The organism is Microvirga sp. TS319, assembly GCF_041276405.1.
Classification (GTDB): Bacteria; Pseudomonadota; Alphaproteobacteria; order Rhizobiales; family Beijerinckiaceae; genus Microvirga.
On record NZ_JBGGGT010000002.1, the window covers coordinates 507,137 to 590,000 of the forward strand.

79 protein-coding genes and 1 pseudogene (2 of these 80 cut by a window edge) are annotated in these 82,864 nt (G+C 63.0%); 42 read left to right on the top strand and 38 right to left on the bottom strand.

Annotation, left to right across the window (positions count from 1 at the left end):
- On the bottom strand, positions 1 to 168 hold the 5' portion of the coding sequence (locus AB8841_RS11795; protein WP_370436044.1) for a Tex family protein. It extends 2,181 nt beyond the left edge of the window; 168 of the gene's 2,349 nt are visible here — the first part of the coding sequence; its start codon is at positions 166 to 168; its stop codon lies off the left edge, out of view.
- Between the two features lie 193 nt (positions 169 to 361).
- Between AB8841_RS11795 and AB8841_RS11800 the strand changes: the two genes are divergently transcribed.
- The 3 genes from AB8841_RS11800 to AB8841_RS11810 all read left to right on the top strand — a co-directional run bounded on the left by AB8841_RS11800 (position 362) and on the right by AB8841_RS11810 (position 4,836).
- The gene (locus tag AB8841_RS11800) at positions 362 to 1,690 is read left to right on the top strand and encodes an Hsp70 family protein (protein WP_370436045.1); all 1,329 of its coding nucleotides are present in this window, start codon (positions 362 to 364) and stop codon (positions 1,688 to 1,690) included.
- Positions 1,691 to 1,767: 77 nt separating this feature from the next.
- Positions 1,768 to 4,554 (top strand): phosphoenolpyruvate carboxylase, encoded by a 2,787-nt coding sequence (gene ppc / locus AB8841_RS11805; protein ID WP_370436046.1) that lies wholly within the window; start codon positions 1,768 to 1,770, stop codon positions 4,552 to 4,554.
- Positions 4,555 to 4,662: 108 nt separating this feature from the next.
- Positions 4,663 to 4,836, top strand: coding sequence for a hypothetical protein (locus AB8841_RS11810; protein ID WP_370439400.1), 174 nt, complete (start codon positions 4,663 to 4,665; stop codon positions 4,834 to 4,836).
- Between the two features lie 25 nt (positions 4,837 to 4,861).
- Here AB8841_RS11810 and AB8841_RS11815 read toward each other — a convergent pair whose 3' ends face one another.
- Positions 4,862 to 5,800, bottom strand: a complete 939-nt coding sequence (locus AB8841_RS11815; RefSeq protein WP_370436047.1) for a DUF817 domain-containing protein — start codon at positions 5,798 to 5,800, stop codon at positions 4,862 to 4,864.
- A 130-nt stretch (positions 5,801 to 5,930) separates the two neighbouring features.
- Between AB8841_RS11815 and AB8841_RS11820 the strand changes: the two genes are divergently transcribed.
- Together AB8841_RS11820 and AB8841_RS11825 are read left to right on the top strand one after the other, a co-directional pair.
- Positions 5,931 to 6,845, top strand: a complete 915-nt coding sequence (locus tag AB8841_RS11820; RefSeq protein ID WP_370436048.1) for a dihydrodipicolinate synthase family protein — start codon at positions 5,931 to 5,933, stop codon at positions 6,843 to 6,845.
- Between the two features lie 14 nt (positions 6,846 to 6,859).
- Positions 6,860 to 7,639, top strand: a complete 780-nt coding sequence (locus tag AB8841_RS11825) for an SDR family oxidoreductase (protein ID WP_370436049.1) — start codon at positions 6,860 to 6,862, stop codon at positions 7,637 to 7,639.
- Positions 7,640 to 7,697: 58 nt separating this feature from the next.
- On the opposite strand, the gene chrA is transcribed toward AB8841_RS11825, so the two are convergent.
- The 3 genes from chrA to AB8841_RS11840 form a co-directional block, all read right to left on the bottom strand.
- Positions 7,698 to 9,101, bottom strand: a complete 1,404-nt coding sequence (chrA, locus tag AB8841_RS11830; protein ID WP_370436050.1) for a chromate efflux transporter — start codon at positions 9,099 to 9,101, stop codon at positions 7,698 to 7,700.
- Between the two features lies 1 nt (position 9,102).
- Entirely contained in the window at positions 9,103 to 9,927 is an 825-nt protein-coding gene (locus AB8841_RS11835; RefSeq protein ID WP_370436051.1) for a chromate resistance protein ChrB domain-containing protein, read from the bottom strand.
- 152 nt (positions 9,928 to 10,079) lie between these two features.
- Positions 10,080 to 10,859 carry a TIGR00730 family Rossman fold protein gene (locus tag AB8841_RS11840; protein ID WP_370436052.1) on the bottom strand — a complete coding sequence of 260 codons (780 nt, stop codon included), beginning with the start codon at positions 10,857 to 10,859 and terminating at the stop codon, positions 10,080 to 10,082.
- A 462-nt stretch (positions 10,860 to 11,321) separates the two neighbouring features.
- Between AB8841_RS11840 and AB8841_RS11845 the strand changes: the two genes are divergently transcribed.
- Positions 11,322 to 12,500: a fumarylacetoacetate hydrolase family protein gene (locus AB8841_RS11845; RefSeq protein WP_370439251.1), complete on the top strand. Its 1,179-nt coding sequence runs from the start codon at positions 11,322 to 11,324 to the stop codon at positions 12,498 to 12,500.
- Between the two features lie 65 nt (positions 12,501 to 12,565).
- Here AB8841_RS11845 and AB8841_RS11850 read toward each other — a convergent pair whose 3' ends face one another.
- Entirely contained in the window at positions 12,566 to 12,811 is a 246-nt protein-coding gene (locus AB8841_RS11850) for a hypothetical protein (protein WP_370436053.1), read from the bottom strand.
- A gap of 30 nt (positions 12,812 to 12,841) precedes the next feature.
- Between AB8841_RS11850 and AB8841_RS11855 the strand changes: the two genes are divergently transcribed.
- The gene (locus AB8841_RS11855; RefSeq protein WP_370436054.1) at positions 12,842 to 13,612 is read left to right on the top strand and encodes a hypothetical protein; all 771 of its coding nucleotides are present in this window, start codon (positions 12,842 to 12,844) and stop codon (positions 13,610 to 13,612) included.
- Positions 13,613 to 13,690: 78 nt separating this feature from the next.
- Here the strand turns inward: AB8841_RS11855 and AB8841_RS11860 are convergent, their stop codons facing one another.
- Positions 13,691 to 14,548, bottom strand: a complete 858-nt coding sequence (locus tag AB8841_RS11860; protein ID WP_370436055.1) for a lytic transglycosylase domain-containing protein — start codon at positions 14,546 to 14,548, stop codon at positions 13,691 to 13,693.
- Positions 14,549 to 14,801: 253 nt separating this feature from the next.
- Between AB8841_RS11860 and AB8841_RS11865 the strand changes: the two genes are divergently transcribed.
- Positions 14,802 to 15,101, top strand: a complete 300-nt coding sequence (locus AB8841_RS11865; RefSeq protein ID WP_370436056.1) for an HlyU family transcriptional regulator — start codon at positions 14,802 to 14,804, stop codon at positions 15,099 to 15,101.
- Between the two features lie 155 nt (positions 15,102 to 15,256).
- Complete coding sequence (locus AB8841_RS11870; protein ID WP_370436057.1) at positions 15,257 to 16,993, top strand: catalase; 1,737 nt, start codon at positions 15,257 to 15,259, stop codon at positions 16,991 to 16,993.
- A 43-nt stretch (positions 16,994 to 17,036) separates the two neighbouring features.
- Here AB8841_RS11870 and AB8841_RS11875 read toward each other — a convergent pair whose 3' ends face one another.
- The 3 genes from AB8841_RS11875 to AB8841_RS11885 form a co-directional block, all read right to left on the bottom strand.
- Positions 17,037 to 17,900, bottom strand: coding sequence for a YihY/virulence factor BrkB family protein (locus tag AB8841_RS11875; RefSeq protein WP_370436058.1), 864 nt, complete (start codon positions 17,898 to 17,900; stop codon positions 17,037 to 17,039).
- Positions 17,901 to 18,002: 102 nt separating this feature from the next.
- Positions 18,003 to 19,799 (bottom strand): hypothetical protein, encoded by a 1,797-nt coding sequence (locus tag AB8841_RS11880; RefSeq protein WP_370436059.1) that lies wholly within the window; start codon positions 19,797 to 19,799, stop codon positions 18,003 to 18,005.
- Between the two features lie 25 nt (positions 19,800 to 19,824).
- The gene (locus tag AB8841_RS11885) at positions 19,825 to 20,889 is read right to left on the bottom strand and encodes an NAD(P)-dependent alcohol dehydrogenase (RefSeq protein ID WP_370436060.1); all 1,065 of its coding nucleotides are present in this window, start codon (positions 20,887 to 20,889) and stop codon (positions 19,825 to 19,827) included.
- Positions 20,890 to 21,434: 545 nt separating this feature from the next.
- Here AB8841_RS11885 and AB8841_RS11890 point away from each other — a divergent pair.
- From AB8841_RS11890 to AB8841_RS11920, 7 genes are all read left to right on the top strand, one after another.
- Positions 21,435 to 23,381: a PrkA family serine protein kinase gene (locus tag AB8841_RS11890; RefSeq protein WP_370436061.1), complete on the top strand. Its 1,947-nt coding sequence runs from the start codon at positions 21,435 to 21,437 to the stop codon at positions 23,379 to 23,381.
- A 29-nt stretch (positions 23,382 to 23,410) separates the two neighbouring features.
- Complete coding sequence (locus tag AB8841_RS11895; RefSeq protein ID WP_370436062.1) at positions 23,411 to 24,709, top strand: YeaH/YhbH family protein; 1,299 nt, start codon at positions 23,411 to 23,413, stop codon at positions 24,707 to 24,709.
- Positions 24,706 to 26,250, top strand: a complete 1,545-nt coding sequence (locus tag AB8841_RS11900) for a SpoVR family protein (protein WP_370436063.1) — start codon at positions 24,706 to 24,708, stop codon at positions 26,248 to 26,250. Before AB8841_RS11895 ends, AB8841_RS11900 begins: the two co-directional genes overlap by 4 nt.
- 97 nt (positions 26,251 to 26,347) lie before the next feature.
- Positions 26,348 to 26,809 (top strand): hypothetical protein, encoded by a 462-nt coding sequence (locus tag AB8841_RS11905; protein WP_370436064.1) that lies wholly within the window; start codon positions 26,348 to 26,350, stop codon positions 26,807 to 26,809.
- 79 nt (positions 26,810 to 26,888) lie between these two features.
- Complete coding sequence (locus tag AB8841_RS11910) at positions 26,889 to 27,179, top strand: hypothetical protein (RefSeq protein ID WP_370436065.1); 291 nt, start codon at positions 26,889 to 26,891, stop codon at positions 27,177 to 27,179.
- A 151-nt stretch (positions 27,180 to 27,330) separates the two neighbouring features.
- On the top strand, positions 27,331 to 28,287 hold the full coding sequence (locus AB8841_RS11915) for a zinc-binding dehydrogenase (protein ID WP_370439252.1): 957 nt from the start codon (positions 27,331 to 27,333) through the stop codon (positions 28,285 to 28,287).
- Positions 28,284 to 29,312 (top strand): Gfo/Idh/MocA family protein, encoded by a 1,029-nt coding sequence (locus tag AB8841_RS11920; protein WP_370436066.1) that lies wholly within the window; start codon positions 28,284 to 28,286, stop codon positions 29,310 to 29,312. The genes AB8841_RS11915 and AB8841_RS11920 overlap by 4 nt, the downstream gene beginning before the upstream one ends.
- Before the next feature lie 381 nt (positions 29,313 to 29,693).
- Here the strand turns inward: AB8841_RS11920 and AB8841_RS11925 are convergent, their stop codons facing one another.
- Genes AB8841_RS11925 through AB8841_RS11950 form a run of 6 tightly spaced genes read right to left on the bottom strand, consistent with a single transcriptional unit; the run spans position 29,694 to position 35,035 of the window.
- Complete coding sequence (locus AB8841_RS11925) at positions 29,694 to 30,626, bottom strand: beta-xylosidase (RefSeq protein ID WP_370436067.1); 933 nt, start codon at positions 30,624 to 30,626, stop codon at positions 29,694 to 29,696.
- The gene (locus AB8841_RS11930) at positions 30,623 to 31,396 is read right to left on the bottom strand and encodes a TIGR04290 family methyltransferase (RefSeq protein ID WP_370436068.1); all 774 of its coding nucleotides are present in this window, start codon (positions 31,394 to 31,396) and stop codon (positions 30,623 to 30,625) included. Before AB8841_RS11930 ends, AB8841_RS11925 begins: the two co-directional genes overlap by 4 nt.
- Before the next feature lie 6 nt (positions 31,397 to 31,402).
- Positions 31,403 to 32,215, bottom strand: a complete 813-nt coding sequence (locus AB8841_RS11935) for a nucleotidyltransferase family protein (RefSeq protein ID WP_370436069.1) — start codon at positions 32,213 to 32,215, stop codon at positions 31,403 to 31,405.
- A 3-nt stretch (positions 32,216 to 32,218) separates the two neighbouring features.
- Positions 32,219 to 33,337: a glycosyltransferase gene (locus tag AB8841_RS11940; protein WP_370436070.1), complete on the bottom strand. Its 1,119-nt coding sequence runs from the start codon at positions 33,335 to 33,337 to the stop codon at positions 32,219 to 32,221.
- On the bottom strand, positions 33,334 to 33,933 hold the full coding sequence (locus AB8841_RS11945; RefSeq protein WP_370436071.1) for a histidine phosphatase family protein: 600 nt from the start codon (positions 33,931 to 33,933) through the stop codon (positions 33,334 to 33,336). Before AB8841_RS11945 ends, AB8841_RS11940 begins: the two co-directional genes overlap by 4 nt.
- A gap of 13 nt (positions 33,934 to 33,946) precedes the next feature.
- A complete protein-coding gene (locus AB8841_RS11950; protein ID WP_370436072.1) occupies positions 33,947 to 35,035 on the bottom strand; it encodes an inositol-3-phosphate synthase in 1,089 nt (362 codons plus the stop codon).
- A gap of 419 nt (positions 35,036 to 35,454) precedes the next feature.
- Between AB8841_RS11950 and AB8841_RS11955 the strand changes: the two genes are divergently transcribed.
- The 7 genes from AB8841_RS11955 to AB8841_RS11985 all read left to right on the top strand — a co-directional run bounded on the left by AB8841_RS11955 (position 35,455) and on the right by AB8841_RS11985 (position 43,344).
- Positions 35,455 to 36,567: an NAD-dependent epimerase/dehydratase family protein gene (locus tag AB8841_RS11955; RefSeq protein WP_370436073.1), complete on the top strand. Its 1,113-nt coding sequence runs from the start codon at positions 35,455 to 35,457 to the stop codon at positions 36,565 to 36,567.
- Positions 36,564 to 37,682: an SDR family NAD(P)-dependent oxidoreductase gene (locus AB8841_RS11960; RefSeq protein ID WP_370436074.1), complete on the top strand. Its 1,119-nt coding sequence runs from the start codon at positions 36,564 to 36,566 to the stop codon at positions 37,680 to 37,682. The genes AB8841_RS11955 and AB8841_RS11960 overlap by 4 nt, the downstream gene beginning before the upstream one ends.
- Positions 37,683 to 37,751: 69 nt before the next feature.
- On the top strand, positions 37,752 to 38,888 hold the full coding sequence (locus AB8841_RS11965; protein WP_370436075.1) for a glycosyltransferase family 4 protein: 1,137 nt from the start codon (positions 37,752 to 37,754) through the stop codon (positions 38,886 to 38,888).
- Positions 38,885 to 39,997, top strand: coding sequence for a glycosyltransferase (locus tag AB8841_RS11970; RefSeq protein WP_370436076.1), 1,113 nt, complete (start codon positions 38,885 to 38,887; stop codon positions 39,995 to 39,997). Before AB8841_RS11965 ends, AB8841_RS11970 begins: the two co-directional genes overlap by 4 nt.
- Entirely contained in the window at positions 39,994 to 41,088 is a 1,095-nt protein-coding gene (locus AB8841_RS11975; protein ID WP_370436077.1) for a glycosyltransferase, read from the top strand. Before AB8841_RS11970 ends, AB8841_RS11975 begins: the two co-directional genes overlap by 4 nt.
- Positions 41,085 to 42,194, top strand: a complete 1,110-nt coding sequence (locus tag AB8841_RS11980; RefSeq protein WP_370436078.1) for a glycosyltransferase — start codon at positions 41,085 to 41,087, stop codon at positions 42,192 to 42,194. The genes AB8841_RS11975 and AB8841_RS11980 overlap by 4 nt, the downstream gene beginning before the upstream one ends.
- A 115-nt stretch (positions 42,195 to 42,309) precedes the next feature.
- On the top strand, positions 42,310 to 43,344 hold the full coding sequence (locus tag AB8841_RS11985; RefSeq protein ID WP_370436079.1) for a UDP-glucuronic acid decarboxylase family protein: 1,035 nt from the start codon (positions 42,310 to 42,312) through the stop codon (positions 43,342 to 43,344).
- A 240-nt stretch (positions 43,345 to 43,584) separates the two neighbouring features.
- On the opposite strand, the gene AB8841_RS11990 is transcribed toward AB8841_RS11985, so the two are convergent.
- Positions 43,585 to 44,766 (bottom strand): YihY/virulence factor BrkB family protein, encoded by a 1,182-nt coding sequence (locus AB8841_RS11990; protein ID WP_370436080.1) that lies wholly within the window; start codon positions 44,764 to 44,766, stop codon positions 43,585 to 43,587.
- Positions 44,767 to 45,048: 282 nt separating this feature from the next.
- Here AB8841_RS11990 and AB8841_RS11995 point away from each other — a divergent pair, with 282 nt between their 5' ends.
- The 6 genes from AB8841_RS11995 (at position 45,049) to AB8841_RS12020 (ending at position 50,684) form a co-directional block, all read left to right on the top strand.
- Positions 45,049 to 46,128 carry an ABC transporter ATP-binding protein gene (locus AB8841_RS11995; protein ID WP_370436081.1) on the top strand — a complete coding sequence of 360 codons (1,080 nt, stop codon included), beginning with the start codon at positions 45,049 to 45,051 and terminating at the stop codon, positions 46,126 to 46,128.
- Between the two features lie 63 nt (positions 46,129 to 46,191).
- Entirely contained in the window at positions 46,192 to 47,331 is a 1,140-nt protein-coding gene (locus tag AB8841_RS12000; protein ID WP_370436082.1) for an extracellular solute-binding protein, read from the top strand.
- 106 nt (positions 47,332 to 47,437) lie between these two features.
- Positions 47,438 to 48,262, top strand: coding sequence for an ABC transporter permease (locus tag AB8841_RS12005; protein WP_370439253.1), 825 nt, complete (start codon positions 47,438 to 47,440; stop codon positions 48,260 to 48,262).
- Entirely contained in the window at positions 48,259 to 49,071 is an 813-nt protein-coding gene (locus tag AB8841_RS12010; RefSeq protein ID WP_370436083.1) for an ABC transporter permease, read from the top strand. The genes AB8841_RS12005 and AB8841_RS12010 overlap by 4 nt, the downstream gene beginning before the upstream one ends.
- Positions 49,072 to 49,087: 16 nt before the next feature.
- The gene (locus tag AB8841_RS12015; protein ID WP_370436084.1) at positions 49,088 to 50,122 is read left to right on the top strand and encodes a LacI family DNA-binding transcriptional regulator; all 1,035 of its coding nucleotides are present in this window, start codon (positions 49,088 to 49,090) and stop codon (positions 50,120 to 50,122) included.
- Positions 50,123 to 50,159: 37 nt separating this feature from the next.
- A complete protein-coding gene (locus AB8841_RS12020) occupies positions 50,160 to 50,684 on the top strand; it encodes a haloacid dehalogenase (RefSeq protein WP_370436085.1) in 525 nt (174 codons plus the stop codon).
- Between the two features lie 72 nt (positions 50,685 to 50,756).
- On the opposite strand, the gene AB8841_RS12025 is transcribed toward AB8841_RS12020, so the two are convergent.
- The 3 genes from AB8841_RS12025 to AB8841_RS12035 are packed head-to-tail and all read right to left on the bottom strand — an operon-like array spanning position 50,757 to position 53,745.
- Positions 50,757 to 52,265: a tripartite tricarboxylate transporter permease gene (locus tag AB8841_RS12025; RefSeq protein WP_370436086.1), complete on the bottom strand. Its 1,509-nt coding sequence runs from the start codon at positions 52,263 to 52,265 to the stop codon at positions 50,757 to 50,759.
- Between the two features lie 11 nt (positions 52,266 to 52,276).
- The gene (locus AB8841_RS12030; protein ID WP_370436087.1) at positions 52,277 to 52,789 is read right to left on the bottom strand and encodes a tripartite tricarboxylate transporter TctB family protein; all 513 of its coding nucleotides are present in this window, start codon (positions 52,787 to 52,789) and stop codon (positions 52,277 to 52,279) included.
- Positions 52,786 to 53,745, bottom strand: a complete 960-nt coding sequence (locus AB8841_RS12035; RefSeq protein ID WP_370436088.1) for a tripartite tricarboxylate transporter substrate binding protein — start codon at positions 53,743 to 53,745, stop codon at positions 52,786 to 52,788. Before AB8841_RS12035 ends, AB8841_RS12030 begins: the two co-directional genes overlap by 4 nt.
- 361 nt (positions 53,746 to 54,106) lie before the next feature.
- Between AB8841_RS12035 and AB8841_RS12040 the strand changes: the two genes are divergently transcribed.
- The 3 genes from AB8841_RS12040 (at position 54,107) to AB8841_RS12050 (ending at position 56,731) form a co-directional block, all read left to right on the top strand.
- On the top strand, positions 54,107 to 54,943 hold the full coding sequence (locus AB8841_RS12040; RefSeq protein ID WP_370436089.1) for an aldo/keto reductase: 837 nt from the start codon (positions 54,107 to 54,109) through the stop codon (positions 54,941 to 54,943).
- Positions 54,944 to 55,124: 181 nt separating this feature from the next.
- A complete protein-coding gene (locus AB8841_RS12045; RefSeq protein WP_370436090.1) occupies positions 55,125 to 56,123 on the top strand; it encodes a dihydroxyacetone kinase subunit DhaK in 999 nt (332 codons plus the stop codon).
- A complete protein-coding gene (locus tag AB8841_RS12050) occupies positions 56,123 to 56,731 on the top strand; it encodes a dihydroxyacetone kinase subunit L (RefSeq protein ID WP_370436091.1) in 609 nt (202 codons plus the stop codon). The genes AB8841_RS12045 and AB8841_RS12050 overlap by 1 nt, the downstream gene beginning before the upstream one ends.
- Before the next feature lie 254 nt (positions 56,732 to 56,985).
- Here AB8841_RS12050 and AB8841_RS12055 read toward each other — a convergent pair whose 3' ends face one another.
- From AB8841_RS12055 to AB8841_RS12075, 5 genes are all read right to left on the bottom strand, one after another.
- On the bottom strand, positions 56,986 to 57,891 hold the full coding sequence (locus AB8841_RS12055; RefSeq protein WP_370436092.1) for an IclR family transcriptional regulator: 906 nt from the start codon (positions 57,889 to 57,891) through the stop codon (positions 56,986 to 56,988).
- A gap of 257 nt (positions 57,892 to 58,148) precedes the next feature.
- A complete protein-coding gene (locus AB8841_RS12060) occupies positions 58,149 to 58,985 on the bottom strand; it encodes a carbohydrate ABC transporter permease (protein ID WP_370436093.1) in 837 nt (278 codons plus the stop codon).
- A gap of 2 nt (positions 58,986 to 58,987) precedes the next feature.
- Positions 58,988 to 59,614, bottom strand: coding sequence for a carbohydrate ABC transporter permease (locus tag AB8841_RS12065; RefSeq protein WP_370436094.1), 627 nt, complete (start codon positions 59,612 to 59,614; stop codon positions 58,988 to 58,990).
- A gap of 6 nt (positions 59,615 to 59,620) precedes the next feature.
- Positions 59,621 to 59,935, bottom strand: a complete 315-nt coding sequence (locus tag AB8841_RS12070; RefSeq protein ID WP_370436095.1) for a hypothetical protein — start codon at positions 59,933 to 59,935, stop codon at positions 59,621 to 59,623.
- 130 nt (positions 59,936 to 60,065) lie between these two features.
- Positions 60,066 to 61,442, bottom strand: coding sequence for an ABC transporter substrate-binding protein (locus tag AB8841_RS12075; protein WP_370436096.1), 1,377 nt, complete (start codon positions 61,440 to 61,442; stop codon positions 60,066 to 60,068).
- 107 nt (positions 61,443 to 61,549) lie between these two features.
- Between AB8841_RS12075 and AB8841_RS12080 the strand changes: the two are divergent.
- The 4 genes and pseudogenes from AB8841_RS12080 to AB8841_RS12095 form a co-directional block, all read left to right on the top strand.
- Positions 61,550 to 61,980: pseudogene (locus tag AB8841_RS12080) on the top strand (FAD-dependent oxidoreductase); the annotation flags it as partial.
- 114 nt (positions 61,981 to 62,094) lie between these two features.
- Positions 62,095 to 62,301 carry an FAD-dependent oxidoreductase gene (locus AB8841_RS12085; protein WP_370439254.1) on the top strand — a complete coding sequence of 69 codons (207 nt, stop codon included), beginning with the start codon at positions 62,095 to 62,097 and terminating at the stop codon, positions 62,299 to 62,301.
- A gap of 150 nt (positions 62,302 to 62,451) precedes the next feature.
- Entirely contained in the window at positions 62,452 to 63,522 is a 1,071-nt protein-coding gene (locus tag AB8841_RS12090) for an ABC transporter ATP-binding protein (protein ID WP_370436097.1), read from the top strand.
- An 88-nt stretch (positions 63,523 to 63,610) separates the two neighbouring features.
- Positions 63,611 to 64,516, top strand: coding sequence for a dihydrodipicolinate synthase family protein (locus AB8841_RS12095; protein ID WP_370436098.1), 906 nt, complete (start codon positions 63,611 to 63,613; stop codon positions 64,514 to 64,516).
- Positions 64,517 to 64,672: 156 nt separating this feature from the next.
- On the opposite strand, the gene AB8841_RS12100 is transcribed toward AB8841_RS12095, so the two are convergent.
- The 11 genes from AB8841_RS12100 to AB8841_RS12150 form a co-directional block, all read right to left on the bottom strand.
- Complete coding sequence (locus AB8841_RS12100; protein WP_370436099.1) at positions 64,673 to 66,064, bottom strand: aspartate aminotransferase family protein; 1,392 nt, start codon at positions 66,062 to 66,064, stop codon at positions 64,673 to 64,675.
- Between the two features lie 12 nt (positions 66,065 to 66,076).
- Positions 66,077 to 67,588, bottom strand: coding sequence for an NAD-dependent succinate-semialdehyde dehydrogenase (locus AB8841_RS12105; RefSeq protein ID WP_370436100.1), 1,512 nt, complete (start codon positions 67,586 to 67,588; stop codon positions 66,077 to 66,079).
- 103 nt (positions 67,589 to 67,691) lie between these two features.
- Entirely contained in the window at positions 67,692 to 68,501 is an 810-nt protein-coding gene (gene ehuA, locus AB8841_RS12110; RefSeq protein ID WP_370436101.1) for an ectoine/hydroxyectoine ABC transporter ATP-binding protein EhuA, read from the bottom strand.
- Entirely contained in the window at positions 68,498 to 69,190 is a 693-nt protein-coding gene (ehuD, locus tag AB8841_RS12115) for an ectoine/hydroxyectoine ABC transporter permease subunit EhuD (RefSeq protein ID WP_370436102.1), read from the bottom strand. Before ehuD ends, ehuA begins: the two co-directional genes overlap by 4 nt.
- Complete coding sequence (gene ehuC, locus AB8841_RS12120; RefSeq protein WP_370436103.1) at positions 69,187 to 69,852, bottom strand: ectoine/hydroxyectoine ABC transporter permease subunit EhuC; 666 nt, start codon at positions 69,850 to 69,852, stop codon at positions 69,187 to 69,189. The genes ehuD and ehuC overlap by 4 nt, the downstream gene beginning before the upstream one ends.
- Before the next feature lie 70 nt (positions 69,853 to 69,922).
- A complete protein-coding gene (ehuB, locus tag AB8841_RS12125) occupies positions 69,923 to 70,774 on the bottom strand; it encodes an ectoine/hydroxyectoine ABC transporter substrate-binding protein EhuB (RefSeq protein WP_370436104.1) in 852 nt (283 codons plus the stop codon).
- Between the two features lie 116 nt (positions 70,775 to 70,890).
- Entirely contained in the window at positions 70,891 to 71,910 is a 1,020-nt protein-coding gene (doeB, locus tag AB8841_RS12130; protein ID WP_370436105.1) for a N(2)-acetyl-L-2,4-diaminobutanoate deacetylase DoeB, read from the bottom strand.
- Positions 71,907 to 73,088 carry an ectoine hydrolase DoeA gene (doeA, locus tag AB8841_RS12135; RefSeq protein ID WP_370436106.1) on the bottom strand — a complete coding sequence of 394 codons (1,182 nt, stop codon included), beginning with the start codon at positions 73,086 to 73,088 and terminating at the stop codon, positions 71,907 to 71,909. The genes doeB and doeA overlap by 4 nt, the downstream gene beginning before the upstream one ends.
- Positions 73,085 to 74,098 (bottom strand): ectoine utilization protein EutC, encoded by a 1,014-nt coding sequence (gene eutC / locus AB8841_RS12140; protein WP_370436107.1) that lies wholly within the window; start codon positions 74,096 to 74,098, stop codon positions 73,085 to 73,087. Before eutC ends, doeA begins: the two co-directional genes overlap by 4 nt.
- Positions 74,095 to 75,096, bottom strand: a complete 1,002-nt coding sequence (eutB, locus tag AB8841_RS12145) for a hydroxyectoine utilization dehydratase EutB (RefSeq protein WP_370436108.1) — start codon at positions 75,094 to 75,096, stop codon at positions 74,095 to 74,097. The genes eutC and eutB overlap by 4 nt, the downstream gene beginning before the upstream one ends.
- 250 nt (positions 75,097 to 75,346) lie before the next feature.
- On the bottom strand, positions 75,347 to 76,765 hold the full coding sequence (locus AB8841_RS12150; RefSeq protein ID WP_370439255.1) for a PLP-dependent aminotransferase family protein: 1,419 nt from the start codon (positions 76,763 to 76,765) through the stop codon (positions 75,347 to 75,349).
- Between the two features lie 129 nt (positions 76,766 to 76,894).
- Here AB8841_RS12150 and AB8841_RS12155 point away from each other — a divergent pair, with 129 nt between their 5' ends.
- The 3 genes from AB8841_RS12155 (at position 76,895) to AB8841_RS12165 (ending at position 78,419) form a co-directional block, all read left to right on the top strand.
- Entirely contained in the window at positions 76,895 to 77,374 is a 480-nt protein-coding gene (locus tag AB8841_RS12155; protein WP_370436109.1) for an Lrp/AsnC family transcriptional regulator, read from the top strand.
- Positions 77,375 to 77,477: 103 nt separating this feature from the next.
- Positions 77,478 to 77,723 carry a BrnA antitoxin family protein gene (locus AB8841_RS12160; RefSeq protein ID WP_370436110.1) on the top strand — a complete coding sequence of 82 codons (246 nt, stop codon included), beginning with the start codon at positions 77,478 to 77,480 and terminating at the stop codon, positions 77,721 to 77,723.
- A gap of 294 nt (positions 77,724 to 78,017) precedes the next feature.
- Positions 78,018 to 78,419 (top strand): MAPEG family protein, encoded by a 402-nt coding sequence (locus AB8841_RS12165; protein WP_370436111.1) that lies wholly within the window; start codon positions 78,018 to 78,020, stop codon positions 78,417 to 78,419.
- 227 nt (positions 78,420 to 78,646) lie between these two features.
- Here the strand turns inward: AB8841_RS12165 and AB8841_RS12170 are convergent, their stop codons facing one another.
- Positions 78,647 to 79,186 carry a hypothetical protein gene (locus AB8841_RS12170; RefSeq protein ID WP_370436112.1) on the bottom strand — a complete coding sequence of 180 codons (540 nt, stop codon included), beginning with the start codon at positions 79,184 to 79,186 and terminating at the stop codon, positions 78,647 to 78,649.
- 239 nt (positions 79,187 to 79,425) lie between these two features.
- On the opposite strand from AB8841_RS12170, the gene AB8841_RS12175 reads away from it, so the two are divergent.
- Positions 79,426 to 79,773 carry a hypothetical protein gene (locus AB8841_RS12175; protein WP_370436113.1) on the top strand — a complete coding sequence of 116 codons (348 nt, stop codon included), beginning with the start codon at positions 79,426 to 79,428 and terminating at the stop codon, positions 79,771 to 79,773.
- An 869-nt stretch (positions 79,774 to 80,642) separates the two neighbouring features.
- Positions 80,643 to 80,870, top strand: coding sequence for a hypothetical protein (locus AB8841_RS12180; RefSeq protein ID WP_370436114.1), 228 nt, complete (start codon positions 80,643 to 80,645; stop codon positions 80,868 to 80,870).
- Positions 80,871 to 81,000: 130 nt separating this feature from the next.
- Here AB8841_RS12180 and AB8841_RS12185 read toward each other — a convergent pair whose 3' ends face one another.
- Positions 81,001 to 81,411, bottom strand: coding sequence for an SET domain-containing protein (locus AB8841_RS12185; RefSeq protein ID WP_370436115.1), 411 nt, complete (start codon positions 81,409 to 81,411; stop codon positions 81,001 to 81,003).
- A 935-nt stretch (positions 81,412 to 82,346) separates the two neighbouring features.
- Between AB8841_RS12185 and AB8841_RS12190 the strand changes: the two genes are divergently transcribed.
- Positions 82,347 to 82,864: the 5' end (the start) of a hypothetical protein gene (locus tag AB8841_RS12190; protein ID WP_370436116.1), read on the top strand. Its footprint extends 640 nt past the window's final position; only the first 518 of its 1,158 coding nucleotides appear in the window; the start codon lies at positions 82,347 to 82,349; its stop codon lies beyond the right edge, outside the window.

Sequence of the window (82,864 nt, forward strand, 5' to 3'; positions counted from 1 at the left end):
CTCGTCCAGGGTTCGCAACTGTGCGTCGTCGAGGGTGCCGGTGACTTCCTTACGGTAGCGCGCGATGAAGGGGACGGTCGCGCCGCCGTCGAGCAGCTCGACGGCCGCCTTGACCTGCCATTCCTGAACATTCAGTTCGCTCGCGATGCGCTGACCGATGGATAGCATGGACCTCTCCGATATGACGATAAGGTGCGGCTTCTACGGGGTGCCGGCCCTCGGGGTCAACGGCCTATCCCCAGCCCCGGGGTCGCAGTGACCCAAGGGAAGGATCGGATGAAGGTCCGCCAAATTCCTCTTGGCTCCCGGGGGCGGGCCGTATAGACCATCCAGCCCTCCACCGAATTGAACCGGGTCCGCCATGTCCTCCTTGCAAGATCTTTCCATCGGCATCGACTTCGGAACCAGCAATACGGTCGTTGCAGTCGCCGATGCGCACGGGAATGTGGAGGCGCTGACCTTCGATCACGGCGGTGAAAACCTGAAGGTCTACGTCACTGCTCTCTGTTTTTGGGACGAACGCCATGGCAACGGCCTCAAGACGCAGGTCGAGGGCGGACCCTGGGCCATCGAGCAGTTTCTCGAGGGGCTCGACCCGCACCGTTTCATCCAGTCGTTCAAGACCTTCGCGGCCAGCGCGACCTTCCAGGAGACCCGGATCTTCCGCGACCGCTACCGCTTCGAGGATCTTCTGAGCACGTTCCTGCGCACGCTCGTGCGCCATGGCGGCTCACGGCTCGACTGGGGCGCCCGCAACGTGGTGATCGGACGGCCGGTGCAGTTCGCCGGCCACAATCCGGACGACGATCTTGCCATGCAGCGCTACCGCGCAGCCTTCGGCAAGCTCGGAGCCGATCACGCGCGCTATGTCTATGAACCCGTCGGCGCCGCCTTCTTCTATGCGCGCGCGCTCAATCATGATTCCACCGTGCTGGTGGCGGATTTCGGCGGCGGCACCAGCGATTTCTCGGTGATGCGCTTCTCCCGCGCGAGCGGCGTCCTCCGGGCGGAGCCGCTCGGCCATTCGGGTATCGGCATCGCGGGCGACGCGTTCGACTACCGCATCGTCGATCATGTGGTCTCACCGCGTCTCGGCAAGGGCGGGCTCTACCGGTCCATGGGCAAGACGCTGTCGATCCCCAATCACTATTACGCCAATTTCGCGCGCTGGAACCAGCTCGCCATGATGAAGGGCAGCGGCGACCTGAAGGAGCTGCGCGAACTGGCGAAGGCGGCGCTCGAACCCGAGCCGCTGGAGAAATTCATCGACATCATCGAATACGATCTGGGATTTGCGCTCTACCGCGCCGTTTCCGCCACGAAAGTGGCGCTGTCGAACGAGGAGGAGACGGAGTTCCGCTTCAAGGCCGAGAGTGTGGACATCAAGGCGACGATCTCCCGCACGGATTTCGAAGGGTGGATCGCCGAGGACGTGAGACGGATCGCCGAGACGGTCGACGAGGCGATCGCCCGATCGGGCATTTCGGCGGCCGAGGTCGACAGGGTGTTTCTGACCGGAGGCACCTCCTTCGTGCCGGCGATCCGCCGCCTCTTCGCCGAGCGCTTCGGCGAGGAGCGGCTGGCCTCGGCCGATCAGTTCGAATCGATTGCCTATGGCCTGGCTTTGATCGGCCAGACCGATGATCCTGGCCGTTGGGCGGTCCGGGAGAGCTTGGCGGCCGCGACATAAGATTACGCTTGCAGAGGGAGGCGGGGAGGAGTTTTATTCCGCGGTGCAGCATGAACGCCTGAGCCGGGAGCCGCGCCTTGTCCCTCATCAATCCCGACGTCACGCCCGAGAAGGATCTCCCGCTCCGCGACGATATCCGGCTTCTCGGCCGGCTCCTCGGCGATACGATCCGGGAGCAGGAGGGCGAGGCGGTTTTCGAGGTCGTCGAGCGGATCCGCCAGACCTCGATCCGCTTCCACCGGGATGAGGACGAGGCCGCGCGTCGGGAACTCGAGACCACTCTGAACAGCCTCTCCCGCGGGCGGACGAACCAGATCATCCGCGCCTACAGCTATTTCTCGCATCTGGCGAACCTGGCCGAGGACCAGCACCACGTGCGCCGCTCCCGCGCCCACGCCATGGCGGGGGCGCATGCCGCGGCCGCGCCGGCGCCACGCGAGGGCACGCTCGCCCGTGCCCTGAAGCTCGCCCGGGAGGCGGGTGTCACTCAGGAGGCCCTGCAGGCTTTCTTTGCCTCCGCCCTCGTGGTTCCGGTTCTGACCGCGCATCCTACGGAAGTGCGCCGCAAGAGCACCATCGACCGGGAAATGGAAATCTCCCAGGTGCTCGCGCAGCGCGACCGCTACGCCCAGACGCCGGAGGAGGAGGCGGCGTCCGAGGAGGCTATCCGCCGCGCCGTCCTGATCCTGTGGCAGACGAGCATTCTGCGACGCAACCGCCTGAAGGTGATCGACGAGGTCGTGAACGGCTTGTCCTATTACGATTACACCTTCTTCCAGGAGCTGCCCCGGTTCTACGCCTCGCTCGAAGACCAGCTCGCGGCAGCGGATCCTCGCTGGCAGAGCGTGGAGATCCCGTCCTTCCTGCGCATGGGGAGCTGGATCGGCGGAGACCGCGACGGCAATCCGTTCGTGACGGCCGATGCGCTTAAGCAGGCTCTGCGCCTGCAGAGCAAGCATGCTCTCGGGTTCCACCTGGAGGAGTTGCATCGTCTCGGCGCGGAGCTGTCGCTCGACGAGCGCTACGCAAATGCGTCCGAGCAGGTTCATGCGCTGGCCAAGGCCTCGCCCGATCACTCTCCGCACCGGCAGAGCGAGCCCTATCGCAGGGCGATCACGGGCCTGTATGCGCGTCTGGCCGCGACCGCCGCCGGCTTCGGCCACGCGGATATCGCGCGGCACGCGGTCGGCGAGGCGCCGGCCTATGAGAATGTCGAGGAATTTTCAGGCGACCTGTCGATCCTGCACCGGTCGCTGGTGTCGAACGGCGCGGGCAGTCTCGCACGGGGACGCCTGCGCCGCCTGCGCCGCGCGGTCGACGTGTTCGGCTTCCATCTCGCAAGCCTCGACCTGCGCCAGAATTCCGACGTGCATGAGCGCGTGGTCGCCGAACTCTTCGAGAAGGCCATCCCGGGCACCGCTTACGAGACGCTCACCGAGCAGCAGCGGGCCGATCTGCTGCTGGAGGAGCTCGGAACCCCGCGCCTTCTGGCATCTCCTTATCTGGATTATTCGCACGAAACGGCGTCCGAACTCGCCATCGTCCGCGAAGCCGCGAAGGCGCATCTGCGCTACGGACAGGCGGCCGTTCCCAATTATGTGATCTCGAAGGCGAGCGATCCGTCCGACGTGCTGGAGGTCGCTCTCCTGCTGAAGGAGGCGGGCCTGCTTCGTTCGAACGAAGGCGAGATGGCGGTCAACATCATCCCGCTCTTCGAGACCATCGCGGACCTGCGCAACTGCAGCCGCGTCATGGACGATCTCTTCGCGCTGCCCGGCTACATGCGGCTCCTGCGCAGCCGCGGCCAGGCGCAAGAGGTCATGCTCGGCTATTCCGACAGCAACAAGGACGGCGGCTATCTCACCTCGGGCTGGGAGCTCTACAAGGCCGAGACGGAACTCGTCGCCGTGTTCAAGCGCCATGGCGTCGGCCTGCGCCTGTTCCACGGGCGCGGCGGCTCCGTCGGCCGTGGCGGAGGTCCGAGCTATCAGGCCATTCTCGCGCAGCCGGGCGGCGCCGTGCAGGGCGCGATCCGCATCACCGAGCAGGGCGAAGTCATCGCCGGCAAGTACTCGAACCCGGATCTCGGACGACGCAATCTCGAAATCCTCGCGGCGGCCACTCTGGAGGCATCCCTGCTGCATGCCGGCCCATCTGCGCCGCGGGACGACTATCTCGCCGCCATGGAGGAACTCTCGGAGAGCGCCTATGAAGCCTATCGCGCACTCGTCTACGGGACCGAAGGCTTCGAGCGCTATTTCTGGGAATCCACCGTGATCGGTGAGATTGCCCATCTCAACATCGGCAGCCGACCAGCCTCGCGCACGAATTCCCGGCGCATCGAGGATCTGCGCGCCATTCCCTGGGTGTTCGGCTGGGCGCAGTGCCGCCTCATGCTGCCGGGCTGGTACGGCTTCGGCTCGGCGGTCAACGCCTTCGTCGAGAAGCATCCCGAGACCGGACTTGCGTTGCTGCAGGAGATGAACCGCGAGTGGCCGTTCTTCCAGGCGCTCCTGTCGAACATGGACATGGTGCTGGCCAAGAGCAACATCGCCATCGCGTCGCGCTATTCGAAGCTTGTCGAGGACGAGGCCCTACGCGAGGCCATCTTCCCCCGGCTCCGGCGCGAATGGGAGGATTCCATCAGGCTGCTGCTCGCGATCATGGGGCAGCAATCGCTCCTCGACGGAAATCCGCTGCTCGCCCGTTCCATCCGCAACCGCTTTCCCTATCTCGATCCTTTGAACCATCTGCAGATCGAGCTTTTGAAGCGTCACCGTTCCGGAGATGCGGACGAGGAGGTGGTGCAGGGTATTCACCTGTCCATCAACGGTATCGCGGCAGGCCTGCGCAACAGCGGCTGACCGGCGCACCCTGGAACCCTCCCGCAGCGCTGGAGTTGAAACACCCAAGCGCTACCGGTCGTCGAACGGCCGGTAAGAGCCGAGAGGCTTCATGCAGAGGAGAATATCATGTCTCGTGGCGACAAGTCGGCTTATACCGACAAGCAGAAACGCAAGGCGGAGCATATCGAGGATTCCTACGAGCACCGTGGCGTCTCGGAGAAGGAAGCCGAGCGGCGCGCCTGGGCGACCGTCAACAAGCAGGATGGCGGCGGCAAGAAGAGCGGTTCGGGCCGCCACTGATCGGGCGACCACCTCGAGCGGTTCTTCAGGCTCCTGCGGGGCTCGGATCCGCGACGTGATCCTTCCACTCGGTTTCAAAGACATAGCGTTGGGGGCGGTTCAGAGCCGCGATCATCACATATGAGATGATCATCAGCAGGAGCCAGGCCCCCAACTTGCTGAACGGCACCATCGACCACCCCTTTATCTGATGCGGATAGAGCCATGCGCCCGTAACGGTGCCGATGTTCTCCGCGAACCAGATGAAGAGCGAAACGAGCACGAAGCCGAGCAGCAGCGGCATCCGGCGGTGCACGCGCCATACCTTGAAATGAACCGTCGTGCGTCCGAACAGCAGGGCCGTGAAGGCAAACAGCACGAGCCGCAGATCCGCGACGAAGTGGTGCGTGAAAAAGTTGAGATAGATCCCAACCGAGAGAGCGATCGTTGCCCAAACGGGCGGGTGGTGCGTGAAGCGGAAATCGAACAATCGCCACACGCGAGCGAGATAGCTGCCGACGGCCGCGTACATGAAGCCCGCAAAGAGCGGGGCTCCGCCGATCCTCAGAAGGCTTGCCTCCGGATAGGCCCAGGAGCCGACCGAGGTCTTGAAGATCTCCATGGCCGTGCCGACCACATGAAACAGCAGGATGACCCTGGCCTCCTCCAGGGTCTCAAGGCGCATCGCGATCAAAGCCGCCTGGATCAGGATCGCCATCACGAACAGAGCATCGTAGCGGGGGACCGGCAGCGCAGCCGGATCCCAGAGTTTCGTGGCGACCAGGAGGGCGACCATGAGGCCGCCGAACAGGCAGGCCCAGCCTTGCTTGATGCCGAAGCGGAGGAATTCATAGAGCCCAGCGATCCATGGGCCTTTGCTTTCAGCCGATCGTGCAAGGCGCTCCTCCGCCGCGACGAACCGGGCCGTGAAGCACCAGAGGCTGGCAGAGCTCCCGGACGAAGCTTCTTTTTGATGATATATCATTTAGTTTATGTGCCATGAACTCTGCCGCCTGCCAAGTTGTAAGCGGTCAAGCCGCAAGCGGGCTTGCCCTCTGGAGATGCTCCGCAGGGCCGTGTAAGGAAGGGTTCGTTGTCCTTCCAGGGAGGAAGTCTTGCTCACGAGTTCCGCCGCCGGCGTTTACGTCATCTGTCCCACCCCCTTCGAGAGCGATGGACGGCTCGATACGGCCTCCACCGACCGCATGGTCGAGGCCTATCTCGAAGCCGGTGCGACGGGTCTCACGATCCTCGGCATCATGGGGGAAGCGCCAAAGCTCGCCGCCGACGAGTCGCAGGCCTTCGTCCGCCAAGTCATGAAGGCTGTCGCAGGGCGAGTTCCGGTAATCGTCGGCGTCTCGGCCGCAGGCTTCGCCGCCATGTCGGCCCTGTCCGCCAAGGCGATGGACGCAGGCGCCGCTGGCGTCATGATCGCGCCGCCTTCGACGCTCAGGACCGATGACCAGATCGTTTCCTATTATGCCGACGCGGCGGAGGCCATCGGCGCGGACGTGCCTTTCGTGCTTCAGGATTACCCGCTCACCACCAACGTGGTGATGACGCCCAAGGTGATCATGCGCATTATCGAGCAGAACCCCTCCTGCGTCATGCTCAAGCACGAGGATTGGCCGGGTCTCGATAAGATCACGACGCTGCGTCGCGCGAGCGATGCGGGCGAGGTGCGCCGCGTCTCGATTCTCTGCGGAAACGGCGGCCTGTTCCTTCCCTTCGAGATGGAGCGCGGTGCCGACGGCGCCATGACGGGTTACGCTTACCCGGAAATGCTGGTCGGCGTCGTCAACCTGACCAAGCAGGGCAGGCGCAAGGAAGCGCACGACCTGTTCGACCGCCACCTGCCGCTGGTGCGCTACGAGACGCAGCCCGGCGTGGGCCTCGCTGTCCGCAAATATGTGCTGAAGAAACGCGGCATCATCGCTCACAACACGCTGCGCAAACCCGGCCCGAAGCTGAGTCCGGAGACCATTTCCGAAATCGACTGGCTGATGCAGCGCATCGAGCGCTCTGAATAACAAGGGAGTCAAGGATGAAGACAGGATTGGAAGGAAAGCGCGCGCTGGTGCTCGGCGCCAGCAAGGGCCTGGGCTTCGGCATCGCTCAAGGCCTGGCGGAGGAAGGCGCCCGTGTCGCCATCGCGAGCCGCACCATGGATGGCTCGAAGGCGGCTGCCGACAGGATCGGCCACGCCGTCGCGCCCTTCGTCTGCGATACGGGCAAGGTCGATCAGATCGATGCTCTCGCGAAGGACGTGACGGACGCCTTCGGCGGCATCGACATTCTGGTGCTCAACAGCGGCGGTCCGCCCCCCGGCAAGGCGCAGGCCGTCTCGTCGGATCAATGGCGGCAATCGTTCGACGCCATGTTCGTCAACCTCGTGCGCATCACGGATCATCTTTTGCCCGGCATGATCGAGCGTAAGTTCGGCCGCATCATCTCGGTGATTTCGTCCGGCGTCATCCAGCCGATCCCGAACCTTGCGATCTCGAACGCCATTCGTCCGGCGCTCGTCGGCTGGGGCAAGACGCTGTCGAGCGAGGTGGCTTCCTCCGGCGTGACGGTCAATGCGATTGCGCCCGGGCGGATTGCGACGGATCGCCTGAAGCAGCTCGACGCCGCCAATGCCGAGCGCACGGGACGTTCTGTCGAGGACGTCGCCACAGCCGCACGCGCCGGCATCCCGGCGGGCCGTTATGGCACGATCGAGGAGTTCGCAGCGGCAGCGGTCTTCCTTGCCAGCGAGCAGGCCTCCTTCATGACGGGTTCGATCCTGCGGGTGGATGGCGGACAGATCTCGTCCGTGACGTGATGTCATCGAGCGGGAGAGACATGACCATGTCTCTCCCTCACCTCCAAAGGCTGCGTTTTCAGGCGAGGAGGCCGGCTCCATAGAGAGCAATGCCCGCCGCCGATGTTGCCGCGAGGGTGGTCAGCATGCCGATCTTGAAACGGAACATCGCGATGACAGCCGCGACCGAGAGCGTAAGAGCCCATACGTTGACGCTCGAGAGCAGCGGAGCATCGAACCGGACAGGTCCCCAAGCGACCGGGTGTACCTGGGCAAAAATGGTGTGAATGGCAAACCAGATCGCCAGGTTGAGGATTACGCCAACAACAGCCGCGGTGATCGCCGACAATGCGCTGTTCAGTGACTTGTTGCCCCGCATGACTTCTATGAAGGGCGCTCCGAGAAAGATCCATAGGAAACAGGGAGTAAATGTTACCCAGGTGGTCAGAAGCCCTCCCAGCGTCCCGGCCACGAGTGGATGGAGCATCCCCGGATCGCGGAACGCGGCCATGAAGCCCACGAATTGCAGCACCATGATCAGCGGTCCGGGTGTCGTCTCGGCCATGCCGAGCCCGTCCAACATCTCGCCGGGCCTCAGCCAGCCATAGGTCTCGACGGCCTGCTGCGCGACATAGGCCAGAACCGCATAGGCACCCCCGAAGGTGACCATCGCCATCTTCGAGAAGAACACGCCGATCTGGCTGAAAACGTCGCCGGGACCGAAGGCGGCGAGCAGCGCGATGACAGGAACGAGCCACAGGGCCAGCCAGATCGCCGCGTCGCGCAAAGTCTTCCTTACGGTTGGACGGGCATGCGCCGGCACGTCCTCGCCAAGCAGGCTCTCCGCATCGCTCAGCCCCGCTTTTGCAGCTCCGTGCCCTCCGCCGCCCTGGAACTGAGCCATGCCGGTCTGTCCGCCGACGTAGCCGATCAGGCCCGCGGTCAGAATGATGAGCGGAAACGGAATTCCCACGAAGAAGATTGCAACGAACGCCGCCGCCGCGAGCCCGAGCATGATGTTGTTCTTCAGCGCGCGCTTGCCGATTCGCACGACCGCCTCGATGACGATGGCGATGACAGCCGCCTTCAGGCCGAAGAACAGAGCCGAGACAAATCCGACGTTGCCGAACAGGGCATAGATCCAGCTCAAACCCATAATGGTGACGATGCCGGGGAGGATGAACAATCCTCCCGCGAGGAGGCCGCCGCGCGTGCGATGCATGAGCCAACCGATATAGGTCGCGAGCTGCTGGGCCTCGGGACCGGGCAGAAGCATGCAATAGTTCAGGGCGTGGAGAAAACGGTTCTCGGAAACCCAGCGCTTTTCCTCGACGATGATACGGTGCATGACCGCGATCTGACCGGCCGGGCCGCCGAAGCTCAGGAGGGCGACCCGTGCCCAAACCCGGAGAGCTTCGCGCAATGTCACGCCGTGCGTCGGAGCATCAGGATGCGTGGCCGCATTGGTTGAAGTCATATCCATGTCAGACTCCCGACTTCTTCGCCGGCCAGTTGTGGGTTTCATCGACGGCATCCCGGCACCAGCGATAGAAGGCATCGTACAGGAGAAGCCCGGCGTCGAGTTGCGCCAAGTCGTCCGTGAACATGCGGGACAGGCCGAGTGAAGCTGCAAGCAGGCCCGGTGCTTCGGGCGCAAGATCGAGCCGCGCGGTATCGGCGGCCCTGATGATCGTCGCAAGCCGCCGTAAGGGCGCAGTCGCGAGGCCGAACTCCTCGATCATCACATCGAAGGTGCAGAGTGCGCCGCGATGGCTCCAGAGGATTCCGTCGCCTTCGATATCGAACGGCGTTGCCCCGAAACGCTCGGCGACGGCCTGAACTTCGGACGGTGGAACGAACAGAAACACCGCACCGGGATCGACGAAACGGCGGATGAGCCAGGGGCAGGCGATGCGGTCTATTTTTGGCCGCGAGCGGGTGACCCATAGGGTGCGCCCCTGCGGATCGCGGGGGGGCAGCTTTGCCTTTCGCACCATCGGCAATCCTGCCTGTGACCAAGCGAGCATGCCGCCCTCGAGAGCATCTGCCGCAACTCCTGCATGACGGAGCCAAGCCGCTGCGCCGTGGCTGAGCTTGAGCCCTTTCTGGCAGATTGCAACGACGGATCGGCCGGCGAATTCAGGAGCCCATTCCGACACCTTGTCGTAAGGGCGGTATATGGCTCCCGGAATCATGCCCGGATTGGCGGCAAAGTCCTCCTCCGTGCAGACGTCGATGAGGACGGGGCATTTGGGAGTGCCGACGAGACGAGCGAGCTTTTCGACTGAGATGGTGGAGAATGACGACATGGTGCATCCGTAAAAGTGAGAGCGGATGCGATGCTTGGGCATGTCGCCTCGTGGGGAGATCGCAATCCCCATGAACTTTATTGCATACGACGTGTGCCGATTTTGTCAACTCCGTTTGGGCGACGACCGCTCGATTTGTTGTCGGGGGGCAATCACCTAAGGTGCTCTTCGGGAGTAGGAACAACGAGACCCTTGTCGACCAGCGTCGTCCAGATGTCCTCGGCGTTTTCGGCGAAGTTCACGAGCTTGCGGTCGTCTGCGCTGACCATCCCGTGTTCGAGCAGGGCATCGAACTTGACGACCGACTGCCAGTAAGCCTTGTCGAACAGGACGATCGGCAGGGGAGGCGCCTTGCCGGTCTGGCGGAGGGTGAGGATCTCGAAGAGCTCGTCCAGGGTGCCGAACCCGCCCGGGAACACCACGAGCGCATTGGCGCGCATCGCCAGGTGCATCTTGCGCATGGCGAAGTAGTGAAATCGGAAGGTGAGATCGGGGGTCGAATAGGGATTGGGCTCCTGCTCATGCGGTAGGGTGATGTTGAAGCCGATGGAGGGCGCCCCCACGTCGGATGCGCCGCGATTGGCCGCCTCCATGATGCCTGGGCCTCCGCCGGTCGCGATGACGTTGTCGCGGACGCCCCCGTTCACGGTCAAAGCGCCGCCGCGCCGGGAGGCAATCGCCCCGAAGGCGCGGGCTTGCGCATACCAATCCGGATGCCGTCCCGGCCCGTCCTCGCGAACGCGGGCGCTTCCGAACACCACGATGGTGGAGCGCACCCCCCAGGTGCGCAGGTTCTCTTCAGCTTTGGCGTATTCCAGCTGGAAGCGGACGCCCCGCATCGAATCTCCCAGCAGGAAATCCTGATCGAAGGCCGCCAGACGGAAGGACGGGGAGGCGAGATGGGCCGCGTTGGAGGGCCTTCTGATGTCCATCGGCAGGGGCTCCTGTGACTGCGGACCGCAGAAAGCACATCTCCGGGCCGCCGTTAAGAGCCGAATGGCCCAGTCGGGATTTCCTGGGGACTGGATGGCGGAACGCCGACGGGTTCGCCTGGGCTGGGGGCTTCGCTGGGCGTGTCGGGAGGGACTCCCAGAGGTTCCCCAGGACTCGGGATACCGGCAGGCCCGGGGTCCGGGTGAACGGGCTGGGGTGCCGGATTCGGTACGTCCGGTTGCGGCGGCGTCGGGTTGGGCGTGTCTGACATGACGGGGTTTCCTCTGGTGACAAGGTTCCGGTTCGGAACGGAAGACAAACGGCCTTTGTTCCGAACCGCGCCTTGCCCGGGCATTCGCCTATTTGTCCGTAGGCTCCGCCGCCCGGCCCGCTATACTTGCCGCCAAGGAAGGGCGAAGCGGCCCTTTGCCGATCAGAGGGAGCGCCTGCCTGTGAAAAGCTTGTCTTCTATGGACGCCGCGGACATCCTGCCGGTTGACGGCTATCGAGGGGCGCTCGCGGGCCGGGTCTGGCGGCCGGGTGTCGGCCCCTGTGTCGTGGCGATCCGGCAGGAGGCGGTGGTCGACATCTCGGCGACCTGCGCCACCATGAGCGACCTCGCCGCCGTGGCGGATCCGGCGCGGACGCTCAAGAGCGCCCCGGGCGAGCGGATCGCCTCCCTCGACGAGCTCATGGCCAATACGCCCTCCGACCACCGCGACGGATCAAAGCCCTGGCTGCTGGCGCCGATCGACCTCCAGGTGATCAAGGCCGCCGGCGTCACGTTCGCGGTGTCGATGCTCGAGCGCGTCATCGAGGAGCGGGCCCGGGGCGATGCCGGGGCGGCCGCCGCGATCCGGGCCGAGGTCCTGCGCCTGGTCGGGGACGATCTCAGCCGGCTTAAGCCGGGCTCGCCCGAGGCCATGGCCCTGAAACAGGTGCTGGTCGCGCAGGGCGCCTGGAGCCAGTATCTCGAGGTCGGCATCGGGCCCGATGCGGAGGTGTTCACCAAGGCCCCGACCCTGTCGGCCGTCGGGCCGTTCATGGATGCCGGCCTGCACCCGCACTCGACCTGGAACAATCCCGAGCCGGAAGTGGTGATCGTGGTCACGGCCGAGGGCCGGATCGTCGGGGCGACGTTGGGCAACGATGTGAACCTGCGCGATTTCGAGGGCCGCTCCGCCCTGCTGCTGTCGAAGGCCAAGGACAACAACGCCTCGTGTGCGCTGGGCCCGTTCGTCCGGTTCTTCGACGAAAGCTTCTCGCTCGACGACGTGCGCCGGACCACCGTGACGCTGACGGTGGAAGGCGTGGACGGATTCCGGCTCGAGGGCGCGTCCTCCATTACGAAGATCAGCCGCGATCCGGCCGATCTGGTCGCCCAGACGCTGGGTCCGCACCATCAGTATCCGGACGGGTTCGTGCTGTTTCTCGGCACCATGTTCGCGCCGACGCAGGATCGGGACGAGCCCGGCATGGGGTTCACGCACAAGAGCGGCGATCAGGTCACGATTGCGGCGCCGGAACTCGGCACGCTCGTCAACCGGATCCGGCCGAGTTCGGAATGCGAGCCATGGACCTTCGGCTTGAGCGCCTTCATGCGCAACCTCGCACAGCGCGGTCTGTTGAAGTCGTCATGAAGCCTTTCGAAGATGTGCGCGTCCGAGGGAACGCACGCATCCTCCTCGCCGCCACCTGTCGAGTATTATGAAGTAGCGTTACGGTAGAAATTAACTTCGTTTGCAGTTCCAAAGGCCGCTTCTTCTCTAATTCCATTGAAGTTTGCCTTCTGAACGCCATCATAAGCGATCACGAGAGTTGCCGGACCAGGGCCCGCTTCATCGCTCGCGGAATGTTGTTGCGTGTCAAGACATGCTTGCTGAGCATGCTTGATATGAATTGAAACTTCATTCTGTTGAATGTCGTTGGAGCGCGTTTTAATGCCCGACAATGTATCGTGCTTTGTATCAGAGAGCTAAAAATGGTTGCTTATAGACGTTATCTTATTGCCTCGTCTCTTGCGCGACTGATCCGGAAAGAGAGAGGCGGCAACCGCATCACCGAAGGCCACTTTCCGAACCAGGCCGACCGGAGTTCTTTCGTGATCGTGGACGGCGACAAGGGAAGCCTCGTCCTCGTCCAGACAGGGTCGAATGGTCCGGTCGAGGAGCGCACGGATGTGCCGCGCGCCCACGCCGAGGCGCTGCTCGATGTGACGCCGGGTAAGATCGACTATCTTCTCACGCATCTGTCCGTCGGTACGCGCGACGTTCAGATCGCCCGCTTCGTCACGCCGGGTCCGCTCGACATGATCTCCGTCTCGTTCGAAAGCGAGGAGGAGGCCCGGGATTTCCGCCCGTTGTCCTGGTTCGGCCCGGACATCACGTCTGATGCGGCCTACCAGAACCGCTCGATCGCGCTGAACGGCGCGCCGCAGGTGCCGGAGGTTTCCCTAACCAATGCGGCCCTCAACAGCCTTCTCGACACGATCGAGAACCGCTACAGCGGCTCGCGCTCTTATGCGTCGCAGCCGCAGACGAGGAATGCCGCCGAGGTCGAGCTCGTTCCGAACGCGCCGGCTGCCGAGAGGGGAGCCCCCGCTGCGCAAGGCAGGCCCCAGGCGCAGCAGGCCGCGCCCGCTTCGACCGACGTCGAGGTCGCTGATGAGGAGAACAACGATCTCAACCTCAGCATCGAGGACAATGTCATCCGCGAGCTGGCGCGCTCCCTGCGGCCCCAGCGGCGGTCGTAATTCGAGAAGGCCCGGATCGAAAGTTCCGGGCCTTTTCTTTACGGCATCGGGTGTGAAATCGAACCCACGTTCGATGCTCTAGCTCGGCAGGACGATGCAGCTTCCGCCGAGAGCATGGATCTTCTGACAGAGCTCCTCCGCGGCCTTGCGGGTCTCGGCCGGTGCGCGGACCCGATAGAATGCTCGTGTCCCCCGATAACGCAGCCGCGTTCCGATGATCATGGGTCGTGTATCCTTCAGCACGGACGCATAGGCGATGCTGGCCCGCCGGTATGTCGAGAGGGCCTGATCTTTCGAAAAATTGCCTGCCAGCTGGACGCCCCAGGGGGCGAAGGGCGCCTCGATCACATTGGCATAGCCGCGTCCCGGCAGGCGAAGGGTCGCAACGATCTGCCGGCAGCTCTCCGGCTCGGGGTCGCTCTTGTGCGCTTCCTGCGGGTCGAGGCTCTTCTTCAGGTCCTCCGCCCAGGCTTCCGCGGTGCGCCCCGTGATCGAGGCGACATAGTTTCTTGTCTCGGCCGGCAGGTCCCCGCGTCCTTCGAGCCACGATGACACCCGGGCAGGCCCGCCGTTATAGGCGGCGGCCGCCAGGCCGAGATTGCCGAAGCGCTCGGAAAGCTCGGCAATCAGCTCGGCGGCCTTGGGGATCGCCTGCTCGGGATCGAACGGATCCGACAGGCCGCGATCCTTCGCGGTTCCCGGCATGAACTGCGCCACGCCCTGGGCGCCGGCGGGGCTTACCACGCCCGTGCGGAACGAGCTCTCCTGCCAGATGAGCCTGGTCAGGAAGTCCCGCGGCAGATCCTGCTGCCGTGCCGCGCCCTCGATGAGACGGCACAATGCCTCTTCGACGGTTTCTCCGGAGCCGGATGGAGCCGCCAAAGCCGTCTCGCAGAAAGCGAGAATCCCGCAGAGTGGCAACAGCCAGGCGCGCATGTCACATCCTGTGAGAAGAATTTCGCCGTGAAAAGGGTCTTACAGCCTCAGCCGAGCTGAAGCCTAAAGATAGGCGGTGATCCGCACAGCCAAGAGGATGCTGATCGCACGAAGCGGCGATACGAGAGCATCCACGAATGCCCCATCGGTTCCGAGATCAGGGACATGCGGTTGCAGGCGACAGGCTTGCCCCCTACAACCTCTCCAGAGCTATCCTGGCTCGAACGAATCAGAACTCAGCACCGGTAACGCCATGGCCTCGTTTCTAAAAGATCTCTGGACCCGCCTTTCCGGGGCAGGCGACAGTTCCGACACGCCTGAGGTTGCAGCCGAGGCCGTGGAGTACAAGGGGTTCCGCATCCGGCCCGCACCATATCCTTCGAAGGGACAGTATCAGACCGCGGGGATCATCGAGAAGGATTTCGAGGCCGGCGTGAAGGAGCATCGTTTCGTCCGTGCCGAGACCCATCCGAGCAAGGACGACGCAGTGGCCTTCGCCATCGTCAAAGGCAAGCAGATCATCGATGAGCAGGGGGAGCGCATCTTCGACTGATCGAGGGAGGTCGCTTCAATTCTCCCGCGTCTATTCCCTTTCGTGCCCTCTGCATCAAGTAATCCCTTTCGCTGCATCTGAACCAGGCCGCGAATCCGCGGCGTCAAGTGTTGGAATGGCGCCGACCGTCGGCGGCATCAGGAAGGGAGCACCAGATGGCCAACAGCCCCAAAGACCCCAAATCCGGCAAGTCCTCAGCCTCGAAAGGCTCAGATCAGGTTTTGACGAACCGGCAGGGGCACCCCATCACGAACAACCAGTCGCAGCGTACGGTCGGCTCACGCGGTCCGGCAACGTTGGAAAATTACCAGTTTCTTGAAAAGATCACGCATTTTGATCGCGAGCGCATTCCTGAGCGTGTGGTCCACGCGCGCGGCTTCGTCTGCTACGGAGACTTCGAGGCCACCGGCAAGATCGGTGACGAGCCCGCATCCCAGTACACCAGGGCCAAGCTGTTTCAGCAGGCCGGCAAGAAAACGCCGCTCGCCATCCGCTTTTCCACGGTGATCGGCGGCCGCGACTCCTCGGAGGTGGCGCGCGATCCGCGCGGCTTCGCGGTGAAATTCTACACGGAAGATGGAAACTGGGACCTCGTCGGAAACAACCTGGCTGTCTTCTTCATCCGCGACGCCATCAAGTTCCCGGACGTCATCCATTCCCTCAAGCCCGATCCGGTGACGTTCCGCCAGGAACCGAACCGAATCTTCGACTTCATGAGCCAGACCCCGGAATCCATGCACATGCTGACGCACCTGTTCAGCCCGCGCGGGATTCCGGCGAGCTACCGCCACATGGAGGGCTTCGGCGTCAACACCTACAAGATGGTCAATGCGCAGGGCGACACGGTGCTGGTGAAGTACCATTTCCATCCGCGTTGCGGCTTGGCGAGCCTGACCGCCGAGGAGGCCGCCAAGGTGCAGGGCCAGGATCTCGGCTCCGCGTCGAAGGATCTTTATCAGGCCATCGAACGTGGCGAGTATCCGAAATGGGATGTCTATGTGCAGATCATGGAAGACCATGATCACCCGGAGCTTGACTGGGATCCCCTGGACGACACCAAGATCTGGCCGGAGAAGGATTTTTCGCTCCGCCATGTCGGCGTGATGACGCTCAACCGCAACGTTCAGGATCATTTCAACGAGAACGAGCAGATCGCCATGGGCACGGGCGTGCTCGTGGATGGTCTCGACTTCTCGGACGACAAGATGCTCGTCGGGCGTACCTTCTCCTATTCGGATACGCAGCGCTATCGCGTCGGCACCAACTATCTCCAGCTTCCGGTGAACCATGCCAAGAATGCCAGGGTCGCCACGAACCTGAGCGGTGGCCAGATGTCCTACGGGAGGGATCTCGCGCCGGGACAGAATCCGCATGTAAACTTCGAGCCGTCCATTCACAACGGCCTGAACGAGTCGCCGCGAGAGGAGCCGAACAATCCTCCCGAGATCCGCGGACGCCTGACCCGCAGCGTGATCGAACGGACAAACGACTATCTCCACGCACGCGGGCGCTACTGCACCATGATGGACTGGGAGCGCGACGATCTGGTGCTCAACCTGGGCACGCTGCTCGGCCAGTGCGAGCGGGACGTGCAGGAGCGCATGGTGTGGCACCTGTTCATGGTCCACGACGATTACGGCAGCCGGGTCGGAGACATGCTGGGCATCACGGCCGACGATGTCAGGCAGCTGCCGCCGCTGCCGAAACAGGTCCTTACGGACGATGAAAAGCGCAGGTTGCAGAACCTGGGCAAGAACGGCGACAAGATCGACCCGACCGTCTGGGGTCAGTGGACGAGTTCCGTGAAGAACTACAAAGCCTCCGCCGAGGAGGTCTTGGGCGGCATGCGCAACGTTCCGACCGAGCCTGCGACTCGTCAGGCGGCGGAGTGACCGAGCGGCACAGGGAAGCGAGCCGGTTCACCGGCTCGCTTTTTCATGTGCTGTTCCCTTTGCCGGCGCTCTGGCTCCCATGCCTTTCGGCGTATGCTTTCGTGAATTCCGCGCCGAAGAGCAGGATGAGGGAAGAGTAATAGATCCAGAGCAGGATCGTGATCAGGGAGGCCGCGGCGCCGTAGCTCGATGCGATATTGCTCTTGCCGAGATAGTACCCGATCAGAAATTTGCCGAGCGTGAAGAGAAGGGCCGTCACCAGAGAGCCTGTCCAGACGTCGTTCCAGGTGATGTCCACATTCGGCAGGAGCTTGAAGATCATGGCGAAGAGCAGGACGGCGATGACAAAGGCGACGAGGCTGTTGAGAAAGTGCAGGATCGCCGTCGCTCCTGAGAAGCTCGACTCGATATAGTCGCTGATGGCGGACAATCCGGCATCGATGACCAGGGAGACGAGGAGCAGAAATCCGACGCCCAGGACGAGGGCGAAGCTGATGAGGCGCGTGCGCAGGAAGTTGAGAAGGCCGGACGTACTCGGCGGCTTCGCCTTCCAGATGATGTTCAAGTCGTCCTGCAGTTCGATGACGGCCCCTGACACGAGCAGGAGGAAAGTGACGATGCCGATGGCCGTGCCGAGGATCCCCGATCCCATATTGCTGGCGCTGGCGATCATGGCTTCCAGGGTCGAGGCCTCGTTGGCGCCGATCATTCCACCGAGTTCGGAGACGATGGCGCCCTGTGCGGCTTCGCGGCCGAAGGCCAGGCCGGCGACGGCAATGGCTGCGAGCAGCATGGGGGCGAGGGAGAAGACGGTGAAGAACGCGATTGAGGCCCCGAGGCTCATGGCGCGATCGTTCCACCATCCTACGAACGCGGCCCTGATCAGCCGCCCTGTTTCGGAAAGCATGCCTGCCCGTCTTTTGCCGCCAAGGCCAGCAGTTGTGAGTCAGTCGCCTTGGCTTTTTAACCGGCAGGAACCTTGTCTTGTTCCTCGTGGGAGCCGAGCCGGTCAGGATGCTGGCGCATCGTGCGAAAAAGTGGACCCGGTTTTTCGCTCCAATCCGATGCTCCAGAGAAAAGCCTGTAGCAGGGTGGCATAGCGATTGGCCGCCCGGCGCAGGCGATCTTCTTCGTCGCTGTGTTGCAGCGCGTCCGCCGCCATGGTGTGAGCCCCGAGCTGGAAGGCGAGATAGCAGGGAAGCATGAACGAGAGCAGCGCAGGGGACACCGGAAGGGTGCTCTCTCTCTGAACGATGTCGCGAAGATGCCGCGTGTCGGGCTCCGACAGGCCGAACTCGACAGCAGCCGCGGCAATGTCCCAGGTGATGTCCTGGCAGCCGACGAGATCGTGCGCTGCGCAATGATCGAGCGCATCGGCTTTGATCGCACGATCTCCGCACAGGAGCCACTCCCAGGGCATCATCCGGTTATCGGTTGAGACCCGGTTCATGGCGTCAGACAGGGTCTCGATGTCGGGCAGAGCGCGGTCCAGAGCCCGTGCGCTCGGCTCTCCCAGGGCCTGCTCCGCATTATGGAGCGCCATGGTGCGAAGCTCGGCGAGAGAGGCGCCGTCGTGCGTCCGGACGGGACAAGTCCGGGCCCGAAAACCGAGATACGTCCCGATCCGGGTCACAAGCCGGGACGGGTCCATGGAGTGCTGGTCGAGCGATGGTGCATCGCCGTGCCAGCGCTCGATGAGGAAGCCATGGCAATAGCCGGCGATCTCCGGCGTGAAGCCTGCTTGGTGAAGCTGTAGGGCCCTTGCATGTTTTTTCACGCCGCTTTCGCCGAGGCCGGCAAATTTGACCAGCCAGGTTGAGCCTTTTGTGCGAGCCAGGAATTTTCTTCGCTCCTGCTGAATATTCGCCGCCGGCCAGGATGTGCGATCCGAATATCGCAGCGTCCGCCACGCTCCGCCTGAAACATCCTCCAGCTCCCCCGTCAGGGGACCCACCACGGTTTCAACCCAGCTCCTCAGCCGATCCGCCGAACCGCATAGAAGCTCGTCCATGCTGACGAAATGCCGCGATGCTCCATTCCAGCGTTCGCGATGATGAAGGCTGGCCTTCAGACCAAGCGCACCGGTATGGCTCGGAAAGAAATGGATGCGATCGCGAGATATGCCGATCGATTCCAGCCAGTCCGCAACCGCCCCGAAGGAGCTGCCCGACAGGCCGGGCCCTTCGTCGACGACGGCGACGGCCGTGCCCTTCTCCTGCGTCAGCGTGTCGGCGAATGATGGATCGACAGTGATCTCCCGCTGAAACGGATGCCCGACGGGGCGCACGGTGAAAGGAGGGCGCGCCCCGAGCGCTTCCGCAACGAGAGCCGCCAAGCCGGCGCCGATGCTGCGAATGCCGATAACCCGCGTTTCGGGTCCGAGGCCGGAGCGGGTGGCGGCCTCCACATAGCTTTCCGGATACAAGGCATAGAATGCGTAGCCTTCGGCCTGCTTGGTCCTGATCGTCAGGGTGGGATCGAAGCTCAGCAGCCTGCCTCGAAACGCGTCCGGCAGCGCGGCCTGCGAGAAGCCGCTCTGCCAGGATCGCACGACGGTTTGCGCCAGGAGCGACAGGCATTCCATGCCATTGACATGGGCCGGGGAAGGAGTGTCGAACCCATGCGCCTGGAAGTCCGCATCGATGATGGCCCGGATCAGCTCGCTCGCGCCGATGAAGGCGGCGATCAGGGCCGCGTGCCGTTCGCTCCCGGGCGGCAATGCGTTCACTCGGTCGAGAAGGATTCCGATGGCCTTTTGCCTGTCGCGAACCGTCCCGATGCATTCCACATCGCCATATACCAACATAGGATCCGCCCGAGCGCCGCGTGGGTTACGCCGCGGCCTTCCGCTTCAACGAGGCCATGTCGATGACGAAGCGATACTTGACGTCGCTCCTGAGCATGCGCTCGTAGGCTTCGTTGATGGCCTGGACCGGGATCATCTCGATCTCCGAGACGATCCCATGCTGGGCGCAGAAATCGAGCATCTCCTGCGTTTCCGCGATGCCGCCGATCAGCGAGCCGGCAAGCTGGCGACGCTTCATGATAAGGTTGAACACCGTGGTGGCCGGGTGCGGCTCGGCGGGAGCTCCGACCAGCACCATGGCGCCATCGCGGGCCAGGAGCACGAGATAGGTGTCCAGGTCGTGCGGCGCCGCGACCGTATCGAGGATGAAGTCGAAGCTGTTGCGCTGGGCCGCCATGGCCTCCTTGTCTCTGGACACGACGACCTCATGCGCGCCGAGCGCGAGGGCGTCCTCCCGCTTGTTGGGAGAAGTAGTGAAGAGCACCACATGCGCGCCCATGGCGCGTGCGAGCTTGACGGCCATATGGCCAAGGCCGCCCAGCCCGACGATCCCGACCTTCTGTCCGGCGCGAACGCGCCAGCGGCGCAAGGGGGAATAGGTGGTGATCCCGGCGCACAGTAGAGGAGCGGTGGCCGCAGGGTCGAGCCCATCGGGAATGCGCAGGACGAAGCTCTCGTCGACCACGATGACGTCGGAGTAGCCGCCATAGGTATTGGCACCGGTATCCTGCTCCGGCCCGTTGTACGTGCCCGTGAAGCCGACCTCGCAGTATTGCTCCAGCCCCTCGCGGCAGCTGCTGCAGGTGCGGCAGGAATCGACCATGCAGCCGACTCCGACGAGATCGCCCACCTTGAACTTCTGAACTCCGCTCCCGACCCTTGCGACCCGGCCGACGATCTCGTGGCCCGGTAGGCTGGGATAGAGCGTGCCGCCCCATTCGTCACGAACCGTGTGGAGATCGGAGTGGCAGACGCCGCAATAGAGAATGTCGATCTGGACGTCGCGCTCCCGCGGCTCTCGCCGCTCGAAGCCGAAGGGGGCAAGCGGCGTCGATGCGTCCTGGGCGGCATAACCGAAGGCCTTGATCACGGGAAGCTCCGTTGCTGGGATGAGCCAGAGAAGGGCGGCAGCGCGACCGACCGCAATCTTCTGCAGCAGCAAACGATAGGTTAGGTGCGACTGGCGTCAATGAGGCTGCTTGAATTCTCATCCGCTCCTGCGTCGTCACGGCGCTAGACTTGGTGTCTTGTTTCACTATAACATCGAAAATTGCGCGGGTGCTTCTAGTATTTGCAGCCTCGCGATCTACCTCCATATGGAGAGGGATTCTTATGCCGAGCGGACACCGTTGGTTTGGATTGGGCGGCAAAGCGGCACATCGAGATTCGGTGGTTGAGAAAAACTTTAACTTGCCGTGGCATCATCAATCCGCGAGGCTGGTTGGGAAAGACGGCTTGCTATCGTCACGAACGCTCCCTTGCAGATCCGAGCAACGTGATCATAGCGCGCAAGCTGCTAGCGAAGAGGGGAAGCTGCCATAGGCACGTTGTGACGCATCCCCGCGCCGTCCGGTCTGGGCAACCTTAGCGGTGCAGAATCGTTATCTCTGAGAGGGATCTGAATTCGGTGGCGCCATGCATCATTCCGACGACCTGTTCTCGAGTTTCCTGAAGTCCTACGAAAACCGCCGCGAGGCGGAGCTGTCCCTCACGGAATACCTGGAAGGGTGCCGCGACAATCCCATGATGTATGCCAGTGCTCCGGAGCGCATCCTGGCGGCGATCGGCGAGCCTGAGCTCGTGGACACGTCGAAGGATGCGCGCCTCGGCCGCATTTTCATGAACCGAACGATCCGCGTTTATCCCGCCTTCTCCGAATTCTACGGCATGGAAGAAACGATCGAGATGATCGTGAGCTTCTTTCGGCACGCGGCTCAAGGGTTGGAGGAACGCAAGCAGATCCTTTATCTCCTCGGTCCCGTCGGCGGAGGTAAGTCTTCTCTTGCAGAGCGCCTCAAGGCACTCATGGAGGTGCATCCGATCTACGTGCTCAAGGCCGGCGACGAGATCAGCCCGGTTTTCGAAAGTCCGCTCGCGCTGTTCGATCCAGAGCAGATGGGTGCGGTTCTCGAAGAGCGTTATGGAATTCCGAGCCGGCGCCTGACCAACCTGTTGAGTCCCTGGGCCATCAAGCGGCTCGACGAATTTCGAGGGGACATCTCGAAATTCCGCGTGGTGAAGGTCAATCCGTCGCGCCTCCGCCAGATTGCGATCGCGAAAACCGAGCCGGGCGACGAGAACAATCAGGATATTTCCTCCCTCGTCGGGAAGGTCGATATCCGCAAGCTCGAGACCCTCTCTCAGGCCGATCCCGACGCCTACAGCTATTCCGGCGGCCTCAACCGCGCCAACCAGGGCATCCTCGAGTTCGTCGAGATGTTCAAGGCGCCGATCAAGATGCTTCATCCTCTCCTGACGGCTACGCAGGAAGGAAACTATGTCGGGACTGAGAATATCGGCTCCATTCCGTTTACCGGTATGATCCTGGCGCATTCCAACGAGGCGGAGTGGCAGAGCTTCAAATCGAACAAGAACAACGAGGCCTTCATCGATCGCATTTATGTGATCAAGGTGCCGTACTGCCTGCGTGTCGCCGAGGAGCAGAAGATCTACGAGAAGCTGATCCGGGGCTCCGAACTCGCGGATGCGCCATGCGCTCCCGCCACGCTCGAAATGCTGGCAAGGTTCTCGGTTCTGTCTCGGCTGCGGCCTCATGAGAACTCGAACTTCTACTCCAAGATGCGGGTCTACGACGGCGAGAGCCTGCGCGAGGTCGATCCGAGAGCCCGCAGCTTGCAGGAATACAAGGACGCCGCCGGCGTCGACGAGGGAATGGACGGGATTTCCACCCGCTTCGCTTTCAAGGTCTTGGCAGCGACCTTCAATCACGACACCATCGAGATTGCCGCCGATCCGGTCCACCTCATGTATGTCCTCGAACAGTCGCTTCGTCGCGAGCAGCTCCCTCAGGACGTGGAGCGGCGCTATCTCGAGTTCATCAAGGGCGAGCTGGCGCCCCGCTATGCCGACTTCATCGGCCACGAAATCCAGAAGGCCTATCTGGAATCCTATCACGACTACGGCCAGAATCTCTTCGACCGCTACGTCGCCTACGCGGATGCCTGGATCGAGGATCAGGATTTCAAGGATCCGGATACGGGTCAGCTCCTCAATCGTGAACTCCTCAACCAGGAACTCACCAAGATCGAGAAGCCGGCCGGGATCGCAAACCCGAAGGATTTCCGTAATGAAGTGGTGAAGTTCTCCCTGCGGGCGCGGGCCAGCAACAACGGGCGCAATCCTTCCTGGACGAGCTACGAGAAGATCCGCGACGTCATCGAACGGCGCATGTTCTCGCAAGTCGAGGAACTCCTGCCGGTCATCAGTTTCGGCTCGAAGAAAGACAGCGAGACCGAGAAGAAGCACGGCGAGTTCGTGGAGCGCATGATGGAGCGTGGCTATACCGAACGGCAGGTGCGGCGCTTGGTGGAGTGGTACATGCGTGTGAAGCAGGCGGGCTGACAGAAATCGGAGGCGGAGCAGGCGTTCCTATGTACATCATCGACAGACGCCTCAATCCAGGCGGTAAGAGCCTTGCCAATCGCCAACGCTTTCTCCGCCGCGCCAAAGCGCAGATCCAGCGGGCCGTGCGCCAGACGGCCGGCGACCGTGACATTACCGATCTCGAAAGGGGCGGGGAGGTCTCGATTCCAGCCGATGGTGTGCGTGAGCCCAGCTTCCGCCGCTCGGGTGAGGGCGGGGTTCATGACCACATCCTGCCTGGCAACAAGCGTTTCGTGGAGGGCGATACCATCGACCGGCCTCCAGGCGGAGGCGGCGGAGGATCATCGGCGGGCAACAGCGGCGAAGGAGAGGATGATTTCCGCTTCGCCCTGAGCCGCGAGGAGTTTCTCGATCTCTTCCTCGAGGATCTGGAATTGCCGGACCTCGCCAAACGGCGCCTCGCGACGGTCGAGGTGCAGGGAATGCGGCGGGCCGGCTATTCCGTCACCGGATCTCCGGTCAACCTTGCCTTGCTGCGCTCTATGCGCAACGCGCTCTCCCGCCGGATCGCCATGCGGCGGCCAAAGCCCAGCGAACTTGCGAAGCTCGAGGAGGAGATCGCGCGTCTCGAAAAGCAGGGGGAGACCGAGGAGCTTCTCGAACTGCGCCTGAAGCTGGAGAAACTCCAGCTGAGATCGCGGCGGTTCCCCTATATCGACCCATTCGACCTGCGTTACCGCCGCTTCGAGCCGGTCTCCCGGCCCGTGGCTCAGGCTGTCATGTTCTGTCTCATGGACGTGTCCGGCTCCATGACCGAGCACATGAAGGATCTGGCCAAGCGGTTCTACATGCTGCTCTATATTTTTCTGACCCGGCGCTACAAGCACGTGGAGATCGTTTTCATCCGTCACACCCACGAGGCGAAGGAGGTGGACGAGGAAACATTCTTCCACAGCCCGGAGACGGGCGGCACGGTGGTCTCCTCGGCCTTGCGCGAAATGCAGCGGGTCGTGGCCGAACGCTACCCGCCGGAGAACTGGAACATCTATGCGGCTCAGGCGTCGGATGGGGACAATTCTCCCAATGACGGCGCGACCAGCGCGGCCCTGCTGAGAGATGTCATCCTGCCCGCGTGCCAGTACTACGCTTATCTCGAAGTCGGCAGCGACCACGACCGGATGCAGGCGGGCTTCATCAATCACAAGACGGCCTTGTGGCAGACCTATGAAACTCTGCAGGAGGAGGGCGCCAACATTGCCATGCGCAAGGTCAATCACCGCCGCGAGATCTATCCCGTTTTCCGCGAACTTTTCCGGCGCCGCGATGTTGAGGCGAGGGCCCCATGAGCCTGATCGAAGAAGACACCTTGCTGTTTCATGGCTCCGACTGGGATTTCGGCTCGATCCAGCGCGTCTATGACGCCATTGAGAGGATCGCGGTCGGCGAACTGGGGATCGACGTCTATCCCAATCAGATCGAGGTGATCACGGCCGAGCAGATGCTCGACGCCTATGCCTCGATCGGCATGCCGCTGTTCTACAAGCATTGGTCCTTCGGCAAGCGCTTCGCCACGCATGAGGCCGGCTACCGGCAAGGGCTCATGGGCCTGGCCTACGAGATCGTCATCAACTCGAACCCTTGTATCTCCTACATCATGGAGGAGAACACGGCGACGATGCAGACGCTGGTGATCGCGCATGCGGCCTTCGGGCATAATCACTTCTTCAAGAACAATTATCTCTTCAAGGAGTGGACGGACGCGGACGGCATCCTGGATTATCTGGAGTTCGCCAAGAGCTACATCGCCCGATGCGAGGAGCGTCACGGACAAGCCGCGGTGGAAAGAATCCTCGATGCCGCCCATGCGCTGATGTCGCACGGCGTTCATCGTTATCCGCGCAAGAAGCGTCCGGACCTTCGCTCCGAGGAGCGCCGCGAGCGCGAGCGACAGATCCATCAGGAGCAAACGTTCAACGATCTCTGGCGCACGGTTCCGACGAAGGGGGGCGCGCCGAAGCCCGCCTTGAGCGACGACCGCCGCCGCGCGCTTCTCGAACTGCCGCAGGAGAATATCCTGTATTTTCTCGAGAAGTCCGCGCCTCGCCTTCAGCCTTGGCAGCGCGAGATCCTGCGGATCGTCCGTCAGATCGCTCAGTACTTCTACCCTCAGCGCCAAACCAAGGTCATGAACGAGGGGTGCGCCACCTACTGCCACTACCGCATCATGACCCGGCTCCACGAGACACGGCAGATCAGCGACGGCGCTTTCCTCGAATTCCTGCAATCCCATACGAACGTCACCCGCCAGCCGGAATATGACGATCCGTATTATGGCGGGATCAATCCTTACGCTCTCGGCTTCGGGATGATGCAGGACATCGAGCGTATCTGCACACGCCCGACCGCCGAGGACCGGGAGTGGTTTTCGGACATCGCGGGCTGCGACGACACCATGGGAGTCCTGCGCGATGTGTGGGCGAATTACCGGGACGAGAGCTTCATCTCGCAGTTCCTGAGCCCGCATTTGATGCGCCAGTGGCGCCTGTTCCATCTGCTGGATGACCCGGACCGTCCGGAGCTCATCATCGAGGCCATTCACGACGAGCGCGGCTATCGGCGTCTGCGCCGCTCGCTCTCGCGTCAGTACGATGTCGGGTGGAGCGATCCCGACATTCAGGTCGTGGATGTCGACCTTGCGGGCGACAGGCGTCTCATCCTTCATCATCACGTTCTTCACCGCACCCTTTTGGATAAGGACGATGCGCAGCGCGTTCTCCAGATGATCGCCAATCTCTGGGGCTACGATGTCGTGCTCAAGGAGGTCGAGGCTGCCACCGGGGCCATCTTCCAGGAGCATGTCGCTCATCCTCACGAGACGCTCTTTTGATCGTCGTTGACGTAAAAAAGCCTATGACTCGTTTCAAGCTCGTACGTCCAGGGCTCGGCCTTGGCTTCAGGGCCGGCTCCCATTGCGGAGAATACCGATGGAACACAAGCCTGTAGAGACACTGCGTGGCGTTGCTGAGGTACATGAGTTCAAGCAAGGTTTCCTCTCCCGACGCGAGCGCCTTGAGCGTTGGGCGGAATTACTGGAGCGGCAGCCGAAGCGGCGGCTTCGCTCATTGGGAGAGATCGAGTTCACGCCCGAGGAGAAAAGGCCTGAACTGAGGTCGGACGAATCTCCCATTACGGTCGCCTTCGAGGATCCCATTCTCCGTGCGGACGGATTGAAGGGCGACCGGCTCGGCGATGCCATGGAGTATTTCGATCTCTCCGAGCGGTCGGCTCACCGCCTTCTCTGCTCCTGCATGAACGGCTGGAGCATGGAAGCGAGCGTCACGGCCCGCAAGGTGCGCCGCCTGGTCAATCCCGATCACCGTTTGATGCTGTTTACATCGGCCAGCCTCCTGGCAGCGGTCCCGGCGGCGTTCTACTTCCTGAGCTGACGATGCGATGAAGTATCGGACCCTTGCCCTGCACGGAGCGCAAGGGTTCGATGCTGTTCTTTGAGAGGGAGACACCCGAGTGGTGGAGACGAAGCGAAAGATTGCGCTGCCGTGGTACAATCGCGAGGATTACGCCGACATCCGCGGCATGGTGGCCGATGCCCATAACCTTGCTCCAACGTACGAGCAATGGCGTGCCGCCGCAGAGAACAACGAAAGCGTGGGGCGGCAATCGGGGCTCGAAATCGAGCGGATCCTGATCGAGCCTTCCTCCTTCGCCCGCTGGTGCGCCGCTGAAGGAGCGGCCCCGGACAGCGCGGCGCGGATGCGCTATGTCGCCGAACTGCAGGCCCAAACAGCCAAGCCTTGAAGTCTCGTATCCTGTCTCTACTTGCTCGGAAAGAGGAATGGAGACGGTCGACTTGTTGAACGATAAGGTCTTGGGGAATGACACATTCGGCGCTTCCGGGGAGCCCGGTCCGGGCACCGTAAACGGCTCGGCAATCCAAGCGGCGAAGACCATGCGGGCGGCCATACTGACGGGCCCCGGGCAGATCAAGATCGAGGAATTAGAGCTGCCTGAGCCTGGCGCGGGTCAGGTGCGGCTGCGTCTTGAAGGATGCGGTGTGTGCGCGTCCAATCTGACGCCCTGGGCAGGTCCCGACTGGATGCAGTTTCCCACCGAACCCGGTTCGCTCGGGCACGAGGCCTGGGGCATCGTCGACGCCGTCGGCGAGAATGTCGAAGGACTGGCCATTGGCGACAGAGTCGCGGCCCTGACTTATAAATCCTATGCCCAATACGATATCGCCGATGTGGAATCGGTGGTGCGTCTGCCCGAGGCCCTCGCGGGCCAGCCTTTTCCCGGTGAGCCTCTCGGCTGCGCCATGAACATCTTCCGCCGCAGCGAGATTACGCCCGGGCAGACGATCGCCATCATCGGAATCGGCTTTCTGGGGGCGCTTCTCACCAAGCTTGCGACCGATGCCGGCGCGAGGGTGATCGCGATTTCACGCCGCCCCTTCTCGCTCGATCTCGCCCGTCGCATGGGAGCGGCCGAAGTGATCCCGATGGAAGATCACCATGCGATCATCGAAAGAGTGAAGGAACTGACGGGCGGGGCGTTCTGCGACCGCGTGATCGAGGCGGTCGGAAAGCAGTGGCCTCTTGATCTGGCGGGCGAGATCACCCGTGAACGCGGCAAGCTGATCGTGGCCGGTTATCATCAGGATGGGCCACGGCAGGTCAACATGTGGCTCTGGAACTGGCGCGGGATCGACGTGATCAATGCCCACGAGCGCGATTCTAAAATCTACATGCAGGGCATCCGAGAGGCGATCGATGCCATTGCCTCGGGGCGGATCGATCCAGGTTTTCTCTACACCCATACCTACCCGCTTGAACGGCTGAACGAGGCGCTCGACGCCACGCGTGATCGTCCGGACGGTTTTCTCAAGGCTCTGGTGACCTTCCAATGACACAGCAGGCTCCGATCGAGACGTCTCAGGCGACCGCCCTTGCTCGACCACGCCTCGGATTTCTGGGCGTAGGCTGGATCGGGCGGCATCGCATGCAGGCGATCATGGGCACGGACGCGGTCGAGGTCGCAGCCATCGCCGACTCGTCGCCCGACATGGCGGCCGAGGCGGGAAAGCTCGTGCCGGAAGCAAGGCTCGTTACATCGTTGGACGACATTCTCGATCTCGGCGTCGATGGCGTGGTGATCGCGACGCCCAGCGCCATGCATGCAGAGCAGTCGATCCGGGCTCTCGAGCGCGGCGCCGCCGTGTTCTGCCAGAAACCCCTGGGCCGCAATGCCAGGGAGGTTGAGGCGGTCGTGGACGCGGCCCGACGGGCCGACCGGCTGCTTTGCGTCGATCTGTCCTATCGGTTCACGGAAGGCATGCGCCGCATCCGAGAGATCGTCGCTTCCGGCGAACTGGGCCATATCTATGCGGTCGATCTCGTGTTCCACAACGCCTATGGGCCGGACAAGCCGTGGTTCTACGACCCCGCTCTGTCCGGGGGCGGCTGTGTCATGGATCTCGGCGTCCATCTGGTCGATCTCGCCTTGTGGATTCTCGACAATCCCGGCATCGGACCGGTCTCCGGAAAGCTCTTCGCGGCTGGACGGCCGCTCAAGGATGCCGCCTCTCAGGTGGAAGACTACGCGGTCGCGACCGTAGAGACCGATACGGGCGCGGTGGTCCAGCTCGCATGTTCCTGGAAACTTCAGGCGGGTTGCGATGCCGTCATCTCGGCGACCTTCTACGGAACGCAAGGCGGTGTATCGCTGCGCAATGTCAACGGATCGTTCTATGATTTCACGGCCGAGCGATATTGGGGCACGTCGCGAGAAATGCTCGCTACGCCACCCGATGAATGGGGAGGGCGCGCCGCAGCCGACTGGGCGTTCCGTCTGGCGGCAGGCGAACGTTTCGACCCGGCGGCTCGCGAGCTCATCACCGTCGCCCGCGTGTTGGATCGAATCTACGGCAGATAATCCGAGATGAAGGAAACGATCATGAAGAAAGGCGGCTGAGGTCTCAGCCGCCTTTTCCTTTAGAGCATCCAACGCGGGAAGTGGATTTGCACTTTTAGAGCAAATTGCATTCTGACGGGATCAGAATGCTTGCTCTTTCTCTTTGGCGAAGCATCGTTTTTCGCGAAGAACCGGTTTCCACTTCTTCGCACGATGCTTTAGGATCCCCTCCGAGGCTCCCTTCTTGGAAAGAGCGCATCGTTTGAGCGGACCCGAAGGGCCACGTTCGTGAAAACCGGGGCCACTTTTCGCCAGAGCATCGGACGTGAAAAGTGGAATCCACTTTTAGGATCAGATCCGACGCGCTCATCCGAGAAGAAAGCCTTGGAGACGAACGTCTTCTTACGAGACCTCGATCAGCTTTTTCTCGGCTGCGCTCGTGTCGGCATGGGGCGCATAGCGCCGGATCATACTTGCGCAGAACTCCGCGAACTCCTCCTTCACCTGCGGGGGGCTGGTATGGTGCGGTGCGATCCCGCGATGCTCCGGCGTGAAGCAGAAGGTAACCGTTACATCGAAATCCGCGAGCGCCTCCATCTGCCGGTCGAACCAATCCAGCGCATTGGGACGGAAGCTGTCGGCCCAGGAGAGGCCCGTGCGCAGGTATTTCACGCCGAGCCGCTTCATCCAGGCGACCGCGTCGTCGAGGCGATGGTCCTCGAAATGGAACCATTGGCAAAGTCCCATTTGCCCGGCGTACTTTTCATACTCCTTGAGCGCAGGCTTCGGCGTACCGTCCTCCCGCAGGAGACCCATGTAGAAGTGCCGGTAGTAGGACGAGCCTTCCGCCTCCCGATGGCGCGTGGTGGCCTCCCATGCGCGAGGCAGGTCGTAGAGACTGTACCAATGAATCTTCGGCACCTTGCCGATGAGCAGCTCCGCCGTGCGGTTCAAGCCCCAGGCCTGGATCTCCTCGGCTCCGAACGTGGAGACGCCCACTTCCGTGACCCAGATCGGCTTGTCGGTGACGGCGCGGATCTCGTCGACCTTCGCAGGCCATTCATGGATCTGCCACAGGTTCCAGTCGAGCGGGAAGCCGTGGACGGCGACCACGTCCACGTGATCGAGAACGCCGCGCGTCCTCAGATTGTTGATGAAGCCGGGATCGATCGGCGACATGCCCCCGAGAACGCGCGGCAGGTTGGGATTGGCTTCCTTGATCGCCTGTCCGGCAGCGATCGCCATCTCGGAAAAGAGCCTCCAATCCGGATCGATCTCCGGGTCCCAATGGGACTTGTTGTTGGGCTCGTTCCAGATCATTGCAGCTTCAATCATGCGGTTCTCCCCTGAGCCGGATAGACCGCGCCAGCTCCCGGCGGGGCGTCGACACGGCGGCAAATGTAAACTTCTTCTTCCGGATGCTGAGTGATCTCGAATCCGGCGCTGCGGAGCATGGCTTCGACGCAGGCCGCATTCGGCGCCCACCAATTGGTCGGGTCGTCCGCATAGCGATGTTCGATGAAATGCATCTTCGGGTAGCGCGGATCGTCGAAATGCTCGGTCTGCCAGAAGGTGTAATTCTCCTCCACCGGCATCGTTTTGCTCGAACCGCGCTGCATGGATTGAAACACCAGCATTTCCTTGGCCACATGCTCGTGGATCAGGTCCAGCGCCAGGAGCGGATGACGCAGATGATAGAGGACGCCCATGAAGATGACGACGTCGAACGTCTCGCCGAGCTGGCCGAGATCGTAAACCGAGAGCCTGCGGAACTCGATGTCATGCCCCGTCACCTCGGCCGCGAAACGGGCCTGAGCGAGATATGCATCATCGAAGTCGATGCCGAGTACACGCTCGGCGCCTCGCTTCTTCATCTCGATGGAGTAGAAGCCAGCGTTGCAGCCGATGTCGAGGACGCTCTTGCCCGTCAGGTCCTGCGGGATCGCACCCGAGAAGTTCTTCCACTTGATGGCTGGGTAGTTTCCGAGGAAGTGGTTGGGGGCCGTCCAGATCCCCTCCCTGATTTCCATGTTGTGAAACCAGGGGCCGAGCGCTTCGGCCCTTCTCCTGATGTCCTCGGGGGACATGGGGTCCATGACATTCATCGAAAACTACTCCCTGCTCAAATCGTGGAGGCCTCGAGGCAGGCGCCCTGCGGGCCAGCCGAGAGCGACGCGCGCTCCGGTCATCGTGTCGTGCTGGGCGGCCTCGCTCAGAAGGCCGATGGCGGATCGGTAGCCGTGAAGAGTGCCCACATCGACATAGGACTCTCCCGCCCTGACGCCGAGCGCCTGTCCACCCTGCGCGAGATAGGCGTTGACGAGTGTGCCGAAATATTCGTCCTGACGATTGCGCGAGAGCCAGAGCTGGCGCAGCGATTCAAGAATGGAGCCAGGCATCTTGAAGGCGCCCCAGATCCATTTCGACGAGGCATCCTCCCGCTTGACCTGGATTTCCCGGACCTGCATGGCCTCGTCGAGAACGACGGCGTCGAAGACCTGCGGGTTCTCGACGGGAAAGAGGAGGAAGGATAGCTGGCCTTCAGGAAGCTCCGCGAGCGCCTTTTCGGGGAACCATACGGTGTCCGGGAGCCCCACGATGACGCTTTCGTCCGCAGGAATGAGCGGAGCCGCCTGAAAGATCGCATCGCATAGCCCTGCGGCCTGCGGCTGAACGACATAGGCGATGGAGGCGCTGCCATAGCTTGCGCCGTAGTATTCCATGATGTCGGATTTGCCTGGAGAAATGACGAAGCATATCTTGTCCGCTCCGCCATGGATCATGCGTTCGACGAGATATTCGCTCACGGCGCATGGGCGTTCCACGCCGTTGTCGAGGCGGCTTCCGACCGGGAGCAGCTCCTTCGAGAACGCCAGAGGCTGAATGCGACTGCCGAGCCCGGCTGCGGGTATGATGCCCCACATGGTTCATGCCTCCATCATGGCTGTCGGTTGTCCCGATATGGACGATGCGGACGATGTGGACTTGGCGCCCGCAAGGAGAGCTTCAAGCTCACGGGCGCGGTGTTCCGACGTATGCTCGGCCATCGTGCGCTCCCGGCTGGCGCGGGCGATCCGGCTCAGCTCCGCGTCCGAGAGATCGAGAGCCGCGACGGCATCCTCGGTCGTCTTCGCAATGAGGATCTCGTGGCCCGGGTCGAAAAACCGATCAAGGCCCTCCCAATCGTCGGAAAGGAGAGGAACCTCGCACGCCGATGCCTCGAAAAGGCGCCCGGAGGGGCACCATCCCATCTCTGCCATCGCCTGGCGCGTCACGTTGAGGGTCAGGCGCGAGGACGAGAAGAAGGCCGGGTGCTCCGCCGGCGGCAGATGCCGCACGAAGTGGATGTTCGGCTGCCATGGGAAATCGTCGGGATACTGCGCTCCTCCGATCAGAAACCGCTGCTTCGGGCGCCGGGCCGCGGAGTCGATGAAGAGCCGCTGGAGCGCGGCCTGCCGGTCGGCGGCATAGGTCCCGAGATAGGAGAGATCGGACCCGTAATGAGCCATCGGCGCAGCAGGGCGATGAACGTCCGGATCCACATGGCCGTACAACGGGGCTACCCGTTGCGCGCCCAGTTCCGATTGCAGCTTGTCGAGAGCGCCACCGCCCGTATAGCTGAGGACGAGATCGAATTCGCGCAGGCCCCGGGAGCCGACATAGTTCAGCGGTTCCCTGGCCTGGAGCTTCGACAGGGTGACGGGAGTGTCGAGATCGTAGAATGTGCGGACGGCCTTCGGCGTGTCGAGCACCAGATCCGTGGCCTCGATGCCGTCCGGGCAATAGGACGTGACCATGGCCGCATCGGCGTCGGCAAGCTCAGCCTTCGCGCGGTGTCTGATCGAATCCCAGGTATCGTAGAGAACGAGTTTGCCGTTCGGGATCGCGACCATATCCCTGTTGGTTGCGTAATAGGGCACGTCCTTCTCGAAGAAGACGATCTGATGTCCATGACGGGCGAGCGCCCTGCACAGGCCCCGCCAGAGAGTGGCGTGGCCGTTGCCCCAGGACGAAGAGATGGTGAGCCCGAAAACGACAAGCTTCATGCGGCGATCACCTCGTTCATGTGAAGAACCTTGGAGCCCCAGTCGCCGATGACGAGCGTCGTCATGGAAGCCGGAGAGACTTCGAAACGGCCGTATGAATCGAGAGGCATGCCCAGATAGTAGAGAAGGGCGGCCTTGATCACGTCGCTATGGCTGACGAGAACGACGGCGCGTCCTGCATGGAATCCTCGAAGCTCTTCCATGGCATGGACGATACGCGTCTGCGCCTCCAGCATCGTTTCGCCTCCCGGCGGGCGGATCGTGCTGCGGCTGCTGTTCCAGGCCGACCATAGCCGGTCTTCGGCCAGGCTGTCGAAACTTTTGCCCGACCATGCGCCGAAATCGATCTCGATGATGTCGTCGAGATGCTCGACGGGCCTGGCGAGGCGCGCCGCGATGGGCTCGGCCGTCTCGACTGCCCGCTCGAGCGGGCTCGTGAGAATGCGCACGACGTTCTCGCGAGCAAGGCGTTCAGCGAGCGCCTGCGCCTGTGTCCTTCCCAGATGGCCAAGGCGCACCCCCGGGATGCGCCCGCACAGCACGGTTCCCACACGATCATGGGCGGCGTGACGCACAAGGAAGAAGGTGGTGGTCACGCCCGGAGCCTCCTCACGTCTCTTCGTCCTTGCCTGCGACGAAGCGCAGCGTCCTTTCTCGCGCCTCGTTGTCGGTGAACTGCTGTGGAGGAGACTTCATGAAATAGCTCGAAGGTCCCGTGAGCGCTCCGCCGATCTTTCGATCCATGGCGATTTTTGCGCAGCGCACCGCGTCGATGACGATTCCTGCGGAATTGGGTGAATCCCAGACTTCGAGTTTCAGCTCCACGTTGAGCGGAACGCCCCCGAAGGCGGTTCCTTCCATACGGATATAGGCCCATTTCCGGTCGGTGAGCCACGGGACATGGTCGCTCGGACCGACATGGACGTCCTCCGGCGGGAGGGGAATATCGAGCTGGCTCGTCACGGCCTGCGTCTTGGAAATCTTCTTCGATTCCAGGCGCTCGCGCTCGAGCATGTTCTGGAAGTCCGTATTGCCGCCGAAATTGAGCTGATAGGTTCGGTCGAGGCGCACGCCGCGCTCGCGGAAAAGATTGGCCAGCACCCGGTGGACGATCGTGGCGCCGACCTGACTCTTGATATCGTCGCCGACGATGGGAAGGCCGCGTTCCTCGAAGCGCTTCCGCCATTCGGGGTTGGAGGCGATGAAGACGGGAATGCAGTTCACGAAGGCGCAGCCGGCCTCCAGAGCCTGCTCGGCATACCACTCCGTGGCCTTCTGGGATCCGACCGGAAGATAGGAGACGAGCACATCGGTCTTGGATTGGCGCAGGATCTCCGCGACATTGGCTTCGTCTTCGGGCGATTCTTCGATCTCGTCGCGAAGATATTTGCCCAATCCATCGAGAGTCTTGCCGCGACGGACAATGATCCCGCTCTCGGGCACCGTGGAAAAGCGCTGGGTGTTGTTGGGCGCGGCGAAGATGGCCTCCGAGACGTCCCGGCCGACCTTCGAGGCGTTCACGTCGAAGGCCGCGGAAATCTCCACATCGCTGATATGATAGCCACCAAGCTCGACATTCATCAGGCCTGGAATGGGCTCGTTGATCTGAGCGCTGCGGTAATAGGAAAGGCCTTGCGCGAAGGACGAGGCGCAGTTGCCGACGCCGACGATTCCGACGCGGACCTTTCGTGAGCTCATGTTGGATCTCCCTGATGGGGCCTTCCCGGCAATCGGCTGAAGTTTCGACGCGGCATGCAGGCGTCAGGCCCGGTCGCATGTCCCGAAGCTTGGCCGTCAACGCGAGAAAAGTGTTTGTTGTTCCCCGCGGTTTCCGGACTTGAGACTCTTGTCTTCATGAGGAAGCGCACAAGCTACAAGTAGGGCCGGGCGGCCAGCTTCAAGCCCAAGGAACAAAGATGATGATGGAGCGTTTTGCTCCGTGAAATGCCAAGCTTTGAGAGGGATGAAAAGGGCGGCCGGTCTGTGCGCGCTCTGCCTCACGTCCCCGTTTTCGCCTGGATCGGGCGCATGTCGCGCGTCGCTTCTCCAGCCGAGGAGGCGGGGTTCTCCCGGCTCGATCCTGGCATGACGACCATCAATTCACCCGGAGACCTCTCGTGGCGGATACGATCCTCATTACTGGCGGCGCTGGCTTCATCGGTCGCTACGTTGCGCGCGCCTGCTTGGAGCGTGGGCACCGTGTTCGTGTGCTCGACAGCCTCATCGAGCAGGTTCACGGCGACAGGACGCAGGTCGATGGTCTCGATTCCGAAGTGGAGGTCGTCGTTGGCGACGTACGTGACGAGACGGCGGTTCTGAAGGCCCTGAAGGGGGCCACGAAGGTCGTCCATCTCGCGGCGGAGGTCGGTGTCGGCCAGAGCATGTACGCGGTCGACCGCTATGTGTCCGTGAACGACTACGGCACGGCCGTGCTGTTCCAGCAGCTCATCGACAATCCTGTGAAGCGGGTCGTCGTCGCCTCCTCCATGAGCATCTATGGGGAGGGACTCTACCGGGATGCCGACGGGCGCCTCATGGAGGATGTGGTGCGCGTGCCCCGCACCAGCGAGGCCGATTCCTGGGACCCGCTCGATGCACAGGGCAGGCCGCTCGTTCCGGTGCCGACTCCGGAATGGAAGAAGCCCGCGCTCGCATCCGTCTATGCGCTGTCGAAATATGTGCAGGAGCGCCTGACGCTGACCCTCTGTCCAGCCTATGGCATGGAGGGCGTCGCGCTCAGGCTCTGGAACGCCTACGGCCCAGGCCAGGCCCTGTCCAATCCCTATACCGGCGTTCTCGCCATCTTCGCATCGCGACTTCACAACGGACAGCCGCCCATGATCTTCGAGGACGGCCAGCAGCGCCGCGACTTCGTTCACGTGGAGGATGTTGCGCAGGCCTTCGTCCTGGCGCTGGAGCACGAGAAGGCGCCGGGCGGCGTGTTCAATGTCGGCAGCGGCGTGGACCGGACCGTATCGGAAGTGGCGGAGCTTCTGGCTAGGGCCATGAACCGCCCGATTGCGCCCGAGATTGCGGGTAAAGCGCGCATCGGCGACATCCGCCACTGCATCGCGGATATCTCGAAGATCCAGCAGGAGCTGGGCTACAGGCCGAAGAAGGACTTCTCGGAAGGACTGGCGGAACTCGCCGCGTGGGTGGCTCGCCAGGAAGCCAAGGACCTCGTTCAGGAGGCCCGCAAGGAACTCGAATCGCGAGGCCTTGTCGCATGAAGGAATCGGATTCAAAGACCGGCGCGCCGGCCATTCTTCGTCGCCGCCCCGTCCTGGTGACAGGGGGAGCAGGTTTCATCGGTTCCAATCTGGCGGATCGGTTCGCCAGCGAAGGGCATGACGTTCTGATCTACGATGCTCTGGCTCGCCCCGGCGTCGACCGGAACCTCGAATGGTTGAAGAAGCGCCACCCCTCGAAGATCTCCGCAGCTATCGCCGATATTCGCGACGAGACGGCGGTCTCCGATGCGGTCTCCGACGCTCAGGCCGTCTTTCACATGGCCGCGCAGGTCGCGGTGACGACGAGCCTCGCCGATCCCCGCGAGGATTTCGAAATCAATATCCGCGGCACCTTGAACGTGCTCGATGCTTTGCGCAAACGCAGCGAGCCCGTTCCTCTCGTCTTCGCTTCCACGAACAAGGTCTATGGCGACCTCGTGGACGTGGAGCTCGACATGACGAACGATGCCTATGTGCCACGCGATCCGGCCATTCGCGACAACGGAATCGGCGAAAGCCGCCCTCTCGATTTCCATACGCCTTATGGCTGCTCCAAAGGAGCGGCCGATCAGTATGTCCTCGACTTCGCACGCTCCTTCGGCATTCCCACCTGCGTCCTGCGGATGAGCTGCATCTACGGGCAGCGTCAGATGGGAACGGAAGATCAGGGGTGGGTCGCCCATTTCCTGATCCGCGCCCTCGAAGGCAGGCCGATCGCCATCTACGGCGACGGCTGCCAGGTGCGCGACATCCTCAACATTTCCGACGCGGTCGATGCCTATGCCCAAGCCTGGAAGCGCATCGGCGCCGTTCAGGGGCGCGCCTTCAATCTGGGCGGCGGACCCGCGAATGCGATCAGCCTGAGGCAGCTCCTCGTCCACATCGAGGATCTTATCGGGCGTCCGGTCGAAACCGCCTATGCCGATTGGCGAGCGGGCGACCAGCGCTACTACGTCTCCGATACCCGTCGGATCGCACGCGAACTCGCCTTGAAGACTCCGACGCCGTGGCGCAAGGGTGTGGCCGCCCTGGCGCGATGGCTGCAGGAAGAGAGAGGATTGTCGGGAACGATACGGCACAGCCCGCCGCTTCAGGAAGCTGCGATCGTGCCATGAGAGGCGGATTGGTTGCCGCTGTGCAACGCATTGACCCAACTGACACGGCGTGAAGAGGATAGAAGAGGCATGTCTGCACGGAAACAGACCGGTCCCGCTCTTCGTGTTCTCATGACGGCCGATGCCGTCGGCGGTGTCTGGCAATATGCGCTGGATGCTGCCGAGGGCATGCGTGCGCATGGTGTCGAAACGATCCTCGCCGTACTCGGCCCTGCGCCCTCGGGAGATCAGCTGGAGAAGGCGAGGACGAGCGGCATCGAGGTCATCGATACAGGGCTTCCCCTCGACTGGACGGCCGAGCAGGCTGGCGAAGTGGCGGCGGCCGGGCAGTCGATTGCGCGTCTCGCAGCCGAAATTCGGCCCGACATCGTGCATCTCAACTCTCCCGCGTTGCTTGCCGATGGATCGTTTGCCCGTCCCGTGGTGGCCGTGTGCCACTCATGTGTCGCCACCTGGTGGGAATCCGTGCGCGGGGGACCGCTTCCCGAGGCGTTCGAGTGGCGGACGGAACTCGTTCGCAGGGGCTATCGTGCCGCTGACATGCTCCTGGCCCCGACCGCCGCGTTCGCTCATGCCACGGCCCGCGTCTACAACCTCGCGGAAGTCCCGACGGTCGTCCGGAACGGGCGTCGACCCGCTCGAGGCGAGGCTCCGGGGACGCGTGACCTCTTTGCCTTCACGGCCGGACGCCTTTGGGATGACGGCAAGAATTTCGCGGCGTTCGATCGGGCCGCAGCGCATCTTTCCATCCCGGCTTTGGCGGCTGGCCCGCTCGGCGGGCCCAACGGCACCCAGATTGCGGCTCGTCACGCCATCGCCCTGGGACGGCTCAGTGACGAGGAGGTCGCCGGGTACTTGAGCGCGCAGCCCATCTTCGTGTCGGCCGCGAAATACGAGCCGTTCGGCCTCGCCGTGCTGGAAGCCGCGCAGGCGGGCTGCGCGCTGATCCTGTCCGACATCCCGACACTGCGCGAGTTGTGGGATGGCGCGGCCCTGTACGTGGCACCGGATGACGATGACGCTTTTGCGCGATCGATCGAGCGGCTGAGTGCGGACGAAACGATGCGTCGCGCCATGGGGGAAGCAGCGAAAAAGCGGGCGGGAGCCTACAGCGTGGGAGCCATGAGCGCGGGCATCCTCTCTGCCTACAGGGCTCTGATTCCCTCCAGATTCCGCTCCATTTCGCTCAAAGGAGCCGCTGCATGAAGTTTGCCTATTTCACTCACTCCCTTGCATCCTGCTGGAATCACGGCAATGCGCATTTCCTGAGAGGCGTGCTGCGCGATCTCGTTCACCGCGGACACGAGGTCGTGGCTTACGAGCCTGAAGGAGCATGGAGCCTTGACAATCTCCTGCGGGATCATGGAGAGGCCGGGCTCGAGGCTTATCGTAATCTTTACCCGGAGCTGTCCTCGACCGCATTCGAGGCCGATGCCGATCTCTCCGAGATGGTGTCGGACGCGGATGTGGTGATCGTCCATGAATGGAACGATCCGTGGCTCGTCGCGGCCATCGGCGCGCTGCGGAGCCAGGGTGCGCGGTTCACCCTTCTCTTTCACGACACGCATCATCGGGCGGTCAGCGATCCGAACGCGATTCGTCAATTCGATCTGAGCGGATACGACGGCATTCTCGCCTTCGGCGAGACGCTGGCCGAGGTCTATCGTCGCTGGGGCTGGGGCGAGCGTGTCCATGTCTGGCACGAGGCGGCCGATACGCGGCTCTTTCATCCACCGACGGAAGAGGTCGAACGCAAGGGCCTCGTCTGGATCGGCAATTGGGGCGACGACGAGCGCAGCGCGGAACTGGAGACCTATCTCTTTCGCCCGGCTCGGACCGTAGGGCTGCCCCTCGACATCTACGGCGTGCGTTATCCTGAGCACGCTCTGGAGACCCTGGATCGCTACGGCGTCACGTATCGGGGCTGGCTGCCGAATGCGCGGGCCCCCGAGGTGTTCGCACGCCACTTGGCTACGGTGCATGTGCCGCGCCGCTTCTACGTGGATATGCTTCCCGGCATTCCCACGATCCGGGTCTTCGAGGCGCTTGCTTGCGGAATTCCTCTCATATCTGCGCCCTGGCGCGATTCGGAGGGGCTTTTCAATCCGGGCGAGGACTATCTGGTCGCACGCGACGAGGCCGAGATGGAGCGTCATCTCACGGCCGTCAGCCGTGATCCTGATTTACGGCGCTTCCTCGTGACGAACGGATTGGCCGCCATCCGCAACCGCCACTCCTGTGCGCACCGAGTCGATCAGTTGCTCACGATCCTGAAAACCTACGGTGCCGAAGCGCCGATGGAGATGTCCGCATGAAGATAGCCTTTTACGGCTCCAGCCTTCTCTCCTCCTACTGGAACGGGGCGGCGACCTACTACAGAGGTATGCTGAGCGAACTCGCCCGCCGCGGCTACGGCATCACGTTCTACGAGCCCGATGCGTTCGACCGTCAGAAGCATCGCGACATCGACCCGCCGGAATGGGCCGAGGTCAAGGTCTATCCGGCCACCGAGGAGGCCATGCGCGGCGTCGTGGCCGAGGCCGCGAAGGCCGATGTGGTGGTCAAGGCGTCCGGGGTCGGCGTGTTCGACAACGAGCTCCTGGAGGGTGTCGTCGCAGCGTCGCGGCCCGACGCCATTCGCATTTTCTGGGACGTGGATGCCCCGGCGACGCTCGCGGAGCTGCGGGAGAGCCCGGATCATCCGTTGCGGCGCACGCTTCCCGCCCTCGACTTCGTCCTCACCTATGGCGGAGGCCCGCCGGTGATCGAGGCCTATGAGGGATTCGGCGCGCGGCGCTGCATCCCGATCTACAACGCGCTCGATCCTTCGACTCACCACCCGGTGCCAGCCGACGATCGCTTCAAGGCCGATCTCTCGTTTCTCGGGAATCGACTGCCAGACCGCGAGGCGCGCGTGGAGCAGTTCTTCCTGGAGCCCGCCGCGCGTCTGCCGAACCGGAGCTTTCTGATCGGCGGCAATGGTTGGGAGACGAAAGGCATGCCGCCGAACGTGCGCCATATCGGGCATGTCTATACACGCGATCACAACGCCTTCAACACGAGCCCGCTCGCGGTCCTGAATATCGCACGCGATTCCATGGCGACGACAGGCTACTCGCCGGCGACGCGTGTGTTCGAAGCGGCAGGCGCAGGCGCGTGCCTCATCACCGATGCATGGGCCGGCCTCGAACTCTTCCTGAAAGAGGGAGAGGAGGTTTTGGTCGCCCGAGACGGCAAGGACGTGGCCGACCATGTGGAGAGGTTGGATCCCGAGCGGGCGAGGGCCATCGGCGATGCTGCCCGGCGACGGATCATGGCCGAGCACACCTATGCCAGACGGGGAGCCGAGGTGGATGCGCTTCTGCGTGACATGGCTTCGCAGAAGCGCGAGAGGAGCGTCGCGTGAGCGGATTGCGCATCGTCGTACTCGGCCTGAGTCTTTCGTCGTCATGGGGCAACGGCCACGCCACAACCTTCCGGGCCCTGCTCAAGGCATTCGGCGCCCGGGGACACGACGTGCTGTTCCTGGAGCGCGACGTGCCATGGTATGCCGCGCACCGGGACATGAAGGATCCCGATTTCTGCCGCCTCGAGTTCTATACGAGCCTGGGGGACCTGGAGCGTTACAGGAAAGTCATTGCCGCAGCCGATGCGGTGATCGTAGGCTCCTACGTGCCCGAGGGCGTTGCCGTCGGGCGATGGGTCCAGGAAGTGGCGGACGGAACCGTCGCCTTCTACGACATCGATACCCCCGTGACGCTGGCGAAGCTGGAGAGAGGCGATTACGAATATCTCTCGCCGGATCTGATCCCGCATTACGACGTCTACTTCTCGTTCACGGGTGGCCCGACGCTCGATCTGCTCATGGAGCGATACGGAGCTCCGGCGGCGCGAGCGCTCTATTGCTCCGTCGACCCTGAACTCTATCCCGTGCTCGACCGGACGAAGCGCTGGGACCTGAGCTATCTCGGCACGTACAGCCCGGACCGGCAGCCCACGCTCGGGACACTCCTGATCGAGCCCGCCCGGCGTGCGCCGCATCTGCGCTTCGTGGTGGCCGGGCCGCAATATCCCGCCGATATCGCATGGCCGGAGAACGTGGAGCGCATCGATCACGTGCCACCCAGCGAGCATCCGGCTTTCTACGCACAGAGCCGCTTCACGCTCAATGTCACCCGCGCGGACATGATCCGCGCCGGGTATAGCCCCAGCGTTCGCCTGTTCGAGGCAGCCGCCTGCGGAACGCCGATCATCTCCGATATATGGAACGGGATCGAGACGCTTCTGACGCCCGGGCGAGAGATCGCGCTCGCCCGGCAGGCCGATGACGTCCTCCATGTTCTGGAAGGAGCGGACGGGTTCGCGCGCGATATGATGGGGCAGGAAGCGAGGCGGCGCATCCTGGCCGAACACACGTCCTCCCATCGCGCCGCTTCCATGGAGCGCGACCTGATTGCGGCGATGAATCGCCGGAAGAAGGAACATCGTCTGATGTGGGAAGTAAGAGCTTGAGAGGCGTGAATAGATTCTGAGGCCGACATTGAACCTATGCCAAGCTTCGGCGTTGGACCGATGCAGGTTTGTACCTCGGGACCGCTGCCGGCGGTCCGATACGGAGATGGTCTTCATGAAGAATGGCAGGAGCAAACTCGTCCTTGTCGCGGGTGGGGCCGGCTTCCTCGGATCGCATTTATGTGACGCTCTGCTGAGCGAAGGCGCGCATGTGGTGGCTGTCGACAACCTGCAGACCGGTCGGCGGCAGAACCTTAGGCATTTGGAGCGCGAGCCGCGGTTCGATCTCGTCGACAGAGACATCATCAAGGCGCTTCCGGCGCGCCTGCGCTCGAAGAAGATGAAGTTCGACGAGGTCTTCAATCTCGCATGCGCGGCATCTCCGCCTCACTATCAGGCCGATCCGGAGCACACCATGCTTACCAGCGTGGTCGGCACCCACAACCTTCTGACATTCGCCGAGACGATCGGGGCACGCTTCTTCCTGGCCTCCACCAGCGAGATCTATGGCGACCCTGAGGTGCACCCGCAGAAGGAAAGCTATTGGGGGAACGTGAACCCCACCGGGCCGCGTGCCTGCTACGACGAGGGCAAGCGCGCAGCCGAAACGCTGACCTTCGATTTCGAACGCTCGAGCCGGGCGGATGTGCGCGTCGCGCGCATCTTCAACACCTACGGGCCCCGCATGCGCGCCGACGACGGGCGCGTGGTCTCCAACGTCATCTGCCAGGCGCTGTCCGGCGACGACATCACCGTTTACGGAGACGGCAGCCAGACGCGTTCTTTCTGCTACGTATCCGATCTTGTCGACGGCTTCATGCGTCTCATGGCCTATGAGGGGCCTTTCCCCGGCGCCGTCAACCTCGGCAACCCGAACGAGCTCACCGTCGGGGATCTGGCGGAGAAGGTTCTGGCCATGACCGGGTCCTCTTCCCGGATCGTATCGCGCCCGCTCCCGGTGGACGATCCGCGCCGCCGCCGTCCCGACATCACGCTTGCAAAGCAGCTTCTCGGCTGGTCGCCGAAGACGTCGCTCGATACGGGCCTGAGGGAGACCATCGCCTGGTTCTCGGACGAGCGCTCCGATGCCGGCAAGGCCGCCCGCGCGCCGACCATGCTTCAGGGAGCCGTCGCGGAAAGGCAGTCCTGAGGCCAATCGGAGTTCTTCGGAAAGGAAAGGCGCCGGAACATCCCGGCGCCTTTCCTTTATCTCCTTCCGAGAGCATCGAACGCGGAAGTGGGCGCCGGCTTTGCGGGAAACGTTGTTCGAGACCGTAGACGACAGCATCGGGGGGCGACGTCACGCACGATGCTGTCGTGCAATCCTGCCCCTGGACGGAACAAGGAAAGGCGCTCCTTGCGGAGCGCCTTTCCTTGTCGTTAGGATCCTTCAGGCCTTTGCGACGCCGACCGTATCGGCCATCGTGGCGCCGCGCATGCCCATGGGCTGCCGGACGCCTTCCGTGGTGTCCTGGATGGTCTGATGCTCCATCTCGGCATTGATCTCGGCGCCCAGGAGAACGATGATGCTCGAGAGCCATATCCAGGTCATGAAGCCGATGACGGCGCCCAGCGATCCGTAGGTTTCGTTGTAGCTGCCGAAGTTCGAGACATACCACGAGAAGAGCATCGACACGGCGATCCACAGGACGGACGCGATGATGCCACCCGGCGTGATCCAACGCCACTCTGCCTTGTCCCTGCTCGGGCCGAAGCGATAGATCAACGACAGGGCGAAGGTGACGCCGATGAGAAGGATGGGCCAGCGGAGAAGCGACACTAGCCATTCCGTGCCTTGTCCGAGACCGATGAACTGAAGAACGATCGGCAGAACGACGATCCCGCCCAGAGCCACCAGAATGAACAGGATGGCGCACAGGGTGAAGGTCAATGAAGTCAGGTTCAGCCAGATGAAGCTGCGCTTTTCATCCTCGTTATTCACGATATTGAGGGCGTCGAACACCGCTTTCATGCCTGCATTGGCGCTCCAGAGCGAGACGGCGAGGCCGAAGATGAAACCGAAGCCGAGCGCGCCGCCTCCCTTGGAGGCAATCCGCTTCACCTGATCGCCGATCACTTCCATCGCGCCGCCCGGAAGGACCCCCGACAGGGCGTTGAGGTGATCCTGGATCGTGCCGGGGTCTGCAAAGAGGCCGTAAATGGACACCAGGGCTGCGATGGCGGGAAAGACGGCGAGCAGAGCATAATAGGTGACGCCCGCGGCCACGGAGGTGACCCGGTCCTTGCCGAATTCCTCGTAAGTCCGCCAGAGAATGTCTTTCCAGCCTTTCGCTGGGATCTCGGTGGGCTTATTGGCCTCGCGCCCGCGACCGGGCTCGGCTGCTGCTGCGTGGGGATCGGCATGCTGCTTCTCGGCGAAGCCGGTATCCTTTTGAGACGGAGCTTGGCCCTGTCTCCGTGCGGCCGGGCGCGTCGAGCCGGGCGCGGGATGGCGCTCACCTCCGGCGACAAGCCTCACGAGCGCCCAGCCGACCACCACGGCGGCCATTGTCGCGATTGCCGAGGGTGGCTGGGCCGAGCCCACTTGGCGGACTGCCGGATTGTTTGCCATTGACCGATCGAACCTCCTTGCCATGACCTAAGCCGAAAGACTTGGCTCATGCTTAAACCTCGTTGCGAAGTCGGCGGTTCCACGAAGCTCGCCGGAGACGCTCGTGCGCACGTGGCGCCATGGTCCCGCGAAGCCGGCTCAATAGCGGCAAAGCTTCTCCGTCACAAAACTGTATCAGACATTAGTCTAAACCCACTTGAGTACTTCGGTGCAAATCGAGCATAGTTTTGCACGGCTGTGCAAAAAAGTGCCCGAAGAGGCCTCAGCCGAGGAGAGGAAATAATGAGCGCCTTCCTTGAAGTCGTCGATGCCCGTGTTCTCTATGGGCAGAACGAGGTGCTGAAAGGCGTGAGCCTGGCGGTCGGGAAAGGGGAGTTCGTCGCTCTTCTCGGCTCTTCGGGGTGCGGAAAGACGACTCTTCTGCGCAGCATTGCAGGATTCAATGCTCCCGCCTCAGGCGCGATCCGCGTCGATGGACGGGATGTGACCCGGCTGCCTCCCGACAAGCGCGGCATGGCCCTGGTGTTTCAATCCTATGCCCTCTGGCCGCATATGACGGTCGACCAGAATATCGGCTATGGGCTGAAGCTCAGGAGCATGCCGAAGCCGACGATCGAAGCGCGCGTTGCTGAAATCAAGAAGCTGCTGGGCCTGGACGGTCTCGGCGCCCGCAAGCCGGCCAACCTTTCCGGCGGGCAGCGCCAGCGCGTTGCGCTCGGACGGGCTCTGGCGATCCAGCCCGACATCCTTCTTCTCGACGAGCCATTGTCCAACCTCGATGCGAGGATACGCCTGACGGTCCGTCACGAGATCAGTGCGCTCCAGCGGCGCCTCGGCATCACGGCCGTGCACGTCACGCACGACCGCGAGGAAGCCATGGTGATGGCGGATCGGATCGTCATCCTCAACAACGGCGAGATCGCACAGGTCGGGACGCCAGAGGACGTGTACAACCGTCCTGCCTCCGACTTCGTCGCGGCTTTCATGGGGGCGGAAAACCTCATCGAGCTTTCGGCCGAGACGGCCGGCGACCGGATGACGATTGCCGCCGGGCCGTTCAACTCGTCGGCCGTATTCCCCGCCCGGGGGCGGACATTGGCCGGTCGCCTGAACGCACGCTTTCGAGGAGAGTCGGTGGAACTCGCCGAGGCGGGCGACGCGATTCCGTCCGGTGCGGACGGAACTTCGTTGAAGCTGGCCGGCATCGTCGAGCAGACGAGCTATCCGGGTGGCCTCTGGCGTCATGTGATCGCCGTCGGCTCCGACCACGTCATCGTCGATTCTCCGCGCAGTTTCGAAATTGGCAAGCGCGTCTCGATCCGCATTCCGGAAGAAGCGCTCTTCCTGTTCCCAAAACAATAGACCGGCGGATTCCAACCGCAGGCAAAGGCACAGGGCACCCGAGGGTGTCACAGGAGAAGGACCATGAAAGCTAAGTTGATTGCCTCCACGCTCGTGGCAGGCATGTTCTGCACGTCGCTCTCCGCGGCGGAACTGACCGTCCTCACCGCCGGCGACCAGAATATGGTCGATTACGTGAACGAGTATCTGGGGCCCTTGTTCGAGAAGGAGAACCCGGGCACGAAGGTTCGCGTCGTCGGAACCGGTCCGGGCGATGCCGGATCCCAGAAGATCCTCGAGCGCTTCGAAGCGCAGAGCAAGGCAGGCGTTCAGAAATGGGATGCCGATGTCGCCGTCGTTCACGAGAAATTCGTCGGCCCCATGGTCGAGCAGAAGTTCCTCGAGGCGTATCGCGGCAAGATCCCGACCGGCTCCCTGGTGACACGCGAAAATGCCAAGATGGCTCTCGGCGCGAACGTGGACGGCTACGTGATGCCCATGTTCAACAGCCAGACGGCCCTGGCCTACAATCCTGCTCTGGTTCCCAATCCGCCGAAGAGCTACGACGAGATCGTCGAGTTCGCGAAGAAGAACCCGAAGCAGTTCGGCTATAACGGCATCAAGGGCGGAGCGTCCGGCGTCAGCTTCGTCATGGGCTGGGTCTATGCCTATGGCGGCGGCGATGCGCAAAAGCTCATGAACGGCCCGTTCGACCCGAACGAGGCCAAGCACTGGGACAAGGCTTTCGCGTCCCTGAAGGACTTCACCCGCAACGCCACGCTCACCCCGGGCAATGCCGGCACGCTCGACATGCTCAGCCGTGGCGAGATCGCCATCGGGCCGGTCTGGGTCGACATGTTCTATTCCTGGAAGGCGAACGGCCAATTGCCGCCGGAGATGAAGCTGGTCCTGCCGTCTCCCGGCATGCCCGGCCAGCCGATGCACTACGTCGTTCCGGAAAAGAGCGCCAACAAGGACCTCGCCGAGAAGTTCGTCGCGCTTGCGACCAGCCCGAAGGTGCAGGCCGAGGGGATCGTGAAGCGCTTCAACTGGTATCCCGGAATCGATGCGCAGCACGTTCAGGCGAACCTGGACAAGGCGACCTGGGAGAAGCTCTTCACGGACATCTCGCCCGAGGACCTGGCCAAGAACGGCAAGCCGTTCCCGATTGCTCCGTACAACAGCGCGATCCTGGAAGCCTATGAACGCCAAGTTGGAAACTGACGTCACCGACGGCTGGGGAAGCAGAAGGCTTCCCCAGCCCGACGCCGATCGTGCATCCCGCAACATGCAGCCGGGCCATTCGAATGCGGAGCGCGGACGACTTGCCATGCCGCCTCGCATGCTGGGTTTTCTATTGGTCGCTCCGGCGCTGGCGATTGTCGTGTTCCTCTTCATCGTGCCTCTCGCCAGCTCGGTCACGGGGGCGTTCGACGTCGGAGGCGCATTCAGTTTCGGCAATTTCACGAAGGCCTTCGAGCTCTACAGCGGCGACATGCTCTTCACGCTCGCCATCGTGACCCTGTCGTCGGCCCTGATCGGCCTCTTCTCCATCATGATCGGCGGCTATCTCACGCTCGGCTCGAACCCGCGGGCCGTCGCGGTCCTGAGATGGGTCTACCGCTGGCCGCTGTTCATTCCGTTCATCGTCGTCGGCCAGATTTTGCGCACGTTCCTGGCCAAGAACGGCCTGATGAACAACATCTTCATCGAACTGGGCCTGATGACGCCTCTGTCGGCCATGTCCTTTCTCGACTGGCGAGGCATCGTCATCGCGTTCGTCTGGAAGCAGACTCCTTTCGTCGCCTTGCTCCTCTCCGGCGCAATGGCCTCCATCGATCACAGCACCATCGAGGCCGCGCGCAATCTCGGGGCCAAGCGCCTGCGGATCCTGATCGAGATCGTCCTGCCCCAGGTCCGCACGACCCTTCTGGTCGGTATCATCCTGAGCTTCGTGACGATGATGTCCGTGCTGTCGGTTCCGCTCATGATAAATGCGCAATCGCCCACGATGATCACGGCCAACATGGCGTTCCGCATCAACGCCTACAGGGATTACGGCGTCGCCAATGCCCTCGGGCTGATCTCGCTGCTGATGACGAGCGTCGTTGCCTGGATTTATCTGCGTCAAACCATGAGGGAGCATCGCCGATGAGCGCGCGCCTCGACTGGAAATGGATCCCCCGTGGGATCGGGCTTGGAATCCTGGCCTTCATCGTCTTCGGTCCTCTGGTGAACCTTCTGCTCTGGACCGTGGCGGAGCGCTGGTATTTCCCGCATGTCCTGCCGCTGAAATACGGCTTCACGTTCTGGGCGAATGTCTTTTCGCCGCGCGGGAACGCCATGTCCTCCTTAGGCACGAGCATCGTCATCGCCGCCCTGACGGTGATCGTGTCCCTGGGGCTTGCCATTCCGGCAGGCTACGCGCTCGCCCGGCTCCGCCTGCCGTTCCGCGGCCTCATCCTGCTGGCGCTGCTCATTCCTCAGGCTTTCCCGAACCTGCCGGTCTATGTGAACATCGCGCGCATCTTCTATCAATACGGCCTCAATGGAACGGTTCTCGGCGTGGTCCTCGTCCATGTGACGCACGGTCTCGTCTATGCGGTCTGGATTGCGACCGCGGCTTTCTCCGCCATCGACCGCGAACTGGAGGAGGCCGCGCGTTCCATGGGCGCAAGCGCGCTGCGTGGGTTCTGGGACGTTACAATGCCGATTGCGGCACCTGGGCTTCTGGCGAGTGCCATCTTCGTGTTCCTGGAATCCCTCGACGAGTTCACGGGCACCTATTTCGTCGGCGCCCCCGACGTTTCGACCCTGCCCCTTCTGCTCTACACGGCCGGCTCGGGGGGCAATTATCAGATCGCCTCCATCACGGCCCTGATCCTGCTGATCCCTTCGATCGCCTTCATGTTCGTCGTCGAGCGCTTTCTCCGGTCCGACGTGCTCTCCAAGGTCGGGCGCTGATCGAATGGCGGGAGACATGGATACGGAGATCGACGGAACCGGACCGCACTTCGTCAGCGCCCATATGGTGGCCGAACGCGCCGGCGTCTCGCGCTCGGCCGTCTCGCGCGCCTTCACGCCGGGAGCGAGCATCGCCCCCGCGACGCGCAAGAAGGTGATGAAGGCCGCAGCGGAGCTGGGCTACCAGGTCAACGATCTGGCGCGCGGGCTTCTCGCCAATTGCAGCCGCCTCGTGGGCCTTGTCGCCTCGGATCTTGCAAGCCCATTCCGGACGCTGCAGGTCGCGGCCTTGTCGAGGCGCCTCGTCGCACGGGGAAGCGTTCCCGTTCTCATTCCGACCGAGCCCGGAGAGGATCAGGTCGGGGCCGCCCACGCGACGCTTCTGCGGTACAGGGCCGAGGCGACGATCGTCCTGTCCGGCATGCCGTCCTCGTCCATCGTCGAACTGGCGCAGCGCAACGGGCAGCCGCTCATCGTCGTAGGGCGGACAGAGCACGGTCCGGACCACGTCCGGATCAACAATGCCCGCGCGGCGCAGGTCGCCGTCGAGGTCTTCCTGGCGCGAGGGCTGACGAAGCTCGGCCTCGTTACATCGGTCGTCGGTAGCCCGAACCTGATCGAACGGGAGGAGGCCTTCGTCGCGGCGGCCAGGGAGCGGGGCCTCGAGGTCAAGGTTCAGCGGGCGGGCTACACCGACTACGAGGGCGGTCAGGCCGCCGCGTCCCTGCTCCTGGGAACGGGCGTGACGGTCGAGGCGGTTTTCTGCGTCAACGATCTCATGGCGCTCGGATTGATGGATTTTGCCCGGGACGTGCTGAATCTCTCGATCCCGGAGAACCTCTCGGTCATCGGCTTCGACGGCATTCCGCAAACCCGCTGGAGCGCCTATCGTCTGACGACCTTTCATCAGGACGAGGAGGCGCTCGCCGCGGAAACCATCCGGGTTCTGGATCGGCGGCAGGCCGACCCGAAGGCGCCGCCCATCGTGTCGGTGCTCGATGTGCCTCTGATCTATCGTGGAAGCGTCCGGCCGCTGAAGGACGGCATGTGAGGGGCAACCATCCGGCCGCCCCGTTCGAGGGAACGACATGAAGACCGAGTATCATTCCATTTGGCTGATGCCCTGCGCCACGCAGGAGAGGATGTTGTCGGGCATCGTCCGGGATCTCGCCGGACGCTTCGAAAGCCCGATCTTCCAGCCGCATCTGACCCTCGTGGAGGATATGCCGAGAACCTGTGAGGAGCTGCAGCCTCTTCTCGCGCAGGTCGCCGAGGATGCGAGCGCGTTCGACGCGCCCGTCGAGACGGTCGAGGAAAGCGGCCTGTATTATCGCTCGTTCTATGCGCGCTTTCCGGTCGTCCAGCCTCTGCGCGTCATGAAGACGAAAGCCGTCGAGGTCTTCCGTGTTGGAAACGTCGAGAGCTTCATGCCGCATATCTCACTGGCCTATGGGGTCCAGGAAGGCCCTGAAAAGTCCCGATCCATGGGAGACCTGCGGGAACGGCTCGCGGGCATGAGCGTGCGCTTCGACCGAATCTGCATCGTTTCCTCGTCTCAGCAGACTCCGATCGAGGAATGGGCGATCAGATCGAGCGTCCCGCTACCCGAATGACGATGGCGCCGGCGGGTTGCGCCGGCGCCATCATTGTCTTCCTGGCGATGGGTGTGAAGGCTCGCTCCGGCCTTACTCCGTCACGGGCAGGCTCACTATGGATTTGCCGCGCAGGCGTCCATAGACCCAGCTGATCGGCGGCAGGGACCAGAGCACGATCACGACGATGCCTAAGCCCGCCGCGATGGGGCGCGAGAAGAAGCCGAGGATGTCGCCCTGCGAGATGATCATCGAGGTCAGGAAGTTCTGCTCCACGAGAGGACCCATCACCATTCCAAGGATGATCGGCGCGATCGGGAACGCCGCGCGTTGCAGGAGATAAGCCAGAACCCCGAAGCCCGTCATGATGACGACGTCGAACATGGAGTTGTTCGCAGCATAAGCGCCGACGAGGCAGAAGATCATGATCGCGCCGTTCAGATAGGCCCGCGGTACGCCGAAGATTACGTTCGCAGCGCGAACCGCGAGATAGCCGAGCGGGATCAGGAGCAGGTTGGCGATCACGAAGATCAGCATCACGGCATAGAAGTTCTCGGGATGGCTCGTGAACAGCTGCGGGCCCGGATTCAGGCCCTTCATGAACAGGATTCCCACAGCGATGGCCGTGACCGCATCGCCGGGAATGCCGAAGACCATCGCGGGAATCCAGGCAGCGGACAGGGCCGAGTTGTTCGAGGCGCCAGCTTCCACCAGGCCTTCCTCATGCCCCTTGCCGAACTTTTCGGGTGTCTTGGAGAAGCGCTTGGCCATGGCGTAGGAGATCCATGCCCCGAGGTCGCCGCCCGCCCCCGGCAGGGCGCCGATGACGGTGCCGAGAGCCGAGCCTCTCCAGAGATTGACCTGATGCTTGTTGAGAATGCCGATCACGCCGGCATAGGGGTTCTTGACCTTCGTGGCGGCGACGAGACCGGGGGCGCCGGGGGTGTAGCGCAGCAACTCTCCTAAGGCGAAGAGGCCGATCATCGCGGGCACGAAGGAAAGCCCGCCGGTCAGATCGAGATTGCCGAACGTGAAGCGCGCGGTGCCGGTCAGTGGGTCTGCGCCGATGGTCGAGAGGGCGAGGCCCAGGAACAGCGCGAGGACGCCCTTGATCACGCCGCTCGAGCTGACCAGGGCCGCGCAGGACAGGCCCAGGATCGCAAGCCAGAAATACTCGAAGCTCGAGAAGCGCAGCGCCACGCGTGCGAGAGCGGGAGCCGTGAAAGCCAGCACCACGAAGCCGAACAGGCCGCCGATGCAGGAGGCGACAATGGAAATGCCGAGAGCTTGCGCGCCCTTGCCCTTCTTCGTCATGGCATAAGCTTCGTCCGTATAGGCGGCGGACGAGGGGGTTCCGGGAATTTTCAAAAGAGCGCTCGGAATATCGCCGGCCGTGATCGCCATGGCGGTGCAGGCGATCACCGTCGCAATCGCCGGAATGGGCGACATGTAGAAGGTAAACGGCACCAGGAGCGCGACAGCCATCGTGGCGGTCAGCCCCGGGATCGCTCCGACGAAAAGCCCGAACAGGCACGACACCGTGATGGCGACGATGGTTTCCGGTGTTCCCACCAGAGCCAGGGCCTTGATGAAACTGTCCATGAACCTGGTCCTTAAAAGAGAATGCCCGTCGGCAGCGGCACGCGCATCACGTGGGCGAACAGGTAGTCGACCACGAGCGTCAGCGCGACGGACGACAAGGCGGCTCCCCACCATTTCGCGCGTCCTGCCCAGGTCACGGCAAAGCCATAGAGCGACGTGGTGATGATGAAGCCGAAATAGGGAATGAGCAGAATCACAAGCACAAGCCCACCCAGCAGGATCATCGTGAAGAACGCGGAGCCTCCTCCATCTTCCTCGTTGTCGACGGTCTGCGCTCCGGCGCGCCAGTTGCGCATGGAGGTGATGCACAACGCCGCGCCGAAGAATGCCAGTACGAAGGCGCAGATGGACGGCAGGAGTCCTGGTCCGATCAGCGTATCGGGGATCATCGGCTGGAAATCCCTTGAGCCGAAGAACAGCCCGAGGCCCCCAAGCACGCAGGCGAGCCCCAGACCGAAATCCGCGAGAGGCGGAGAACCCACCTCCAGGGAGGCGGGTTCATTCTTGTTTTGGGCCGACATCATTTGATGAGTCCCGCGGCCTTCAGGCCCTCGCCGAACTGCTTGTCCTTTGCGGCAAGATAAGCCTCGAAGTCGGATCCTCCGGCAAACGTTACGCCGAACTGGCGATCCGCCATGAATTTCTTGTATTCTTCGCTCGCGACCACATCCTTCAAGGCCTTTTCGAGCTTGGCGGACACGTCCTGCGGCAGGCCCTTGGGGGCGGCGAGACCACGCCAGCCGCTGATCGAGAATTCGATGTCGGACGCTTCGGCAACGGTCGGAACGTCGGGGAAGTTGGAGTTGCGCTCGGTGTCGAGCGTAGCGAGAGCGCGGATCTCTCCCGCATCCATCAGAGCCTTGGCTTCCGAGAACTGAACGATCGCCGCCTTGATCGCGCCCGAGGTGAGAAGCTGCAGGGCCGGCGCGGCACCTTCGCTCGGTACCCAGAAGGCGCCCTTGGCTCCGGCCGCGGCCACCATCGCCGCATAGGAAAGGTGATTGACGCCGCCCTGATTGGCACCGCCCGCGGGGATCGCCGCCGCGTTGGTGCGCATGGCGTCGACGAGATCCTGCAGCGTCTTGAAGGGCGAGTCCGCGGCCACGAACACCCCGCCGTAATCAGCATTGTAGAGGCCGATCAGCGTATAGTCCTTGTAGGAAACCGGAGCCTGGTTGAGCCAGTGGAACATCGACAGTTCGGTGGTGATGTTGCCGAGCGTATATCCGTCCGGCTTAGACCGCGCGATCTCGGTATGGCCGATCACCGAACCGCCACCCGTGCGGTTGACCACATTGATGGGCTGGCCGAGCTTCTCCTCGAGCAGCCGCGCGACGATGCGGGCCGTTCCGTCGGAGCCACCGCCCGCACCCCACGGAACGATCAGCGTGATCGGCCGCTCGGGATATTCGGCTAGCGCCGTTCCGAAAGAAAGAGCCAGTGCGAGACCGGCAGCGGCAAGCGTCTTGATCGACTTCATTCACTCCTCCCAGAGAGCTATGTGAGCGGCGCGACCGGAAAGTCGCGCACCATTGTCGTGGAGCGTATCTTGAGCACGCTGTTGTCCACATTCCGAATATCTATCCCGGTTTGCAGGACAAGTGTCAATCGCGCAATGTTCCGATCCGCTCTCCGAGCCAGGGCGTTTCATCCTAAAGGACGAAGCCTAGCGCCTGGATCGGGGCTCTTGAACAAATGGCGGGCACTGCTCGAGATGCCGGCCCCGTTTCGGCGTTCTATCGGGCCGGTGCCCTTATGCGTTCCCCAGATGGAGGGATTGCCAAATCCCCCGACATTCCCCTCAAGGAGTTCATCCGATTCAACGAGGAGAATGTGTGATCATGAAGGCCGATCTTGTCGAAGCGAACGGGGCGAATATTCCTGCAATCGGGCTTGGCACATGGAGGTTGCAGGATCAGGCCTGCGCCGATGCCGTCCAATGGGCCATCGAAGCAGGCTATCGCCATATCGATACAGCTGCCCGATACGAGAACGAGGCGGCGGTCGGCGCCGGGATCAGGGCGTCCGGACTGGCCCGCGACGAGGTTTTCATCACCACGAAGGTGTGGCACAGCGATCTGCGTCTCGATGACTTCCGGCGCTCCGCAGAAGCGAGTCTCAAACGGCTCGGCCTTTCGCAGGTTGATCTTCTGCTCATCCACTGGCCGAACAGCGATGTGCCGCTGGCCGAATCGCTCAATGCTCTCGCCGAGGCGAAGCGGAGCGGCCTGACACGCCATATCGGCGTTTCCAACTTCCCGGCGCGTCTGCTCGAACAAGCCGTGCAGCAATCGTGCGAGCCGCTGACGGTGAACCAATGCGAGTACCATCCCTATCTGGATCAGAGCCGCGTGCGTGCGGCCTGCCGGGCATATGGAACCGCTTTCACGTCCTACTGTCCCCTCGGGCGAGGTGAACTGACGCAGGAGCCGCTGATCGAGGCCATTGCGGGAAAATACGGCAAGACGCCCGCGCAGGTGGTGCTGCGCTGGCACGTGCAACAGCCAGGGACCGTCGCGATTCCGAAATCGGGCAATCGGCAGCGCATTGCGGAAAACCTGAACATTTTCGATTTCGTTCTGTCGGGTGAAGAGATGCGGAATATTTCGGGCCTCGCGCGCCCGGATGGCCGCATGGTGCGTCCGGCCTGGGATATGGATTTCGAGGACGAAATTTGAAGGATCCTTCTGTCTCTCAACGATTTCTTCGAGGCGGTCGTCGCGCGGTCGAGGTCACTTGAAAATGACCCAATTCCGGAATACGGTTTTCAGGTCCGAATTTGGGACGATTTAGAGGCCTCGGCCCTTGCGCCTTATGCGACGGTTAGACGGCCAGACAGGGCGGAAGGCGCACAATCGAATGAAGAAGCTGATGAATCACGCGTCCACCTACGTGGACGAGATGCTTGACGGGCTGGTGATGGCCAATCCCTCTCTCGTCCGGGATGGAGCTGGCGGACGCGTCATCCGCCGGGCCGAGCGGATTCGCCAGGGCAAGGTGGGCGTCGTGTCCGGCGGCGGCTCCGGCCATCTGCCGCTCTTTACCGGCTATGTGGGGCCGGGGCTCCTCGACGCCTGCTCGATCGGCAATGTTTTCGAAGGGCCCAACGTTGATTCCTGCATGGATGCCATCCGTCTCGCCAATGGCGGTCAGGGCGTCCTGTGCCTCTATGGCAATTACGGCGGCGACCGCATGAACTTCAACATGGCCGGTGAGTTTCTGGCCGATGAGGGGATCGAGACCACGACGGTGCTCGGGACGGACGACATCGCCAGCGGTTCTCCGGAGGAACGGGACCGGCGCCGGGGTGTCGCCGGCATCATGTATGCGTACAAGGCCGCGGGCGCGAAGGCGGAGCAGGGCGGGTCCCTGCAGGACGTCACCACCGTCGCCGCCAAGGCCGTCGCGCGCACGCGGACGGTAGGGATTGCTCTCGCTCCCTGCCAGGTGCCTGGCGCGGCGCAGCCGACCTTCACCATTGCCGACGACGAGATGGAAATGGGAATGGGCATCCATGGCGAGCCCGGAATCTGGCGCAACAAGATGAAGCCCGCCGATGCGATCGCGGACGAGATGGTTGAGCGCCTCCTCGCTGACAGGCCCGATGATGCGGGACATCGCGTCTCGCTTCTTGTGAACAGCCTCGGGGCGACGCCTCTCGAAGAGCTGTTCATTCTCTATCGCCGCATCGCGCAGCAGCTCGACAAGGCCGGGATCACGATCGTCCACCCGCTCGTCGGACGCTACACGACGTCGATGGAAATGGCGGGAGCGTCGGTCAGCCTGTGCTTTACCGATCCGGAGCTCGAGGAGCTTCTCGCAGCGCCGGCATCGTGCCCGTTCTGGAGGGTGGGCTGATGGGTTTCGGAACATCCGACATCTCCGCGGCCATCGCGCGGGCAAAGGCGCGCATGGCCACGCTCGAGCAGGATCTGAATGCGGCCGATTCCCACCTTGGAGATGGTGATACGGGCGGAATGCTGGCCCGTGTCATCGACCGCCTCTCCGAGGAAAATTTGAACGGCACCGAGGATGTCGGCGCGGCCTTTTCCGCGCTGGCCCGCGCTGCGGTTTCGGCGACGGGCTCAAGCCTCGGCACTCTTCTGGCGACCGCTCTGATGACCATGTCCAAGGCGACGCGCGGTCGGGCAGATGTGCCGTGGTCCGAGCTGGGCGATCTCCTGGCGGGGGCGCGGGATGCCATGCTCGCCCGTGGAGGCGCCAAGCTCGGCGACAAGACAGTGATCGATGCGCTTGACGCCGTCGCGAATGCAACGCGCGGGGTCGAGGATGGCACGGCTCTTGCACGCGCGGCGAGCGTCTCCGCGGCGGATGTCCTCGCGCGCTTCCGGGACGAGCCCTGCCGGATGGGGCGGGCGCGCATGTTCGGCGACAAGAGCCGTGGCATGGACGATCCGGGAATGCTGGCCCTCGTCCGGCTGACGGACGCGATTGCAGGATTCTGAGCCGCGATGGCGCTGGCTTCTCGTTAAAGCATCGAACGCAAAAGTGGGCACCGGTTTTGCGTGAAAAGATGCTCATAAAACCATAGACTTAGAGCATCGAACGCACAAGTGGGCACCGGTTTTGCGTTCGATGCTGTAGAGCATTTTGGGCGAAGTGGATCCGGTTCGCCGTCCAAGAATGCAGCCGAGCCGAAGAAAAGAGCCGATTCCGCTGACATGGAAACAGCTCCAGGTCTGCGCCGTTTCAGGGCGCGTCAGTGATTGTAGCCCAGCCTCTGCGAGATCGAATTGGCGTGGTGCACGACGACCTTCGCGAAATCCTCGACTTCCGACACCGGCAGCTGCCAGGCGGGCCCGCTGATCGACAAGCCTGCAAAGACTTGGCCGGACTGGTTGCGGATCGGAGCGCCGATGCAGCGCAGGCCCGGCTGATGCTCGCCGTCATCCACCGAATATCCGCGCTTGCGGATCTTCTTCAGCTCCGCCTTGAGAACATCCCCCTTGGTGATGGTCGATTCCGTGAAGCGTGTAAGACCGCCTGCGATGAGACGGTCGACGACCTCATCGGGCTGATAGGCCAGAATGGCTTTTCCGACGCTCGTGCAATGAGCCGGCGCATTCTCGATGAAGGTCATCGATCCGGAGCTCTCCGAGGCGGAATCGGCACGTTGGATTACCACGGCGCGGGATCCGTCGAACACCGCCAAGTGAACCGATTGGCCGCTGAACCGGCGCAGCGCGTCCACCATCGGGCGGGCCTCGCGATGCAGATCGAGATTGGACAAGGCCACGCTGCCGAGCTCGAACAGCTTGAGGCCCAGCCGGTAGCGATCGCGCTCTCGGTCCTGGTCGAGAAAGCCCACATCGCGCAGGGATGCCATCATCCGATGAGCGGTGGAGCGGGGCAGGCCCGTGCGCTGGCAAATCTCCGCCAGAGAGAGATTCCTGTCGTTGACGGAAAAGCAGTCGAGAACGCGCACCAGCTTGGACAGGGACTTGAGATTGTCGTCCGCGCTGCGGCCGGCCTTGGCCTCAGCGCCTGTTCCATCCACGCGAGACGACTTGCTTCTGGTCGTCTTGGGCGTAGGAGTGCTCTCTGAAGATGCTGGCGCCTCGGCGGTCAATGCGGCTACCTGGTCCTTCACTCGCGATGTAGCCATTGAAACCGTCCCTTGAAATACTTGCTTTTGCTATGTCCTTGGAAGGATCAAGGCGGCGTTTCTAAACGCCGGTTCCTTCAATCCCACATCACGGGATTATAATAGTTAAAGTGGCTTGGTCAATTCTTAGGCACTGAGGCCGGTCCAAAGGCTGGAACCTGATGCGGCGCCACCGATGCGGGAACGGATAGGAGCAAGGCCTGCGCACGCCAAGGTAACCATCCTTGCAGCGTCTCCGTTCCTTGCCTCGCATCGGATCAGCCTTTCACGGCTCCGGACAGGACGCCGCGCAGGACGTAGCGTTGCGCGAACATGAACAGAATCACCACGGGAACCGTCGCGAGCGTGCCCATGGCCATGATCTCGCCCCAGCGGATATCGAAGGAAGTGATGAACTCTGAGATGCCGACCGGAATCGTCTTCATTGGTGCAGCCGACATGATGATGCTGGCGAACAGGAACTCGTTCCACGACTGGACGAAGACGAAGATGCCGACCGAGAATATGCCGGGCAGCGAAAGCGGCAGGATGATTTTCACGAAGGTGGAGAAATAGGATGAGCCGTCGACCCAGGCCGCCTCGTCGATCTCTCGCGGGATCCCGGCGAAGAAGGATCGCAGCATCCACACGGCGAACGGAAAGGTGAGGATCGAATGGCATATCACGAGGCCGAGATAGGTATCGGTCAATCCCAGGAAGGCGAGCGTCATGTAGATGGGAACGAACAGGACGATCGCCGGGAACATGTAGGTGATCAGGGCCGCGAAGAGAAAGAGGTTCTTGCCCGGGAAGTCGAAACGCGTCACCGAATAAGCCGCGAGCACGCCGATCACGAGACAGACGATCGTGGTCAGGGCTCCGACGATGAAGCTGTTGAGAAAGAAGGTGGGGGCCGATGTCGCCGTGAAGATGGCGCGGTACCACTCGAGGGTGAAGGATTCCGGCAGGATCGCCGGCGGAGACACGAAGAGTTCCGTCGGCGGTTTGAGGGACGAGATCATCATCCACAGGAGTGGCAAGCCGATGAAGGCCATCAGCGCCAGAGACGCGGCGTAGACGGTGGCGTTCGCCGTGATCGAGTTGGGGTTGGACATGATCAGCGCCTGCTCGCGAGCTTCAGGACCAGAAGATAGACGGAGATGACGGCCAGAAGGATGAGGCCCAGCATTACCGCGAGGGCGGAGCCGTAGCCGAAGCGGAAGAAGCCCATGCTTTCTTGGTAGATCCAGATCGGCCAGTGCTCGGTGGTGCCGGCCGGGCCGCCGCGGGAGATCAGCCAGATGATGTCGAAGAAGGTCACGGTCCAGATAAGGCGCAGCAGGAACAGAACCTTGGTCACGTCAGCCAGGTGCGGCAGCGTCACGTAGAGAAACTGCTGCCAGGTCGAGCCGCCGTCGACGGCGGCCGCTTCGTACTGGTCCTGCGGGATGGATTGCAGGGCCGCCCAGTAGGAGATCATCACGAAGGGAAATCCGCGCCAGATATTGGCCAGCACCACGCTCACCATCGAGCCCGCAGGCGTCGCCAGGGGCGATTGGTTGGGAGCCAGAAGGCCCATCGATTGCAGTACGCTGCTCACGATACCGAAGCTCCCGTCGAGCATCCAGCGCCAGAACAGCGCAAGGGCGATCACCGGCACGACATACGGCAGAAGCAGGACCGTCCTGATGATCTTCATCCCGGGAAGATCGCTGTTGACGCATAGGGCCGCCAGAAGGCCCAAGGCGAACTAGCCGGCCAGCGACGTGACCGTCCAGACGAAGGTGTTCCAGGCGATCGTCGGGAGTTTCGGCGACGTCAGAATTTCGAGATAATTGCCGAGGCCGACGAATTGCTCGGAATTGTCGAAGATGCTCAGCGAGTAGAAGCTCAGCCGGATCGCGTCGAAAACCGGATAGGCCACGAAGATCAGCATGAAGAGCACGGCGGGGACGATGAACATCCCGCCGACGAATTGCTGCTGATGGAAGATGGTTGCACGGGGCGGGGAGGTCATCCGGATCTCTGCCGTCGGCTGCTGATCGAGCATGTTGGTGCTGGCCACTATAGCGATCCTGTTTGCATGGACGTTCTCGGGACCGTCTTGACCCGGCGGTCGTCCTGTCCGGTCCGCGAGAACGGGGGTGCGGGACGGCCCCGTTCTCCGACGTTTGAGGCCGCCGTGGCGGCCGCGGTTACTTCTTGATCTGGGCGACCTGCGCCTTCAGCTGCGTCGCCATCTGTTCGACCGCCTGCTGGGAGGTGGTCCTGCCGAGGGCGGCGTTCTGGATTGCGTCGCCGATGAAGCTCGTCGCCTCGATCTGGCCCGTCAGCGGATTGAGCCCTGCCTCCTGGCCATAGCGGTACCAGTTCTGCATGACCTTGTTGAAGATCACATCGAGTTCGGGTTTGAACCGCTTCACGTAAGGATTGTCGTTATAGGCCTGGCTCTCGAAAGCGCTGCGCGTGGCGGGCAGCGCGAAGATCGGGCGGGAATTGGCGCGGTTCGCGACCTTCTCCGGCGTGTAGAGGCAGGAGAGAAGCTCCTTCGAGGCGGCTTCCTTTTCGGGCGTCGACTTTCCAACGAGGTAGTAATAGCCACCGTTCAGAGCCGCCGCCGGAGGCTTGCCGGCCTCGGGGCCGGGGAGGGGGAACACGCCCATATTATCGAGCATGGACGGATTCTGCTCGGCCGCGATCAGAACAACCGCGCCCCACTCGTTGGCCATCGCGACCGTGCCCTGGACATAGGCGTTGCGGTAATCGCTCCACGACCACTCGACGCTCGCGGGCGGGGACGCCTTCTTGTAGAGGGTCAACATCGTGTCGAGGGATTTGATGGCCTCGTCCTTGTGCTTGTCGAAGACGTATTCGCCCGTCTTCGGATCAAAGATCGTGCCGCCCGCCGCATAGAAGAACTGGAAGAAGGTCTGCGGCGCCACGAGCGAGCGGCCCATCGGAACCGCGAAGCCGTAGGTATCGGGCGTGCCGTCCTTGTTCTTGTCGACCGTGAGTTTCTCCGCGGCCTCGATCAGCTGGGGCCAGGAGACGGGAATCTCGATATTGGCCGCCTTGAACAGATCCTTGCGGTACCAGACTTCCTGGTGCAGGGCCCAGTCGGGAACGCCCCAGACCTCGCCGTCCTTCCGAACCGCGTTCAAATAGGAGGGCAGGAAATCGTTCTCGCCGATCTTCTTCACCACGTCCGTCACGGGAACGAGGCCACCGCGCGCCTGCACGAAGGCAACCGCGCCTTCGAGGGTATTCATGATGTTGGGCGCCTGGCCGTTGCGCATCGACGTGATGAGGCGGGTATACATCGTATCGAAGGGAACGGTCTCGAAATTCACCTTCAGGTCCGCGATCCCGGCGGCGCATTGATCGACCTGCGCCTTGATGACATTCGCCTGGGCGGCGGTCGTCAGGTTGGTCCAGAAGCTCAGCTCGACCGCCATGGCTCCGCCGATGCCGCCCATCCCGACGGAAAGAGCGGTTGCGAGAAGGGCGCCCTTCAGGGGCACCGAGCGTGCTCGAGCGGACACGGCGCGCCGAAAAGTCCGGTTGCGTGGCATGGTTTCCTCTCCTTGGGGGCGGGCGTTCAGCAATCTTATCGTGCTTGCATTTATCCCGTATAATGGACTACGCTCCCGCGCCAGTCAATCAGCAACTAGGTCAAGGGATGAGAAGCGTTATCGAGCCGCGACGGGAGATCCCGGTTCGCGGCAGCTACGACGTGGTGGTCGCAGGCGGCGGAACGGCCGGCATCACGGCCGCGATCGCGGCTGCGCGCAACGGCGCGCGCGTGCTGCTGGTCGAACGCGGTGGATTTCTCGGAGGACACATCGCGACGCAACTGCTCGAACACAGTGCCGGATGGTTCGACGCGAAGGGGCGCAAGATCGTCGGCGGCATCCCCGACGAGCTTGTCGAGCGCGTCGTCGCACAGGGTGCATCGGCGGGTCACGTGCGCGACGATACGGGCTATACGCTCTATCGCTTCCCGGTCAGTCACGAGGAATTCAAATCGGTCGTCACGGGATGGATTGCCGAGGCCGGGATCGACATTCTCGTTCACTCGCCCGTTGCCGCCGTCCTGAAGGGCGAGGGTGATCGCACGGTCGTCGTTATCGAGAACAAGTCGGGGCGCATTGCGTATGAAGCCTCGACCATCGTAGATACGACATCCCGTTCGGCTGTCTTCTTCCGGAGGGGCTTCCGTCCATCATCGTCGCAGGTCGCTGCATCTCGGCCGAGCGCAGGGCTTTGGCCAGCGCGAGAATCACCGGAACATGCATGGCGATGGGACAGGCGGCCGGTACGGCGGCCGCCCTGGCGGCCACGCAGGGCTGCCCGATGCCCGCTATCGACGTCGCTGCGCTCCAGCGTCTCCTGAAGGCTCAAGGGGCAATCTTCGACGGCATCGGTGCATGAGGTTCGATACGCGGCTCGCGACTTGACACATCCCGTCAGCTGCGCAATCTTGCGGGAGCTAATCCCGAAAAACGGGATATGAATCCAAGAACTGTATCGCGCTCTCCCGGATCGGCTTTGGGCGGGCACGCATAAAGGTAGGACAACGCCGTGGCCCGTATCGAGCTTCGCCAGGTATCAAAGAGCTATGGAGCCGCACGCATCATCGCCGGGGTGAATCTGCCGATCGAAAACGGCGAATTCGTCGTTCTGGTCGGCCCGTCAGGATGCGGCAAGTCGACCTTGCTGCGCATGATCGCGGGGCTGGAGCCGATCAGCGGCGGGGAACTCGTGATCGACGGCGAGATCGTGAACAACCTGCCGCCGCAGAAGCGCGACGTGGCCATGGTCTTCCAGAGCTATGCCCTGTATCCGCACTACACGGTCTACGACAACATGGCGTTCGGCCTGAAGCTCAGGGGCAACCCGAAGGCGGATACGGATGCCCGCGTGCGCCGGGCGGCCGAGATCCTCGGTCTCCAAAATCTCCTGACCCGGTATCCGAAGAATCTGTCGGGTGGTCAGCGCCAGCGCGTCGCCATGGGCCGCGCCATCGTGCGCAACCCGCGCCTTTATCTGTTCGACGAACCTCTGTCGAACCTCGACGCGAAGCTGCGGATCTCCATGCGGTCGGAGATCAAGTCTCTTCACCAGTCCTTGCGCACCACGACGGTCTATGTCACGCACGATCAGGTCGAGGCGATGACCATGGCCGACAGGATCGTGGTCCTGCGCGACGGCAACGTCGAGCAGATCGGCACGCCAATGGAGCTCTATCGGTCGCCGGCGAACGAGTTCGTGGCCGGCTTCATCGGGGCCCCCACCATGAATTTCGTGCGCAGCCAACTGCCAGGCGGTCCCGACAGGGAGGTTCGCTGCCCAGGTGGAGATGTTCCGATCCGCCTTCCCAAGGCATCGACGGCAAACGGCGAGATCCTGATCGGCATTCGGCCCGAGCATCTCCAGCCGACGACCGGACCCGGTCTGATCAACGGCCGCATCAAGATGGTGGAGCCCACCGGCCCTTCCGACTACGTGATCGTCGATACGCAAGCGGGACCCGTGTCGGCCGTTCTACCGACCTCTTACCAGGCAAGGAGCGGCGACAGCATCCGTTTGGCCGCCGAGGCCCCCGACATTCATCTGTTCAACGCTCAGACGGGCCGCCGCCTGGAGGCATGACAGACGAACCTATCTTCGCCGCCGGATGGAGGACGGATGGCGGCAGGATAACCCTCACCATGAGAAACCGAGAAAAGGTTGTGACACCATGAATGAAAGCCAAGCCGCAGAACTGAAGACGCGTCTTCGCGGTATTCTTCCGCCCGTTACCATGCCGTTCGATGAGCAGGGAAATCTCGCTCCCTCCGCCATCAAGGCGCAGATCGACCTCATGGTCAATTCGGGCGTCCATGGCGTCGTCGCCGGGGGCAGCACGGGCGAGGGCCACACGCTCTCGACGGAAGAGTTCTATGATGCAATGGTGGCGACGCACGACGCCGTCGCAGGGCGCGTGCCGTTCGTGGCTGGCCTGATCGTCAACTCGACGCGCGAAGCCATCGACCGCACGAAGATGCTCAAGAACCTCAAGGTCGAGGCCTTGCAGGTGACGCCGGTTCACTATCTCTTCAAGCCAGATGCTGAAGCCACCATCACCCACTTCCGGGCGATCTACGAAGAGACGGGCATTCCGATCCTTATCTACAACGTCATTCCCTGGAACTATCTCTCCGTGGACTTGATGCTGCGGATCATGGACGAGGTTCCCGGCGTCGTCGGCATGAAGCAGAGCTCGGGCGATCTCAAGTCGCTCTCCGATCTCGTGCAGCGGGTGAAGCCCAACAACATCGTGCTGAGCGGTATCGATGCGCTGCTCTATTCCGGCTTCTCGCTGGGTGCGGACGGCGCGATTTCGGCTCTCACCTCCGCGCTGCCAGGCATCACGGCCAAGCTGTTCGATCTCGTCAACAAGGGCCGCCACGACGAAGCCCTCAAGATCCACTGGCAGCTCAACACGCTGTGGAACTCCCTGCGTCACGACAACCTGCCGGCCTGCGTCAAGTACATTCAGCATCGCCAGGGCCTGCCGCTCTATCATCCGCGCGCGCCCATGGAGCGCGTGACCGATGCCCAGAAGGCGGCCATCGACAAGGCTCTCAAGGGGCTCATCGACTGATCGGGTGCGATTCGCCCTGAAGTGCTTGCTGCAAAGGCGGAGCGGCCCGTGGTCGCTCCGCCTTTCTTGCTTTCGGCTTCGGCGAACCGGATCCGGTTCGCCGAAGAAAGGCGCGGTCTGACGCAAGACGCGGGGGGCGACGGCCCTCGCGATGCATCAAAGCGTCGACGTCACCGACTCGACGGCGTCCTTCGTGGCGCTCACGATGATGTCGGCCTCCTGCCGCGTGAGGCAGAGCGGCGGCGCGAAGCCGAGGATGTCGCCCTGGGGCATCGCGCGGCCAATGACGCCGCGTTCCAGGAGCGCCGCCGTGATGCGCGGGCCGACCTTCTCGGATGCATCGAAGAAGACCCGGTCGTCCCGGTCGCGCACGAACTCGACGGCGGCCATCAGGCCCTCGCCGCGCACCTCGCCCACGAAGCGGTTCGAGCCCACTGCTTCGTTCAGGGCGGCGTTGAAATAGGCGCCGGTCTCGCGGGCATTGGTGACGAGATCGAGCTCGTCGACGACCTCCAGGTTGGCGACGCCCGCCGCAGCGCAGAGCGGATGGGACGAGTAGGTCCAGCCGTGGCCGATGGCCCCGTAGGTGTCGGAGCCCTGCTCCAGCACGCGCCAGGCCCTCTCGGACACGATCACGCCCGAGAGCGGCGCATAGGCCGAGGTCAGGCCCTTGGCGATGGTGATGAGATCAGGCTTCATGCCGTAATGGTCGGAGCCGAACATGGTGCCGAGGCGGCCAAACCCGGTGATGACCTCGTCGGCGATGAGCAGGATGTCGTGCCTGTCCAGCACCGCCTGGATCTTCTCCCAATAGCCCTTCGGCGGAGGCACGATGCCGCCCGTGCCGAGCACCGGCTCGCCGATGAAGGCGGCGATTGTCTCGGGGCCTTCGGCCTGGATCATCTCCTCGAGCTTGTCGGCGCAATATTGCGAAAACTGCTCCTCGCTCATGGAGCGGTCGGGCCGGCGGAAATAATAGGGCGCTTCCGTGTGCAGGATCGGCGGGCGCGGCAGGTCGAACAGGTTGTGGAAGGCGGCGAGGCCCGTGAGGCTGCCGCTCATCAGGCCGGAGCCGTGGTAGCCGCGCCAGCGCGAGATGATCTTCTTCTTCTCGGGCCGCCCCAGCACGTTGTTCATGTACCAGACGAGCTTGATGTTGGTTTCGTTGGCGTCCGAGCCCGAGAGGCCGAAGAATACGCGGCTCATGCCCTTCGGGGCGCGGTCGATGATCATCTTGGCGAGACGGATCGAGGGCTCGGAGCCGTGGCCCACATAGGCGTGGTAATAGGGCAGGGCGGCGGCCTGGGCCGCGATGGCGTCGGTGATCTTGGTGCGGCCGTAGCCGACATTCACACAATAAAGGCCCGCGAACGCGTCGAGGCTGCGCTTGCCCTGCCGATCGACGATGTAGACGCCTTCGCCGCCCGCGATGATGCGATTGGGCGTTTCTCCGCGCGCGTGCTGGGCCATGTGGGTGGAGGGATGGAAGAAATGGTCCCGGTCCCAGGCGTTGAGTTCGTTGTCGAGAGTGTTGGTTTCGTTCAGCATGGCTGACTCCGGTCAGTGAGTGTCGATGCAGAGGTATTTCAGGTCGGTGAAGGCCTCCAGACCGTGGCGCGAGCCCTCGCGGCCGAGGCCCGACTGCTTCACGCCCCCGAAGGGAATGGGCGCGCCGGTGATCTTCACCCGGTTCACCGCGACCATGCCGTATTCGAGCGCCCGGCCGAGCCGCAGGGCACGCGCGCCGTTCTCGGTCACCACATAGGCGACGAGGCCGTATTCGGTGGCGTTCGCCCGGGCCACCACCTCGCTCTCCGTGTCGAACGGCGTCACGGCCGCGACCGGCGCGAAGGTTTCCTCGCGCATGATCAGCGCGTCGTCCGGCACGTCGGCGATGAGCGTCGGGGTCACGAAGAGCGGGCCTTCGGCGGCCGTGTCCGCGGTGACGCGCCGCGCTCCGAGGGCCAGCGCATCGGCAATCTGCGCCTGTGCCTTCGCCACGGCATTCGGATGCATGAGGGGGCCGATCTCCACATCCCTGTCGAGGCCCGGACCCGATTTCAGTCCGGCGATGCGTTGGCCGAAGGCCTCGCAGAACGCGGGGTAGATCGAACGCTGCACATAGATCCGGTTGGCCGCGAGGCAGTCCTGGCCGGAGGTGGCGAATTTCGCCCCCATGGCGATCTCGACGGCCCTGTCGAGATCCGCGTCGTCGAACACGATCAGCGGCGCGTGGCCGCCGAGTTCCATCACGAGGCGCTTCATGGTGGGGGCGCAGCGTAGGGCGATCTTGCGGCCGATCTCGGTCGAGCCCGTGAAGCTGACGACGCGCACGCGGGGATCGTCGCAGAAGCGATTGGCGATGGGCTCGGCATCGCCCGTGACGATGTTGAAGACGCCCGCCGGCAGGCCGGCGCGCTCGGCGAGCTCGGCGAGCGCGAGCGCGGAAAGCGGCGTATAGGAGGACGGGTGGGCGACCGTCGTGCAGCCGGCGGCGAGCGCCGCGGCGGCCTTGCGGGTCAGCATGGCGGAGGGGAAATTCCAGGGCGTCAGCAGGGCCGCGACGCCCAGGGCCTCGCGGCGCACCAGCATCTCGGCGCCAGGCAGGTGGCTCGTCACGCTCTCGGCGTTGAGGCGCTTGGCCTCTTCCGCGTACCATTCCACGAAGGAGGCCGCGTAATCGATCTCGCCGAGGGATTCCGAGAGCGGCTTGCCCTGCTCCAGAGTCATGATGAGGGCGAGGTCCTCGCGGTTCTCCAGCATGAGGGCGTGCCAGGCGCGAAGGCGCTGCGCGCGTTCCTGCGGCAGAGCCGCCTTCCAGGCGGGAAGCGCCCGGGCGGCGGCGTCCACGGCCTGGCCTGCGGCCTCGGCGCCCAGACGCGACACGTGGGCGACGGTCAGACCCGTGGCCGGATCGGCGACCGCAAAGCGCGCATCCCCGGCGGCTGCGGTCCAGCGCCCGTCGATATAGGCCATCTCGCGCAGGAGGCGGGGATCCCTCAGGCGGCCGAGCGCCGGGTGGCTGTCCGCCTTGGCGGGAGCGGCCACGTTGGTTTGCGTGATGGCGTTCATGCGTCTCGCCCTTCCTGAATCAAAAGCCGATGAAGAAGGCTAGCCCGTCAGGCGGCGAGATGATTTCGGTTCTTGCACCCAAAGGGCGATAGTCTCTCGGTTTTCACGGGAGAGACCGGAGACTTTCTCGCGCCGCGGCGGAAGGCTGCTCGCCCAGGATCGAGCTCAGGAACTCGCGGGTGCGCGGCTGCTGCGGGTTCGTGAACAGGAGCTCCGGGTCACCCTGCTCGACGATGCGGCCCTTGTCGAAGAAGCAGACCCGGTCCGAGACCTCGCGGGCGAAGCGCATCTCGTGGGTGACGAGGAGCATGGTCAGGTCGTGCTCCTGCGCGAGGGCCCGGATGACGCCGAGCACCTCGCCGACGAGCTGCGGGTCAAGCGCGGAGGTCGGCTCGTCGAACAGAAGCACGCGGGGGCGCATGGCGAGCGCGCGCGCGATGGCGACGCGCTGCTGCTGGCCGCCCGAGAGCTGGCTCGGGAAATGGTCCTTCTTGTCCAGGAGGCCGACCATGCGCAGCAGCTCGGTGGCGCGGCTCTCGGCTTCCTCGCGCTTCATCTTCAGAACCGCGACGGGCGCTTCGACGACGTTGCGCAGCACGCTCATGTGCGGGAACAGGTTGAAGCTCTGGAACACCATGCCGACATTGCCGCGGATCTTGTGGAGGTGCGCCTCGCTCGCCCTGAACGGGCCGTGCCCGTTGGGCTCGTGATAGCTGATCCCGTCGATCTCCAGGTTCCCTTCCTGGAAGGGCTCGAGCGTCATCAGGATGCGCAGGACCGTCGATTTGCCGGAGCCCGAGGGGCCGATCAGGGTCACCTTCTCGCCGCGCTGGACCTCGAAGTTGAAGTTGTCGAGCACGGTCAGGGCGCCGAAGCGCTTGGTGACGTTCTCAAAGCGGATAATCGGTGTCATCGCAGGGGAATCCCACTTTTGGGCAGGGCCCTCTCGATCAGATAGATGAGGGCCGAGCAGATGAGCGTCATCGGCAGGAAGATCAGTCCGACCATGGAGAGCGGCACGAGATACTCGAAGGTCCGCTCGCCGATCATGTTGGCGAGGCCCAGCATGTCGAGCACGGTCACGACGGACAGAACCGGCGTCTCCTTGAGCATCGACACGAGATAGTTGCCGAGGGCCGGCACGATGCGCGGAATCATCTGCGGTATCACGATGTCGCGATAGGTCCGCAGCCGCGTGAGATTGAGCGCCGTCGCGGCCTCCCACTGGCCACGCGGCACCGCGTCGATGCCGCCGCGATACACCTCCGACGTATAGGCCGAGTATTGCAGGCCCAGGGCCAGCGCCCCGGTCATGAAGGCCGGCAGCACGATGCCGAAATCCGGCAGCACGTAATAGAGGAAGAAGAGCTGCACCAGAAGCGGCGTATCGCGCACGAACTCGGTGAAGCCCGCTACCGTCCAGGAGATCGCCTTGAACCGGCTGCGGCGCAGGAGCGCCAGCACGAGGCCGAGCACGAGCGCGATGGCGTATCCGACCGCTGCCGCCTGAAGCGTGACGATCAGGCCGATCCCGAGGATCGGCAGGATGGACAGCGCGAAGGTCAGCGGCGTCGAAGTATCCCAGGTATAACCGTACATCATGAATGGGCGCTCCTGGGGAAGGCCGGCCCGCGCCTCAGCTTCGCCTCGATGAAGCGCATGATCAGCATCAGGCACAGGGCGATGAGGAAGTAGCCGAGCAGGGTCATGGTATAGACGGTCGCGCTGTCGAGCGTGATGTTGCGCATGGACTGCGCCTGGAAGGTCAGGTCGGCGATCGAGATCAGCGAGACCAGCGCCGTGTCCTTGAGGTTCTGGACGGCGAGATTGCCGAAGGCCGGCATCATCTCGATGATGGCCTGGGGCATCGAGATGTGCCACAGGGTATAGGTCTTGCTGAAATTGAGCGCCCGCGCGGCTTCGAGCTGCGTATGCGGCACCGCCAGCAGGGCGCCGCGCACCACCTCGGCCCCGAAGGCGCCCGTGAGGAGCGACAGGGTCATGATGCCCGTCGTGATCGGATCGAAGGAGATGCCGATCAGCGGCAGCGCGTAATAGAACCAGAAGAGCTGCACGAGCAGCGGCGTGCCGCGAAACAGCACGATATAGATGAAGGCGATGCCGGACAGGAGCCGGTTGCTCGACGTACGGGCGATCCCGGCCGCGAAGGCGAGGATCGCGCCGAGCGCGATCGATGCGAGCGAGATCGTCACCGTCACCTGCGCCCCCTTCAGGAGGGGAGCGAGATATTGCGTCCATGTCATCGTCGAAACTCCTGACGGGTTTCCCCCGGCGGGGCGGGAAGGCTCGCCGGGGGGTTCGAACGATGCCGGATTACTTTCCAGCGCAGAGGTCGGCGACGTCCTTGGCGGCCGCGGCCTTGATGCTCTCGTCGCTCAGGCCGTAGGACGTGAGGATCTTGTGATAGTCGTCGGTTTTGCGGAATTCCACCAGCGCCTTGTTGAACGCGTCATGGAGCTCTTTGTCCTCGAGGCGGAACGCGAAGCCGCCATAGTTGCGCACCGGCTTGCCGTTGACGATCGGGTCCGTGAAGGGCTTCACCTGCTCGACGCCCTCGCTGCCTTCGGCGAGCTTCGAGACCGTGAGCTCGGTGGCCGCATAGGCGTCGACGCGGGACTGCACCGTCGCGGGCGCGTCCGCATTGGCCTGGATGATCACGATCTGATTGTCCTTCACGCCGACGGCGCGCAGGAAGTCGATGTTGTTGGCGCCCGAGACGACGGCGACCTTGAGCGACGGGTCCTTGGCGATGTCCGCATAGGTCGTCAGCTTCTTCGGGTTGCCCTTCTTCACGAGGAGCCCCTCGCCGTAGCTGGAATTCGGCTCGGTGAACGCCACCTGCTTGCATCGCTCGGGCGAGATGTTCTGCTCGGCTGCCGCGAAGGCGAAGCGGCGGGCCTTCAGGCCGGGGATGAGCGTGCCGAATGGCGTCACGGTCCAGTTCACCTCGTTGACGCCCATGCGCTTGAACACCGCGATGGCGACGTCGGGACCGATGCCGGCGGCCGTGCCGTCCTCCTTCATGTAGCCGTAGGGCACTTCGTTCGCAGTCGCGCCCTGGATGTATCCGGCGCTCTTCACCTCTTCGAGGGTTAGCGCCTGAGCGCTCCCGATGGCGGCCGCGAGAGCAAGAGCGGCGACGCTGTAACGGATCATGGACTTCATCTTATCTTCTCCTCTGGTGTTCCGACTTTTTGGCTTCGAGCATCTTTTCGGTTGCGATGCTCTGAGATCCGCGTGCCGGTTGATCCGGCTTGCAGCGGGATGGCTGGCGGTTGGGTTTAAGTATCCTCCTCCACGGTTGCGACGACGGCGAGGCAATCGCCGGTCTTGACGAGGCCGGGGAAGTGCCGGGCGGCGAGAACGCCGTCGAGGGCCGCCCGGTATTCGGCCGGGGCCTGTCCCGTGCGTCCGACGGGATGGATCCTGGCGATCACGTCGCCCTTGCGGACCGGATCGCCCAGGTCGATGCAGGGCTCGACGAGACCGTCATCCTCCGCGAAACGGAAGCACTCGGCGGAGGGCATGTCGAGCCAGCGCGTCGGCGCGGTCTCGGGCCTGCCCTCGACGATCCCGGCATGCTTGAGAACGTTCATGACGCCGCGCTTGGCGATGCCGATCGTCTTCGCCGAGGACGTGCCGCCGCCGGACAGTTCCGTGGTGACGAACACCTTGCCCATCTCCTCCGCGGCGGTGTCGTACATGCCCACCGCGTCGATCTCGATCATCCGCATCGAGTAGGGCGCCGCGAAGGCGGCGACCGCATCGAAGCAGCGCTTTTCCTGCTTCTTATCGGGCAGTTCGTGCGCGGCCGCATAGGGCAGGAAGTCGAGGGTGCGTCCACCCGAATGAAAATCGAGGACGATGTCGGCGAGCGGCAGAAGGGCGCGCTGGAAGTAATCGGCGATCTTCTCCGTCACCGTGCCGTCCGGGCGTCCGGGAAAGCTCCGGTTGAGGTTCCCGCGGTCGATCGGCGAGGTTCGGGTTCCCGCCCGGAAGGCCGGGTAGTTCATGGCCGGCACGATGATGACGCGGCCCTGCACGGCCTCGGCGCTGAGCGTTCGGGCGAGATCGAACAGGGCGACCGGCCCCTCGTATTCGTCGCCGTGATTGCCGCCGGTGAGCAACGCGGTCGGGCCGTCCCCGCGCTTGATCACCGTGATCGGGATCATCACCGAGCCCCAGGCCGAATCGTCCCGGCTGTAGGGCAGGCGCAGGAAACCGTGCTGCACGCCGTCGGCGTCGAAATCGACCCCGGCGCTGACGGGGGAGGGGCGCTGGATCGGGGTGTATGCGTTCATGGCTTCACGAAGAGCTGGCGCGGCACGTTGGAGAGGCACTCGACGCCGGTTTCGGTGATGAGAATGCTCTCGGTAATCTCCAGGCCCATGTCTTCGAGCCAGAGGCCCGTCATGAAGTGGAACGTCATTCCGGGCTTGAGTTCGGTCCTGTCGCCGGGGCGCAGGCTCATGGTGCGCTCGCCCCAATCCGGCGGATAGCTCAGGCCGATGGGATAGCCCGTGCGGTTGTCCTTCACGATGCCGTAGCGCTTGAGGACCGCGAAGAACGCATTGGCGATGTCCTCGCAGACATTGCCGGGCCTGGCGGCCGCGAGGCCTTCCTCCATGCCTTCCAGCACGGCCTTCTCGGCATCGAGGAAGGCCTGGGTCGGCTTGCCCAGGAAGACGGTGCGTGAGAGCGGGCAGTGATAGCGCTTGTAGCAGCCCGCGATCTCGAAGAACGTGCCTTCGCCCTTCTGCATCGGGCGGTCGTCCCAGGTCAGGTGCGGGGCGGATGCCTCCTCGCCCGAGGGCAGGAGCGGAACGATGGCCGGGTAGTCGCCGCCGAAGCCGTCGACGCCGCGAATGCCCGCATCGTAGATCTCGGCCACGAGATCGCATTTGCGCAGGCCCGGCTCGGCCTTCTCCAGGATGCGCCGGTGCATCGCCTCGACGATGCGGCCGGCCTTCCTCATGTAGTCGATCTCGGTCGCGCTCTTGACCGCGCGCTGCCAGTTCACGAGCGACAGGGAATCCTTGAACGTGGCGTTCGGCAGATGCTTCGTCAGCGACAGGAAGGCGGCGGCGGAGAAATAGTAATTGTCCATCTCGACCGCGATGACGCCCTTATCCCAGCCGCGCTCCTCGATGATCCCGGACAGGTAGTCCATCGGGTGGCGTTCCGTCGACTGCACGTAGTGGTCCGGGTAGCCGATGATGTTGTCGTGGGCGAGATAGGCGGTGCGCTTCGCGCCGTTAGCGTCCTGGCCGCGGCCGAACCAGATCGGCTCGCCCTGCGGGGGCACCAGCACGCATTGATGCACGTAGAACGACCAGCCGTCGTAGCCCGTCAACCAGTGCATGTTGGACGGGTCGGTGACGATCAAGAGATCGATCCCGGCCATTTCCATCGCCTTGCGCGTCTTGGCGAGGCGCTCGGCATATTCCTCTCGGCTGAAATTGAGATGGGGCGCGCTCACAGAAGGTCTCCCGTTGATGTCTTCGTATCGATGGATCGGCCCGCTCCGGCCGATTGGGCGCGAGCGTGGGCGAGGGTGGCGATGGCGGTGTCCTGGACGCCCGTTCCGGTGAGGTCGCAGAGGGTGATCTCCTCAGGGTCGGTTCGGCCCGGCGCCTGTCCGGCGATGACCTGTCCCAGTTCCGGGAAGGACCTTTCCGCTTCGATCAGGCCGGACCGGATCGCATGATGCAGCTCGCCGAGGCGGCGCGTCTGCGCCAGGCTGTCGGCGACGTAGCGGACGCGGGTCAGGATCGTGGGGTCGATCTCGTTCTTGTGTTCGGAATCGGACCCCATGGCCGTGACGTGCTGGCCGGGCCTGAGCCACTGCGCCTCCAGGATCGGCTGTTCGGCCGGGGTCGTCGTGACGATGATATCCGCGTCCGCGCAGGCGGCCTGCGGGGTCGGGACCGCTTCGACCGCGATGCCGAGGGCCGCGGAAAGGTCGCGGGCCGCGGCCTCCGCCCTGGCGAAGTCCCGCGCCCAGATGCGCGCCTGCCGGATCGGACGGACGAGGGTGAGGGCCTCGAGCTGCAGGCGGGCCTGGATGCCGGCGCCGAAGATCGCGGCATTATGCGAATCCTCCCGCGACAGGTGCTTGGCTGCCACCGCTCCGGCAGCGGCCGTGCGCACATCGGTGAGATAGCCGTTGTCGAGCAGCAGGGCCTTCACGAGGCCGGTCTTGGTGCTGAACAGGATCATCAGCCCGTTGAGGCTCGGCAGGCCGAGCTTCGGGTTGTTGAAGAAGCCGGGGCTCACCTTGATGGCGAAGCCCTCGAGGCCGGGAACATAGGCGGTCTTGACATCGACCTCGCCGCGCTCTTCCACGAGATCGAGCCGCAGGATCGGCGGCATCACGACGGGCCTCGTGGCAAGCGCCGCGAAGGCGTTCTCGACGCATTCGACCGCGCTCGCGTCGAGCCGCACGATGCGACGCAGATCCGGTTCCGTGAGCACGAGCATGTCAGTCACAGGGTTCGTCCTTTGGCCGCGCCGGCGGCCTTCATGGTTGCGTTCACGATGGTCGCGTGCCGCGCCTCGTCGATGTTGCGTCCTGAGACGAGGGCGACGGTCGGGCCTCTCACGGCGATCCTGTTTGCCAGGAGCGCCGCGATGCCGACCGCGCCCGCTCCCTCCGCCGTTTCGCCTTCCTCCGTGAAGGCGTGGCGGATGCCCTCGGCGATCTCCTCCTCCGACAGCAGCACGACGTCGTCGAGGAGGTCGCGGCACATGGCGAAGGTGTAGCGGTTGTCGAGGCCGATGCCGCCGCCAAGCGAATCGGCGAGGGTTTCCACTTCCTCGACCTGGACGGGCTTTCCCGCATTCAAGCTCGCATGCATGGCGGCTCCGCGCGCCATTGAGACGCCGATCACCCGCGCCTGCGGCAGCCTGCTCTTGATGGCGGCGGCGACGCCAGCCGCCAATCCGCCCCCGGAGAGGGGCACGAGGACGAGTTCCGTGTCGAGGCGCGCCTCGGCGATCTCCAGGCCGATCGTGCCCTGGCCCGCGATCACGTCCGCATGGTCGAAGGGCGGGATGGCCGTCAGGCCTTCCTGGCGCACGAGGCGCTCGACCTCGTCCTGCGCGTCGTCCTGCGAGCGGCCGACGATGCGCACCTCGGCCCCCAGCGCGCGCACCGCCTCGACCTTGTTGGCGGGCACGAGGGCCGACATGCAGATCACGGCCCGCACGCCCTCGGCCTGCGCCGCGTGGGCGAGCGCGCGGCCGTGATTGCCGGTCGAGGCCGTCACGAGACCGCGACGGCGTGCCTTGTCGCTCAAGGAGAGAACCGCGTTCGTCGCGCCGCGCAACTTGAAGCTGCCGGTGAGCTGACGGCTTTCGAGCTTGAGGTAGACCGGGACGCCGCAGCGGGCGGAGAGGCTTAAGGACGAGACCAGCGGGGTGGGTCCGATGCGGCCGGCGATGCGGCCCCGCGCCTCGGCGATCCTGTCGATCCCCACCGCGATCATGGCCGGGACCCCGCTGCGGGGACGCCGCTGGATGGAATGGAGGACACGAGACCGGCGCGTGCGCTCGGGGCCTCGGATTGAACTGCTCCAGGGGTGAGCATCCCTGTGTGGACTGCGTACATCCATCACCTCTTGTCAGGACAAAGCGATGGTGTGTCGCACCAGGTTTCATGTCAATGTTTATATTGTCATGAAACAATTATGCGGGAAAAGACGAGGCCTTTGCACGCACATGCGCGGCGACGTGGGTCTACGTGATGGTGCCCGCGTCGAAATACGCGATGGTGCCCGCATCGAAGACAGGCGGCAGCTGCTCGAACGTCTCGGCGATGGTCTGGAGGGAGCGGCCGAGGGTCGCGTGGGACAGGTGTCCGCCCAGGCAGATGCGGATGCCGCCGGGACTGTCGGGGCCCGACTTGAAGGGATCGGAGGGGGTCACGGCGACGTTCTTCTGAGCCAGCATCCGCACGAGGCCGTCCTCTGTCCACCGGGGCGGCACCTTGAGCCAGGCGCAGAGCGACAGGGGATGGGCCTGGGCGACATGCTCCTTGAGGATCTCGGCCACCATCGCCTGCCGCGCCCGGGCTTCCTTGCGCTGCAAGGCGACGAGCCTCTCGGCCGTGCCATCCTCGACCCACAGGGTCGCAAGCTCGGCGGGCAGGTTGGTGGCGCTCCAGGACGTCACGCGCATGATGCTCGCGGCCCGGATCGTGTATTGCGACGGCACCACCAGATAGCCGACGCGCAGCCCCGTCAGGACCGATTTCGTGAAGCTCGTCACGAAGAACCCGAGCTCGGGAAGCAGGTTCGCGAAGGATGGGAGGGGCGTCTCCACGAGGGGCTTGTAGACCTCGTCCTCCACGACGTAGACGCCGTAACGGCGCGCCACCTCGGCGATGGCCCTGCGCCGCGCCGCCCCCATGACGTGGCTCGTCGGATTGCCGAGCGTCGGGATGAGCACGAGCGCGGTGACGCCCCCGGCCGCGCAGGCCTCCTCGAAGGCCTCCACCAGAATGCCTTCCCGGTCGGTGGGCAGGCCCCGCAAGGTGAAGCCCAGAACGTTGGAAAGGCCGATGATGCCGTGATCGGTCAGGTTCTCGGTCAGCACGATCTCGCCCGGGCGGACGATGGCGGCGACCGCCAGGAACAGACCATGGGCCGCCCCGTTGGTGATCAGGATGCGGTCCGTCGAGGCCTCGACGCCAAGGGCCTTGAGCCATTCCCGCGCAGCAGTGCGGTGGCGCTCCAGTCCGGCGATGGGGCGGCAGGGGCGCATGAAGGCGCTGGCGTCGCCTTGGGCGAGCCGCCGCAGCACCGTCCGGGACGCATCCTCGTGGGCCTCGGTATAGACGGCCCTGATGATCGAGAGGTCCACGGTCTCGCCGGGGTCGCGATCGAGCATGAAGCGATCGGCCTTCTCGGTGACCCGGCTGCGGACGAAGGTGCCCCGGCCGACCTCGCCCCGCAGATAGCCGCGCCGCTCGGCCTCCTTGTAGCTGAGACTCACCGTCTGCACAGACACCCCGAGCTGCCGCGCAAGGTCCCGGTGGGTGGGCATGCGCGCATGGGCCGGCAGGACCTCCGCGTCGATATCCGCGATGATCCGCTCCGTCAGCAGCCGGTGCTTCGTCACCCCTTTCCGCTTGGTCAGCCCTGGCCGCCAATCCACCACGAGCCCTTCCTCCGAATCGATCAAGGCGTCCCGGCTGGCTTGGAGGTGAGGAAGCTCACGCATAGGATTGTCTCAAGCGATTGCAATGGAGTAATCATTACATTGGATTGGAACTCTGGAATAGTCATGAAACTCGACAAAATCGACTTGAAGATCCTTGCGGCTCTCCAGAGCGACGGCCGGATGACCAAGTTGCGGCTTGCCGAGGCCGTCAACCTGTCGCCCACGGCATGCTGGGAGCGTCTCAGCCGTCTCGAAAGAAGCGGGGTGATCACCGGCTACACGGCCCGCATCAATGCCGACAAACTGGTGCGCCGTACGACGGTTCTCGTCGAAATCATGCTCAAGAGCCACCAGCAATCCGATTTCCAGCGCTTCGAGGCGGCTGTCTTGAAGGAACCCGCGATCGTCTCTTGTGACGCAACGGGCGGGGGAGTCGACTACATCCTCAAGATCGTCTCCGAGGATATCGATTCCTATCAGAGATTGATCGATAGGCTGCTGACTCTCGACCTAGGGATCGAGCGATATTTCACATATGTGGTGACAAAAAACGTTAAGACTGCCGACCCTCTCGTGGGCCTGCTGCCCACGGAGGTAGGGTAGGAGGCAAGGAAGTGATTGGTATTCTGATGTCTTGGAATGCGATCTGACCTGAGCCAGTCTTTGTGGTACGCTTGCGGACAACATGACTTGATGGGAGCGTAACATGCCGAGACCACCAGGAGGACGCCGGCCGGTCGATCCTTTGAAGGCTGCCGAGGCAGCGTTTAAGAAAGTCACGACAAAGCCTGTCGCAGGGCCGGCCAAAGCTCCCGCGATCCCGGGCGTCAAAGAGACGGTTACACTGCGCATCGATCAGGATGTGCTCGAATTCTTCCAACAGGATGGTCCAGGTTGGCAAGACCGCATCAACGCCGCCCTCCGAAGGGTCTCGGGTAAGTCCGAAGACTAGAGCCTCGGACGTGAGAAGTGGATTTGCACTTTTGGGATTCCATCCGATGCCCCCACTCCAGAACAGCGCATCGTTCTCGCGAAAAAACCGGGTTCGCTTTTTCGCACGATGCGCGAGCACATCGCGCCGAGCCGTGGACCAGGGATCCGAACGGCCCCATCGGTAAAAGGAAGGGCCCTTCTGCCCCAGCAACGCTCGCCCCCCTTGTGCCCGGGATCCAGATGGGCTTCCTGATTGCCCGATTCGTGTGGCGCCCCATAATGTGTCTTCTGCGTCAGCCAGTCGGCGGAAGCCATGACCACCGAGTTTGCATGCCTTGCCTGGACGCTCGTCCTCGCACTCGTTCAAATTCTCCTTGCCGCCATGTTGCGCACGGGCGAGACGGGAGTGAACTACAACGTGGGTGCGCGTGACGCTGAAGGACCGCCTGTTGGCAAGATCACAGGGCGTCTTCAGCGCGCCCAAAGGAACCTCTTCGAGACGTTGCCCGTCTTCGCCGTCGGCATCATTATCGCCCATATCGCCGGTCGAAGCGGGGCGCTGACCTGGTGGGGAGCGGTGCTCTATTTCTGGGCTCGTGTCGTCTATCTGCCTCTTTATGCTTTTGGGGTCCCTTACCTCAGAACGCTGGTGTGGCTTGTATCCCTGGTCGGGATCATTCTCATCCTGATCGCGATCCTGCGTCCGGTCCCGTGACGGAGACAAACGCAGGAGCCGCGATTTCAGGAGCTAGAGCATCGGACGCAAAAGTGGGGACCGGTTTTGCGTGAAAAGATGCTCAAAAGCATCGACTTACAGCATCCGATGTGCGTTCGATTTCACGTCCGGTGCTGTCGTCCATCGGACGCGGGAAGTGGATTTGCTCTTTTGGCATTCCATCCGATGCTCCCGTCTTGGAAAGAGCGCATCGGTCATTCCCTGGATCAGCAGGCGATCTGGGCTCCTGTCATGTGAACGGGCGTAATGGGCTTGACGTCCCGGCCATGGATAGCACAGGTCAGGCGTGCCTCCGAGCGGCATTGAGGGCCGTTCGAGGGCCCAACTCTCGGTCCCACGGAAAACTGGACAGTTATCTCTCCCGGGGCCGTTTCCAGGAATCCTGCCACCGAGGACAACCAGGTTTGGGCCACGAGGTCATCTGTCGCGTTCGCTTCGTTCAGCGCATATCCAACGCAGGCCGCTGCGGCCTCCTCCGGGCGAAGAGGCTCGGGCGCGACCGGTTGCGCAATTGCCGACGCCGTTTCGATGTCGTGACCTTGCTTTTCGTCGGATAAGCGAGGGGCTGAAGTCTCCGGGTCGCCACGGAACCCATTGACCACCGAGAGTGCCAGGATGGCGAAGACAAACGTCTGGAGCGGGATGCGTTTCAGCTTGCTGAGAAGCGGGGCGCGGCTGAAGAGAACAGCCCTATAGAGATAGGCGAATACGGCAATGAGCAGAATGAAAATGATCGTTCGGAGCATGAGAGATCGTGCCTGCGCGAAATCGTGCGAAGTGGACGGCTTATCGTGGGAACTCACTGAGTCCAGAGCAGGATCCGCGATTAGGTCCAGCCGGGCTCATTTCCGGCTTTCGCGGTTAACAATGTCTGAAGAATTGCCTTGAGGGGGATAGGCTTCCCGCCGCCGATAACCCGTTCGCCCGTTCGCCCGTTCGCCCGTTCGCCCGTTCGCCCGTTCGTCCGTTTCATCGGGAGGCGTGGTTGAAGCTGAAACTTATTTGGGCTTGGGAGTGGAATCTCAGGGCGTCCGGCGAGAGTGTCCCATGGCTCTATCCGGCAATATTCACGACGATGGTGTCCATATTTGCTGCAACGCGAGGAAAAGGTTCCTCGTCGGTCGACCGGGTTCATGCACAGAATGCAGGTCGCGCCGCCTGCGGGTTCCGCCAGGTTACCGTGTGCGTCGCGCAATCCTTATCGATGGGAGCAAAAGCGTCATTTGAAGCAACGAAGATCACGCTGCTCCCGTGCAAGCGCATCGTGCGAAAAAGTGGTCCCGGTTTTTCGCCAGAACGATGCGCTCTTTCCAAGAAGGGAGCATCGAATTGATCCCAAAAGTGGATTCCACTTTTCACGTCCGATGCTCTAGCCATCCCATTCTCATTGAAGAAGGCAGGATATGAAGGAGCCGCCTGCTTCGAAAAAATGAGATAAGGAAGAGCATGTAGTTGTCGCAGCGGCGCACTCAAAAGCGCAAATTGTGTTACTCTTCTTTCCTACTGTTTCTTTACAGGTATTGAGTTCTGTTAATATCTTCTCAAGGGCTGAGCATGCTATCCTTTCCGTTGGGAAGATAGGGGCACGACAGATGACGGATGATGAAGTTGAGGCGGTCGCGCAGGAGCTTGCGAAGGTGGGAGGCTCCTCATGGTATCCCGGGCGCACCCCTGGGACACTGCTGAGAGCCGTCAGTGAACGGTATTTGGATAGAGCCCGTGTCGCCATCGCGGCCCTTGATCGCTTCAGGGCCGCAGCGAATGCCAGCGTGGCGGCGACGGAGCCTGCCTCGTCGAGAGAGTTGCCCGTCGATAGAGCTCGCACGCAGGAGCTTCGAGTTGGTACGATCGTCGTCTATCGGCCGCCGGGTGATCAGAGAGCAATTGCCTGCAGGATAGAACGGATCGAGGCTCATCGGGCCTACCTTGTTCCCGTTCCCCAATCGGATGTCGGTTGGGTCTCTCTTGAGAACCTTCAACCTCTGAGCGCTCATGACATGTCCGCTGCGGCCAGAGACTTGGCTTAGAGCATCGGACGCAAAGGTGGGAACCGGTTTTGCGTGAAAAGATGCTCAAGACCATAGACTGACAGCGTCGGACGTGAGTTCGATTTCACGTCCGACGCTGTAGTGGTCCATCCCTGTTGTCGAGGATTGCAGCTCCAGGCCGCAATCGTACTGTATAGGCTTCAAGGATCTGTCGATGCGTTGTTTCTTCCACCTTATAAATGGTGCGGAAACGATCCCGGATGATACGGGTATCGAGGTGAGCGATCTTGAGAGCGCCCGAGCTTGCGCCTTGGACGTTATCAATGATCTGCGGCAGGAAGCTGAGTATGGTCCTCAAGACTGGAAAGGCTGGAGCCTGAACATCGTCTGCCCGGAGGGAAGTGTCCTTGCCACTATAGCACTTGGCATTGCCCTGCACTGAAATGGTGAGTCGGTGCTGGCGCATCGTGCGAAAAAGTTAGCCCGGCTTTTCGCAAAACTGATGCGCCACTGAAGGACTGGTGCATCGGAGCGAATCCCAAAAGTGGAATCCACTTTTCACGTCCGATGCTCTAGGCCCTTGCGCGCGCCATGCAGGCCCCACACTTGCAGCCGATCGGCTTTATGAATGTATCGAAGTAGCTCTTGCCGTAATTATAGGTAATTTCATCACCTGGCTTGATGCGCTTGATGGCTTTGATGCGGATCCGGCCTCGGGACACGACAGCTTCGGCATTCGGACGACACGAGTGATTGATATAACGAGCGATGTTCCAACGCGGGGACCCGTCGATTGTCCAGCGGCTATTGACCTCAAAGAGGTAGCGCGTGTTCCTCCGGCGGCTGACCTCGTCGTTCGAGAGACGCGGTCCGACATACTCGATGATGAATGTGCCCTTTTGGATCTCAAGGGTCGCAAATAGGCCCAAACCGGTCAGGGAACGTCCGACCCGAAAGGGCTTTTGTGAAGTTTCGGTTTTCATCGGAAGAAATACATCTCACTTATTGTGACGGATACCGACGGACATGAATCCTCTGAAACTGATCGGTCGGTTTCACGTGAATGACCAAGGCATGATATTCGTTCAAGGTTTACCGTGTCGCCGACGTGTGAACCGACGACTTCGCATGGCATGTGAAGCCCCGGTCTTCAAGTCCTCCGTGCAAGTCCTCCGTGCAAGTCCTCCGTGCAAGTCCTCCGTGCAAGTCTTCCAGTGCAAGTCGCCCAGTGCAAGTCTTCCAGTGATTGCGTTCGTTTACTCTCGTCAGCTTGTTCTCATTGAGACGATTGCACACAGGCGATTGACGCGGTCCGCCTGCTTTGAACGGCTGAAGTCCGGTTGAGTTTCCGAGGAAAGCCGACTACAGATCTGGCGCGTTCCAAATCGAACAATCCTCATGTACCCGCACCTCACGCCCATCAGATCGCAACGACCAGCTTGGCGAAGCATTGGCATCGTCAGGAGCCGTTGTCTGCCGAACCATGGGCAGGAGCAGCGATCCGGTCCTGGACCCGCACCTTCGCCGCAACCGATGGGCCCCACACCAACCGGCACCATCCGTGTGGCGCCTTACCTCTCACAGCCGGACTAGACATTGTTGTCGCCGGCTGAAACCGGCGGCTTCCTTTCATTTCGCATCTCCATTCGACCGTGATGCAGGACCGCCGGGATCCCAGCCTCACTGAAAGAAGGAGAGCCCTGAAGTGAACAGGGTATGGACGGAAGAAGAACTCGAAATTCTGCGCCAAGACAGAGCTGCGAAAGTTCCTGTGCCGGTAACTGCGGCGAAGCTTGGCAGGCCAGTGCCTGCAACCTATGCCAGAGCCCGCCTGATCGGAACACTTGTCCAAACCCATCAACCATGGGATGAGGTCAGCGTCGAACGTCTTCGAGCGTTGGTGTCAGCCGATCCGCCAATGACGGATAAACGCATTGCGGAGGAACTCGGACGAACCGTCACTCAGATCCGCTGGAAGATGCAGGATCTTGGGTTGATCGGTGTCAGAGATCTTTCGAAGCTTGCTAAGATTACAGCCTCCGAGACGCTACGGCCGAAGGCCCCCAAGTCTCCGCTGCAGAACTTCGAACCCCAAGCGAAATCCGTCCCGCAGAAGCCTGCGCTGCAGAAGATGATCCTGCCTGCACGCACGGCAACATTGCCAAGAGCGGTAGAGCCCGCGCACAGGGTGGAGGCCGCTCGCGTGGCGTCTCCTGCGCCGGTCGACTTTCGGACCGCCCTGGATCTTGCGCTCAAGCGCCTCGAGACGACCTTCACGGCGCGTTTGAAGAACTCCGTTTCGGAGGCGGAAGCCGGTATGGTGAGGGCTGCGACGGATGCCATTGCCGAGAAGCGCCGCATCGATCTGCGCCTTGCCGAACTCTCAAAGCCGATTGCACTCTCAAAACCGATTGCGGAGGTGCGAGGCGAGCCTGC

What these genes read in the sequence shown, in the direction of transcription:
- AB8841_RS11880 (WP_370436059.1), bottom strand. Translation starts at nt 19,799, where the DNA reads ATGTTGGTATATGGCGATGTGGAATGCATCGGGACGGTTCGCGACAGG.
- AB8841_RS11905 (WP_370436064.1), top strand. Translation starts at nt 26,348, where the DNA reads ATGGAACACAAGCCTGTAGAGACACTGCGTGGCGTTGCTGAGGTACAT.
- AB8841_RS12055 (WP_370436092.1), bottom strand. Translation starts at nt 57,891, where the DNA reads ATGGCTACATCGCGAGTGAAGGACCAGGTAGCCGCATTGACCGCCGAG.
- AB8841_RS11960 (WP_370436074.1), top strand. Translation starts at nt 36,564, where the DNA reads ATGAAGGAATCGGATTCAAAGACCGGCGCGCCGGCCATTCTTCGTCGC.
- ehuD (WP_370436102.1), bottom strand. Translation starts at nt 69,190, where the DNA reads ATGATGTACGGTTATACCTGGGATACTTCGACGCCGCTGACCTTCGCG.
- ehuA (WP_370436101.1), bottom strand. Translation starts at nt 68,501, where the DNA reads ATGACACCGATTATCCGCTTTGAGAACGTCACCAAGCGCTTCGGCGCC.
- AB8841_RS11930 (WP_370436068.1), bottom strand. Translation starts at nt 31,396, where the DNA reads ATGAATGTCATGGACCCCATGTCCCCCGAGGACATCAGGAGAAGGGCC.
- AB8841_RS12105 (WP_370436100.1), bottom strand. Translation starts at nt 67,588, where the DNA reads ATGAACGCCATCACGCAAACCAACGTGGCCGCTCCCGCCAAGGCGGAC.
- AB8841_RS12180 (WP_370436114.1), top strand. Translation starts at nt 80,643, where the DNA reads ATGCGTTGTTTCTTCCACCTTATAAATGGTGCGGAAACGATCCCGGAT.
- AB8841_RS12045 (WP_370436090.1), top strand. Translation starts at nt 55,125, where the DNA reads ATGAAGAAGCTGATGAATCACGCGTCCACCTACGTGGACGAGATGCTT.
- AB8841_RS11965 (WP_370436075.1), top strand. Translation starts at nt 37,752, where the DNA reads ATGTCTGCACGGAAACAGACCGGTCCCGCTCTTCGTGTTCTCATGACG.
- AB8841_RS12030 (WP_370436087.1), bottom strand. Translation starts at nt 52,789, where the DNA reads ATGATGTCGGCCCAAAACAAGAATGAACCCGCCTCCCTGGAGGTGGGT.
- AB8841_RS12005 (WP_370439253.1), top strand. Translation starts at nt 47,438, where the DNA reads ATGCCGCCTCGCATGCTGGGTTTTCTATTGGTCGCTCCGGCGCTGGCG.
- AB8841_RS11835 (WP_370436051.1), bottom strand. Translation starts at nt 9,927, where the DNA reads ATGTCGTCATTCTCCACCATCTCAGTCGAAAAGCTCGCTCGTCTCGTC.
- AB8841_RS12165 (WP_370436111.1), top strand. Translation starts at nt 78,018, where the DNA reads ATGACCACCGAGTTTGCATGCCTTGCCTGGACGCTCGTCCTCGCACTC.
- AB8841_RS11800 (WP_370436045.1), top strand. Translation starts at nt 362, where the DNA reads ATGTCCTCCTTGCAAGATCTTTCCATCGGCATCGACTTCGGAACCAGC.
- AB8841_RS11860 (WP_370436055.1), bottom strand. Translation starts at nt 14,548, where the DNA reads ATGCGCGCCTGGCTGTTGCCACTCTGCGGGATTCTCGCTTTCTGCGAG.
- AB8841_RS12060 (WP_370436093.1), bottom strand. Translation starts at nt 58,985, where the DNA reads ATGTCCAACCCCAACTCGATCACGGCGAACGCCACCGTCTACGCCGCG.
- AB8841_RS11895 (WP_370436062.1), top strand. Translation starts at nt 23,411, where the DNA reads ATGTACATCATCGACAGACGCCTCAATCCAGGCGGTAAGAGCCTTGCC.
- AB8841_RS11815 (WP_370436047.1), bottom strand. Translation starts at nt 5,800, where the DNA reads ATGATATATCATCAAAAAGAAGCTTCGTCCGGGAGCTCTGCCAGCCTC.
- AB8841_RS11975 (WP_370436077.1), top strand. Translation starts at nt 39,994, where the DNA reads ATGAAGATAGCCTTTTACGGCTCCAGCCTTCTCTCCTCCTACTGGAAC.
- AB8841_RS12095 (WP_370436098.1), top strand. Translation starts at nt 63,611, where the DNA reads ATGAATGAAAGCCAAGCCGCAGAACTGAAGACGCGTCTTCGCGGTATT.
- AB8841_RS11855 (WP_370436054.1), top strand. Translation starts at nt 12,842, where the DNA reads ATGGTTGCTTATAGACGTTATCTTATTGCCTCGTCTCTTGCGCGACTG.
- AB8841_RS12075 (WP_370436096.1), bottom strand. Translation starts at nt 61,442, where the DNA reads ATGCCACGCAACCGGACTTTTCGGCGCGCCGTGTCCGCTCGAGCACGC.
- ehuB (WP_370436104.1), bottom strand. Translation starts at nt 70,774, where the DNA reads ATGAAGTCCATGATCCGTTACAGCGTCGCCGCTCTTGCTCTCGCGGCC.
- AB8841_RS11935 (WP_370436069.1), bottom strand. Translation starts at nt 32,215, where the DNA reads ATGTGGGGCATCATACCCGCAGCCGGGCTCGGCAGTCGCATTCAGCCT.
- AB8841_RS12010 (WP_370436083.1), top strand. Translation starts at nt 48,259, where the DNA reads ATGAGCGCGCGCCTCGACTGGAAATGGATCCCCCGTGGGATCGGGCTT.
- AB8841_RS11940 (WP_370436070.1), bottom strand. Translation starts at nt 33,337, where the DNA reads ATGAAGCTTGTCGTTTTCGGGCTCACCATCTCTTCGTCCTGGGGCAAC.
- AB8841_RS12000 (WP_370436082.1), top strand. Translation starts at nt 46,192, where the DNA reads ATGAAAGCTAAGTTGATTGCCTCCACGCTCGTGGCAGGCATGTTCTGC.
- AB8841_RS12020 (WP_370436085.1), top strand. Translation starts at nt 50,160, where the DNA reads ATGAAGACCGAGTATCATTCCATTTGGCTGATGCCCTGCGCCACGCAG.
- ehuC (WP_370436103.1), bottom strand. Translation starts at nt 69,852, where the DNA reads ATGACATGGACGCAATATCTCGCTCCCCTCCTGAAGGGGGCGCAGGTG.
- AB8841_RS11915 (WP_370439252.1), top strand. Translation starts at nt 27,331, where the DNA reads ATGCGGGCGGCCATACTGACGGGCCCCGGGCAGATCAAGATCGAGGAA.
- AB8841_RS12100 (WP_370436099.1), bottom strand. Translation starts at nt 66,064, where the DNA reads ATGCTGAACGAAACCAACACTCTCGACAACGAACTCAACGCCTGGGAC.
- AB8841_RS12025 (WP_370436086.1), bottom strand. Translation starts at nt 52,265, where the DNA reads ATGGACAGTTTCATCAAGGCCCTGGCTCTGGTGGGAACACCGGAAACC.
- AB8841_RS11970 (WP_370436076.1), top strand. Translation starts at nt 38,885, where the DNA reads ATGAAGTTTGCCTATTTCACTCACTCCCTTGCATCCTGCTGGAATCAC.
- AB8841_RS11925 (WP_370436067.1), bottom strand. Translation starts at nt 30,626, where the DNA reads ATGATTGAAGCTGCAATGATCTGGAACGAGCCCAACAACAAGTCCCAT.
- AB8841_RS11900 (WP_370436063.1), top strand. Translation starts at nt 24,706, where the DNA reads ATGAGCCTGATCGAAGAAGACACCTTGCTGTTTCATGGCTCCGACTGG.
- eutB (WP_370436108.1), bottom strand. Translation starts at nt 75,096, where the DNA reads ATGATCGCGGTGGGGATCGACAGGATCGCCGAGGCGCGGGGCCGCATC.
- AB8841_RS12160 (WP_370436110.1), top strand. Translation starts at nt 77,478, where the DNA reads ATGCCGAGACCACCAGGAGGACGCCGGCCGGTCGATCCTTTGAAGGCT.
- AB8841_RS11825 (WP_370436049.1), top strand. Translation starts at nt 6,860, where the DNA reads ATGAAGACAGGATTGGAAGGAAAGCGCGCGCTGGTGCTCGGCGCCAGC.
- AB8841_RS12170 (WP_370436112.1), bottom strand. Translation starts at nt 79,186, where the DNA reads ATGCTCCGAACGATCATTTTCATTCTGCTCATTGCCGTATTCGCCTAT.
- AB8841_RS11810 (WP_370439400.1), top strand. Translation starts at nt 4,663, where the DNA reads ATGTCTCGTGGCGACAAGTCGGCTTATACCGACAAGCAGAAACGCAAG.
- AB8841_RS11950 (WP_370436072.1), bottom strand. Translation starts at nt 35,035, where the DNA reads ATGAGCTCACGAAAGGTCCGCGTCGGAATCGTCGGCGTCGGCAACTGC.
- AB8841_RS12040 (WP_370436089.1), top strand. Translation starts at nt 54,107, where the DNA reads ATGAAGGCCGATCTTGTCGAAGCGAACGGGGCGAATATTCCTGCAATC.
- AB8841_RS11985 (WP_370436079.1), top strand. Translation starts at nt 42,310, where the DNA reads ATGAAGAATGGCAGGAGCAAACTCGTCCTTGTCGCGGGTGGGGCCGGC.
- AB8841_RS11920 (WP_370436066.1), top strand. Translation starts at nt 28,284, where the DNA reads ATGACACAGCAGGCTCCGATCGAGACGTCTCAGGCGACCGCCCTTGCT.
- AB8841_RS11840 (WP_370436052.1), bottom strand. Translation starts at nt 10,859, where the DNA reads ATGGACATCAGAAGGCCCTCCAACGCGGCCCATCTCGCCTCCCCGTCC.
- doeB (WP_370436105.1), bottom strand. Translation starts at nt 71,910, where the DNA reads ATGAACGCATACACCCCGATCCAGCGCCCCTCCCCCGTCAGCGCCGGG.
- AB8841_RS11875 (WP_370436058.1), bottom strand. Translation starts at nt 17,900, where the DNA reads ATGCTTTCCGAAACAGGGCGGCTGATCAGGGCCGCGTTCGTAGGATGG.
- AB8841_RS11995 (WP_370436081.1), top strand. Translation starts at nt 45,049, where the DNA reads ATGAGCGCCTTCCTTGAAGTCGTCGATGCCCGTGTTCTCTATGGGCAG.
- AB8841_RS11870 (WP_370436057.1), top strand. Translation starts at nt 15,257, where the DNA reads ATGGCCAACAGCCCCAAAGACCCCAAATCCGGCAAGTCCTCAGCCTCG.
- chrA (WP_370436050.1), bottom strand. Translation starts at nt 9,101, where the DNA reads ATGGATATGACTTCAACCAATGCGGCCACGCATCCTGATGCTCCGACG.
- AB8841_RS12035 (WP_370436088.1), bottom strand. Translation starts at nt 53,745, where the DNA reads ATGAAGTCGATCAAGACGCTTGCCGCTGCCGGTCTCGCACTGGCTCTT.
- AB8841_RS12015 (WP_370436084.1), top strand. Translation starts at nt 49,088, where the DNA reads ATGGATACGGAGATCGACGGAACCGGACCGCACTTCGTCAGCGCCCAT.
- AB8841_RS12050 (WP_370436091.1), top strand. Translation starts at nt 56,123, where the DNA reads ATGGGTTTCGGAACATCCGACATCTCCGCGGCCATCGCGCGGGCAAAG.
- AB8841_RS11865 (WP_370436056.1), top strand. Translation starts at nt 14,802, where the DNA reads ATGGCCTCGTTTCTAAAAGATCTCTGGACCCGCCTTTCCGGGGCAGGC.
- AB8841_RS12155 (WP_370436109.1), top strand. Translation starts at nt 76,895, where the DNA reads ATGAAACTCGACAAAATCGACTTGAAGATCCTTGCGGCTCTCCAGAGC.
- AB8841_RS11990 (WP_370436080.1), bottom strand. Translation starts at nt 44,766, where the DNA reads ATGGCAAACAATCCGGCAGTCCGCCAAGTGGGCTCGGCCCAGCCACCC.
- AB8841_RS12185 (WP_370436115.1), bottom strand. Translation starts at nt 81,411, where the DNA reads ATGAAAACCGAAACTTCACAAAAGCCCTTTCGGGTCGGACGTTCCCTG.
- AB8841_RS11890 (WP_370436061.1), top strand. Translation starts at nt 21,435, where the DNA reads ATGCATCATTCCGACGACCTGTTCTCGAGTTTCCTGAAGTCCTACGAA.